The organism is Rhizobacter koreensis (genome assembly GCF_013366375.1).
Lineage (GTDB): Bacteria > Pseudomonadota > Gammaproteobacteria > Burkholderiales > Burkholderiaceae_C > Schlegelella_A > Schlegelella_A koreensis.
Window position 1 is genome coordinate 1 of the sequence record NZ_JABWMJ010000003.1, and the last position, 112,296, is coordinate 112,296.

Here is a 112,296-nt window from a genome sequence, read left to right on the forward strand (position 1 = left end):
TGATGACCATAGCGAGGTGGTCCCACTCCTTCCCATCCCGAACAGGACAGTGAAACGCCTCAGCGCCGATGATAGTGCGGGTTCCCGTGTGAAAGTAGGACATCGTCAGGCTACATTACCCCCAGGCCCTCGCCCCTCAACGGACGAGGGCCTTTTTGTTTGGTCGGCGGCATTAATCGCTCAGGCGGGGTTTCTCGGGCCGATCAGCGGAGTATTCAACGCTGCGTGCCGGCGGTTTTTGGACTTTAGCGTCGCCGCTCCAACAGCCTCAGGAATGCCTCACGTGTTCGGGATGCGGTCCCTTCAGAGATCTCGATCGCGCTCCGGTCTCTTGCGCCGTGGGATGCCTCACGCGCCCGTTCTCGTCTGCCGCTCGTGCGCCGAAGCGGATGTCGCGCAGTCGGCACCGAACGTTGGGGTACACGGGTGATCGCCCGTCTGCAGCGAGCGATCACGATCATCCTGGTCGTGTTCGTGGCCGGTTGGGCGGCGGCTTGTGTTGCGAGAGGTCATGCCGCGCACGCCGCGTGGGCCGCCCTGCTGGTGGTCGGCGGGTATGCCGCGTTCCTTGCCGCCGAGTTCATCTACGCGGCCATTCGCCACGAGGACGGCGCTGCCGCACGTGCTCCGGTCGGGCAGTTGCTGCGCGCCTGGATCGTCGAGGTGATCACGGCACCACTCGTGTTCTGCTGGCGCCAGCCGTTCCGGTCGCAAGCAATCCCGGATGCCGTCGATTCGAAGGACGCTCAGGGAAGGCCGGTACTTCTGGTGCACGGCTTCCTGTGCAACCGCGGCTTCTGGAACCCTTGGATGCGGCGCCTGCGCGCCCGGGGCATCGCGTTCGGGGCGCCGAGTTTGGAACCGGCGTTCGGATCCATCGATGCGTACGCCGACACGATCGAGCGCGCGGCGCGGCAACTGCACGCCGCGTCGGATCAGCCGATCGTGATCGTCGCTCACAGCATGGGCGGACTCGCGGTGCGCGCATGGCTGCGGCGCTATCCGCAGAGCGAGGGACTCGTCTGGCGCATCGTGACGATCGCCTCGCCGCACCAGGGGACGGCGTTCGCTCGGCACGCGCCCAGCACGAACGGGCAGCAGATGCAGATCGGCAGCCGGTGGCTGAGCTCCCTCGCCGGCACGGAGTCGCTCGAGCGCCGCGCGAAGTTCACGTGCTATTTCGGCAACTGCGACAACATCGTGTTCCCGGCGACGCGAGCCTTATTGCCGGGCGCGGTGCATCACCATCTGCCCTCGACCGCGCACGTGCGCATGGCCAGCCGGCGCGAGATATTCGACGAGGTCTTGCGCGCGACCGAACTGCGGTAAGCAGCGTCGGTCTGCCACACCGGTGGCGCGGGCCGGATGCGAGCGATGGTTGTCCGGCCATGCGACCAGCGGGATAGCCGACGGCTCGTCCAAGCGCCCCCCCGATGGTGAAGCGCGCTAGATCGTTCTCACCAGCTGCAGCGCCGCCGTGGTCGAGACGTTGAGCAGCCGGGCCACGTCGGCGATGTCGTCGCCCAGTGCAGGGTTGTCCCAGCCGGTCGCGGTGTGGCGCGCGAGTCGCGCGGCGAGCTCCACGGTACGCACGGCGGTCGTTTCCCGGTGCGCCTCGTCGGCGACTTGCGAGAGGAGGCTTGGCAGCTGCCACGACTGCATCAGCGAGCGTTGCAGATCGGCGACCGTGACGTTGAGCACCCGCAGCTGGATCGCGTGCGACCGCAGCGAGGGGTTGCGGCGCTGCGCCTCGGCGATCTGCAGCGACAGTTCGGGCGCGTGGCACCACAACAGCATCTCGGCGAACTCGTGCAGCAGCGTCGCGGCATGGATGACGGCCGCGTGGGGGTCGCAGCGGTGCACGGCGAACGCCAGCGCGAAGTTCGCGCCGCGATGCGCGCGTGCCAGCACCTTGCGCAACCCGAGCAGCGCGTCGGGCCGATCGGCGAGGCGCGCCTCGACGGTTGGCTGCGGGCCGAAGGCGGCGAAGAAGGGCGAGATGCCCAGCATCACGAGTGCGGCGATCACGGTCTCCGAGCCGGTGACGGCGCGCGCACTGCGGTGCTCGGATGCGTAGGCCAGCACCTTCAGCGTCATCAGCGGGTCGGCCGCGATGGTTTCGCCGATGCCGTTCGCGTCGACGTCGTCGGCGTTGCGTCGCAGCACCTCGAGCGCCTCGGCCGTCTCGGCAAGCACCGGCGTTTCCGCGGCGTGCAGACGCGCCGTCCACGCCGCCAAGTCGGGCAGCGGGGCGCGGATGGTGTCACTGTCGGCGGACGCGGGACTCATCATCGCTGCTCCTGGGTGTGCTCGGCAGTTATCGGCGTACCGGGCGTCGGCTTGAGCGTGCCCACCGAGCGACGGGCACGGCGGCCCGAACGACTTCCGAGCCGACCACAGCGCGAGAAACATCGCGCTTCGCTCGCGATGTGCAGTGGGCCACGTCGCTGAAGTCGGCGAGTCCGCCGACTCAGGTCGGTCATCTCAAGCGGATGGTCGCGCTGCCGAACCGGTGCCTCAGGCTCGCCCGCCGAATTCCCTCGGGCGCGCACCCGCTCCGAACCACGCCGGCGTCCCGTGAGCCCGAATACCGACCCGTTCACCACCGAGCCGGCGCAGCCAGAGCCGCCGAGCTCCGGGCGGCTGCTGTCTCAGCTCCATCGCCCGGGACCTGCGGCACTCGCGAGCGAGTCCTACTGAAACGCCACCTCCGCGAAGCTTCTCAGCTTTCGGCTGTGCAGCCGATCGATGCCGGAGTCGCGCAGGAGCTCGATCGCTCGCACGCCGATGCGCAGGTGCTGGTCGACGCGCTCGCGGTAGAAGTGGTTCGCCATCCCGGGCAGCTTGATGTCGCCGTGCAGCGGCTTGTCGCTCACGCAGAGCAGGGTGCCGTACGGCACGCGGAAGCGGAAGCCGTTCGCCGCGATGGTCGCGCTTTCCATGTCGAGTGCGATCGCGCGGCTCTGACTGAACCGGCGCTCGGGCGTGCTCAGCGCGCCGCGCGACGGCAGCAGTTCCCAGTTGCGGTTGTCGGTGCTCGCGACCGTGCCGGTCCGCATGATCCGCTTCAGCTCGTAACCCTGCAGCTGCGTCACTTCGGCAACCGCGGACTCGAGCGCGACCTGGATCTCCGCGAGCGCCGGGATCGGCACCCAGAGCGGCAGCTCCTCGTCGAGCACGTGGTCCTCGCGAACGTAGCCGTGCGCGAGCACGTAGTCGCCGAGCTGCTGCGAATTGCGCAGCCCGGCGCAGTGGCCGAGCATCACCCAGGCATGCGGGCGCAGCACGGCGATGTGATCGGTGATCGTCTTGGCGTTGGCCGGGCCGACGCCGATGTTGACCATCGTGATGCCGCGTCGATCGCCACGCACCAGGTGGTAGGCGGGCATCTGCGGCAGCCGCGGCGGCGGCGCCCCGAGTTCGTCGCCCGGCTGCGGCGCGGCGCCCTTGTGCCGTGTGATCACGTTGCCGGGCTCGACGAACGCCTCGTAGCCGTGCGGGCCGCCCGCGCCGGCCATCGCCTCGTGCCCCAGCCGCACGAACTCGTCGATGTAGAACTGGTAGTTCGTGAAGAGAACGAAATTCTGGAAGTGGTCCGGAGCGGTGCCGGTGTAGTGCCGCAGGCGCTGCAGCGAGTAGTCGACGCGCGGCGCGGTGAACAGCGCGAGCGGCTGCGGTCCCCCGGCAGCCGGCTCGAAGGTGCCGTTTGCGATGCCGTCGTCCATCGCGCCGAGATCGGGCAGGTCGAACATGTCGCGCAGCCGCAGGCGCCGCTCGGCCGGCAGGCTGCCATCGATGTGGTCGTTGTCGGCCAGCGAGAAGTGCACCGGGATCGGCTGGTGGCTGGTGCCCACCTCGAGCCCCGCATGATGGTTCTGGAGCAACAGGCGGAACTGCTCGAGGTAGTAGCGCCCGAACAGGTCGGGGCGCGTCAAGGTGGTTTCGAACGTTCCGGCGCCGGCGACGAAACCGTAGCTGAGGCGGGAGTCGGCGCGCACCACCGTGTCGGTACGCACCCGCACGAACGGGTAGCACGCGCGCACGTGCGCATCGATCGCGTCGCCGCGCACGAATGCCTGCAGCGAGTCGCGCAGGTAGGTCACGCTCGCGTCGTAGATGGTGCGGACTTGCGCGAGCGCCTGTTCGGGGTCGTCGTAGCGGAGCGGGGCGAAAAATGGGGGCGCAGAGGTCATGGTGCGGCGTGGCGTCGGCGACGGATCAGAGCGTGTCGTGCGTGCGTGGGTGGACGGGGCGACCCGCGCTGACGTGCTTGGGTCGAGCGCCGGGCCGCGAGCGCCATTGTTCCACCGGTGCGCCGCGAGGGCGGCCCAGGGCGTGGCGCCGGATTGCCGCCGCCGCCGATCCCTCGCATCATCGCGCGATGACCAGCCGAGCAGGATCGATCGAGCGATGAGCGGCCCCGGGCGCATTCGCGTCGGTGTGGGTGGCTGGACCTACGCTCCTTGGCGCGACAACTTCTTCCCCTCAGGGCTCGTGCAGAGCCGCGAGCTCGCTTACGCGAGCCGACGCCTGACGGCGATCGAGATCAACGGCACCTACTACCGCACGCAGACGCCGGCGAGCTTCGCGAAATGGCACGACGAAACACCGGACGACTTCGTGTTCAGCGTGAAGGCGTCGCGCTACGCCACCTCGCAGCGCGTGCTCGCCAACGCCGGCGAGGCGATCCAGCGCTTCGTCGGCAGCGGCATCGCCGAGCTCGGGCCCAAGCTCGGGCCGCTGGTGTGGCAGTTCGCACCGACCAAGCGCTTCGACCCGGACGACTTCGGCGCCTTTCTCGCGCTGCTGCCGAAGGAGGTCGGCGGCGTTCGGCTGCGCCATGCACTCGAGGTGCGCCATGCGAGCTTCATGGACCCGGCGTACCTGGCGCTGGCGCGCGAGCACCGCGTCGCCACGGTGTTCGCCGACTCCACCGAGTACCCGTCGTTCGCCGACCTGACCGGCGACTTCGTCTACGCGCGCCTGATGGGCTGCGAATCGCAGCACGCCACCGGGTACGCGCCCGAGCGGATCGAGGCCTGGGCGGAGGCGGCGCGTACCTGGGCCGCGGGCGGCGAGCCGACTGGCCTGTCGCGCGTCGTCGAGCCGCCGAGCACGGGCTCGCGTGGCAGCCCGCGCGGTTCCGCGGCGGGCCGCGATGTCTTCGTGTTCTTCATCAGCGGCGCGAAGGAGCGCGCGCCGGCGGCGGCGCTGGCGCTGCTCGAGCGGCTCGGCATCGCACCGTCCGCCTAGGCACGCGAGCCGCAACGAAGCGAGGCCGGCGACCCGCCCGACGTGGAGCGGCTCGCCGGCCTCACGCGTGTTCAGCGCGCGGCGCTCGATCAGGTTCCGCGGTTACGGCCGAACAGGAAGGTCGCGACGGCGAGGATCACGAACACGATGAAAAGGATCTTGGCGATGCCGGCGGCGCCGGCAGCAATGCCGCCGAACCCGAACACGGCAGCGATCAGCGCGATCACGAAAAAGACAACGGCGTAGTGCAGCATGGTGACTCCTGTTGGTGGCTGGCGCCGCCGGTGGCGGTGGTGCCGATGGGCAGGATCGATGCTGAGTGCGACGCGGCGGCGTTCGCATCGGCCGGCTGGCCGATGCCGCGTCGGCTCGCTCGCGCACCTGATGTCGGAGCGCTCCGACCGGGCTGCCGGCAAGCAGGAGATGGCGTCCAAGGCGCGTGACGGCTTGGCCGGAAGCTGCTCCCCCGGTCCGGCCCTCGGAGCCTCGTCGGCACTGCGCAGCAACTTCCCAGGGGCGTGCCGCCCGGTGGTGAGCGCAGGCCCGGCGCGCGAGGGCCCGCGCGCTCAGCCGCCCGTCGCCGCGCCCGGTTCGCCGATCGTCCCGGCGTCGAGGTGGCGGGTGCACGCGAGCAGCTCGATCCGGCACGGCGACTGCGCCTCGAGCACCGTCATCGACGCATTGCCGATGCGCAGCGTGCGCGCGTGCGCGGCAAGGTCGGCATGCTCGCGCAGCATCGTGGCGATCACGAGCCCGTGCGTCACCACGACGAGCGGGCCAGGGGCTGCGGCGCGGCGCGCCAGCACGCTCTCGAACGCACCCGCCACGCGCGCCGTGAACGTGGCCAGCGATTCGCCGCCCGGGGGGGCCGTGACGAGCGCCAAGGGGTCGTAGCCGAGAGAGTCGAACAGCCGGCCGCGCAAAGCGCCGAAGTCGCGCTCGCGCAGCGTGGCGTCGAGTTCGACGTCGACCTCGCATCGCGCCGCGATGGCGTCGGCCGTCTGCCGCGCGCGAGGGTGGTCGCTGCTCACGATGGCCGCGACGCCCATGCCCGCGAGGCGCTCGGCGAGCGCCGCGGCCTGCGCGAGCCCGCGCGGGCTGAGCGGCGTGTCGGGCGGCTGCAGGACGCGTGCCGCGTTCAACGCGGTCTCGCCGTGGCGCACCAGGATGATCGACACGGCAGTGGGCGGGCGAAGACTCGAGTCCGACCCTACCGCCCCCAGCCGGAACAGCCCGGCCACGGGCGGCGAGCAGTCAGCGCAGCGTTCCTCTCAGAGCCCCGCGTCGGCGCGCAGTGCGGACGCCTTGTTGGTGCGCTCCCAGGTGAACTCGGGCTCGTCGCGACCGAAGTGACCGTAGGCGGCGGTCTTCTCGTAAACCGGGCGCAGCAGGTCGAGCATCTGGATGATGCCCTTCGGGCGCAGGTCGAAATGCTTGCGCACGAGCTCCTCGATCTTATGGTCGGGGATCTTGCCGGTGCCTTCGGTGTAGACCGTGATGTTCATCGGCTTGGCGACGCCGATCGCGTAGGCGACCTGGATCTGGCACTGCCTGGCAAGGCCCGCCGCGACGATGTTCTTGGCCACGTAGCGCGCCGCGTAGGCCGCCGAGCGGTCGACCTTCGACGGGTCCTTGCCCGAGAACGCGCCGCCGCCGTGCGGGCACGCGCCGCCGTAGGTGTCGACGATGATCTTGCGGCCGGTGAGGCCGCAATCGCCCTGCGGGCCGCCGATGACGAAGCGGCCGGTCGGGTTGATCAGGAACTTGGTTTCCTGCAGCCACTCCTTCGGCAGCACCGGCTTGATGATCTCCTCGATCACCGCCTCGACGAACGACGCCTTCATCTTGGTGTGCGTCTCGCTCTGGTCGGGGTCGTGCTGGCTCGACAGCACCACCGTGTCGATCGAGTGCGGCTTGCCGTCCACGTAGCGCATCGTCACCTGGCTCTTCGCGTCGGGGCGCAGGAACGGCAGGCGGCCGTCGCGCCGAAGCTGGGCCTGACGCTCGACGAGGCGGTGCGCGTAGTAGATCGGCGCGGGCATCAGCTCGGGCGTCTCGTCGCACGCGTAGCCGAACATCAGGCCCTGGTCGCCCGCGCCGGTGTTCAGGTGGTCGTCGCTCGCGTGGTCGACGCCCTGGGCGATGTCGTTGGACTGCTTGTCGTAGCAGACCATGACCGCGCAGCCCTTGTAGTCGATGCCGTAGTCGGTGTTGTCGTAGCCGATGCGCTTGATCGTGTCGCGCGCGACCTGGATGTAGTCGACGTGCGCGTTGGTCGTGATCTCGCCGGCGAGCACCACGAGGCCGGTGTTGCACAGCGTCTCGGCCGCGACGCGCGAGCGCGGGTCCTGCCGGAAGATCGCGTCGAGAATGGCGTCCGAAATCTGGTCGGCAACCTTGTCGGGGTGGCCTTCGGAGACGGATTCGGAGGTGAAAAGGAAATCGTTCGACACGAGTGGCTCCAGTGGTTGGTCGGTTGCACCTTGCGTTGCCGACCGAGCGCTGGGTTCGCGGCGAACGCTTTAGCAGGATTTGTTGAGCCCGATGGCCCGGCAGGCAGTGCCTGCGTCGCCCCGCAAGTAGTTCAGTAACTCGGCGACGCTGGGATTATAGAAAGTCTTGCCACGCCTCCGGTGCCCGCCGAGGAGATGGTTTGCCCGCACGCGTGCTGCTCGCGTTCATGAAGTGTTTCCAGGTGCTGCCGCTCGGCGTACAGGCGGCGCTCGGGCGCGCGCTCGGTGCACTGCTGCACGCCCTGGCCGGTTCGCGCCGCCACATCGCGGCGACCAACATCGCGCTCTGCTTTCCGGAGAAGCCGGAAGACGAGCGGCGCCGGCTGGTGCGTGAGCACTTCGGCTGGCTCGGTCGCAGCCTGCTCGAGCGGGGCCTCCTCTGGTTCGCGCCACCCGAGCGACTGCGCCGGCTGATCCACGTCGAGGGCGAGGTCGATCTGGCCGAGCGCAGCGAACGGCCGGTGATGTGGCTGGTGCCGCACTTCATGGCGCTCGACGTGGCCGGGGCCGCGGTGCTGCTGTTCCAGCGGCGCAAGGGCGTCTCGATCTACCAGGCCCAGAGCGATCCGGCGATCGATGCGGCGCTGCGCCGCGGGCGCCTGCGCCTCGGCAACGCCGAGATCTTTCCGCGCGACGAGTCCGTCAAGCCGCTGATCCGCGCGATCAAGGCCGGCGCGGCGTTCTTCAACCTGCCCGACATGGACTTCGGCACCCGCGATGCCGCGTTCGTGCCGTTCTTCGGCGTGCCGGCGAGCACACTGCTTGCGCCGTCGCGCATGGCGCGCGCGCTCGGCATGGTGGTGCAGCCGATCACCGCCGAGATCCTGCCCGGCGGGCGCGGCTACCGGGTGCGCTTCCACACACCGTGGCAAGACTTCCCGAGCGACGACGCGGTCGCCGACAGCGCCGCGATGAACCGCTGGATCGAGGCCGAGATCCGCGCCGACCCCGCGCAGTACCTCTGGGTGCACCGCCGCTTCAAGACCCGGCCGCCCGGCGAGCCGTCGTTGTATTGACGCGCCGCGGCGAGCCGTGCGGCAGGCTGCGCGGTGACGCGACGCGATAATTCGCCATGCGCCTTCGCTTCACCAAAATGCACGGTGCCGGCAACGACTTCGTCGTGGTCGACGCGACCCGCGCCAACGTCGGCCTCGACCGCACCCAGCTGCGCGCGCTCGGCGACCGCCGCTACGGCATCGGCGCCGACCAGATCCTGCTGATCGAGCCCAGCCCCGCGAGCGGCGTCGACTTCGGCTACCGCATCTTCAACGGCGGCAGCGGCGACGAGGTCGAGCAGTGCGGCAACGGCGCACGCTGCGTCGCCCGCTACGTGCTCGATCATGGTCTGACCGATCGCGGGGTGATCCGCGTGCAGACGATGAGCAGCGTGATCGACCTGCACGCCTTGCCGGACGGCCGCGTGCGCGTCGACATGGGCGCGCCGTCGTTCGAGCCGGCACGGCTGCCGTTCGACGCGAGCGGGCTGCTGCCGGTCGACGTGGCGAGCGGGCCCGGCGCCGGCCTCGCCGACGTCCGCGCGGGGTGGAGTGCTGCGATGGCAGCAGCGGCGGCGCGCGGCAACCGCATCGCCGCGAGCGCCGTCGACTTCACGGCCAGTGCCACACCCGCGGACGATGCGTTTGCGATCTGGCCGCTCAACGTCCAGGGCCGCATCGTCGAGATCGCGACCGTGTCGATGGGCAATCCGCACGCGGTGCAGGTGGTTGCCGACGTCGACACGGCGCCGGTGGCGTCGCAGGGGCCGGTGATCGAGGCGCACGCGCGCTTCCCGCGCCATGTGAACGCCGGCTTCGTGCAGATCGTCGAACGCGGCCGGATCCGCCTGCGCGTCTACGAGCGCGGCGCGGGGGAAACGCTCGCTTGCGGGACCGGCGCCTGCGCGGCGGCCGTGGCCGGCATGCGCGCCGGCCTCCTCGATCCCCGCGTCGACGTCGAGGCGCGCGGCGGCCTGCTCACCATCGAATGGGCGGGCGGCAACGCGCCGGTCTGGATGACCGGTGACGCGACGCGCGTGTTCGACGGCGAGATCGACATCTGACGCGGCGCGCCACGCCGAAGCCCTTTCAACGACCTGACCGAGCGACCCGCATCCATGAGCATCCAGGGCATCACCGAAGACGACATCGCGAACTACCTGGCGGCCAGCCCGGGGTTCTTCGAGCGCCACGCCGAGCTGATCGGCACGATCCAGGTGACCAGCCCGCACGGGCACCGCGCGGTGTCGCTGCAGGAGCGGCAGATGGAAATGCTGCGCGAGAAGATCAAGGGCCTCGAGCACAAGATCATCGAGATGATCCGCAACGGCCAGGAGAACGTCGCCATCGCGGACAAGCTGCACCGCTGGACCCGCGAGCTCATGCTCACCGGCAACGCCGCCGACCTGCCCGAGGTGCTGGTGCGCGAGCTGCAGCATCACTTTCTCATCCCCCAGGCGGCGATCCGCGTCTGGGGCGCGGCCGAGGCGTTCGAATCACTGCCGTTCGCCGCGCCCGTCGGCGACGACGTCAAGGCGTTCGGGGCGAGCCTCACGTCGCCGTACTGCGGTGCCAACGCGGGCTTCGAGGCAGTGAAGTGGCTCGCCGCGCCCGCGGAGGCGGCGTCGCTCGCGCTGCTGCCGCTGGCGCCGTTCGAGCAGCCGACGGCGGCGTTCGGCCTGCTGGTGCTCGCGTCGCCCGACCCGACACGCTACTCGAGCGACATGGGCACCGAGTTCCTCGAGCGCATCGCCGAGGTGTCGAGCGCGGCCCTGTCGCGCCTGCTGCCGACCGCCTGACGCGCGCCGAGCGATGAGCGCGGGCGCACGCCGGCGGAACGCGGGGGCGCCGCTGTCGAATGCGCCGCTCGAGCGTCCGGGCCCGGTGGGCGCGGACATGGTCGCCGAAGCGCCGCCGCTCGACGCCGACCTGACTGCGCACCTCGAGCACCTGCGCGTCGAGCGCCGCGTCGCGCCGCGCACCCTCGCGATCTACGAAGACGCGTTCCGGCGCCTGCAGCGATTCGCGGCGGCGACATCGGTCGTGCCGCGGTCTGCGCGCGCCGAGCACGCACGGCGCTGGGCCGCGCAGCTGCACGCCGAGGGGCTGGCGCCGCGCAGCATCGCGCTCGCGCTGTCGGCGTGGCGCGGCTTTTACCGCTGGCTCGGCCAGGCCGGACTGATCGCCGCCAACCCGGTCGACGGGGTGCGAGCGCCCAAGGCCGCCAAGCCGCTTCCGAAGGCGCTGAGCGTCGATCACGCGGTGGCGCTCGCGAGCCATGCCGGCGGCGACGGCGACGCGGTGCTCGAGGCACGCGACCGCTGCATCGTCGAGCTGCTCTACGGCTGCGGTCTGCGGATTGCCGAGCTCACCGGGCTCGACGTGCGCGCCGGCGTCGACGCGGCGGGCTGGATCGACGTCGCCGACGCCAGCGCGCACGTGCTCGGCAAGGGCAGCAAGCGCCGCAGCGTGCCGGTCGGCGCACCGGCACTCGAGGCGCTCGGCGCGTGGCTCGCGGTGCGCGAGCGCGTCGCGCACCGCGACGAGCCGGCACTCTTCGTCAGCCGCCACGGCCATCGGCTCACCGCAAGCCAGGTGCGCTCGCGCCTGAAAGCGCGCGCGCTGCAGGCGGGCGTGCCGAGCCACGTGCACCCGCACATGCTGCGCCACTCGTTCGCCTCGCACCTGCTGCAGTCGAGTGGCGACCTGCGCGCGGTGCAGGAGCTGCTCGGTCACGCCAACATCGCGACGACCCAGGTCTACACCCGGCTCGATTTCGGGCACCTGTCGAAGGTGTACGACGCGGCGCATCCGCGCGCGCGGCGGAGGAAGTAGCGTCAACGGGAAGGCGACGCGCCCCGGCTCGAGCAGGAAGGGCGCGACCGGTGCCGGAGGCTGGCCTCGTCGGCTGGCGCGCGGTGCGCGTCCCTTCAGCCGCGCCGTCCGTGACCGGCACCCTGCGCGGCGCGATGCCCTGCGCTACGACTTGCCCGAAGCGAGCACGAACGCGGTGGCCGCCGCGGCGGGAAGGGCGTCGGCGCTCGGCTTGGCCTCGGGGCGCGGCGGGGGTGCCGCTGCCCCGTGCTCGGCCGCGCCCGTGAGTGCAGGCAGGGTGCCACCGCTCTTGCCTGGCGCGCGGCTCGATGCCTGGGTGCCTGCGCCGCTGCTGAGGTAAAGATGGAGCGCGCGCACGTCCACGTCGTTCATCTCGCGCAGCGATGCGAACGGCATCACCGGGCTGACGGCGCTGCCGTCGGGGCGCTTGCCCGTCTTGAGCATCGCCGCGAACGCGTCGGCGGTCGGGTAGCGCGGCATCACGCTGCCTTCGCCGGGCGCCAGGCGGGCGGCAGCCGGCCAGTCGGGCGGCGCGCCGGGGATCTTGCCGCCGAGCAGCTCGGGTCCGTGGCAGCCGACGCAGCTGTTCGCCACGTAGCGGCCGTGCGCCACCGTCACGCCCTCGGCGACCGGCTGGGCCGGCGCCAGCGTGTGGTCGATCTTCTCGGCGGCGTCGCGGACGACGCCGAAGCCGTAGAGCGCCTTGACCGGAAGCGGCAGGCGCAGCTCGGCTGCGGCGCCGGGCGCCGACGGCAGATGCCGCACATGAGCGACCAGGGCGCCGAGGTCGGCGTCGGTGAGCCGGTTGTAGTCCTCGCTCGGCATGATCAGCAGCGGACGGCCGTCCGGCTTGACGCCGTGCCGGATCGCGCGATCCCAGTCGGCCGCGCCGTAGCCGGCGACGGTGCGGGCGCCCCGCGTGATGTTCGGCGCCCGCACGAACAGGCCGTTCGCGTCCTGGACGACGACCCGGCCGGCGCCGTCGCTGCCGTGGCAGTCGGCGCAGCCGCGCGAGCGGAACAGGTAGGCGCCGCGCTCCAGCGCAGCGCGGTCGTCGTAGAACGCCACCGGCTGCGCCGGCACGTCGATGCGGCGCGCCAACTTGCGTTCGCCCCGCTGCAGCGCGATGCCGACGACCAGCGTCGCCAGTGCGAGCAGCGACAGGACGCCGATGGCGCCGCGCCGGACCCATGTGTTCATCGCCGAGCCCCCTTCGCGTGCGGGGTCAGGCACCCGGCGCCACGCCGGCGGCGAGCGCGAGCTTCCTCCAGCCGGCGGCGTCGAGGTGCGGGCGCACCATCGTCAGCACGCCGAGCAGCGCCTCGGGCGGCATGCCGGCCTTCATGTCGCCGACCAGCAGCGCGCGATCGACCGGGGGCAGCATCGGCAGCATCCAGCGCGCGACCAGCAGCTGGCCGGCCGGCGGGATGCTCGCGACCAGACGGTCGTGCAGCGCGACCAGCTCGGCGTCGCTGTACTGCTCCCACAGCATGGCGTTGTGCTGGGTCTCCTCGACGTGCATGTGCTCGAAGTTCTCGGCGACGAAGAGGGCCAGATGGCGATACAGGCGCAGCGCGAGCGCCGGCGCGCTGGCCGCCGGGGCGGCCGCCAGCCCGGCGGCCTCGCTGCGCAGCGCGTCGATCGAGTCGAGGTGATCGACGTGCTCGCCGGCGACCCGGCTTGCGCCGGCCGGGCGGCGCGCCTCGATCGCGGTGTGGATGAAGTCGTTCTCGTGGCGGATGTGGTCGCAGCAGAAGTCGAGCAGCTCGTTCAGCTGCGCGAGACCGGCGTCGCGATCGGCAGGATCGCTGACGTCGAGGCGGCCGATGCGCACCAGCGTGTCGGACATGAACGCGCGCAGCGCCTTGTGGATCCAGGCGTACATGTCGAAGCGGGGCGCGGCCGCGGTGTTCACGGTGGTGGCGGGGCGGACGGCGTCGAGGGTGCTCGTGGACATGCAGGTCTCCGTTGCGGGATGCGGCAAACGCCGCGATGGCCGGCATTCTTCGAAAACGCGATGCGCGGGCCATCGCCCGAAGGAGCCACGGCGCGGCGTGCGACGGGCCATGGCGGCGCGGGCATGGAGCGCGCGGGTGCGGTGGCACGGGCCATGACGAAGCGGATGCGTAACCGGCGCAGGCGAGGGACGGGCCATGGGCCGGCGCCTGCGCCCGCGAGGCCGAGCCGGGCCATGGCTCGCCCGGCGCGACCCCTACGGCTTCACCCCGCGACGTGCGCCCGGTACCAGGCCGCGGCCTGGCCGCGCGACTGCAGCGCGAGCTTGTCGAGGATGTTGGCGACGTGGCGCTTGACGGTGTGCGGGCTGAGGTCGAGCGCGCGTGCGATCAGCTTGTTGCTGTCGCCAGCGGCGATATGGCGCAGCACGTCGAGCTCGCGCGCGCTGAGTGGCGTCGCAGATGCCGTCGGCGCGGCCGAAGGCGCTGCTTCGAGCGCGGCCGGGCGCAGCGCTCGCTCGCCATCCGCCTCGCTGGCAAAGCACGCGGCCCACGCGCGCAGCTGCGCAGTCGCGGTGGGCTCGAGCCGCTCGCCCCATGCCGCATCGGCGAGCTCGAGCAGCCCGGCAGCGCCGATCGCGAGCGCGCCGCCCGGCTCGCCGGCGCGCTCGGCGCTGTCGAGCGCGGCGGTGATCATGGCGGCGGCCTCGTCCAGGCGCCCGAGACGCAGCCAGGCGCGTGCGAGCCGCAGGCGGATTTCGTTGCTCTGGCCGAACACGCCGAGCGCGAGCGGCGGCTCGAGCGCGCGCGCGAAGGCGTCGGCCGCGTGCTCGAGCTCGCCACGATGCCAGGCGACGCGTCCTTCGATGCCGTCGCGGAACGCCTGCAGCATGGCCGGCGCCTTTGCGAGCTCGCTGCGCGCGGGCAGCGCGGCGGCGAGCGCGAGCACCGCGTCGACGTCGCCTCCGATGTCGGCGACGCGCACCGCGTGCATCTGGTAGTAGGCGTGGAACACCGAGCCACGCCGGTAGCCGACGTCGGGGTCGTCGAACAGCTTCATCAGCTCGTCGACGGCGTGGCGCGATGCCGCGCGGTCGCCGTTCAGCGCGTGCAGCATCGAGAGCGCGCCGTAGACATAGACGCGCACGTTGGCCGGCGGGCCGAGCCAGCGGGCGTCGGCTTCCGCCCGCTGCAGCACGCGTGCCGCGGCGGCGAAGCGCCCCGCCAGGAACTCGCCCCAGCCTTCGGCCACGTACGCCATCGCGCGCAGCGGCGTCGGCGTGTCGGGGGTGGCACGCAGTGCGCCGGTTGCGAAGCGCGCCAGCGGCTCGCGCATGCCGTGGATGCCGCACTGCAGGGCGCGCGGCACGCACTGGTACCAGAGGATCACGCTGTCGCTCGGCTCGACGGTGTCGAGGACGCGTGCGTAGAGCGGGCCGACCTCGTCGAAACGGCCGATGTCGAATGCGCAGTAGACGCGCACGATGCCGGCGAGCGCGGCGTCGCGCGTCTCCAGACGGTCGATCGGGATCGCGTCGAGCAGCGTCAGCGCGTCGCGGCCGCGCCCGGCACCGGCGGTCGCCACCGCCACGTAGATGCCCGAGCGGTAGGCGGCGAGCGTGTCGCCGGCGGACTCGAATGCGGCCTGGGCCTGACGCGCCGACTCGCCCATGCGCGGCCAGTCCCAGCGCGACCAGGCGCACAGGCACCGCATGTGCGCCAGCGCCCCGGAGCGCTCGCGCACGTCGGGCGGGAACTGCTCCAGCAGGCGCAGCACCGGCGCCGGCCCGACGGTGATGATGATCTCGGCGCCGGCGCGCGCGAGCACCGCCTCGGCCTCGCTCCAGTCGCCCGCTCGCACCAGGAAACCGATGCGGCGCAGCGTGTCCGGTTCGCCGGCGGCGGCGCGGCGGTAGAGCAGCGGGAGCTCGTCGGCCATCTCGCGGCGCAGCCGGTCCTGCAGGAAGTCGCGGAACAGATCGTGCAGGCGCAGCGTCGGTTCGGCGCCGGCGAGCACCGACACGAAGAGGCCGCGCCGCTCGATCTCTTCCAGCCACTCGGCGGCGCGAGCGTCGGCCGACACGGCGGCGCAGCGGCCGGCGGTGAGCTCGCTCAGCACCGAGCAGCGCAGCAGGAAGCAGCGCAGCTCGCGCGGCATCTCGTCGAGCACTTCGGCGAGCAGGTAGTCGAACACGTGGCGGTCGGTCGCGCCGTCGGCGATCGCCGCCCGCGTGGCGTGACCCGTGCGCAGGCTGTTGACCGCCAGGCGCAGGCCCACCGCCCAGCCGTGAGTGCGGTGCAGCAGGCGTCGGCTCGTCGCGTCGAGCGAATCGGCGCCGTCGGCGGCCGCCGCGGGAGCGAGCAGGGCGCCGACCTCGTCGAGCGTGAAGCGCAGGTCGGGTTCGCGGAATTCGGCAAGCTCGTCGTGGGCGCGCAGGCGCGCCAGCGAGAGCGGCGGCTCGCTGCGCGTCGCGACGATGAGCCCCCACTGCGCCGGCAGGCGCTCGAGCAGCTGGTCGACGAAGTCGAACACCGCGGCATCGCGGATCCGGTGCGCGTCGTCGACGACGATGAGGCCGCGCCGCACGTCGCACGCGGCGAGCGTGTTGACGAGCTCGCCGAGCGCAGCGCGACGATCGCCACGGCTGCCCCCGGCCATCGCGACCAGCGCCTCGGGGTCGATGCGCCACGGCGGGTCGAACGGCTCGAGCGCGGCGCACAGGCACGCGAGCAGCGCGAGCGCGTCGTCGTCGAGGTCGACCGCGACCCAGGCCACCGAGGCCGCACCGCCAAGCCGGGCGATGAGGCGGGTCAGCGCGGCGGTCTTGCCGAACCCGGCAGGTGCCGCGACCAGCACCAGGCGCTTGCTCAGCGCCGCGTCGACGAGCCGCTCCTCGAGCGTGACGCGCGCCACCAGCCCCGCGCGCGGACGCGGCGGCTGGATCTTCGTGAGCGCGAACGACGGCGTCATCGGCGGGAGGCGCGCATTGTCGCCAACCGCGCGGCGGCTGGGGAGGTGGGCCCACGCCAGATCCGGCGCAACGCCGTTGCGGCGCCGGCTGCTCGTCGATGCTGCGGGCGCATGGCAGGCGAGCGCGCCGCATGAACGAGCCTGCGCGTTGCGCGGCGCAGTCGCCGCGCGTTCGCCCAGCGCGTGCTCAGCAGCGGCCGTCGAGGCTCACGCGTCAACCCTCGCCCAGCGGCAGCGCCGTCTCGTCCTTGGCCCGATGCACGCTGAAATACGCCTTCACGTTGCGCACGTTGGCGTCCTCGGTGAAGAGGCGCTGGACCAGCGCGTGATAGTCGGCCATGTCGCGCAGCTGCACGCAAAGCACGAAGTCGGGACCGGGCGAGACGCGGTGGCACTGGCGCACGGCGGGCTCCGCGATCGCCCGCGTTTCGAAGGCGGCGAGCGCGTCGGCACCCTGACGGTCGAGGCTCACCTCGACGAACGCCGTCACGCCGAAGCCCAGCTTCTCGGGCGAGAGCAGGGCCACCCGGCGCTCGATGACGCCGGCGTCGACGAGCCGGCGCACGCGGCGCAGGCAGGTCGCAGGCGACGTATGAACCACCGACGCGAGCGCGTGGTTGGTGATCGATGCGTCGCGCTGCAGCGCGTCGAGGATCGCCCAGTCGGTCGCGTCGAGCGGCGGGAGCGCTGCGGAAGATTTCATCGAAGCCGCGAGTCTGCTTTTTTGTTGCAGTTCATGGGGAAGTTGGCATTTTCGTTCATTTTCCCAAGGATGTCGCAACCCTTTTTCACGTGCGCCGTTCTACAGTGCCGCTCCCCCACGCTCAGAAGGCCTGCCATGTGCGGAATCGTTGCCGGCGTCAGCACCCGGAACATCGTGCCGATCCTCATCGAGGGCCTGCGGCGTCTCGAGTACCGCGGCTACGACTCGTGCGGCATCGCGCTGCACCAGGACGGCGAGCTGCGGCGCGCGCGCAGCACGGCGCGCGTCACCGAACTGCAGGCGAGCGCCGACACCGACCGGCTCGCCGGTGGCACCGGCATCGCGCACACGCGCTGGGCCACCCACGGCGCGCCGTTGGTCCACAACGCGCACCCGCACTTCTCGCCGGGGCCACGGCGCGCGCGCGCCGACGCCGGTCAGGACGCGGGCGAGGCGTCGGGCATCAGCGCGGTGGGCCGGGTCGGTCTGGTCCATAACGGGATCATCGAGAACCACGACGAGCTGCGCGCGGCGCTGACCGCCAAGGGCTACGAATTCGTCACGCAAACCGACACCGAGGTGATCGCGCACCTGGTGGACCACCACTACACCGGCGACCTGCTCGAGGCGGTGCAGCAGGCGATCCCGCAGCTGCGCGGCGCGTACGCGATCGCGGTGTTCTGCCGCGACGAGCCGCACCGGGTGGTCGGCGCGCGCCACGGCTCGCCGCTGGTGCTCGGCGTGACGGTCGGCGACTTCGGCCGCGGCGCCGAGACCTTCCTGGCCTCGGACGCGATGGCGCTCGCCGGCGTCACCGACCAGATCGTCTACCTCGACGACGGCGACGTCGCCGACCTGCAGCTGGGCAAGTACTGGCTGCTGCACGCCGAGAGCGACGGCCGCTGGCGCCGCATCGAGCGCCCGGTGCGCACCGTGGTCGCGCACACCGGTGCGGCCGAGCTCGGCCCGTACCGCCACTACATGCAGAAGGAGATCTTCGAGCAACCGAAGGCGATCGCCGACACGCTCGACGCGGTCGCCGGCGTCGCGCCCGACCTGTTCGGCGACGCGGCGCACCGCGTGTTCGATCGCATCGACTCGGTGCTGATCCTCGCCTGCGGCACCAGCTACTACAGCGGCTCGGTCGCCAAGTACTGGCTCGAAAGCATCGCCAGGATCCCGACCCAGGTCGAGATCGCGAGCGAGTACCGCTACCGCGACAGCGTGCCGAACCCGCGCACGCTGGTCGTCACCATCTCGCAGAGCGGCGAGACGGCCGACACGCTGGCCGCGCTGAAGCACGCGCGCTCGCTCGGCATGAACGACACGCTGACGATTTGCAACGTCGCGACGAGCGCGATGGTGCGCGAATGCGCGCTCGCGTACATCACGCGCGCCGGCGTCGAGATCGGCGTCGCGTCGACCAAGGCGTTCACGACGCAGCTGGTGGGCCTGTTCCTGCTGACGCTGGCGCTCGCGAAGACGCGCGGCCACCTCGACGACGCGGCGGAGGCGCGCCACCTGCAGGCGCTGCGCCACCTGCCGGTCGCGGTGCAGGCGGTGCTCGCGCTCGAGCCGCATATCATCGCCTGGGCCGACGAGTTCGCGCGCAAGGAGAACGCGCTCTTCCTCGGCCGCGGCATGCACTACCCGATCGCGCTGGAAGGCGCGCTCAAGCTGAAGGAGATCAGCTACATCCACGCCGAGGCGTACCCCGCCGGCGAGCTCAAGCACGGCCCGCTCGCGCTGGTGACGGCGCAGATGCCGGTGGTCGCGATCGCACCGAACGACGCGCTGCTCCAGAAGCTCGAGAGCAACCTGCAGGAAGTGCGCGCGCGCGGCGGCGAGCTGTTCGTGTTCGCCGACGCCGACACCCGCATCCATTCGGGCGACGGCATCCGCGTGATCCGCATGCCGGAGCACTACGGCGCGCTCTCGCCCATCCTCCACGTGATCCCGCTGCAGCTGCTCGCGTATCACACCGCCTGCGCACGCGGCACCGACGTCGACAAGCCGCGCAACCTGGCCAAGAGCGTCACCGTCGAGTAGGCGAGGCGCCGACCGTCCGTCGGCTATAACGGCGGCGCCGCCGCCATGGATCCCGCGACCGTCATCCTGGTTCTCGCCACGCATCTCACGTGCTCCGGCGGGCTTTTCCTGGTCGTGGGCCGGCAGCTGCCCGAACGCTGCGGCATCCAGCTCTGGGGCTTGTGCGGACTGCTGTTCGGCGCCGCCTTCGTCGGCCGACTGGCGGCCGGGCTCGACGCGCCGCCTGCCTGGGGGCAGCTCAGCGACATTGCGATGATCGGCGCGATGCTGCTGCTCACGGCGGGCCTGCGCCAGTTCTTCGGGAGCGAGCCGCTTTCGCCGCGCGCCGGGCTGGCGCTGCTGCTCGGCTTTGCCGCGTTGCAGACGCTCGCGGTGCTCGGCGCGGGCGCGGTCGGTCGCTTCGCGGTGATCAACCTCGGGCTCGGCATTGCGCACCTGTGGGTCGCAGCGATCGCGGCGACGGCCCGCCGCGGCGCCGAGCCGGGCCTGCAGCGGCCGCTCCTCGTGCTGACGATCCTCGCAGGCTCGCAGGGGCTTGCCTCGGCGACGCGCGGCCTGCACATCGCGGCCGCGGGCGTCGACGTGATCTACCGGGGCATCCCGGCGCAGCTCTACTACGCCTACTCGTCGCTCGGCACGGTGCTGCTCGCGATGATCCTGCTGTGGTTGCTGTTCGCGCGTCTGAACGGTCAGCTGTCGGAGCTGGCGACGCGCGACGCGCTGACGCGGCTGCTCAACCGCACCGGTCTGGACGACGCGCTCAGGCGCCATTTCGGCGCGCGTGGCGCGCAGCCGCTGCGGCTGCTCGCGCTCGACATCGACCACTTCAAGCGCATCAACGACACGCTGGGTCACGCGAGCGGCGATCAGGTGCTGCGCGCGGTCGCCGGCGTGCTGGCGCGCGGAGTGCGGCCGAACGACATCGTGGCGCGCCTGGGTGGCGAGGAGTTCGTGGTGTGCTGCGCGGCCGCCGATGCGGCCACGGCGTTGTCGCTCGCGGAACGGCTGCGCAGCGCGGTCGCCGCGCTCTCGACCGTCGCGGCCGACGGCCGCACGACGGCTCGCTGCACGATCAGCATCGGCGTGTCCGAAGCGTGCAGCGCGCTCGCCGACTGGTCGCGGGCCGCCGCCGCCGCCGATCGCGCGCTCTATGCCGCCAAGGCGGCTGGACGCGACCGCGTCATGGCCGCCTGAGCGCGGCTCGGCGTCGGCCGCGCGGCGCTCAGCGCACCGCGACGTAGTCGATACCGACTTCGGGCAGAAAGTGCTCGGCGAGCGGGGCCGGCACGCCGGTTGCGATGGTCACGAGCCCCAGGTTGCGTGCCACGCAGACGATGCCGTCGAGCACCGACGCGAGCGCGGGGTCGCCTTCGCAGCCGCACAGGAAATCGGGCTCGAGGCGGATGCCTTGCAGCGGATGACGGCCGAGATCGCCGAAGCGGGTCTGCGGCCCGACCCGGTCGAGCACGACGCTCACGCGGTGGCGCTCGAACGCCTCGAACAGGCTCGCGCTGCGTGCGCCGGGTTCGGTGACCGCGACCGCGAGCTTGTCGACGATGCCGGCGTCGGCCGCGCATTCGGCGATCTCGCCGACGTCCTCGGCCAGCAGGCCGCCCGGCGCGTTGATCAGCACGAACGCGGTGTCGCCCGGCAGGCTCTCGCGCAGCCACTTCATCGTGGGGCGCAGGCGTGTCGCACCGGCGAGCGCGAAGCCGCGCACTTCATACGCGGCGCTGCCCCAGGCCGGCGCGTTGCAGCGCACCAGGCGGATCAGCGAGCGTTCTTCGACGACGGAGGTGCTCATGGCCGACGTGCCTCCGAGGCCGTCGCGACATCACGATCCCAGGCGGCGGTGGATCTCCTGGTCGTCGAGCGCGATGTCCGCGTGGTGCGTGAGGACCATGAAACTGTACAGCCCGAAATTGCGCGTGCGCCATCGCTCCTCGGCATCCCGGACCGGCAGGCACAGGATGCTGTGCAGCGCCCCCGGCGCATAACTGAGCTCAACTTTTCTGCCATCGAGTAGGTCGTCAAATTGGTAGGAGCGGTAGATAGCGTCGACCGGACGACGCCCGGCGACGTAGATGTGCTCGACACCACTCTTTCGGCAGATTAGATAGCTGGCTTTAGCGAGCGCCGCCGTAACCATGCGGCCGGGCGTGCCATTGGCAACGCCCAGGCGCATCAGCTCCGCGCCGCGGCGCCCCTTCAGGTGCGCCGGCAACGGCGCCGAGCGCTCGAACTTCATCGGCTCGGCGAAGTTGGGCTGAACCCGGATCGTGCCGATCGCCCGCCCGTCCAGCTTCTGGCGTGCGATCAGCACGACCACGTCGGGCCGGCTGTCGTCAGCCTCCGCCTCGCGCAGCTTGGCGGCGCCCGGAGCGTTGTGACGTTCGTAGGCGCTCGAGCGCACTGCCACCGCCTCCTCGAGCTCGCTCGCGGTGGTGACGATGCTCACCTCGAACGGCAGTCCCTGCGTCGTGGTTGCGCACGAGGAATATGGACGTTCCTCCACTAAACACTCGCTCAAGATCAATCCTTCCTGGTCCGAAAAACCCATAGATCACTCGGCGTCCCCGTTCGAGGACTCCGCAACTCCCCGCCCATGGCCATGTTCGGCACGACCTTCAATCGCTTCATTCGGCTCCACGTCGCCCGCGTGTTCACGAACCGTGAGATCGAGCGCGAATTCATCCAGACGTACCGGTCGGTCGGACTGCGCTTCGTGTTCGTCTCCTCGGTGCTCGCCGCCGCGTGCATCTTCTCGTTCGCGCTGATCGAGTTCTGGAACGGCAAGGGCATCACCGAGATGCCCCAGCCGGTGCGGGTCGTGCTCTCGGCCGCGCTGGTGGCATTCGCGTTGTTCACGAAGAAGCGCGAGTCGACGTTCCGCCGTCACTACGCCAAGTTCGCGTCGGGCCTGATCGTCATCGCCGCGTGCGTGACGCACTTCATCGCGTTCAGCTCGCGTCAGGTCGACCTGCCGTCGATGCTGTACTGGACGATCACGTCGGCCAGCGTGCTCATCACGATCATCATCTTCGGCTTCATGCGGCTGATGGTGGTCAACACGCTGCTGCTCGCCGCGTTCAACGTCTCGCTGTCGGTCGGCTTCGGACTGCTCGGCGACGGCGGTGTGACCCTCCTGTCGCGCATGGTCGTGCACGTGCTGGCCGCGAACTTCGCCTGCTTCGCGCTCTACAAGCTGGTGCTGGGCCGCGAGCGCCGGTTGTTCCTGCAGACCAAGCGCAAGCAGAACGTCGCGGAGCTGCGCCGCGCGATCGCGCGTGCCGAATCGGCCAACCGCGCGAAGTCGGCGTTCCTGGCCAACATGAGCCACGAGATCCGCACGCCGATGAACGGCATCCTCGGCACGCTCGATCTGCTGTCGCGTGCGTCGACGCAGTCGCAGCGCACGGAGCTGATGAGCGTGGCCAAGCGCTCGGCCGAAAGCCTGCTGCACATCCTCAACGAGATCCTCGACCTTTCGAAGCTCGACTCGCGCAAGGACGAGGTGCATGCCGCGCCGTTCGATCCGCGCGTGACGGTGGCCTGCGCGTTCGACGTGTTCCAGGCCAACGCCGCGATGAAGGGCGTGGCGCTGCTGGTCGAGACCGACGGCATGCCGGCGACGCTGCGTCACCTCGTTACCGACGAAGGCAAGCTCCGCAGCATCCTGCTCAACCTGATCGGCAACGCCGTCAAGTTCACCCACGAAGGCTTCGTGCACGTGCGCGCCAGCGCGAGTCTCGTCGAACCGGGTCGCGCGCAGCTCACCGTGTCGGTGGCCGACAGCGGCATCGGGATACCGGCCGGGAGCCTGTCGCAGATCTTCGATCCGTTCCATCAGGTCAATGCGGGGACCAACCGGGTCTACGCCGGTACCGGGCTGGGGCTGGCGATCTCGAAGCAACTGGCCGAACTCATGGGTGGTGACCTTTCGGTGGTGAGCGAACTCGGGCGTGGCTCGACCTTCACGCTGCGCCTCGTGGTGCCGTGCGAGAGCAGCCCCGAAGTCGCCGCGTCGCCCGAGGTCGCCGAGCCGGGCGAGCGTGCGACGACCGGACAGCTCAGCGGTCGCGTGCTGCTCGTCGAGGACAACCACGTCAACGCGTACATCGCGATGGCCATCCTGCAGAACCTCGGCCTCTCGGTGACGCACGCGCTCGACGGTCAACGCGGGCTCGACCTGTTCCGCGACGACCGCTTCGACCTCGTGCTGATGGACTGCGAGATGCCGATCCTCGACGGCTATCAGGCGACGCTCCGGTTGCGCCAGATCGAAGCCGAGCAGAAGCGTCCGCGCACGCCCGTCGTCGCGCTCACCGCCCATGCGCTGACCGGCGATCGCGACCTGTGCCTCGCGCATGGCATGGACGACTACGTCAGCAAACCGGTTCTGCATGATCCCTTGGCCGAAGTCCTTGGCAAGTACCTAGGAACGGCCTGCGAGACAGATATCGGAGCGCTTTGACGGTTCAGCCTTCCCGGAGCCAATGTATTGGAACGCCGGGGATCGGCAAGGTACTAGTTGGCACTTCCGTGCCGCACCCACGCGCACGTCGCCCGCTGAGGCGGGCATGCCACGCAGGTGAAAGCGTTCGACTCGTGTCGACCTCGGGTCGGCACACGGACGAAGTCGTGCGTTCGTAGCGTGACGAGGTGCTCGGCAGGGCGCCGCGCTCGACGAACGCGCGCGGGTCGTGTCAGCCCGTCAGCACACGAGGCGGGTCGGCGACGGGATGGAGGTGGCGACCTCGCGGCGTGGGCCGCGCGGCGCTCGAGCACTCACGCGAGGGATGGCGTGTGCCGCGGCGAGCGGCACGCGAGACGTCGTTCAGCGCGCGCTCACGCGCCGCCGATGCCGACGTTGACCTCGCCGGTTCCGTTGCACTCGCTGCAGGTCGCGCCGCCGACCTTGCCGCTGCCGCCGCAGGCCGGGCAGACGTCGTGTCCCGTTCCGGGCGTGCCGTCGGGTGCCTCGTCGCCGGGGCTCATCGGCGCGCCGGTCGACTGCGCGTTCCCCGGCTGGTCTGCGGTGCGGTCGTTGCTCGTGTTCGGCATGGCGTTCCCCTTCGGATGGATCGGTGGCGCGCCTCGCGCATGCGGCGGTGGCGTGCCGTGGCCGGCTTGGCCGACGTACGGTCGGCGACGGCGTGGAGCGGCAATGACTGTGCCCGGGGGCGCTCAGCCCGGCGCGCCGAGCGGCGGCTGCCCGCCTTCGGCCTCGAAGCGGGTCTGGCACTCGATGCAGCGGGCCGCCCACGGCTGCGCCTCGAGACGCGCCGTCGGGATGTCGACGCCGCAGTCGACGCAGATGCCGTAGCCGCCCGCCGAGATGCGACCGAGCGCGAGCTGAACCTCGCGCAGCTCGCGGAAGTCGCGCTCGCGCTCGCCGTCGGTCACGATCTCGCGCGTGATCTGCTCGCCGCGCTCGGCAAGGTCCTCGACCTGGTTGTGCGGTTGCTGGGTCTCGGACGCGTCGGCTTCCTTCGACGCGTCGAGTTCGTCACGCAGCTCGCTTGCGCGCTGCTCCAGGCGGGCTCGCAAACGCTGGATCTGCTCGTCGTGGAGTGGCATGCATTCTCCTGATGACCATCGACCCTCGACGGCCGGCAAGGCGCATGCCGGCGGCCCGAGGCGGCAGAATCGTCCGCCCGCACGACGGCTCCGACGGACGGCCGCACCGCAGCCCCGAGTGATGCCGAGCGAGCGCCCGCGAACTCCGAAAGGCTCTCATGCAACTCATCGGCATGCTCGATTCGCCCTACGTGCGGCGCGTCGCGATCTCCCTGCAACGACTCGGGCTCGCGTTCGAGCATCGGTCGGTGTCGGTGTTCCGCACCTTCGACGAGTTTCGCGCGATCAACCCGGTCGTCAAGGCGCCGACGCTCGTCTGCGACGACGGCACCGTGCTGATGGACTCGACGCTGATCCTTCAGTACGCCGAGACCCTCGCCGCGCCGGGCCGCAGCCTGATGCCCGCCGAGCCTGCCGCGCTGCGCCAGAGCCTGCGCGTGATCGGCCTCGCGCTCGCGGCCTGCGAAAAGAGCGTGCAGATCGTGTACGAGCACCAGACGCGGCCGGCCGAGCGCCGTCACGAGCCCTGGCTCGCGCGGGTCACCGGCCAGCTGCACGCCGCCTACGATGCGCTCGAGGCCGAGCTCGCGCGGGTGCCGCCGAGGGTCGAGGGCATCGACCAGGCGGCGATCACCAGCGCGGTCGCCTGGCAGTTCACGCAGCGCAGCGTTCCCGACGTCGTCGACGCGGCGGCGCACCCGGCGTTGCAGGCGCTGTCGGAGGCGGCCGAGGCGCTCGCCGAATTCCGCGCCGCGCCGCACGGCTCAGGCACCTACCGCGCCCGCGCGTAGCGTTCGGGGGCGCGCGGCACGCGGGCAGGAGAACGGGCAAGCCGATAACTGGTACGCGACTGCGCCTCACTTGCGGCGATCGGCGCCGGGCGAGGCTTCTAGCATGCCGGGATGAGCGAACCCAGCGACGATCTCGCGCGTGCATCGCCACGCCTGCCGGGTGCGGCCCTGGCGTGGGTGTGGTTCGGGACCGTCGCGCTGCTGGTCGTCGTGATCGCCGCGCTCGTCCTGCTGCACTCGCGGCGCGACATCGAGCGCCGCGAGGGCGACCGCCTGCAGGTGCAGGCGCGCGTCGTCGCCGACAACATGCGCCAGCAGATCGACGGCATCGACGAGGCGCTGCTCGGCGTGCGCGAGCACCTCGAGCAGGGCGGCGAGCTCAAGGATTCGCCGCTGATGCTGGTCCGCCACGTGGTCGCCGTGACCGACGCGCTGCCCGGCCTGCGCACGCTGCTGGTGATCGACCGCGACGGCGTCGTCACCGCTGCGAGCCGGCCCGAGTTCGTCGGCGGGCGGGTCGCCGAGCGCGCCTACTTCACCGAGGCGCGCGAACATGCCGGGCGCGACCTCCTGCACCTGTCGCCGCCGTTCCGCACCGTCGACGGCAGTTGGCTCGTGGCGCTGACGCGGACGCTGCGCGACGAGCACGGCGCGTTCGCCGGCGCGGTGACCGCGAGCCTCGATCCGGCCTACTTCGATGTCGTGATGCGATCGGTGCTCTACGCCGACGACATGCGGACCACACTGGTACACGGCAACGGCGTCGTCTTCATGACGATTCCCGTATCGGCACTCGCCGGCAACGACCTGCGGCGCCCGGGCTCGTTCTTCATGCGCCATCGCGAAAGCGGCGAGGCGGCAACGCTGCTGAGCGGCGTCTCGATGAGCAATGGCGACGCCCGCATTGTCGCGTCGCGCACGCTGCAGCGCGAGGCCCGGCCGCTCGATCCGCCGCTCGTGATCCAGGTGAGCCGCGGGTCCGACGCCGTGTTCGCCGCCTGGCGCGAGCAGCGCAACGCACTCGTGGCGATCCTGGTGCTGGTGGGCGTTGGCAGTGCCGGCGTGCTGGCGCTCCTGCAGCGGCGGCGCCGCGAGTTCGCCGCGCTCGAAGCGCGTGCGCGCAGGGAGCGCGAGGAGCACGACCGCCGCATTCGCATGATCACCGACAACCTGCCGGCGCTGGTGGCCTACATCGACAGCGACGAGCGCTACCGCTTTGCCAACGCGACCTACCGCGGCTTCTTCAAGCTGAACCCGCAGCGCCTCGTGGGTCGAACCATGGCCGAGGTGTTCGGCCCGCTCTACCACGAGGTGCAGCCGCACATCGCGTCGGCGCTCGCCGGCGAGGCCTGCTCGTACGAGCGCCACGCCACCGAACGCGGGCTCGACCTCTACCTGCGGGTCGACTACGTGCCCGACTTCGCGGCCGATGGCCGGGTCGTCGGCTTCTATTCCATGTCGATGGACATCACCGAGGCCAAGCGGGCGGAGCTCGAGCGCACCGCGAGCGAGCGGCGCCTGCAGGCGATCACCGACAACCTGCCGGTGCTGATCTCGTACATCGACGCCGACGAGCGCATCCGCTTTCTCAATGCGACGTTCAAGCAGTGGACCGGCATCGAGGTGTCGGCTGCCTTGGGGCGCAAGGTGGCCGATGTGGTCGGGCCCGCGCTCTACGCGCAGCGCTCCGACCACATCCAGCGCGCGCTCGCTGGCGAGCGCATCGAGTTCGAGCTGACCTGGCGCCGCGACGGGCGCGAGCGCTGCCTGCACAACGTCTACGTGCCCGACGTCGACGCGGATGGTCGGACCATCGGCATCTACACGCTGAGCGGTGACGTGACGGCGATGAAGAGCGTCGAGCGCCAGCTGTTCGCGCTGGCTCGCGTCGACGCGCTGACGGGTCTGTCGAACCGTGCCCACTTCAACGAGACCCTGGCCGACGCGCTCGCGCGCGCCGATCGCAGCGGCGACGCGATCGCGTTGATGTTCCTCGACATCGACTACTTCAAGCGCATCAACGACACCTTCGGGCACCCGGCGGGCGACGCCGTGCTGAAGGAGGTCGCGGCGCGCCTGCAGGCAGTGGTGCGCAAGACCGACGTGGTGGCACGTTTCGCCGGCGACGAGTTCGTGGTGATTCTCGAGGGCCTGCACGAGGCCGACGAGGTGCAACGGCTCGCCGTCACCGTGCTGCGCCAGTTCGACCGGCCGATCGCGCTCGATGCCGGGGACCTGTCGATCACCGCGAGCATCGGCATCGCGTTCCACGACGGGCCGCCGATCACGGCAGCCGAGCTGCTCGCGCGCGCCGACGAAGGGCTCTACGAAGCCAAGGGTGCGGGCCGCAACCGCAGCGTCTTCATGCGCACCGGCCCGCGCGGCCGCCCGAGCGGCATCACGATGAGCGGCACCCGCGTCACGCTGCCCGCGGGGCTCGACGACACCACGCACTGAACGCGCGCGTCATCGCCGCTTCGGCATGCGGCGCGCATCGACGCCGCGGGCACGTGCCCGGCAGCGTCGGAGCGCAGGCTCAGGCGTCCTCGTCTTCCTCGTCGGCGTCGCCGCCGGCGGTGTCGTCGTCGGTGGCGAGCTCGTCGATGCCCTCGGCGTCGAGGTCGTCGATCGAGACGTCGGCGAGGTCCTGCGCATCGGTCGGACCATCGATGCGATCGGCACCGATATCCGCGCCGACCCGCGATCCGTCCGGCACGGCGGACGCACGCTCACCGGTGCCGCCGGAATCGGAGTCGGTGCCGAGCACGCTGGGCGTCGCGCCGCCCAGCGGCCCTTCGTCGGGCTCCGTGGTCAGGCGACCTTCGCCCTGGATGTCGGCGCCGCTGTCCGAGGTGTCGCTCGGACCGAGCGTATCGGTGTCGCGGCCGCTGGCCTGCGTCGGCGCGCGCACGCCGCCAAGAATGCTGCTCTGTGCCATGGGGTGCTTCCCAACTCGGTCGTAAGAGTTCAGTGTGCCGCATCGAGCCGGTGAATTCGGGCTGCAGCCATCATGAGTAGGCATTGACCTACAAGGCGACTTCCGGTTCGTCGCTATCCTCCGCGGGTTCCACGGTGGAGGGGTTCTTTCTTGTCTTTGCGTCTCAGGCTGGTTGTGTTGGCCCTCGCCATTGCGCTGCCGGGGCTGTTGGCATCGCTGTGGATCATCGGAAGAACGTACGCCAGCGAGACCGCGACGCTCGAACAGGGGCTGCGCGACACCACGCGCGCGCTGTCGCTGGTAATCGAACGCGAGCTCGCACGCCGCGAGACGATCGCGCGCATGTTGTCCGAGTCGCCGTATCTCGATGCGGCGCCGAACCTCGCGCCGGCTGACCTCGCCAACTTCTACGCGCAGGCCCAGCGCGCGACGCAGGGCATCGACGGCTGGATCGTCCTTTCGACTCCCGATCAGCAGCTCATCAATTCGCGGCGTCCGCTTGGTGAGCCGCTGCCGCAGCGAGTGCCCGGTCAGCCGCCGCTCTATCCGTTCGCGACCGACAAGCCGCTGCTCAGCGGCCTGGCCACCGGGCGCATCAACGGCGAGCTCGCGGCGTCGATGCAGGTGCCGGTGATCCGCAACGGCAGCGCGCCGCTCAACGTCGGCCTCACCGTGCGGCCGGCCGAGATGCAGCGCCTCATCGACGAGCAGAAGCTGCCTGCCGGCTGGAACGCCGCGATCATCGACAGCACCGGCCTCATCGTCGCGCGGCGGCCCGATCCGCAGCGCTGGGTCGGGCTGCCGTCGAGCAACAACCTGCAGTCGCGCATGAAGGCGAGCGCGAGCGGCTTCTTCGAATCGGTCACGCTCGAAGGCGTGCCGAGCATGGCGTTCTTCAGCAAGTCGACGATCTACGGCTGGGCCTTCGTCATCTCGGTGCCGCGCGCGGCGTACGGCAACAACCTGCGCCGCTCGCTGGGCGAAACCGCCGCCGGCGCACTGCTGCTCATCCTGGCGGCGATCGGTGGCGCGGTGTTCGTCGCGCGGCGCATCTCGCGCCCGATCTACCGCCTGCGCGACCAGGCGCGTCGCGTCGAAGCAGGCGAGGTGGTCGAGGCCGAGAAGACCGGTCTTGCCGAAGCCGACACCGTGAGCGCCGCGCTCGCGCAGGCGAGCCAGGCCATCGCGCGTTCGCGCATCGAGCTCGAGGAGAAGGTCACCGCCGCGACCAACCTGACCCGCGATGCGCAGAAGCAGCTCTCGCAGAGCCAGCGTCTCGAAGCGCTCGGCCAGCTCACCGGCGGCGTCGCCCACGACGTCAACAACCTGCTCGCGGTGATCGACAACAGCGCCTACGTGCTCGAGCGTCGGCCGCCCGGCTCCGACAACAGCGCGCAGTGGGCCGCGATCGCGCGCGCCATCGACGTCGGTCGCCGCCTCACCGGTCATCTGCTGCGCTTCGCGCGCTGGAACGTGGTGCGGCCCGAGGTGATCAATCTCGCGACCTTCCTGCCGTCGCTTTCCGAGATCCTCAAGACCGCGCTCGGCTCGATGATCAAGGTGTCGATGCGCGTCGAGCCGTCGACGCGGACGATCCAGGCCGACCCGTCCGAACTCGAGCTCGCGCTGATCAACCTTGCCGTCAATTCGCGTGACGCGATGCCCGACGGCGGCGAGTTCATCGTCGTCGCGCGCAACGCGACCGACGAGGAAGCAAAGGGCCTCGCGCCGGGTCAGTACGTCGTGATCGCGGTGTCCGACACCGGCAGCGGCATCGCACCCGAGATCCGCGATCGCGTCTTCGACCCGTTCTTCACGACCAAGGGGCTGGGGCAGGGCACCGGGCTCGGGCTCAGCCAGATCCACGGCTTCTGCACGCAGGCCGGCGGCACCGCGCGCATCCTCGCGTCATCGCCGGCCGGCACGACGATCCTGCTGCTGCTGCCGGTGAGCGGCGCCGAACCCAGCGCTGCCGAGCCATCCGACAACGCGCCCGAAGGCGCCGAGGTGCCGCAGAACCGCGAGCTGCTGCTGGTCGAGGACAACGCCGAGCTCGGGCAGGCCACGGAGACGCTGCTGACGCTGTTCGGCTACGCGGTCACCCGCGCGTCGAGTGCGGAAGAGGCGATCGAGCTGATCGATGCCGGCGACAAGCGCTTCGACCTCGTGCTCTCGGACGTGGTCATGCCGGGCGGCATGAACGGCATCAGTTTTGCCCGCTATCTGCAGGCCAACGTGCCGGGATTGCCGATCATCCTCATCACGGGTTATGCCGCTCGCATCCAGGATGCGCACGGCTTCGAGGTGCTGCGCAAGCCCTGCGCGCCGGAAATGCTGCTGGCCGCGCTGCGCCGGGTCGAACGCAACGCCGCCTCCGGCAAGGCGGCCGAATAGGCGCGGGCGCATCGCGACGGCGGCGTCGGGCCACGCCCGGCGCCGCTGCGCGGGGTGCCTGTCCGAACGAGAAAGACTGCCGTGGCTGACCTTGCCTTCATCGAGCCGCGACGCGCGCTGCGTGCCGGCGCGGCATCGGCGTGCGCCGCGCTGCTGGGAAGCGCTCTCGCGTTGCTCGCCGGCCAGGCCGCCGGGCAGCCGGCGTCGACGCGCGGCTATGCCGACCTCAGCCTCGAGGAGCTCACCGACGTGGTCGTGACCTCGGTGTCGCGCCGGCCCGAGTCGCTGGCCGGCGCAGCCGCGTCGGTGCAGGTGGTCACCGGCGACGACCTTCGGCGTGCCGGCGTGACCACGCTCCCGGAGGCGCTGCGCCTGGTGCCGACGCTGCAGGTGGCGGCGCTGAACGCGAGCCAGTACTCGATCACGGCGCGCGGGTTCGGCTCGAGCATTGCCAACAAGCTCCTCGTCATGATCGACGGCCGCACCATCTACTCGCCGCTGTTCTCCGGTGTGTTCTGGGAAGCGCAGGACGTGCTCATCGAGGACATCGAGCAGATCGAGGTGGTCAGCGGCCCGGGCGGCGCGGCCTGGGGCACCAACGCGGTCAACGGCGTCATCAACATCATCACGAAGCCGGCCGACGACACCCAGGGCGCGGTCGGCAAGGTGATCGCGGGCAACAGCGAGCGCACCGTCGCCGCGCGCTATGGCTTCGTGCTCGGCGAGTCGAGCAGCGCCCGCGTCTACGCCAAGCGCTTCGAGCGCGACGCGTTCGATCTGGCCGGCGGCGGCGATGCCCACGACGGCTGGGGCCGCACGCAGGTCGGCTTTCGCACCGACACCCGTTTCGGCGACGACGTCGTCACGCTGCAGGGCGACGCCTACCGCGGCCACAGCGACGAGCGGCCCGAGTTCGGCGCGATCCGCCTCTCGGGCTACAACGTGCTCGGGCGCTGGACGCGGCGCCTCGGCGAGAAGGCCGACGTCGAGGTGCAGGCCTACCTCGACCGCAGCAACCGGGTCGACCGGTTCGTGCTGCAGGAACGCGCCAACCTGTTCGACGTCGAGGCGAAAGGGCGGCTGCAGACCGGCGCGCATCGCTGGCTGTTCGGCGCCGGCTACCGGCGCGGCCGCGATCACTCCGAGCCGGGCGTCTACTTCGCGTTCGTGCCGGCCGGCCGCACCGAGCAGTGGCTGTCGGTGTTCGCGCAGGACCAGATCCGGCTCGCTCCCGCGGTCGAACTCAACTCGGCACGCGCCTCGAGCGCAATCCCTACAGCGGATGGGAGGTGCTGCCGAGTGCCAAGCTCGCCTGGAACGTGACGCCGCGCGACCTGATCTGGGGCGGCGTCTCGCGCGCGGTGCGCTCGCCGGCGCGCCTCGATCGCGAGATCGTGTTCCCGACCGAGGCCCCCTACGTGCTCGCGGGCGGACCGGACTTCCGCTCCGAAGTCGCCAACGTCGTCGAACTCGGCTACCGCGGACAATGGACCACCGCCACGAGCTGGGACGCGACCGCGTTCCTGCACGACTACCGGCGCCTGCGCAGCCTCGAGACCGACGCGTTCGGTGTCGCCCGCATCGAGAACCGCATCCGCGGTCAGGTGCGCGGAATCGAGGCGTCGGCGCAGTGGCAGGCGGCGCGCGACTGGCGCCTGCGCGGCGGCCTGCTGCTGCTCAGCAAGCGCCTGCGCGCAGTCGACGGCAGCAACGACGCGGCGGGGCCGGCCGGGCTCGGCAACGATCCGAAGTACCAGTGGACGCTGCGCTCGAGCCATCGCATCGGCAGCGCCGGCGAGATCGAGGCGGCGGTGCGTCGCGTCGGCGCGCTGCCGCAGCCGCGCGTGCCGGCCTATACCGCGGTCGACTTCCGCGCGGCCTGGCACGTGACGCCGACGCTCGATCTCTCGGTCGCGGTGCGCAACGCGTTCGACCCCGGGCACGTCGAATTCCGCAGCGACCCCTACACCACCGAGATCCCGCGTGCGTTCATGCTGGCGTTGCGCTGGCAGATGCCCTGAGTCGTACGCGCCGACCATGCCAGCCGCCCGAGCTCCGCGTCTGAGATTGCTTCGGATCGCGGTCGCCGCCGCCGTGCTGGTCGCGGTACCGGTGATCGCGTGGCCGCAGCCGATCGCGGCCGGCGCCGACGAGCTCAAGGCAGCCTACCTGCACAAGTTCGCGCGCTACGTCGAATGGCCCGACAGTGCGTTTGCCGGCGCCGACGCGCCGATCGTGTTCGGCGTCGTCGGCGCCGAGGCGGTCTACGCCGAGCTCGCACGCCTGCTGCAGGGCCCGCCGCAGCCGGGCCGCGCGATCGTCGCCAAGAAGCTGGCGCCGCTCGACCCGCTCGAAGGCATCCACGTGCTGTTCGTCGGCGGCGCCGCGCTGTCCGCCGCGCCGTGGCAGCAGCGTGTGCAGGGCCGGCCGATCCTCCTGGTGAGCGATCGCGCCCAGGCCCTCGAATCCGGCGCCGCGCTCAACTTCGTGCTGGTGCAGAACCGCCTGCGCTTCGAGGCATCGATCGTCGCCATCGAGCATTCGGGGCTGCGCGTCAGCTCGCGCCTGCTCGCGCTCGCGCAACGCGTGGTGGGCTCGCCATGAAGCGGCGCGGGTCGCTGCGTCGCAAGATCACCGTGGTCGTGATGACCACGACCGCGGTCGCGCTGCTCGTCAGCGCGGCGTCCCTGCTGCTCTACGAACTGCGCTCGTATCGCGACGCCTGGGTCAACGACCTCACCACGCAGGCCGAACTGGTCGCCAATTCGGTCGGCGCCGCGCTCACCTTCAATGACGCGGCGGCCGCGTCCGAAAACCTCGCGTTGCTGCGCCTGCGCCCGCAGATCGAGTCCGCAGCGGTGTACCGGGCGAGCGGCGAGCGCTTCGCCAGTTACGCCAGCGCCGAGGCGCACGCGGCGCCCCCGCCGACGCTGGCATCGAAGCCGACGGGCTCGGACTTCGAGGGCGACCGCCTGACGCTGGTACAGCCGGTGATGCACGGCTCCGAGCGTCTCGGCACGGTGGTGCTGGTCGCGCACCACGACGTCGGCGGGCGCATCGTCGACTACCTGGCCATCCTCGCTGCCGTCACCCTGGCGAGCATGGCGCTGGCCGCACTGATCTTCAGCCGCCTGCAGCACGGCGTGACCGAGCCGATCCTCGCGGTCGCGCAAACCGCGCGCGATGTCGTGCAGCGGCGCGACTTCGACCTCAAGGTGCCGCGCCAGAGCGACGACGAGATGGGCGTTCTGGTCGACGCGTTCAACGACATGCTGGCGAGTCTGTCGACCGAGATCGGCCAGCGCCGGCGCGCCGAGGACGCGCTGCGCCTCGCGGACCGGCGCAAGGACGAGTTCCTGGCGATGCTCGCGCACGAGCTGCGCAACCCGCTGGCCCCGCTGCTCAACGGCCTCGAGCTGCTGCGCGACCCGCGCACCGAACCCGATGTGCAGGAGCGCGCGCGCAACATCATGGGCCGCCAGCTGCAGCAGATGGTGCGATTGATCGAAGACCTGCTCGACGTGTCGCGGATCACCACCGACCGACTCGAGCTGCGGCGCGACCCGCACGACCTGCGCGACGTGCTGCGCGACGCGATCGAGGTGGTCGATCCGGTGATGCGCGAGCGCGGCCACACGCTCGTCACGCAGCTGCCCGAGCAGCCGGTCTGGGTCGAGGCCGACGCGACGCGGCTCGCCCAGGTGTTCGTCAACCTGCTCAACAACGCGGCCAAGTACACCGATCCGAACGGCCGCGTCGTGCTCGCGGCGCGTGCCGACGACGGTCGCGCGGTGGTGTCGGTGAGCGACAACGGCGTCGGCATCGACCCGGCGCTGCAGGGCGGCATCTTCGAGATGTTCGTGCAGGCCGATCCGTCGATCGAGCGCGGTCGTGCCGGCCTGGGCGTGGGCCTCACGCTCGCCCGCAAGCTGGTCGAGTTGCACGGCGGCACCATCGGCGTGAAGAGCGCCGGCATCGGGCAGGGCTCGGAGTTCACGATCACGCTGCCGCTGATCGCGGCGCCGGCGCAGGCCCCGGCGGTGGCGCGACGGCTGAGCGACGCGCACCGGCGCGTCGCTCAGCGCACGCCGCTCGCGGCGGCCCTGCCGTCGGTGCCGAGCCGCGGGGTCGCGGGGGCTGCCGGTCCAGGCGCGGCGGGGGCGGCGACAGCGCCGGCGCCGACCCAGGCTGCGCACGCGGCCGGGGACGCGACGAAACCGGCCGCTCCGGCGACCGCGGCGCCGCCACCGCCGAGCGCGCCGACGTCCGCCGCTAATACGCGGAACGCGACGCCGGCGGCTTCGCCGCAGCGCGAGCCCATGCCGATCGCTGCAGCGCCCGCCGCGCTCATCGCCGCCAGCTCGGATGCTCGCGCCGCCGCCGGCGGCCCGGCGCCCGGACCGACCGCCACCCGCGCGGCCCCGCGGTCGGCTGTCGCGTCCTCCGGATCAGCCGCGCGGGCTGCCGCCGAGCGCCGCCGCGCGCCCGCGGGCGGTCTGCGCGTGCTGATCGCCGACGACAACCTCGACCTCGCCACCAGCCTTGGCGACGTGCTCGGCTCCCTCGGGCACAAGGTCAGCATCGTCCACGACGGCCACGCGGCGCTCGAAGCCGCGACCAGCCAGCCGTTCGACGTGGCGCTCTTCGACATCGGCATGCCGGGCCTCAACGGCTACGAGCTGGCGCGGCGGGTGCGGGCCAGCGAAACGGCGCGCGACCTCCTGATGGTCGCGGTGACCGGCTTCGGCCAGCAGGCCGACCGCGAGCGCACCGCTGACGCGGGCTTCAACCGTCACATGGTCAAGCCGGTCGCGCCGCGCGAACTGATCGAGTTTCTCGACGCGCACGCGCGCCGCCTCGAAGGCGGCGAAGCGCCGCCGGGCGGCGGCTGAGCCGGGCGTTGCCCGAATCGCGTCAGACGCGCTCGATCACCATCGCGATGCCCTGGCCGACGCCGATGCACATCGTGCAGAGCGCGTAACGGCCGCCGCCGCGCTGCAGCTGGTTGACGGCCGTCGTGATCAGACGGGCGCCGCTGGCACCGAGCGGGTGGCCGAGCGCGATCGCGCCGCCCCACGGGTTGACGCGCGCGTCGTCGTCGGCAACGCCGAGGTCGCGCAGCACCGCCAGGCCCTGCGCCGCGAACGCTTCGTTGAGCTCGATCACGTCCATCTGGTCGAGCGTGAGACCGGTGAGCGCGAGCACCTTGCGCGTCGCCGGCGCCGGGCCGAAGCCCATGATGCGCGGCGGCACGCCAGCGGTCGCCATGCCGACCACGCGCGCCTTGGGCTTGAGGCCATGGCGCACCGCCGCGTCCTCGCTCGCCAGCAGCAGCGCGCAGGCGCCGTCGTTGACGCCCGACGAGTTGCCGGCGGTCACCGTGCCGTCGGGGCGCACCACGCCCTTCAGCTTGGCGAGCGCCTCGAGGCTGGTGTCGCGCGGATGCTCGTCCTTGGCGACGACGATCGGGTCGCCCTTCTTCTGCGCGATCGTGACCGGCGTGATCTCGGCATCGAAGTGGCCCGCCTTCTGCGCCGCGATCGCCTTCTGCTGCGAGGCGAGCGCCATGCGGTCCTGCGCCTCGCGCTCGATCTTGAAATCGGTCGCGACGTTCTCGGCGGTCTCCGGCATCGAGTCGACCCCGAAGCGCTCCTTCATGAGCTTGTTGACGAAGCGCCAGCCGATGGTGGTGTCGTACACCGCGTTGCTGCGCGCGAACGCGGTCTCGGCCTTGGGCATCACGAAGGGCGCGCGGCTCATGCTCTCGACGCCGCCGGCGATCATGAGGTCGGCCTCGCCGCAGCGGATCGCGCGCGCCGCGCTGCCGGTCGCGTCCATGCCGGAGCCGCAGAGGCGGTTCACGGTCGACCCCGGCACCTCGATCGGCAGCCCGGCGAGCAGCGACGACATGTGGGCGACGTTGCGGTTGTCCTCGCCGGCCTGGTTGGCGCAGCCGAAGATCACGTCGCTGACGGCGGCCCAGTCGACCTCGGGGTTGCGCGTCATCAGCGCGCGCAGCGGGATCGCGCCCAGGTCATCGGTTCGCACCGATGCGAGCGCACCGCCGTAGCGGCCGAAGGGCGTGCGGATGGCGTCGCAGATGTAGGCGTCTCGGGTCATCGGGGTCTCCTCGGGCGCCTGGCGTGCGGCGCCGCTGGGTGGCGGGCGGCCAAGGGCCGCCGGGGTGGGCGTCAGCTCGGGCTGGTGATCGCGTCGGCGCTGGCGGTGGTCACCGCGTCGACCAGCGGAACGCCGCTGATGCGTGCGAGCTCGGCGTGCGAGAGACCGTCGACGCGGTCGAGCACGTGCAGGCCGTCGGGCCGTACGTCGATCACCGCGAGGTCGGTGTAGATGCGGGCGACGCACCCGATGCCGGTCAGCGGATAGGTGCACGCCTCGACGATCTTGCTCTGACCGGTCTTGGTGGTGTGCTCCATCATCACGTAGGTCTGCTTGGCGCCGATCGCCAGGTCCATGGCCCCGCCGACCGCGGGAATCGCGTCGCCGCCGGTGTGCCAGTTGGCGAGGTCGCCGCGCACCGACACCTGGAACGCGCCGAGCACGCAGACGTCGAGGTGGCCGCCGCGCATCATCGCGAAGCTGTCGGCGTGGTGGAAGAAGCATCCGCCGGGCAGCAGCGTCACCGGCTGCTTGCCGGCGTTGATGAGGTCGTAGTCCTCCTCGCCCTTGGCCGGCGCCGGACCCATGCCGATCACGCCGTTCTCGCTGTGCAGCACGACCTCGCGGCCTTCGGGCAGGTGGTTCGCCACCAGCGTCGGCAGGCCGATGCCGAGGTTGACGACGGCACCGTCGGGAATGTCGCGGGCGACGCGCGCGGCCATCTGGTCGCGCGTCCACTTCAGGGTGGGAATGGCACTCACGGCTGGCTCCTCATGCGACCTGCTTGAAACCGCCGGCCGTCGTCGCGACGCGGTCGACCTTGACGACCCGCTGCACGAAGATGCCGGGCGTCACCACCGCCTCCGGATCCAGCCCGCCAAGCTCGACGATCTCGTGCACGGTGGCGATGGTGGTCCTGGCGGCCATCGCCATCACCGGCCCGAAGTTGCGCGCGGTCATGCGATAGGTGAGGTTGCCCCAGCGGTCACCGCGCTCGGCCCGGATCAGCGCGAGGTCGGCGTGGATCGGCGATTCGAAGACGTACATGCGGCCGTCGATCTCGCGCGTCTCCCTGCCCTTGGCGAGGTCGGTGCCATAGCCGGTGGGCGTGAAGAAGCCGCCGATGCCGGCGCCGGCGGCGCGGATGCGCTCGGCAAGGTTGCCCTGCGGAACCAGTTCGAGCTCGATCTGCTTGCTGCGATAGAGCGCGTCGAAGTGGTGGCTGTCGGCCTGGCGCGGGAACGAGCAGATGATCTTGCGAACCCGCTTGGCCGCCAGCAGCGCGGCAAGGCCGGTGTCGCCGTTGCCCGCGTTGTTGTTGACGATGACGAGGTCGCGCGCGCCTTGCGCGAGCAGCGCATCGATCAGCTCGTTGGGCAGGCCTGCGGTGCCGAAGCCGCCGATCATCACGGTCGCGCCGTCCTTCACGTCGGCGACGGCCGCCTCGACGCTGCTGAAAATCTTGTCGATCATCGTCGTCCCTTCACGCGTGACGCGCAGCCGTCGACTTTAAGTCGATGCGCGGGGCGCGTGCTCAGATACGGCGCAGCCGCCCATCGGCCAGGGCTTTGGCGGCCAGCCCGTCGATGGCCAGACGATAGCCCGCGATGCCGAAGCCGACCACGATCCCGGTGGCAGCCGGCGACAGATACGAGTGGTGGCGGAACGGCTCGCGCGCGTGCACGTTCGAGATGTGCACCTCGACCGTCGGCACGCCGACGCCCTTGATGGCGTCGTGCAACGCGACCGAGGTGTGCGTGTAGGCGCCGGCGTTGAGCACGATCCCCGCGACCTCGCCGCGTGCGAAGCCGGCGCCGGCGTCGTGGATCCAGTCGACCAGCACGCCTTCGTGGTTGCTCTGCCGGCAGTCGGCGCTGAAGCCGTGCGCCTCGGCCGCCTCGCGGCACAGCGCTTCGACGTCGGCCAGCGTCGCGCTGCCGTACGTCGTCGGCTCGCGCGTGCCCAGCAAGTTGAGGTTCGGGCCGTTCAGAACGAGGATGTCCGCCATGCAGTCTCCGCACCGCCACGAGGCGGAAGAGCGATTCTGCCGCGCCAGGGCGGCGCTCGATTCGGACGGGCTCGCTGCCGGAACGGCGGGTGCGCGAGGCAGGGCCCGTGAGCGTCGTGCGCAGACGAAAAAAGTGGAGACGTCCTTGCGGAGGTCTCCACTTGCCGGGCCGCCGGCGGGCAGCTCGGCTTGACCAGGCGCGGGTTGCGGGTTGCGGACGCAGCCCGCGCCGGCGCTCGGTTAGCGCGGGCTGCCGCGCCGGACGAGGTTGACGATCGCGAGCAGGATGATCGCGCCGAGCAGCGAGACGCCCAGGCCCGCGAGGCTGAAGTCGTTCTGGTTGATGGTGCCGGTCCCGAGCATCGGGGCCAGGAGCCAGCCGCCGAGCATGGCGCCGACGATACCCACGACCACGTTCAGGATGACGCCTTGCTGGGCATCCGTCTTCATGATCATGCTGGCGACCCAGCCGATGAGGCCGCCCACAACAAGCCAAATGATGAAGTTCATCGCAATTTCCCTTTGTCACACGAACTGTTGAAGACGTCCTTCGTCGATGCGTCCGAAGACGCGCCGTCGCCGGCCGGTCCGCTGAATCGGCCTAAACCGTTTCGTTGCGGTGTGCATAGCGTAGGGCTAAGGCCCTGCCAGCTGAATGGGCGGCAATCCTGATCGGTTGTCAGCCCACTCCTACGCCTTCGAAACGCAGTCGTGGCGCCGGCTCGCGCCGGCGCGTGGGAGGGAAACGCGATCGAACTCAGACCGTCAGTGCCCAGGCGGCCTGATACACGCCGAGCAGCAGCGCGCTGACGGCGATGCTCACCGCGAGGTGACGGCCGCCTTTGTCGAGGCGCACGCCGACGCGCGCGCCGAGGCTGCCCCACATGGCGAGCAGGAGCAGGGCGCCGGCTTCGCTGATGTCGAGCGGGTGGCCGCTCGCGCGCGAGAAGCCGAGAACGGCGATCCAGAGGCCGACGCCGAGAACGGTGGCAGCGGTCACCTCGTTGAACGAGGGTTTGCGGAGTTCGATTCCAAAGAGGGTCATGGCGGACGTGGGTATAGCGTGGAGCTGGGTCTAGCGTAGACGCCGGGGACGATCGCGAAACGGCGATAACGGGCGGGAGCCCACGTCAGTTCGGCGCACCGATTTTGGCGGCTCGAGGCGCCGGGGAGCCGCAAGACCCTCAATATCCGAGCCCTGAACGGCCAAAAAGTCGATGAATCTGTTGCCTTTGCGTCTCCTGCCCGGCGCCGACCTGCGGCGTGCGCTCGAAGCCGCGCTCGCCGCCGACGGCGCGTCGGCCGCGTTCGTGGTGGCCGGGATCGGCAGCCTCGCCGACGCGCCGCTGCGGCTGGCGGGCGCGGGCGAGGCGCGCGTGATCGCCGGCGCCTCGGAGCTGCTCACGCTTTCGGGCAGTGTCGGCGCCGACGCCTCGCACCTGCACGCCACGCTCGCCGACGCCACCGGCCGCGTCTGGGGCGGTCACGTGGGCTACGGCTGCCGCGTGCGCACCACCGCCGAGATCCTGCTGGCACGACTGTCGGAGTGGCAGTTCAGTCGCACGTTCGACCCCCGGACGGGTTTCGCGGAACTCGAGATCGCGCGCAAGCCGTTGGCCTGACGTCGAACACGGATGGTGAGTTCGATGGGTCGAAGGGCGGTGGCCGGGACGGAGCCGGCCCGGATCGTTCAGCGAAGAGCACCGCAGGCGCGATTCGAGCTTGCTTGTACCTACAATCGTCTGCATCGGTTTTTGAAGGAGCAGCGATGAGCGAGCCGGTGGACGTTGCCGCGGTGGTGGCCGACTGGGACGCGAAGGCCGCCGCGATCCGGGCGCGCATGGCGCCGGTCGGCGTCGCACGCCCCGACCAGGTCGCCGGCATGACCGGCATGCAGGTGTTCGAGGCAATGTTCGAGGGGCGCCTGCCGCCGCCGCCGGTCGGCCAGACGCTCGACTTCCTGCCGATCGAGATCGAGCCCGGGCGCGCGGTATTCCAGGGCCGGCCGAGCCTCGCGCACTACAACCCGCTCGGCACCGTGCACGGCGGCTGGATCGCGACGCTGCTCGACTCGTGCGTCGGCTGCGCGGTGCACTCGACGCTGCCGGCCGGAAAGATCTACACGACCGCCGAGCTGAAGATCAACTACGTGCGGCCGGTCACCGCGCGCACGCCGCTGCTGCGCGCCGAAGGCAAGGTGATCCACGTCGGCGGCCGCATGGGCACCGCCGACGGGCGCCTAGTCGGTGCCGACGGCAAGCTGTACGCGCACGCGTCGACCACCTGCTTCATCTTCGACGCGAGCTGACGCGCGCGCGGAGGCGCTCGGCGTAGCGGGCGAGCAGGGCGTCGATGCGCTGCCGCTCCGCGGCGTCGCCGGTGGCGTCGAGTGCCATGCCCCAGGCGCCGAGCTGGAACCCCAGATACCAAGGTAGCAGCGCGTCGGCGAGGTCGCGATCGACCGGGCAGCCGAGCTCGGCCATGCGTCGTTCGATGCACAGCTGCTCGGCCGGTGACAGGTCGAGCTCGACTGCGGCGCCGACGACATCCCAGGCGATGTCCTGGCAGCCGACGAGGTCGTGGCCGGCGTGGTGATCGACCGCGTCGGTCTTCAGCACCGCCCCGTCCACGACGAGCCACTCCCAGGCGTGCATGCGGTTGTCGGTCTCGACGCGTCGCACGCGCGCCTGCAGCGCCTCGAGCGCGGCGGGCGCCACCTCGAACAATGGCGCGATCTCGGCGCCGAGCACCTGCCCGGCGTTGTAGCGGGCGGCCTCGTGCAGCTGCTGCAACATCGCGCCGGCGTGCGCGGGCGCGACGAGGCGAGTGGCGCGGAACGCGAGGTAGTCGGCGATGCGGCGGACGAGCCGCTCTCGCGCAGCCGATAAGGCGAGCAGCGCATCCACCGGCTCCGCGTCCTGGTGCCAGCGCTCCACCACGAAGCCGTGGCAGGTCCCGATCGGGCGGGGCGAGAAGCCGGCTTTTGCCAGCGCCACCGCCCGCTCGACGTTGCGCGCACCGCGCCGCCCGACGCCGGCGAACTTGACGAGCCAGCCGACGCCGCCCGCCTCGGCCAGGTACTTGCGACGCTCCTGCCAGGGATGAACCGGCGCCACCGCAGGAGCCCGGTTCGAGAGCCAGCGCCAGCCCCCGTTGCCGACGTCGCGCAGCGGCGCCGTCAGCGGGCCGACGACGCCGGCAACCCCGCACTCGAGCCGGTGCGACGGATCCGCCGCACCGAGAATGCTGCGCTCGAAGCTCGCGACGTGCACCGACACCGCTTCCCACAACGCGCGCGTTGCCGGTGTCGCTTCGGCACCCGGGCCGTGCGCGTGGCTCGCGAACACGTGGACGTCGGCAGGCTGGACGCCGCGTTCCAGGACTCGGCGCACGACCGCCGCGACCGACGATCCCGAAAGCCCCGGGCCCTCGTCGACGATCGCGTAGCGCAGGGCCTGCCCCGAGCCTGACGCCGCCAGCGCATCGAGCAGCGCGTCGGCGCCGGGCGCGAGCTGGCGGTCGAACGGATGGCCGACCGGTCGCAGCGTGAGCGGGAGCGGCGCGTCGAGCGCCGCCGCGACGATCGCGCCCAAGCTCGTGCCGATGCTGCGGATGCCGATCACGCGCCATTCGCCGCGCGGCAGCTCGCGCGCGGCCTCGAGGTAGCTCTCGGGGTAGAGCGCGTAGAAGGCGTAGCCCTCGGGCTGCTTGACGTCGACGACGGCGTCGCCGGCCCGGCGTTCGCACTCCGCCCGCGCTGCCTCGACCGTCGCGAGCAGGGCGTCGACGACGGCCGCATCGACTTCGAACGCGGGGGCGTTCCACGATGCCTTCACCAGCTTTGCGAGCGCGTGCAGCAGCGCCATCGCGGCGTCGCCTGCGGGCGCCGCCGTCTCGTGGCCGCCGGCCGCGTGGAACGCCGCGTCGACGACGCCCTGAGCGAGCTCGCCGGCTTCGAGGAAGGCGCCGACCCAGTCGGCGTGACGCGCCAGCCCGGCCGGCGTCGCGCGTGCGGCACGCACGCCGGCGCCGATTCGCGCCAGCTTGTCGGCGGCGCGCTCGCGCTCGACCGCGTCGCCGTAGACCAGCATCAGGCGCTGCGCATCAGGTGCCGGTAGGCGATCAGCTTGAACTCGTCGAACGTCGGCACCGACCACGCGACGTCCCGCTTCGCGCGCTCGCGCTCGAGCCAGCCGGCCCAGCACTCGAACTGGCTCGGCGACGGCGAGACGAGGTCGCGGCGGTCCTTCATGAGGCCGAGTGCGTCGAGCGGCGGCATGCCGCGGTGCACCAGCGCGCAGAGGGCGGTGATCGCCGAGCGGCCGATGCCGTGCTGGCAGTGCACCAGCACGCGTTCGCCGCGGTCGAGGTGCGCCGACACGAACTCGACCGCGCGGTCGAGATGCTCCGCATCGACGCCGCAGAGGTCGGGCGTCGGCAGGTGCAGCAGGGTGATGCCGTGGCGGCGCAGCACGTGCTCGTCGTCCTTGGCCTCCTCGCGCAGGTCGACGATGGCCTGGAAGCGGTGCTCGCGGGCGAGCGCCTCGGCGCGCTCGGTCGGGAAGCTGCCGCCGACCGCCAGCGTGTCGGTGATCCAGTCGAAGTTGGGTTGCCAGGTCATTGCGAGCGTGCGCGCGGATGGGGCTGCTGTGGCGGGCCGCCAATCTAGCCGGTCCACGCCGAGCTTGCCGGCGAGCCCACGACAGGGGACGCGGCGCGGCAACCGCGCGCTGCCCGGTTAAAGTCCCGCGTCACGCATTTCGCGCCGGCTGCGAGCGGCACTTCTCAACCATATGAACATCACCGTCCTCGGCACCGGCTACGTCGGCCTCGTCACCGGAGCGTGCCTCGCGGAGATCGGCAACCACGTGGTCTGCTACGACCCGGACCGCCGCAAGATCGACGTGCTCGAATCCGGCGGCATGCCGATCCACGAGCGCCAGCTGCCCGAAGTCGTCGCGCGCAACGTGCAGGCGGGGCGGCTGCGCTTCACCACCGAGATCGAGCCGGCGGTGCGCCACGGCGACATCGTCTTCATCGCGACCGGAACGCCGGCCGACCAGGACGGCAGCGCCGACCTGCAGTACGTGCTCGCCGCCGCGCGCAGCATCGGCCGCCACATGCAGGGCTACAAAGTGGTGGTGCAGAAGTCGACCGTGCCGGTCGGCACCGCGTCCAAGGTGCGTCAGGCCATCGAGGACGAGCTCGCCGCACGCCGCACCGAGGGCGATGCGGCCGCCGGCAGCAGCGAGCAGGTGTTCCCGGTCGGCATCGTGTCGAATCCCGAGTTCCTGAAGGAAGGCAGCGCGGTCGACGACTTCATGCGGCCCGACCGCATCGTCATCGGCACCGGCCCGGGCGAAGCCGGCCAGCGCGCGCGCGACCTGATGACGCAGCTCTACGCGCCGTTCAACCGGCAGCGCGAGCGCATCCTCTACATGGACCTGAACGCGGCCGAGCTCACCAAGTACGCGGCCAACGCGATGCTCGCCACCCGCATCAGCTTCATGAACGAGCTCGCCAACCTCGCCGACAAGGTCGGGGTCGACATCGAGCAGGTGCGCAAGGGCATCGGCTCCGATCCGCGCATCGGCTACAGCTTTCTCTACCCGGGCGTCGGCTACGGCGGCAGCTGCTTTCCCAAGGACGTGCAGGCGCTGGTGCGCACGGCCGCCGACCACGGCCAGCGGCTGCAGGTGCTGGAAGCCGTGCGCGCGGTCAACGACGCCCAGAAGCACGTGCTGTTCGAGAAGATCGTCGCGCGCTTCGGCGACGACCTGCACGGCCGAACCTTCGCGCTGTGGGGCCTCGCGTTCAAGCCCAACACCGACGACATGCGCGAGGCACCGAGCCGGGTGATGATCCGCGCCCTCGTCGAGCGCGGAGCCGCGGTCGTCGCCTACGACCCGGTCGCGATGACCGAGGCCAAGCGCGTGCTCGCGCTCGACTTCGCCGACAGCGCCGAGCTGCTGCGCCGCGTGTACTACGCGCCTTCGCCGATGCAGGCGGTCGAGGATGCCGACGCGCTGGTCATCGTCACCGAGTGGACCGCGTTCAAGAGCCCCGACTTCCACGCGCTGAAAAGCGCGCTCAAGCAGCCGGTGATCTTCGACGGCCGCAACCTCTACGACCCCGACATCCGCGCCCAGGGCTTCGAGTACATGGCCATCGGCCGCTGACGCGGGCGCGCCGGCTTCTTTCGTTTCAAGCTCACGGATTCACCCATGCGTGTCTACAACGCCGAACGCCGCGTCCTCGTGACCGGCGGCGCAGGCTTTCTCGGCAGTCACCTCTGCGAACGCCTGCTCAACGCCGGCCATCAGGTGCTCTGCGTCGACAACTTCTTCACCGGCTCCAAGCGCAACATCGAGCACCTGCTCGACCACAGGCACTTCGAGCTGATGCGGCACGACGTGACGTTCCCGCTCTACGTCGAGGTCGACCAGATCTACAACCTGGCCTGTCCCGCATCACCGGTGCACTACCAGCACGACCCGGTGCAGACCACCAAGACCAGCGTGCACGGCGCGATCAACATGCTCGGCCTCGCGAAGCGGCTGCGCGCACGCATCCTGCAGGCGTCGACCAGCGAGGTCTACGGCGATCCGGACGTGCATCCGCAGCCCGAGGGCTACTGGGGAAGGGTCAACCCGATCGGCATCCGCAGCTGCTACGACGAAGGCAAGCGCTGCGCCGAGACGCTGTTCTTCGACTATCACCGGCAGCACCGGCTCGACATTCGCGTCGCGCGCATCTTCAACACCTATGGTCCGCGCATGCACCCGAACGACGGCCGTGTGGTGTCGAACTTCATCGTGCAGGCGCTGCGCGGCGACCCGATCACCATCTACGGTGAAGGCACGCAGACGCGCAGCTTCTGCTACGTCGACGACCTGGTCGCCGGTCTCAACCGCTTCATGGACGCGGAGCCTGGCTTCACCGGCCCGCTCAACATCGGCAACCCGGGCGAATTCACGATCCGCGAGCTCGCCGAGCGCGTGATCCGTCTCACCGGCTCAGGCTCGAAGCTGGTGTTCGAGCCGCTGCCGTCCGACGACCCGATGCAGCGTCAGCCCGACATCTCGCTCATTCGCGACAAGCTCGGCTGGCAGCCGAACGTGCAGCTCGAGGAAGGCCTCAAGAAGACGATCGCTTATTTCGATCAGCTGCTGACGGAGACGGCGCGGAACGCTTGAGGTGGTCTCAACGTCGAACGACGTGGTCTGTGCCCTGAGTCCAACTAGAGGGAGCACGGGCGCAGGCTCGTCGGGTACTCCGCTACGTTCATGTCCCCCGGCGGCAGCCTCCTCCTTAACTTCACTCCGCGGAGTACCCGGCGAGCCTGTCGGAGCGCTGCGGGGTCGCGATAGTTCTCTTGTCGAGCATGGCAACGCTCGACACGCGCGAGTGAGTGCAGCCGTACAGGCTCGATCGCGTGCCACCGACGCGTCCAAGGGTTTGCGGGGCGCTTCGCGGAGTGAAGTTAAGGAGGAGCCAGCAGCCAGAGGCTGCTGGCGGGGGACATGAACGCAGCGGAGTGCCCCGCAAACCCTCGCCCCGTCCGCCGCTGGAGCGATCGGCGAACGAGCCGATGCTGGCTGAAAGCTGCTGAGCTCCTCCGGAAGCGAGCTCCTACAGCGTCAGCGCCCCGCCGCTCTGCGCATGCAATGCCGGCCCGCTCGGACCGTGGCGCTTGCTGGCAACGCCCGGCGCGTAGCGGCGCACCATGCGCGCGCAGAACTCGGCGAATTCCTCGGCCTGCTGCGGCGGGCTCGTGTGGTGCGGCTCGATGCCGCGGTGCTCGGGCGTGAAGCAGAACGTAACGGTGACGTCGAAGTCCTCGAGCGCGCGCATCTGGCGGTCGAACCAGGCGTCGCAGTTGGGGCGGAAGCTGTCGGCCCAGCTGAGGCCGGTGCGCAGGCGACGGACCCCGAGGCGCTTGAGCCAGCTCACCGCGTCGTCGAGCCGGTGGTCCTCGAAGTGGAACCACTGGCAGATGCCGAGGTCGGGTGTGTAGCGCGGGAACAGCTCGCACGCGAGCTTGGGGCTGCCGTCTTCGCGCAGCAGGCCCATGTGGAAGTGGCGGTAGTAGCTCGAGCCTTCGGCCTCGCGATGACGCGTGGTCGCGGGCCACGCCTTGGGCAGGTCGTAGAGCGAATACCAGAAGACGCGCGGCACGCGGCCGATCAGCAGCTTGGCGGTGCGCTCGAGCCCGAACACCTGCACCTCTTCGGCGCCGAAGGTGGACACGCCCACTTCGGTGACCCACACCGGCAGATGCGTCACCGCCTCGATCTCGGCAATGCGCGACGGCCACTCGTCGATCATCCAGTTGTTCCAATCGAGCGGAAAGCCGTGCACCGCGACCGCATCGAGGCGGTCGAGCACGCCCTGCTCGCGCAGCCGCGTCATGAAGCCGGCGTCGATCGGAGAGATGCCGCCGAGCACCTGCGTGAGCGCCGGATTCTCGGCGCGCACCGCGTCGGCGGCGAGCTTGACCATGGCCGCGTACGCGGTCCATTCAGGGTCGAGTTGAAGGTCCCAGTGCGACTTGTTGTTGGGCTCGTTCCAGAACTTGACGGCTTCGATCATGTCTCGATCAGGTCTGCTTGCTCTTGCCCGTGCTGCGCCGGTTCGGCGTGGCGGCGCGGGTGGTGGTGCGCGGCGGCGCGCTCGCCTCGGCGTCGCCTCGTATGAACGCCTCGACGAGCTCGCGCGCCTCGTCGTCGGTGAACTGCTGCGGCGGCGACTTCATGAAGTAGCTCGACGGCGCGAGCACCGGCCCGCCAATGCCACGGTCGAGCGCGAGCTTGGCGCAGCGCACCGCGTCGATCACGACGCCCGCCGAGTTCGGCGAATCCCAGACCTCGAGCTTGACCTCGCAGTTGAGCGGCACGTTGCCGAACGTGGTGCCTTCCATGCGGATGTAGCACCACTTGCGGTCGGCGAGCCACGGCACGTGGTCGCTCGGGCCGACGTGGACGTCGCTCGCCTGCATCGGATGGCCGAGCTGGCTCGTCACCGCCTGCGTCTTCGAGACCTTCTTCGACTCGAGACGCTCGCGCTCGAGCATGTTGAGGAAGTCGGTATTGCCGCCGAAATTGAGCTGATAGGTGCGATCGAGCCGCACGCCGCGCTTCTTGAAGAGGTCGGTGAGGATGCGATGGACGATGGTCGCGCCGACCTGCGACTTGATGTCGTCGCCGATGATCGGCAGGCCTCGTTCGGCGAAGCGCTTCTGCCATTGCGGCTTCGACGCGATGAAGACCGGCACGCAGTTGACGAAGGCGCAGCCGGCTTCGATGGCCTGCTCGGCATACCACTCGGTCGCCTTCTCCGAGCCGACCGGCAGGTACGACACGACGACGTCGGTGCGCGTGTCCTTGAGCACCCGGGCGACGTCGACCGGCTTGGCACGCGACGCCGGCACCACGCCCTTGAGGTACTTGCCGATGCCGTCGAGCGTGGGCCCGCGCTGAACACTGACGCCGAGCGGCGGCACGTCGGCGAAGCGGATCGTGTTGTTGGGCTCTGCGAAAACCGCTTCGGCGAGGTCGCGGCCGACCTTGCCGGCGTGCACGTCGAACGCCGCGCTGAACTCGATGTCGCGCGGGTGATAGCCCGCGAGCTCGACGTGCATCAGCCCGGCGACGAAGTCGGTGTCGGTCGCGCCCCGATAGAACTCGACGCCCTGCACCAGCGATGAGGCGCAGTTGCCCACACCGACGATCGCGACGCGAATCTTGCTCATGAATGAAGGACCCGTCTCGTGAGGCCGCGTCGGGGCGAGGCGGCCGTTGTTGTTCTGAAGGCGAGCATGAACGCGATCAAGCGCCTTCGAGTGAGGGTTGAGCCCGAGGTCGGGCACGCGGGCTTCGCTGAAGACACCGGAATCGCCCGGCACCGCTGGTTCGGCTTTCGCGCGCGCGACCACGGGCGATCGGCGATCAAAGTGTATCCTGCCGACTTCTTTCGACAGGCCGCGCTCGGGCCGCGGTTCCGCTTCATGCGAACAACAACAGGCTCATGTCCGAACACATTCTGATCACCGGCGGGGCCGGCTTCATCGGTTCGCATCTCGCCGACGAACTGCTCTCTCATGGCTACAAGGTGCGGGTTCTCGACAACCTCGCGCCGCAAGTCCATGGCGAGAGTGCACGGCGACCCGAGTATCTGGCGAGCGACGTCGAGCTCGTGGTCGGCGACGTGTGCGACCCGGCCGCGGTGCGCGATGCGCTCAGGGGCATCGACTCGGTCTACCACTTCGCCGCAGCGGTGGGCGTCGGCCAGAGCATGTACGAGGTCGCGCACTACACGCGCGTCAACAACCTTGGTACCGCGGTGCTGCTCGAGGCGCTGATCGAGAAGCCCGTCAAGAACCTGGTCGTCGCGTCGAGCATGAGCCTCTACGGCGAGGGTCTGTATCGCACGCCGGCGGGCGAGGTTCGTACCGTCGGCGAGCGCACGCTCGAGCAGCTGCGCGCCGGCGACTGGGAGTTCCGCGACGCCGAAGGCCTCGCGCTGCAACCGGTCGCGACGCCCGAGACCAAGGTGCCGGCGCTGGCGTCGGTCTACGCGCTCTCGAAATACGACCAGGAGCGCCTCTGCCTGATGATCGGCCGGGCCTACAACATTCCGACCGTCGCGCTGCGCTTCTTCAACGCCTACGGTCCGCGCCAGGCGCTCTCGAACCCGTACACCGGCGTGCTCGCGATCTTCGCGTCGCGCCTGCTCAACGACAGCCCGCCGAAGATCTTCGAGGACGGCTACCAGCAGCGCGACTTCGTGAGCGTCTACGACATCGCGCGCGCCTGCCGGCTCGCGCTCGAGACGCCGGCCGCCGCCGGCGAGACCTTCAACATCGGCGGCGGTCAGCCGTTCACGGTGCGCGAGATCGCCGAGCGCGTCGCCGCCGCGGTCGGCAAGGGCCAGCTGATGCCCGAGATCACCGGCAAGTACCGCGTCGGCGACATCCGCCACTGCTTCGCCGACATCACGAAGGCGCGCCAGGTGCTCGGCTACGTACCGCGCGTCAGCCTCGACGAGGGCCTCACCGAGCTGGCCGGCTGGCTCGAAGGGCAGGCCGCGGTCGACCGCGTGGCGCAGGCGAGCGCCGAGCTGGCCGCGCGGGGGCTCGCGATATGAGCGGCGCCATGAACGGCACCGCGGTGCCTCACATGGCCGGCGACGACCGGCCGACGCTGATCACCGGCGGCGCCGGCTTCGTCGGCGCCAACCTCGCGCACCGGCTGCTCGGCCAGGGCCGTCCGGTCCTGATCCTCGACAACCTGTCGCGCCCCGGCGTCGAGCGCAACCTCGCGTGGCTGCGCGAGCAGCACGGCGAGCGCCTTCAGGTCGAGGTCGCCGACATCCGCCATGCCGACGCGGTGAACGCGGCCGTCGCGCGTGCCCGCTTCGTGTTCCATTTCGCCGCCCAGGTCGCGGTCACGACGAGCCTCGTCGAGCCGCGCGACGACTTCGCGATCAACGCGCTCGGCACGCTCAACGTGCTCGAGGCGGTTCGCGCCCAGGCGAGCCCGCCGCCGGTCGTCCTGACGTCGACCAACAAGGTCTACGGCGGTCTCGAGGACGTGGGCCTCCACCTCGTGGGCCAGCGCTACACGCCCGAATCGCCCGACATCGCGGCGCACGGCATCTCGGAGACGCGTCCGCTCGACTTCCACAGCCCGTACGGCTGCTCGAAAGGCACCGCCGACCAGTACGTGCACGACTACGCGCGCAGCTACGGCCTCAAGACCGTGGTGTTCCGCATGAGCTGCATCTACGGCCAGCGCCAGTTCGGCACCGAGGACCAGGGCTGGGTCGCGCACTTCCTGCTGCGCGCGCTCGACCGCCAGCCCATCACGCTGTTCGGCGACGGCAAGCAGGTGCGCGACATCCTCTTCGTCGACGACCTCGTCGATGCCTTCCTGCTCGCCGAGTCGCAGATCGACACGCTGGCCGGCCAGGCTTTCAACATCGGCGGCGGTCCCGGCAACGTGATCAGCCTGCTCGATCTGCTCGACCGCATCGAAGTGCTTTCGGGGCGCCGCCCGGCGATCGCGTTCGAGGACTGGCGCGTGGGCGACCAGCGCTACTACGTCTCCGACACCCGCAAGTTCCAGCAGGCGACCGGCTGGCGGCCCAAGGTCGACGCCGACCAGGGCACGGCGCGTCTGTTCCGCTGGCTTGAGGAGCTGCGCGGCGGCACGGGCGCCACGACGCTGCCGGCGGCCGCGGCCCACGAGGCGCGCCTCGCGTCCGGGGGTGCGGCGTGACGGCCCCGCCGGCGCGACGGCCCGCGATCGCCCAACTCAGGAGACACGCATGCTGGCCGGCGTCATAGCGGCGCCCGGCGAGGCCGCGGTCACGACCGCGGAGCGTCCCGACCCCGGTCCGGGTCAGGTGCTGCTGCGCCTCGAGGGCTCGGGCGTGTGCGCGTCGAGCCTGCCGATCTGGGAAGGCCGCGAGTGGTTCCAGTACCCGCAGGCGCCGGGCGCGCCCGGGCACGAGGGCTGGGGCCGCGTCGCCGCGGTCGGCGCGGGCGTCAGCGGGCTCAAGGAAGGCGACCGGGTCGCCGCGCTGACCTACCGAGCACACGCCGAGTACGACCTTGCCGACGCGTCGGCGGTGGTGCCGCTGCCCGCGTCGCTCGACGGCGTGCCGATGCCGGGGGAGCCGCTCGGCTGCGCGGTGAACATCTTCCGCCGGAGCGGCATCGAAGCCGGTCAGACCGTCGCCATCGTCGGCATCGGCTTCCTCGGCGCGCTGCTCACCCAGCTTTGCGTGAACGCCGGCGCCCGCGTCGTCGCGATCACGCGGCGCCCGTTCGCGCTCGACATCGCGCGCCGGGCCGGCGCCGCCGAGACGATCGTGATGGACGACCATTGGCGCGTTCTCGAGGAGGTCAAGCGCCTCACCGACGGGCGCTGGTGCGAGCGCGTCATCGAGTGCGTCGGACTGCAGTGGCCGCTCGATCTCGCGAGCGAGATCACCGGCGAGCGCGGCCGCCTCGTCATCGCCGGCTATCACCAGGACGGCCCGCGCCAGGTCAACATGCAGCAGTGGAACTGGCGCGGCATCGACGTCGTCAACGCCCACGAGCGCGACCCGCGCCAGTACATCGAGGGCATCCGCAGCGCCGTCGACCTGATGGTCGATCGCGTGCTCGACCCGACGCCCCTGTTCACGCACCGCTTCCCGCTCGATCGGCTCGGAGAAGCGCTCGAGCTGACGCGGCAGCGCCCCGACGGCTTCCTGAAGGCGCTGGTGACGGTGTGAGCGACGCCCGCGCCGTGAGCGCCTTTTCGGGCGACTTCTCGCCCGCGCCCGGTCCGGCGCCGGCCCCGGCGCCCTCCCGCAAGCCGCGCCTGGGCTTCCTCGGCGTCGGCTGGATCGGCCGCAACCGCATGGAGGCGATTGCCGCGAGCGGGATTGCCGACGTCGCGGTGCTCGCCGACGCCTCGCCGGCGACGCTCGACCAGGCGCGGGCGGTGGCGCCCGCAGCCGCCACGGCCGACTCGCTCGAGGCCCTGCTCGCGCACGGCGTCGACGGCGTCGTGATCGCGACGCCGAGCGCGCTGCACGCCGAGCAGGCGGTGGCCGCGCTCGATGCCGGGGTCGCGGTGTTCTGCCAGAAGCCGCTCGCCCGCAATGCCGCCGAGAGTGCGCGCGTGGTTGCCGCCGCGCGGCGTGCCGACCGTCTGCTCGGTGTCGACCTCTCGTACCGTCACACCGCGGCGATGCGGCAGATCCGCGAGCTCGTCGCCGGCGGCGCGATCGGCGACGTCTACGCGGTGGACCTCGTCTTCCACAACGCCTACGGCCCCGACAAGGCGTGGTTCCGCGACCCGCAGCTGAGCGGCGGCGGCTGCGTGGTCGACCTCGGCATCCACCTCGTCGACCTCGCGCTGTGGACGCTCGACTTCCCCGCCGTCGGCGGGGTGTCGAGCCGCCTCTATGCGGGCGGCCGGCCGGTCGCCGACACCGCCAACGTCGTCGAGGACTACGCGGTCGCGCAGTTCGACCTCGCCTCGGGCGCGGTGGTGCGGCTGGCCTGCTCGTGGAACCTCGCCGCCGGCCGCGACGCCGTCATCGAGGCGACGTTCCACGGCAGCCAGGGCGGGGCGTCGATGCGCAACGTGAACGGCTCGTTCTACGACTTCGTCGCCGAGCGCTTCGACAGCACGCGGACGAGCGTGCTCGCCGAGCCGCCCGACGCCTGGGGCGGCCGGGCTGCGGTCGACTGGGCCGAGCGCCTCGCCGCCGGCCGGGGGTTCGATGCGGCGATCGAGCGCGTGGTCGACGTCGCCGCCGTGCTGGACCGCGTCTATGGCCGCTGAGATGACCCGGCACGAGGATCGGCTGGTGCTGATGACCGCCGACACGGTGGGCGGCGTCTGGAGCCACGCGCTCGAACTCGCCGGCGGCCTCGGTCAGCGCGGCGTGCGGGTCGCGCTCGCGACGATGGGCCAGCCGCTGACCGCGCTGCAGCGGCGTCAGGTCGCGCGCCTTCCGACCGTCACGGTGCACGAGAGCGAATACCGCCTCGAATGGATGGCGACGCCGTGGGACGACGTGCGGCGCGCCGGCCAGTGGCTGCTGCGCCTGGAGGCGAGCCTGCGGCCCGACGTCGTCCACCTCAACCAGTTCGCGTTCGGCGCGCTGCCGTTTACGGCGCCGACGCTGCTGGTCGCGCATTCGTGCGTGATGTCGTGGTGGCGCGCCGTGCATGGAACCGCGCCGCCCGCTGCGTGGGACCGCTACCGGCAGGCGGTGATCGCCGGCCTCGCCGGCGCGACGCGCGTCGGTGCGCCGACGCAGGCGATGCTGGCGTCGCTCACCAACAACTACGCCTACGCGGGCCGCGGCGTGGTGCTGCCGAATGCGCGCAGCGGCGACGCCTATGCGCCCGGCACCAAGGAGCCGCTGATCCTTTCGGCGGGCCGGCTCTGGGATGCCGCCAAGAACCTCGCGGCGCTCGAGGCGGTCGCGCCCAGCCTGCCGTGGCCGGTCGTGGTCGCCGGCGCCACCGCGCAGCCGACCGGCGGCGTGCGGCAGACCCGCAGCGTGCGCGCGCTCGGCGAGCTCTGCCCGGAAGGCCTCGCGGCCGAGTACGCGCGGGCGTCGATCTACGCCCTGCCGGCGCGCTACGAGCCGTTCGGGCAGACGCCGCTCGAGGCCGCGCTCTCGGGTTGCGCGCTGGTGCTCGGCGACCTGCCGAGCCTGCGCGAGATCTGGGGCGGCGCCGCCCTCTACGTGCCACCCGACGACACCGACGCGTTGCGCGCCTGCCTGATGCGCCTGATCGACGACCCGGCGCTGCGCCGCCGCTGCGCGGCCAAGGCGCTTGCCCGCGCCCAGCGCTTCACGCCCGAGCGCATGGTCAAGGCTTATCTCGCGGCCTATGACGGCATCGTCGCACCGCGCGTCCCGGCGCCGGCGCGTGCCGCGACGATCGGCCTGCAGCCGGAGACCGTATGCGCGTCGTGATCTTCTGCCACTCGCTGGCGTCCGACTGGAACCACGGCAACGCGCATTTCCTGCGCGGCGTCTGCAGCGAGCTGATCGCGCGCGGCCACGCGCTCGAGGTCTACGAGCCGCGTGACGCCTGGAGCCGCGTCAACCTCGTCGCCGAGCACGGCGAGGCACCGCTCGACGCGTTCCATGCCGCATACCCCGAGCTGCGCAGCCGCGCGGTCGACCTGGCGACCCTCGATCTGGACGAAGCCCTCGACGGCGCCGACCTCGTGCTGGTGCACGAGTGGAACGAGCATGCGTTCGTGCGCCGCATCGGCGAACACCGGCGTGACCGCGGTGGCTACCGGCTGCTGTTCCACGACACGCACCACCGCTCGGTGACCGATGTCGCCGGCATGGCCGCCTACGAGCTCGCGCACTACGACGGCGTGCTCGCGTTCGGCAACGTCATCCGCGACCTGTACCGGCGCCACGGCTGGTCGAGCCGCGCCTGGACCTGGCACGAGGCCGCCGACGTGCGGCGCTTCCACCCGATCGGCGGCGAGCCGCGCGAGGGCGACCTGGTCTGGATCGGCAACTGGGGCGACGGCGAGCGCGAGGCCGAGCTCGACGAGTTCCTGCTCGAGCCGGTGCGCGCGCTCGGCTTGAAGGCGAAGATCCACGGCGTGCGCTACCCGGCGCACGCGCTTGCTCGATTGGCCGAATGCGGCATCGCCTACGGCGGATGGCTGCCCAACCACGAGGCGCCGCGCGTGTTCGCACGCTATGGGGTCACCGTGCACGTGCCGCGCCGGCCTTACGTCGAGGCGCTGCCCGGCATTCCGACGATCCGCGTGTTCGAGGCGCTCGCCTGCGGCATCCCGCTGATCTCGGCGCCCTGGAACGATGCCGAGGCCCTGTTCAGCCCGGGCGACGACTTCCTGGTCGCGGACGACGGTGCCGCGATGCGCGCGCACCTGCGCGCGGTGCTGAACGATCCGTCCCTTGCCGCCGCGCTCGCCGAGCGCGGCCGCGCCACCATCCTCGCGCGCCACACCTGCGCGCACCGGGTCGACGAGCTGCTCGCCATCTACCGCGAGCTCGAGCCCGCGGGCGCGCTCAGCGACCCTGCCTGACTGCTTCCATGGACATCGCGTTCTTCGGATCGAGCCTCGTTTCCGCCTACTGGAACGGCGCCGCCACCTACTACCGCGGCATCGTGCGCGCGCTCCACGAGCGCGGCCACCGCGTGCGCTTCTACGAGCCCGACGCCTACGGCCGTCAGCAGCACCGCGACATCCCCGACCCCGACTGGGCCGAGGTCATCGTCTACCCGGGCGAGGGCGACGACCACGCGCTGCGCATGGTCGATCACGCGCGCGGCGCCGACCTCGTCGTCAAGGCGAGCGGCGTCGGCGTGTTCGACGCGCTGCTCGAGCGTGCGGTGCTCGACCTGCAGGGCCGGTCGACGCGCGTGGTGTTCTGGGACGTCGACGCGCCGGCGACGCTCGACCGCATCGGCCACGACGCGAGCGACCCGTTCCGCGCGCTGGTGCCGCGCTACGACCTCGTGCTCACCTACGGAGGCGGCGATCCGGTGGTGCGCGCCTACGAAGGCTTCGGCGCGCAGGTGTGCGTGCCGATCTACAACGCGCTCGACCCGACGACGCACCATCCGGTCGACGCCGATCCGCGCTTCGACGGCGACCTCGGCTTTCTCGGCAACCGGCTGCCGGACCGCGAGGCGCGCGTCGAGGAGTTCTTCCTGCGCGCCGCGGCGCAGCTGCCGGAGCGGCGCTTCCTGCTCGGCGGCAGCGGCTGGGCCGACAAGCCGATGCCGGCGAACGTGAGCTACCTGGGCCACGTCTACACCGCCGACCACAACGCGTTCAACCGCACCCCGCGCACCGTGCTCAACGTGAGCCGCGAGAGCATGGCGCGCTACGGCTTCTCGCCGGCGACGCGCGTGTTCGAGGCCGCCGGCGCCGCCGCCTGCCTGATCACCGACGCCTGGGAGGGGATCGAGCTCTTCCTCGAGCCGGGCAGCGAGGTGCTGGTCGCGCGCGACGGCGACGAGGTCGCGGCGCATGTCGAGCGCACCGACGCCGCCACCGCGCGCCGCATCGGCGAGGCCGCGTATCGCCGCGTGCTCGCCGAGCACACCTACGCGCATCGCGCGGCGCAGCTCGAGGCGCTGCTCGAGGGCCACGCCGCGCGCGCGCCGCTGGCCGAGAGCGTCGCATGAGCACGCCGAACCCTGGCGCCGGCCGCGCGGCCGGCGTGGACGCCGCATCGACGCCCGCGGCCGAGAAGCTGCGCATCGTCATCCTCGGCCTCTCGATCACGTCGTCGTGGGGCAACGGCCACGCGACGACCTACCGCGGGCTGGTGCGCGAGCTGGTGCGGCGCGGCCACGACGTGCTGTTCCTCGAGCGCGACGTGCCGTGGTACGCGCAGAACCGCGACCTCGCGAACCCGCCGTTCGGACGCACCGTGCTGTACGGCGACCTTGACGAGCTGCGCCGCGACCATGCCGACGCGGTGGCCGATGCCGACCTCGTGATCGTGGGCTCGTACGTGCCGGAGGGTGTCGCGGTCGGCGACTGGGTGCAGAGCCGGGCCACCGGCATCGCCGCCTTCTACGACATCGACACGCCGGTCACGCTCGCCAAGCTCGCCCGTGGCGACACCGAATACCTCGATCCGCGCCAGATCGCCGGCTACGACCTCTACCTGTCGTTCACCGGCGGCCCCACCCTGACGCGGCTCGAGCAGGAGTTCGGCTCGCCGGCGGCGCGGGTGCTGTACTGCTCGGTCGACCCGACGCTTTACCAGCCCGACGGCCGCACGCGGGACCTCGACCTCGGCTACATGGGCACCTACAGTGACGACCGCCAGCCGACGGTCGAGCGCCTGCTGCTCGCGCCGGCGCGCGCGTGGCCCGAAGGCCGCTTCGCGATCGCCGGGCCGCAGTACCCCGACCGCTCGCGCTGGCCGGCGAACGTGCACTACACGTCGCACCTGCCGCCCGCCGAGCACCGCGTGTTCTACAACCGGCAGCGCTTCACGCTCAACGTGACGCGCGCCGACATGATCGCCGCCGGCTGGTCACCGAGCGTGCGCCTGTTCGAAGCCGCCGCATGCGCGACGCCGATCATCAGCGACCGTTGGGACGGCATCGACACGCTGCTGGTGCCCGGCAGCGAGATCTTTCTCGCCGACACGCCGGCCGACGTGCTCGGCCTCCTGCGCGACCTGCCGGAGGACGAGCGCCGCGCGGTCGGCGAGCGGGCGCGCCAGCGCATCCTCGCCGAGCACACGGCCGCGCACCGCGCGCTCGAACTCGAGGGCTACGTCCGCCAACTCGCCAGGGGAGCCCCCGCATGAGCGCCAACAGCCAGACGGCGACGTCCGACGCGGCCGGGCGTGCCGCCGAGCAGCAGCGCCAGATCGACGCCCTCGGGCCGTGGTTCCACAACCTGCACCTGCCGAGCGGCGTGCAGACGCTGCCGAACCACTTCCTGGGCGGCGATTTCCCGAACTTCAAGTGGCAGCAGATCGAGCCGTTCGTGCCGCGCGACCTCACCGGCTGGCGCGTGCTCGACGTCGGCTGCAACGCCGGCTTCTACAGCTTCGAGCTGGCGCGACGCGGCGCCTCGGTGCTCGGCATCGACGTCGACCCGCACTACCTCGCGCAGGCGCGCTGGGCAGCGGGCGAGATGGGGTTCGCCGACGCGGTCGAGTTTCGCCAGATGGAGGTCTACGACATCGCGCGCAGCGACGAGACCTTCGACCTGGTCTGGTTCATGGGCGTCTTCTATCACCTGCGCTACCCGCTGCTGGGGCTCGACCTGCTGGCCCAGCGCACGCGCCGGCTGATGATGTTCCAGACCCTCACGATGCCGGGCGACTCGGTCTACACCGACACGCAGGACTGCCCGATCCTCGACCGCACCAAGCTGCTCGAGACCGGCTGGCCGAAGATGGCGTTCATCGAGCATCGCCTGTCCGGCGACCCGACCAACTGGTGGGCCGCCAACCACGCCGGCGTCGAGGCGATGCTGCGTTCGAGCGGGCTGCGCATCGAGGCGCGCCCGGGCCACGAGATCTACCTCTGCGTGCCCGATGCCGAGGCGGCCAAGATGCGCACGCTCTACGCGAGCCAGCTCGCCGCGGTCACCGGCGCGATCCGTGGCGACGCCTGAGGCCCCGCGCGCGGTCGGCGAGCCGGGCGACACCGCCGGCGTCATCGACCGCAACGTCGAGGCGCTGATCAAGCGGCGCCAGCAGGAGCGCGCCGAGACCACCCGCGAAGACAAGGTTGCCGACGCGATCACGCAGTTCGCCGGCAGCATGAAGTTCGTCTATCTGCACCTGGTGATCTACGGGACGTGGATCGTGATCAACCTCGGGTGGGTACCGATGGTCCCCAAGTTCGATCCGACCTTCGTCGCGCTCGCGATGGTCGCGTCGGTCGAGGCGATCTTCATCTCGACCTTCGTCATGATCAGCCAGAACCGCATGGCCAAGGTCGCCGACCAGCGCGCCGACCTCGACCTGCAGATCAGTTTGCTCGCCGAGCACGAGATCACGCGCATCCTGACCCTGGTCACCGAGGTCGCCAAGCGCATGGAGGTGCGCGAGGCGGAGGATCCGGAGCTCGACGAGCTCGCCAGGGACGTCGCGCCCGAGCACGTGCTCGACCGCATGCAGGAGACCGAGCGCAAGCTCGGCGAACAGGACGACGCGGCCTGAGGCGACCGGGACCCTGCCGACCTGCGCGGGCGTCAGGCCGCCTTGGCGAGCGGCGCAACCGGTGCGGGCGACGCGCGTCGCCCGAGTGCCCCGGCGAGCACGTCGGCGTAGCGTGCCGCCGGCAGCTTGCCGAGCTTGCCGGCGATGGCGAGCGCCGGCGGCGCCGCGAGCATGGTCTCGAAGGCGCGCCGCACGTCCTCGGCAGTGACCGCGTCGAGGCGCTCGATCAGCTCGGTGCGCGCTCGCACACGGCCGTGCACGAAGAGGTTCTGCGCGGCGTTCTCGAGCCGGCGCAGCGGGCGCTCGTCGGCGCGCAGCAGGCGCACCGCGATCTGGTTGCGGGCGCGCGCGAGGCCCACCGGATCGACGTGCCCGGCGTGCTGCGCGAGCAGCCGGCCGACCTCGACGATGTAGGCGTCGAGGTGCTCGGGCGCGGTGGTCGCCTCGATCACGAATTGACCGCCGAGCTCCATCACGTCGGCCGAGCACGATGCGTAGTAGGCCAGGCCCCGGCGCTCGCGGATCTGGTCGAGCAGCGGCGAGCTCATGCCTTCGCCGAACAGCGCGGCGGCGACCGCGCCGGCGTGGTCGTCGGCGCCTTGCGGCGGCAGCGGAAAGCCCAGCACGACGTGGGTCTGGCTGAAGCCCGGCTGGCGCCGCGCGGCCACCCCGCCGACGTAGGTCGCCGCCTCGACCGCGTTGACCGCGCCGCCCTTCATCGCACCGAACGCGGCGTCGGCCTCGCGCACCAGCGCGTCGGGGTCGATGTTGCCGGCGACGCCGACCACCACGTTCGGCGCGCTGTAGCGGCTCGCCACGTAGCCGAGCAGCTCGTCGCGGCTGAAGCGCTCGATGTTGCGGCGCAGCCCGATCACCGGCTGGGCGAGCGGATGGCTGCCGAAGCACATCTTGTCGAACAGCTTGAACGCGGTGGCGAGTGCGTCGTCCTCGTCCTCGGCGTACTCGTGGAGGATGACGTCGCGCTCGCGCTCGAGCTCGACCGCGGGAAAGGTGCTGTTCAGCACGATGTCGGCCAGCATGCGAACGAACGCCCCGGCGTCGCGCGCGAGCCCCGACATGTGGAACGCGGTGTGGTCCTTGTCGGTGTGCGCGTTGACGTCGGCGCCGAGCCGCTCGGCATCGAGGTTGATGGTCTGGCAGTCGCGCGTCGCGGTGCCCTTGAAGGCCATGTGCTCGACGACGTGGCTGATGCCGTTGTCGCGGCTGCCTTCGTGCTGGCTGCCGGCGCGCACGAACACGCTCGCGCTCGCCGTCTCGACGTGCGGCAGGCGCATCGCGACGACGCGCACGCCGTTGCCGAGGGTGGCAACGCGGAGATCGGAATCGGGGCTGAAGGTCATCGGGACAAAACCGGAGGCGCGCGGGCGTCGTGCGTATCCGCGGCACGCCCGGGCAGGGAAGTCGAACCCGCGATTGTCGTCACTGGCGCCCGGTTGCGGACGCCGAGGGGCAAGCGTCCCGGTGGCGCGCCCCGGCGCGGCCGGCGCCCCGCGCTATCGTCGGCACAATTTCACGTTTCATGGAGCAGGCATGGATGGGCTCGGACCGAGCCACGCAGATCGTTCCGCTGGCGGGACGCCCGGGCGCGCACGGCGCAACGTGGGTGGCTGACGCGACGCCGCCCCGTCCCGCCGGCGCGCGGTCCTCGGCGCCGGCCGTGCGCGTCCTCTGCGCGGTCGCCGTGCTGGCGGTGCTGCTGGTCGCCCGCCCGCTGCTGGTGCCGATCGCGATCGCGGTGCTGTTCACCTTCGTGCTCGCGCCGGCGGTGCGCGCGCTCGGCCGGCGCGGCGTTCCCGAGTACGTCGGCTCGGCGCTCGTCGTCGCCTCGCTGCTCGCCGGTGTCGCGCTGATGGCATGGATGGTCGCGGCTCCGGCGGCCGCCTGGTGGTCGCGCGCGCCGGCGACGCTCAACGGCCTTCTCGAGGCGGCGCAGCGCTGGCGCAGCGAGGTCTGGCCGATCGCGCCGGGCGCGCCGGCTGGCGCGAGCGGCGGCAGCAGCGCCGAGGACACGCTCGGCGAGCAGCTCGCGACCCAGGGCTTCAGCTTCACCCGCATCGCGGTCGGCGAGGCGCTCGGCTTCACGCTCTCGTCATCGGCGGTGGTCATCCTGCTGTTCTTCATGCTCGCTTCGGAACACTGGCTGGTCGCGCGCACGCTCGAGGCGATCCCGCGCCGCCGCACCCGCGCGCTGCTGCTCTCGGGCATCCGCGAGTCGCAGCGCGACATCGGCCTCTTCATCTGGACCATGAGCCTCGTCAACGTCGCGCTGGGCATCGCGACCGGGCTCGCGCTCTGGGCGATCGGCCTGCCGAACCCCGTGCTCTGGGGCACCGTCACCGCGCTGTTGACCTTCGTGCCGTACCTCGGGCCGCTGGTGGTCACGCTGATGTTGATGCTGGCCGGCAGCGTGGCGTTCGGCGTCGGCTGGTCGATGTTCGGCCCGCCGGCCGCGTTCCTGGCGCTGCACGCGGTCGAGGCGAACTTCCTCACCCCGCTCATCATGGGCCGCCAGCTCAGCCTGCCGCCGGTCTTCGTGTTCCTCTCCGTGATGGTGCTCGGCTGGCTCTGGGGCGTCGCCGGCGCGTTCCTCGCGGTGCCGCTGCTGCTGGGCCTGCGCGCGCTGTGCCGGCGCGTGCGGCGCGGCCGCACCGTCTGCCGCTATCTCGACGGCAACGGCACCGCCGTACCGCCCCTGCAACGCCTGCTGCAGGCGGAACCTGCCGGCGCCGGGCGCGTCGGAGCAGGGCGGAGCCAGCCATGAACCTGCCCGTCACGGCTCGCGAGCCAGGGCGGGCCGCCCCGGCGCGGGCACATGGCTTGCCGCCGGACCCCATGCCCGTTTGCAGCCCGATGCGCATCGCCTACGTCACCGAGACCTACCCGCCGGAGCTGAACGGCGTGTCGCTGACGGTCGAACGCAGCGTCGCGTTCCTGCGCGGTCGCGGCCACCACGTCCAGCTGATCCGCCCGCGTCAGCCCGGCGAGGCGGCGCGCGACGACCGTGACGAGTGGCGCACTGGCGGGCTGCCGATCCCGATGTACCGCGACCTGCGCTTCGGCCTTGCCCTGCCGGGTGCCGTGCGGGCCCGCCTCGCAACGTCGCGTCCCTCGCTCGTCCACCTCGCGACGCCGGGGCCGCTCGCCTGGGCCGCGCTCGGCGCCGCGCGTTCGCTCGGCATCCCCGTCGCGTCGGAGTTCCGCACCAACTTCCACCAGTACAGCCGCTTCTACGGCCTCGGCGCGCTCGCCAGTCCGATCGAGGCGCTGCTGCGGCGCTTCCACAACCGCAGCACGCTAACGTTCGTGCCGACGCATGCGCTCGAGCGCGAGCTCGGCGCGCGCGGCTTCGAGCATCTGGCGGTGGTCGGCCGCGGCGTCGACACCACGCGCTTCGACCCCGCGCGCCGCAGTGCCGAGCTGCGCGCGGCATGGCAGGTCGGCGATGCGCCGGTGCTGATCACCGTCGGCCGCATCGCCGCCGAGAAGAACGTCGAACTCGTGCTGCGGGCGTTCGCCGCCGCACGCGAGCGCCGCGCCGGGTTGCAGCTCGTCGTCGTCGGCGACGGGCCGCTGCGGGCGAAGCTGGAGGCGGCGCATCCCGAGGTGCGCTTCGTCGGCGTCAAGCGCGGCGACGAGCTCGCGGCCTGCTACGCGTCGGCCGACGCGTTCGCGTTCGCGAGCCTCTCCGAGACCTTCGGCAACGTCACGCTCGAGGCGCTCGCGTCCGGGCTGCCCGTGGTGGCGTTCGACGTTGCCGCGGCGGCCGAGCACGTGGTCGACGGCCGGTCGGGCGCGCTCGTGCCGGCCGGCGACGACGCGGCGTTCATCGAGGCCGTCGCGCGCGTTGCGACGCTGCCTGAAGCCGAACTCGCGGCGATGCGCACCCGCGCGCTCACCGCCGGGCGCCAGGCGCAGTGGAGCGACGTGCTCGGGCGGCTCGAGGCGCACCTGCACGCGGCCGCCGCCGCGCCTCACGAAAGGTCCGAGCATGTCGCGGCTGCGGCCTGACGCCTACCCCTCGTGGGCCGAGCGCGACAGCTCGGTCGCGCGCTGGATGCACGGCGCGTCGACGCGCGACTGGGTGGTGCGCGTGCTCGACGCCGTCAGCCGCATCGGCGACGGCTGGGTCTGGTACATCGTGATCCTCGCGCTGCCGTGGTTCGGGCGCGAGTCCGGCACCGCGTGCGCGATCCGCATGGCCATCGTCGGCCTGGTCGACCTCACGCTCTACCTGATCATCAAGCGCTGGATCGCGCGACCGCGGCCGTGCCGGGCCATACCGGGCGTGCGCGCCTGCAGTCGGCCGCTCGACGAGTACAGCTTTCCGAGCGGGCATACGCTGCACTCGGTGGCGTTCAGCGTGATCATCACCGTCTACTACCCGGTGCTCGCCGTCGTCGTGTGGCCGTTCACGCTGCTGCTCGCGCTCTCGCGCGTCGTGCTCGGCCTGCACTACCCCAGCGACGTGATCGTCGGCGCGCTGATCGGGGCGTTGATGGCCGGCATCAGCTTCAACCTGCTGTAGCCGCCGGCGCGACCCGCGCCAAGGCATCGACCACCGTCAGCGCCTGGCGCGTCGCGAGGTGGCGCTCGAGGATGCGCTGCCACGAGCGCCGGACCGCCGCATGGTCGGCGTCGCGCGGGTGCAGTTCGATCCGCAGCAGCGGGTTGGCGCGCTCGGCGCGCTCGACCACGGCGGCCCACACCACCGACGAAGCGCGCCGCCACGCCGCCGAGGTGCTGTAGACGACGCTCTGGCTGGTGAGCCGGCGCCGTTCGCGCAGCAGGTGGATGTGGCGCAGCGTGCTCGTGTAGCGGAAATCGAACGCCCCGAGCGCCTGCCAGGCCCCCGGCCCGAGCAGCCACGCCGGCGCGACGAAGCCGTGCAGCGGCCAGCCGTTCGCGGCGAACCAGTCGATGCCCAGCTGCAGGCGCCGCGTCGCCTCGGCCGCGTCGAGCGCCGAGAACTCGCCTTCGCCGCGCGTGTAGCTGCGGCGCCGGATGCGGTCGACGAAGCCGCTCGCGTCGCGGGTGTCGTCGAGGTGGGTGAGGCCGTGCAAGGAGAGCTCGTCGCCGGCGCGGCTGCGCTCGCCGAGCCACTGCTCGAAAGCGGCGCTCGGGGTTTCGTGGTGGTAGCGCGGCACCGCGAGCAGGGTCAGCGGCACCGGCGCGACCTCGGTGACGGCGCGCATGACGCGCTCGCAGGCGGCTCGCGTCGAGGTCGCGACGTCGTGGAGCACGACGCAGAGCACGGCCGCGGGCCGCGCGGCGGGGCGGTCGCGGTGCCGGCGGGCCGCCCCAGTCGCGTCCGCCGATGGGTCCGGCGCGTTCATCGGAGCGGCGCGTCGGCGGCGATGCCGGCTGCGGTCGCCGGCGCGCGCTCCGGGCCGGAGTCGAGCAGACGTTGGTAGCGCGCCGCGAGCTCGGGCAGCACGCGGTTCCAGTCGTGGCGCTCGGCGCGCGCGCGAGCCGCGGCCCGGCAGGCCGCGACGTCGGCATCGCGGAAGAACGCGTCGATCGCGGCGGCGAAGTCGTCGGCGCTGCCGCCGTCGACGCAAGCGCCGACGCTCGCATCGACGAGTTCGGCAAGCCCCTCGGCGCGCCGCGCGATCACCGGGGTTCCGCACGCCATCGCCTCGAGCACCGACAAACCGAAGGTCTCCTGGTCGCCGGCGTGCACGAACGCGTCGGCGCTCGCGATCAGCGCCGCGAGCGCCGGCGCGCCGGCGACGAACGGGACGATGCGCACGCGCTCGCTCCCCGGTGGCGGCGTCGGGCCCGCGCCGACCGCGAGCAGCACGTAGCGCGCGCCGAGCTTGCACACTGCTGCAGCAAGCACGTCGAGGTGCTTTTCCGGCGCGAAGCGGCCGGCGAACACGAGCAGCCGCGCGTCGTCGCCGACGCCGAGGGCGACGCGAGCGTCGCGTGCCCGCCGCGCCGGGTGGAAGAGGGCGCTGTCGACGCCGAGCGGCTGGCACTCGGCACGATCGACGCCCCATGCCCGCAAATGGCGCGTCATGCTCTGGCTTGGTGCGAGCACCGCGTCGAAATGGCGGTACAGATGCGCCGCATACCGCCGCGCCGCCGCCCCGGCCCACCGCCCGCCCGCGAGCTGCGCCATGCGCTCGAGGTTCGAGTGGCAGTAGGCGACCGCGGGAACACCGAGCGCCTGCGCGGCGTCGAGCGCACCCCAGGCGACGCGATAGGGGTCGCCGCACTCGACGAGGTCGGGCTCGAGGTCACGCAGCGCCGCCGCGACCGCGCGTCGCGACACCGGCAGGCGATAGCCGCCCGAGCCGGGGATCGGCAACGACGGCAACACCGCGCGCACCGGGCTCGACGGCTCCGGCGCCGCCGGATCGCTGCCGCGCGGCACCGCAATCGTGTGGCGCCAGCCCGGCTGCACGGCCAGCCACGCGTGCTTGGCGTGCAGATAGCGCCGCACGCCGCCGCCCGTCGGGCTCCAGAACATCGTCGTGTCGACGACGTGGCAATCGCGCGCGGGGCGGGTCATGGGACGGATGGGAGGCGAAGGGCAGCCGCACGCGCGGCGAGCGCGACTGTAGCGGCGTCGCTCGGAGGGCGGGCGATCGGGTGGCGCTGCGGTTGCGCGCGCGACGGCGCCTGTTGCGCCACCTCGCGGCAGCTCGAACCGCGTTGCGGCTGCGGCCGGGACGATCAAGCGGTCGAGCCTCCGGCCACGCTCGGGGTGGGTCGGCTGCAACGCGCGCGCGGGGTGAACGGTGTTGCAGAGGGGCTTGGCACGCGCTGTCCAGTTCGGATGCTCGCGCGGTCTTACCCAGCCGCGCCGCCTTCAAGACCTTGCACGGCTGCGCCGTATCGCGACGCCGTCGCGTTCATGGGGAGGCGTTGAAAAGCCGCCGAGCAAGCTTTGCCAGAAGCGAAATCGGCACCGCTGCGGGTGCCGAATCGAGCCCTTCAGAGTTCTCCATCGACGGCATGACGCCGCCGACAGCGAACCCGGGCGGGCGTGGTGCCCGCCGCCTGCGTTCAGCGGCTGCGGCCGATCATCCAGCCGAGCGCCAGCGCGATCGAGACTGCCGCGACCGGGTTCTTGCGAACGGTCTGGCGCAGCGCGTTCAGCACCTCGTCCTGCATGTCCTCCATGCCGCGGTCGCCGAAGCGCAGGCGCTCGCTGGCACGGGCGGCGACGTCCTTGACGCGGTCGACCACCGGGCCGATCGAGTCGGCGACCTTGTCGACCGCCGCATGCGCCTGCATCGCCGTGCGCGTGACGGTGGCGTCGCGGTATTCGGTGCCGGAGCCGCTCGAGCCGCCGGCGCCCGACGAGCCGGACATGCTGGCGGAGGTGGGGAAGGAGACCGGGTCGTTCGATGTGGTTGCGTTCATGGGCACCTCGTTCAGGGAAATGGGGAGGCCGTGCGGCAGCGACCGCCGCACGGCTGGGGCTCGTCGAGCTCTACTCGACTTGCCCGGCGGTTGCGCCGAACACCGCAGTGACGCCGCCGCTGCTGCTGCCGCTGCCGCCCGTAACGGCGTCGCCGAGCAGCACGCCGCGGCGCTCGGCGAGGCGCTCGCCGAGTTCGCCCAGGTCCATCTTGCGACGCCGGCACTTCGGGAACATCTCGGTCTCTTCCTCCTCGACGTGGTGCTGCACGTATTCACCCAGCACCTTCACCTTGGCGTCGTAGAGGTCCTGATCGGGCTCCATCGCGCGGATCTGCGCGATCAGGTCCTTGGCCGAGTCGTGCTCGACCTTGGCTTCGTCGAGAAGGTCCTCGTCGTCGTCCGACAGCGCCTCGCGGGCCGCCGGGTAGAAGATTTCCTCCTCGATCTGCGCGTGCACCTCGAGCATCTTGCAGACCCGCTCGGCGAGCTGCTTGCGCTCGGTGGCCTCGGCCTCGCGGTCGGCGAGCTCCTCGTACTGATCGAACAGCTGGCGCACCTCGCGGTGGTCCGCGGTGAGAAGCTTCACCGCGTCGAGCGGCCCGCGCGCCAGCAGCTCCGTAACCGACTTGGCCGCAGTCTTGCGGGCGGCGGCCTTCTTGGCGGGAGCCTTCTTGGCCGCCAGGGCTTTCTTGGCTGGCGCGGCCTTCTTCACGGCCGTGGCGCCCGTATTTCTCGTCGAGTCTGCCTTCTTCGCGGGCGCCGCCTTCTTGGCGCTCGCGCTGGTCTTCTTCGCTGGGGTCGTCTTCTTTGCCGGGCTCTTCTTTGCAGCTGCCTTCTTCGCAGTGGCCATCGGGGACTCTCCTCGTTGCTGTTGGATGACCCGCCCACGTTAGGCGATCAGGCAGCTCGAATGAAGCTGCCGGACGCAAGAAACAGATTCTTCCTACACGCTCGCGGCGAGCTCTTCCCGGGCGCTGCTGCCGCGCGTGGCCGGATCGTCGATGAGGGCGCTTGCAGCGGCGCTGCGTTCGGCCTCGACGCGGCGCTGGATGCGCTTGAACGCGGCGAGCGACTGCCCGACGACCTGGTCCATGTTGTAGTACTTGTAGGTCGCGAGGCGCCCGACGAAGGTGACGTTGTCCATCGCCTCGGCTTCGTCCTCGTAGAGCTTGTAGATGGCGGCGTTCTCGGGGCGCGGCACCGGGTAGTACGGGTCGCCCTCGGCGCGCGGGTACTCGTACACGACCGAGGTGGTGGGGTGCTTCTGCCCGGTGATGTGCTTGAACTCGCTGATGCGGGTGTAGGCGTAGTCGTTCGGGTAGTTCACCGTGCCGACCGGCTGGAACTGCTCCTGCGGCACGTTGACGTGCTGGAACTCGAGGCTGCGATACGGGAGCTTGCCGTGCTTGAAGTTGAAGAACGCGTCGATCGGCCCGGTGTAGACCATGTGGCGGTACGGGATCAGCTCGACGATCTCGCGATAGTCGGTGTTCAGCATCACCTTGATGTTCGGGTGCTTGAGCATCTGCTCGAACATGCGGGTGTAGCCGTGCAGCGGCATCGCCTGGTAGGTGTCGGCGAAGTAGCGGTCGTCGCGGTTGGTGCGGGTCGGCACGCGGGCGGTCACGCTCGCGTCGAGCTCCGACGGGTCGAGCGCCCACTGCTTGCGCGTGTAGCCGCGGAAGAACTTGTTGTAGAGGTCGCGGCCGACCTTGTTGACGATCACGTCCTCGGAATTGCGGATCACTTCCTTCTTCTCGGCGACCGACTCGAGCCATTCCTCCATCTGGAACGACGTGAGCTCGAGGCCGTAGAGCTTGTTCACGGTGTCGAGATTGATCGGCATCGGAACCATCTGACCGTCGACGCTCGCCAGCACCCGGTGCTGGTACGGACGCCACTGCGTGAACTGCGACAGGTAGTCGAAGATGTCGGCCGAGTTGGTGTGGAAGATGTGCGGCCCGTAAGGGTGGATCAGCACTCCGTGGTCGTCGTACTTGTCGAACGCGTTGCCGCCGATGTGCGGGCGTTTGTCGACGATCAGCACGCGCTGCCCCAGCACGTTCGCCAGCCGTTCGGCGAGCACGGCGCCCGCGAAACCGGCGCCCACGATCAGCGTGTCGAAGCCCGATCCACCCGGGACCGCATTCGAGGCTGCGCTGCGAAATACCGAACTGCCTTTATCCACGAGATGCTTTCTTTGCTGACACGGCGCCGATCGGCCGCTGGTCGGAAGGGCAAGTGCTGTGCCCGGCGCACGCGCCAACTCGGGGCGAGGGCGCACGACGCTGCGTGGGCATGGCCGTTGCCGTCGGGTGTCCGAGCGGCCGAGGCTGCGCAGACAACGACGCCCGAATGAGCACGCACATCCCGCCCGACGTTCGCCGGCTCCAACGCCACTTCGACCGCCGGGGCGCGTCGCCTCACGCGTCGAGCGCTGCCCCATCGCGGCATGGTGACCGCGCCGCCGCGGCGCCGCCGGGTCGCTGAGGCCGTCGGCCTCGCTCCCGCTCATCGCGAACCCCGTCCATGTCCAAGGAAATCGAAGCGTTCGTCGAGGAAGACGACGGATCGTTGCCGGAGAGCCAGGTCGCCAAGAGCGGCCTCGACTTTCCGGTGATCGGGCTCGGTGCGTCGGCCGGTGGTCTGCAGACGCTGATCCGTATCTTCGAGGGGCTGCCGGCAGCGCCCGACATGGCGTTCGTCGTCATCCTGCACCTGTCGCCGCGCCACGAGAGCAAGGTCGCCGACATCCTGCAGAAGTCGACCCGCATGCCGGTGCGCGAGGTCGCCGGCGACGTGCCGATCGAGCGCGACCACGTGTACGTGATCCCGCCCAATCGCGAGCTGCACATGGTCGACGGCAAGCTCGGCGTGCGCCCGAGCCGACGCACGCGCGGCCCGCACGTGGCGATCGACCTGTTCTTCCGCACGCTGGCCGACGCGCACGGCGACCGCTCGATCGGCGTCGTGCTGTCGGGCACCGGCGCCGACGGCTCGGTCGGCATCGCGCGGCTGAAGGACCAGGGCGGGCTCGTGCTCGCGCAGAGCCCGGAGGACGCCGAGTACGAGGGCATGCCGAGCAGCGCGATCGCGACGGGCATGGTCGACTTCGTGCTGCCGACCGCCGACATCCCGCAGAAGCTGCTCGACCTCTGGCGCAACGCGCGCTCCCTGAAGATCCCGCAGCCCGAGATCGCGCGCCTGAGCGCCCAGCCGGAAGACAACCCCGCGATCGCCGAGGCCGCGCTCGACGAGGTGATGGCGATCCTGCTGCGCCGCACGGGTCACGACTTCAGCCACTACAAGCGGGCGACCGTGCTGCGTCGGATCGAGCGCCGCATGCAGGTCTGCGGCACGCCCGATCTGCCCACATACCGGCAGCACCTGCGCCAGCACGCGGCCGAGGCGCCGGCGCTGCTCGGCGACATGCTGATCGGCGTCACCAACTTCTTCCGCGACCGCGAGGCGTTCGAGGCGCTCGAGCGCGAGGTGATGCCGACGTTCTTCGACGCGAGGTTCGCCGACGAGCCGCTGCGCGTCTGGGTGCCCGGCTGCTCGACCGGCGAGGAGGCCTACTCGATCGGCATGCTGCTGCGTGACGAGGCCGCCCGCGCCGAGGTCGCGCGGCCGGTGCAGGTGTTCGCGAGCGACATCGACGAGGCGGCCCTCAGCGTCGCGCGCGACGCGCTCTATCCCGGCGCGATCGCGACCGACGTCACCGTGGCGCGGCTGCGCAGCTTCTTCGTCAAGGAGGACGCCGGCTACCGCATCAACCGCGAGCTGCGCGAGCACGTGCTGTTCGCGCGCCACGACATCCTGCGCGACCCGCCGTTCTCGCGGCTCGACCTGGTGAGCTGCCGCAACCTCCTGATCTACCTCGACAAGGCGGCGCAGAACGACATCCTGCAGATGTTCCACTTCGCGCTGCGCCCGGGCGGCTACCTCTTCCTCGGCAGCTCGGAATCGGCCGACGCCGCGCCGCGCCTCTTCACGGCGGTGGACAAGCGCTTGCGCATCTACCGTTCCAATGTCGACGTGCGCTCGACCCGCACGCTGCCGACGTTTCCGCTCGGCAGCGTCGCCCGCAGCCCGCGCCTGCGACCCGTCAAGCCGCCACTGGCGGGGCCGCGCAAGCGCTCGATGGCCGAGCTGCACCAGCAGCTGCTCGAGGAGCACGCGCCGCCGAGCGTGATCGTCAATCGCGACGCCGAGATCATCCACCTGTCGTCGCGCGCCGGGCGCTACCTGCGCTTCGGCGGTGGCGAGCCCTCGCACCGCCTGCTCGACGTGGTGCAGCCCGAGCTGCGCAGCGAGCTGCGCACGCTGCTGTTCCAGGCCACGCTGTTCAGCAAGGGCGTCGAGTCGCGCCGGGTCGACGTCAGCCGCGACGGCCAGCTCGCCCACGTGAAGATGACGGCGCGCCCGGTCGAGCACCCGGAGCTGCCCAACGACCTGCTGCTGGTGCTGTTCGACGAGGTCGAGGTCGCGCCGCCGGTGCTCGACGGCGACGGCAACCTGCCCGAGAGGGACCCACTGGTGTTCCAGCTCCAATCGGAGCTGCAGAGGAAGGACGACCAGCTGCGCGCGACCATCGAGCAGTACGAGAGCTCGGCCGAGGAGCTCAAGGCGTCGAACGAGGAGCTGCAGGCCATCAACGAGGAGCTGCGCTCGACCACCGAGGAGCTCGAGACCAGCAAGGAGGAGCTGCAGTCGACCAACGAGGAGCTGATCACGGTCAACCAGGAACTCAAGATGAAGGTCGACGAGACGACCGACGTCAACGACGACCTGCAGAACCTGATCGCGGCGACCCAGATCGCGACCGTCTTCGTCGATGCGGGAATGCGCATCAAGCGCTTCACGCCGGCAGCCAGATCGATCTTCAACATCATCGACAGCGACGTCGGCCGCTCGCTGCTCGACATCACGCACAAGCTGCTCTACCCGACGCTCGCGGACGATGCCGAGCAGACCTTCGCGACGCTGCGCCCGATCGAGCGCGAGGTCGAGAGCACCGACGGCCGCTGGTTCCTGGGGCGCGTGCTGCCGTATCGCAGTGCCGACGACCGCATCGGCGGTGCGGTGCTCACCTTCGTCGACATCACGTCGCGGCGGCGCGCCGAGCACGGCATGCACATCGGCGAGGCGCAGATGGCGCTGGTCGCGGCGAGCATGCCCGACTTCGCGATCATGACCCTCGACCGCGAGGGGCGCTTCACGAGCTGGAGCGCGGGTGCCGAACGCGTGTTCGGCTGGAGCGAGGCCGAGGTCATGGGCGAGTCGTTCGAGCGCCTGTTCCTGCCGGCGGATCGCGAACAGAAGATCCCGGAGCGGGAACTGCAGCGCGCCGCCGAGAGCGGGCGTGCGAGCGACGACCGCTGGCACGTGCGCAAGGACGGCTCGACCTTCTTCGCCAATGGCGTGACCACGCCGCTGCGCACCGGCGGTCTCGAGGGCTTCGCGAAGATCGCGTTCGACGCCACCCGGAAGATGAACGAGGAGCACGCGCGCCAGCACGAGCTTGCCTCGGCACGCATCGACAAGGCGCAGGCGCTCGCCGACAGCGACCTCAAGAGCGAGTTCCTCGCGGTGATGTCGCACGAGCTCAAGCACCCGCTCAACCTGATCAACGTCAACACGCAGGTGCTGATGACGCTGCCGGAGGCGCAGAACGTCGCGCCGGTCATGAAGGCGGCGCGCACGATCCAGCGCACCGTGCAGAGCCAGGCCCGCATCATCGATGACCTGCTCGACCTCTCGCGTACCCACGCCGGCAAGCTGACGCTGGAGCGCCAGCCGCTCTGGCTCGGCGACGCGCTGCAAACCGTGCTCAACGGCGCCCGCCAGGAAGCGACCGCCAAGGGCCTCGAGTTCCACTACACGCCCGATCCGGAGCCCCTGCTGGTCGACGGCGACCTGGTGCGCATCGAGCAGATCGCCTGGAACCTGCTCAGCAACGCGATCAAGTTCACCAAGGTGGGCCGCATCGACGTGGCGCTGCGCCGCGATGGCGAGCAGGCGCTGCTCGAGGTCGCGGACAGCGGGCGCGGCATCGCGCCGCAGTTCGTTCCGCACGTGTTCGAGATGTTCCGCCAGGCCGATTCGCAGACCACCCGCGAGGCCGGCGGTCTCGGCATCGGCCTTGCGCTGGTGGCAGGGCTCGTCGATCTGCACGGCGGGCGCGTCGCCGCCGAGTCGCCCGGGCTCGGACTCGGCTCGACGTTCCGGGTCTGGCTGCCGCTCCATGAGCGAACCGATCTCGGCGCGCTCGAGCCCGAGTTGCCGTCCGAGCCGCGCATGAAGGGCGTGCGGGTGCTGCTGGTCGACGACACGACCGACACGCTCGAGACGTTCAGCTTCCTGCTCGAGGCCGACGGCATGGTGGTGCACACCGCCTCGAGCGGCGCCGCGGCGATCGAGCTCGCCACCAGTCACGAATTCGACCTCGTGATCTCCGACATCGGCATGCCCGGGATGGACGGCTACGAGCTGATCCAACGCCTGCGCACGATGCCGTCGACGGCGCGCGTGCCGGCGATCGCGCTCACCGGCTACGGCCGTCCGCAGGACGTGCAGCGCGCGCTGGCGTCGGGCTTCTCGGCGCACCTCGACAAGCCGATCGACTTTTCGCAGCTCGGTCGCGTGTTCGATCAGCTGCTGCGCTCGCGCCGCTCGGAAGCGCCGAGCGGCCAGCCGCCGCGGCGCCGCTGAATCCGGGGCCGGCGCGGCGGCGAAGGCCGCCAGCGCGCGGCCGCTGTCGACGTTCGAAAGGAGAACCATGCCCACGTCCACGAAAAAGACCAGCCCGACCGCCGAGAAACAGCGCAGCATCCAGCGCGAGCAGGACGCGCGCGACAGCGCACCGGCCAAGAAGGCGCCCGCCAAGAAGAGCGCGGTGCAGGCGGGCGCGCGGCGCCAACCCGAAAAGCTGCCGGCCCAGCACATCGCCAAGCCGGGACACGAGTCCGAGCTCGAGCTGCGCCCGCGCTACATGGCGCCCGACTACCTCGGCAGCAGCAAGCTCGATGGCTTCGCGGCGCTGATCACCGGGGCCGACTCGGGCATCGGTCGTGCGGTGGCCGTGCTGTTCGCGCGCGAGGGCGCCGACGTCGCCATCGCGTACCTCGACGAGCACGACGACGCCGAGGAGACCAAGCGGGCGGTCGAGGCCGAGGGGCGACGCGCCATCCTGATCGCCGGCGACGTGAAGGACCCGGCGTTTCCGGAGCGCGCGGTCCAGGAGACGCTCAAGGCATTCGGCCGCCTCGACGTGCTGGTCAACAACGCTGCGTTCCAGGAGCACGCGGAGTCGCTGACCGACATCAGCGACGAGCGCATGGAAGAGACCTTCACGACCAACATCCTCGGCTACATGCGGATGGCGCGCGCCGCGCTGCCGCACCTGAAGGAAGGCGCCTCGATCATCAACACCGGCTCGGTGACCGGGCTCGAGGGCAGCTCGCGCCTCCTGGACTACTCGGCGACCAAGGGCGCGATCCATGCGTTCACCAAGTCGCTGGCATCGAACCTGATCGGCAAGGGCATCCGCGTCAACGCGGTCGCGCCGGGGCCGGTTTGGACGCCGCTGAATCCGGCGGATTCGCCCGCCGAGCAGGTCGGCGAGTTCGGCTCCAGCACCGACATGAAGCGCGCGGCGCAGCCGGAGGAGCTCGCGCCCGCCTACGTGTTTCTCGCCGCGCCGGCCTGCTCGGGCTACATCAGCGGCATCGTGCTGCCGGTGACCGGAAGCGTCGGCGCGATCTGAGCGGCGAGTGCTGCGGCGGTCAGGCCGCGCGCTCGACCGCCGCGAGCAGGGCGGCGAGCGCGTGGCCGTCGACCGGCTTGGCGAAGTGCTCGTCGAAGCCGGCGGCGAGCGCGTCGGCGCGGTCCTGCGGCTGGCCGTAACCGGTGATCGCGACCAGTCGCGGCGCCGGCGCGACACGCTCGCGGATCGTGGCCGCGAGCTGGTAGCCGTCCATGTCGGGCAGCCCGACGTCGAGCAGCGCCACGTCGGGCCGCTCGAGCGCGAGGCGGTCGAGGGCATGGCGCGGGTGGTGCTCGACCACCGCCCGATGCCCGAGCTCGCCCACCATCATGGCGAGCATCTCGGCGGCGTCCTCGTTGTCGTCGACGATCAGCACGCTCAAGGTGTGCGCGCCGGGTTGCGCCGTGGTGCCCGCGTCGTGCGCTGCAGCTGCCGCGCGCTCGACCGGCACGATGCGCGGCAGCGTGACCGTGAAGCGGCTGCCGTGGCCGGGCCCCGCGCTTTCGGCCGCGACGCTGCCGCCGTGCAGCTCGACGAGGCTCCTCACCAGCGGCAACCCGATGCCCAGCCCGCCGGCGGCGCGATCGCGTGCGCGCTCGGCCTGCACGAAAAGGTCGAAGCAGTGCGCCACCAGCTCCGGCGTCATGCCCTGGCCGCTGTCGCTCACCGAGAGGTGCACCGTCGCCGCGTCGACCGCGAGGTCGATCGCGATGCGACCGCCTTCGGGCGTGTACTTGGCCGCGTTGGTGAGCAGGTTGGTGATCACCTGGACCAGACGCTTGGCGTCGCCGAACACCAGCACGCGCCCGGGCGCGGTCGACACCGTGAGCTGGTGGCGGCGCGCCTCGATGACGGGGCGAACCTGCTCGACCGCCTCGCCCACCGCGCGCTGCAGGTCGAGCTCCTCGCGCGCGAGCGTGACCTGTCCGCGCGTGACGCGGGCGACGTCGAGCAGGTCGTCGACCAGCGCGACCATGTGGCGCACCTGGCGATCGATGATCGCGCTGGCGCGCTCGATCTTGGCCGCGTCGCCGTGCGCGACCTGCAGCACGTAGGCGGCCGCCGCGATCGGCGCCAGCGGGTTGCGCAGCTCGTGCGCGAGCATCGCGAGGAACTCGTCCTTGCGCCGGCTCGATTCGAGCAGCGCCTGCTCGCGCTGCACGTGCTCGGTGATGTCGATCATCACGCCGATGTGGCGCTCCCACTCGGCGTCTTCGCCGCGTTCGCTGGTCGCCATGCTCTTGACGTGGCGCACCGACCCGTCGGGCAGACGGATGCGAAAGCTGTGTTCCATCGCGCCATCGGCCGCCAGGCTCGCGTCGATCGCCGACTGCATGCTGGTCACGTCGTCGGGGTGCAGGCGCGCGAAGAACTCGTCGGCGTGGCGCCCCTCGTGCTCGGCGAACGCGTAGATCTGCGCGGTGCGCTCCGAGCGCTCGATCTCGCCGGTTCTGAAGTTCCAGTCGAAGGTGCCGAGCTGGGCGATGCGGAGCGCCACTTCGGCGCGCAGCTGCGCCTTGCGCAAGGCCTGCTCGACGCGCCACTTCTCGGTGACGTCCTCCGTGCGATGCGCGATGCACAGCAGCTCGCGGGCCGGGCCGAAGATCGGCGTGCTGCGCGCGCTCCACCAGCGCTCCTCGAAGACGCGGCTGCCGTCGGCCTGCACGACGGTGATCGGGTAGCGCTGCAGCGGCAGCGTGTCGGGAGCGCCGGTCGCGAGCACGCGGCGCAGCGACTCGCGCAGCGGCGCGACGCCCGTGTCGCCGGCATCGTCGGGGTTGCCGGGAAACGCGGCGAACAGGCGCTGGCCGACGAGGTCGTCGCGGCTGCGTCCGACGGCGTGCAGGAACGCATCGTTCACCGCCAGGATGACCGGATCGTCGCTCGCCGACAGCAGGTACTCGCCGACCGGCGACTGGTCGAACGCGAGGTGGTAGACCGAAGCGTCAAGCATGCGTGGACTCGGAGGAGCCCGGAGCATACGTGCGGCTCCCAAACGGTGCAGAGGCCGGGAGCGTCCGGAACGCGGCACCACGGGGATGCCGCCGCGCCGCCCTTCACGAGGCGCCGCGCGGCCGCGCCGCGGGCTCAGCCGACGCCGAGCGCCTTGGCCGCCTTGGCGAGCGTCTGCCGCGTCGTCCAGTAGGCGCGCCAGGGGTCGCCCGGCTCGTCGAGGCGCTCGGGCATCGTCGCGACGGTCCAGTGCGCGCCGCTCGTCAGCGAGCCGAGCTCGTCCCAGCTGCACGGCACCGACACGCCGAGCCCGGGCCGCGCCCGCACCGAGTAGGCCGCCGCGGTGGTCGCGCCGAAGCCGTTGCGCAGGTAGTCGACGAAGATCCTGCCGATGCGGTTCTTCGGGCCGCTCTTGAGCACGAAGCGATCGGGGAACACGCGCGAGAGGTGCGCGACGATGGCCTCCGAGACGTCCTTGACGCGCTCCCAGCGGTCCTTGGGCGTCAGCGGCACGACCACGTGCAGGCCCTTGCCGCCGCTCGTCTTCAGAAAGCTCGCGAGGCCGAGTTCGTCGAGCAGCTTGCCGGTGATGTCGGCGGCTTCCTGGATCTGCTTCCAGCCGACACCTTCGCCGGGGTCGATGTCGAAGATCATGCGGTCGGGCTTGTCGGCCGCCTTCGACGGCGAGTTCCAGGTGTGGAACTCGATCACGTTGGCCTGTGCCGCGCTGATGAGCGCGGTGAACGAGTCGATCTCGACCATCGGCGGCTTGCCGGGCAGGATCGACGGGTCGAGCTTCTTCAGCTCGGCGATCTTCAGCGTCTCGGCGTGGCGCTGGAACACGTGCGGGCCGGTGATGCCGGTCGGCGCGCGCACCATCGAGACCGGCCGGCCCGCCAGGTGCGGCAGCATCAGCCGCGCGACGTGCAGGTAGTGGTTGACGACGTCGACCTTGGTCGCGCCGGTCGACGGGTCGATCACGCGGTCGGGGTTGCTGACGCGCACGCCGAGCGACTCGGCGGTCGGGGCGTCGTCGGCCGCGGCGCGCTTCTTCGCTGGCGTCGTCGCCGACGTTTTCGCCGCGGTCTTGCTCGCGGCCTTGCCGGTGGATTTCGCCGCCGCGTGGGCCGACGCCGCCGGCGCCTCCTTGCCCTGGGTTGCCTTGCCCTCGCTCCTGGGCGCAGGCGCCGCCTGCGCGACCTCCGCATCCGCCGCGGCTTCGACCACGGCGCCCGGCTTGGCCTCCTCGCGGGTGATCGATTCCGCCGGCTTGTCGCTGCGCAGGCCGTGGAACACGGCATGGCGAACCCGGCCGTCCCTGGTCCACTCGCCGAACGACACCTCGGCGACCAGCGTCGGCTCGACCCAGTGGCCGCGCACGTCGCGCGGCTTTTCGACGAACGGCGTCTTCGCGGCACCGATGGCATCGAGGCGCTTCCTCAGCATGCGCAGCGTGGCCTCGTCGAAGCCGGTGCCGACGCCGCCGGCGAAGCGCAGGTTGCCGGCTTCGTCGTGGATGCCGAGCAGCAGCGAGCCGATGCCGGTGCGCGAGCCCTGCGGGTCGGTCCAGCCGCCGATCACGAACTCCTGGCGCTGCGTGCACTTGAGCTTGATCCAGTTCGGCGAGCGCTTGCCGACGTACGGTGAGTCGGCGCGCTTGCCGATCACGCCCTCGAGCCGCATGCGGCAGGCGTTCTGCAGCAGCTCCTCGGGCGTCGACGGGAAGTCCTGGCTGTAGCGGATCCGGCTCGCAGGATGGTCGGCGGTCGCGCGGCCGAGCACCGTGTCGAGCAAGGCACGGCGCTCGACCAGCGGCACGCTGCGCAGGTCGTGCCCGGCGCAGAACGGCAGGTCGAACAGGTAGTACTGGATGGCCTCGGTCTTCGACGCCTCGAACGCGTTCTGCAGCGCGTTGAAGTCGGGCGCGCCGCCGCTGCCGACGACGACGATCTCGCCGTCGTACCAGCCGGCCGGCAGCGCGAGCTGCTTCAGGTCGCGCGCCAGGCTGACCAGCTTGTCGGTCCAGTCGTTGCCGTTGCGGGTGAAGAGGCGAACGTCGCCGCCGTCGATTCTCGCGAGCAGGCGGTAGCCGTCGAACTTGATTTCGTAGACCCAGCCGGCGTCGTGCGGCGCGCTCGCGACCAGCGTGGCGAGTTGCGGGGCGAGCGTGGCCGGCACGGCGGCAGGCTGGGCGCCGGCGGGCAGCGCCAGCGTGTCGTCACCCGCCTCCGGTGGCGATGCGGCCGGCTCCGCCGGCTGCGCCAGCGGCTCCGGCTCAGTCGGCTTGGCGCGCTTGGTGGGTGCCTTGGCCGCTGCGCTCGCCTTGGTTCCCTTCGCGGCCGCGCGCCAGGCGGTCTTCTTCGCGGGCGCGGCGGTCTTCGATGCGCTCGCGGCACTGCCTTTCGTCGCGCTCCTGGTCGGCTTCTTGGCCGCCGGCTCCGGGGCCGCGTCGGCCGCCGCGGCGGCCTCCGCCGGCGTCGCCGTCGCGAGCGGCTTGGCGGACTTGCCGCTGCCGGCGCGCTGGTCCTCGATGGTCGCGCCCGAGAGCACGCTCGCGGGCAGTTCCTCGACGACGTTGAACTCCGACGCCGGCCGGGCCGCGTCGTCACGTTCCTTGATGAGGAGCCAGGGCTCCTGACGTTCGCCGGCGCGGCGGTGCATGCGCACCAGGGTCCAGCCGCCGTGCAGCTTCTCGCCGTAGAGGCGGAACTTCAGCTTGCCGGCGGCGTAGCCGGCACGCGGGTCGCCGATCGGCTCCCAGGTGCCGCGATCCCAGACGATCACCTGGCCGGCGCCGTACTGCTTGGGCGGGATCGTGCCCTCGAACGTCGCGTAGCCGAGCGGGTGGTCCTCGACGTGCACCGCCATCCGCTTGTCGGCGGGGTCGAAGCTGGGCCCCTTCGGCACCGCCCAGCTCTTGAGCGTGCCGTCGAGCTCGAGGCGGAAGTCGTAGTGCAGGCGGGTCGCCGCGTGCTTCTGGATGACGTAGCTCAGCGTGCCGCCTGCGGACGGCGTGCCGCCGGTCGGTTCGCTGGTGATCGAGAAGTCGCGCTTGTCGTAGTAGCGCTGCAGCGCCGTGGCCATCGGTCCTCCTCTGCGTCGTGTGTTCTTCGCCGGCGGGCCGGCACGCGCTCAGCCCGGGTCGGTCGCGCCGCCGAGCCGGTGCATCAGGCGCGGGATCTCGCCCGGCACCTCGCGCGCGAGGTAGCCGAGCGGCCCCTGCTGCTTCGCGAGCTCGCTGCCGGCGCGCGCGTGCAGGGCGACGCCCCAGACGGCGGCCTGCTCGAGCGGGGCGCCGCGTGCCGCGAGGCCGGCGATGATCCCGGCGAGCGTGTCGCCCGAGCCCGAGGTCGCGAGGCCGGCGTTGCCGCCGTCGTGGCGCCAGGTGCGGCCGTCGGGCGCGGCGATCACGGTGGTCGCGCCCTTGAGCGCCACCACCGCGTTCCAGCGCCGCGCCGCCTCGCGCGCGGTGCGCTCGCGGTCGGCCTTGATCTCGTCCTTCGAAAGGCCCGTGAGGTGCGCCATCTCGCCGGCATGCGGGGTCACGAGCACCGGGCGCCCCTCGCGGCGCGGACCGGTCACCGCGCCCATCGCCGACGCGTCGAGGATCACGGCGTAGTCGCCCTCGGCGCCCAGCCAATGCTCGCAGGCGCGGCAGACCGCGTCCTCGCCCTGCATGCCCGGGCCGATGAGAAGCGCCTGGCAGCGCGACAGCAGCTCGGTGAGCGGATGCGCGGCGTCGGTCTCGTGCACCGGGTCGGCGAGGGTGACGACGCGTGCCTCCGGCATCAGCAGCGCGAGCCCGGGCGCCACGCTCGCCGGCACCGCCAGCGTCAGCTTGCCGGCGCCGGCGCGCAGGGCGGCGATGCCCGCCAGCCATGCCGCGCCGGGCATCTCGGTGCTGCCGGCGACCACGATGGTGCGGCCGCGGCCTTCCTTGTCGCCGTCGTGCGGCGGCATCGGCAGCGCCCAGTCGCGCAGCAGGGCGTCGTCGACATCGACGATCGCGGGGGTGTCGGGTGTCTCGCGCTCGGGCGCCATCGGCTCAGGCTTTCGGTGCCGCCGGCACGTCCGGCTCGACAGTCACCGGCGCGCCCGCTTCGCGCAGCGGCGAGACGAAGTTCTGCAGCCTGAGCACCAGCTTGCCGTGGTGACCCGCGGCAGGGTCGAACTCGTACGAGGTGACGCCGCAGTTCGGCACGTCGGCCTGACGATCGATGTCGAGGATCTGCGCCTCGTCGAGACGCTCGAGCAGGTAGCGCATGCAGTTGACGGTGACCTGGTGCGCGACCACCAGCACCCGCTCGCGGCGGTACTCGCGCGTCACCATCTCGAGAAAGCTGCGCAGCCGCAGGATCACGTCGCACCAGCTTTCGCCGCCCGGCGGGCGGAAATAGAACTTGCCGACGTGGGTGCGCTGCGCCGACAGCTCCGGGTACTTCTCGCGGATGCCGAAGGTGGTGAGGCGGTCGAGGATGCCGAACTCCTTCTCGCGCAGGCGCTCGTCGATCACCAGCGGCACGTCCGCGAGGCCGGCGGCGTCGAGCACGTGGCGCGCGGTGGCGCGCGCCCGCACGTACGGCGAGCACAGCACGGCGTCGGGGCGCTCGCCCTCGGGCAGCTCGCCGAACCAGTGGCCGAGCGCATCGGCCTGGCGCTCGCCGAGCGCCGACAGCGGCACATCGACGTCGCGCGTCGCGATGTCGATGGTCGCCAGCCTCGCGGCCTCGGCCTCCTCGCGCGCGACGTTGCCGGCGCTTTGTCCGTGTCGCACCACCCACAGGGTGTGCGGCCATTTCTGCTCCAAGCCAAGCCTCCTTCGCCGCGCTGGGGCAACCCGCATACCCGTGGCCGGGTGGCTCGCCACAATCGTCCGGCGCGACGCCCGCGTGCCCGGAGGACTTTGCCATGGACGACCTGTTCTCGCTGCACGGACGCAGCGCCCTCGTGACCGGCGGTTCGCGCGGTCTCGGCCGCACGATCGCGGCCGGCTTCCTGGCGCGCGGCTGTCGCGTCTACATCTCGTCGCGCAAGGCCGCCGTGTGCGAGGCCACCGCGCGCGAGCTGGCGGCGCTCGGGCCGTGCGTGGCGCTGCCGGCCGACGTCGGCACGCTGGAGGGCATCCACGCCCTGCGCGACGCCTATGCGGCGCACGAGGGCTCGCTCGACATCCTCGTCAACAACGCCGGCGCGGCCTGGGGCGAACCCTTCGACAGCTTCCCCGAAGCGGGCTGGGACAAGGTGGTCGACACCAACCTGAAGGCACCGTTCTTCGTGACGCAGGCGTTCGCCGGGCTGCTGCGTGCCGCGGCGAGTGCCGAGCGGCCGGCCAAGGTGATCCACATCGCGTCGATCGACGGTCTCTCGGTGAATCCGCTCGAGACCTATTCGTACGCCGCGAGCAAGGCCGGCCTCGTGCACCTGACGCGGCGCATGGCGCTGCGCCTGGCGGCCGAGAACATCGTCGTCAGCGCGATCGCGCCCGGCGCGTTCGCGTCCGACATGAACCGGGCGGCGCGCGACCACGCCGACGAGGTCGCGGCGCGCATCCCGGCGCGGCGCATCGGGCGCGCCGACGACATCGTCGGTGCCGCGGTCTACCTGGCGTCGCGCGCCGGCGACTACGTGGTCGGCGAGACGCTGGTGGTCGACGGCGGGGTGACGCACGCGCGCTAGCGGCTCCGGCGGTGCGGCCCGAGCGCCTTCGCCATTGTTCGTCGGTGGACATTCACTTGCTTCTTGTTCACCGACGAACTAACATGGCGCGACCCCGGCAGAGCGCCGGATGCGAGCGAGGCCCCGATGAGTGCACTCCCGAAGCCGACCGCGCGGCACGTCGACCTCGAATCGGCAGGTGCTGCCGCCGCCGCGTTGCGGACGTTCTTCCGCCTGGCCGACGCGTGGGGCCTCAGCGTCACCGAGCAGACGCGCGTGCTCGGCGTCGCCCGCACCACGCTCCACCAGTGGAAGCAGGGCAAGGTCGCGCCGCTGGACCGCCACGTTCTCGAACGCCTGTCGCACCTGTTCGGCATCTACGCGGCGCTGCAGATCCTGCTGCCGGTGCCGCAGCGCGCCAACGAATGGGTCAGGAAGCCCAACACCGCGCCGCTGTTCGGCGGCGGCTCGGCGCTCGACCGCATGCTCGGCGGGCAGGTCGCCGACCTTTTCGTGGTGCGCCAGTACCTCGACGCGCAGCGCGGGGGCAAGGCTTGATCGACGTCACCCGCATCCCGGTCGAGCACACGCTCTGGAAGGCGTCGTACCGGCTGATCCCGTCGCGCTACCCCACGGTGGGCCTCTACGACGCGATCGCCGACCCGGCCGACCTCGACGTGGTGTTCGCGATCGAGGCGCTGGCCAATCCACGCCTGCGCGACGAAGCCGGCGAGGTGCGTCTGGTCGAGCCGGCCGAGCGCGTCAGCGGTCCGGGCAGCACGCCAATCATGGCTGCGTTCACCCACCTGAACCCGGAAGGCTCGCGCTTCTCGGACGGCACCTACGGCGTCTACTACGCCGCCGACACGCTGGAAACGTCGGTGATCGAGGTGAGCCACCACCGCGCGGTGTTCCTGCGCCGCACCGCGGAGCCGGCGATCGATGTCGACATGCGCCTCATCACCGCGACGGTCGACGCCGACCTGCACGATCTGCGCGGCACCGCACCGGCCGGCGAGGACTGGTCGGCCGCGCTCGACCCCGACAGCTACGCCGCCTCGCAACGCGTCGGGCGCGACCTGCGCGAGCACCGGAGCTGGGGCATCCGCTTCCCGAGCGTGCGCCATGCGGGCGGCGAATGCGTCGCGCTGCTGCGCCCGAAGGCGTTGCGCAACGCCAAGGCCGCTTCGCACATCGCGCTGCACTGGGACGGCGAGCGCATCTCGCACTGGTACGAGAAGAAGGCGCCGCAGCCGGTGAAGCCGTAAGCCGTCGCTAGCCCGTGCGGGGCACCCGGCCCGTCACCGGGTACGCGGGATCGGTGTAGCCGTGCGTCGACGCATGGCCGGGCGCGACGAGCGAGTCGACGAGCGCCTCGTCGTCGGCGTCGAACGGCACGTGAAGTGCCGCCAGGTAGTCGTTCCACTGCGCGAGCGTGCGCGGCCCGCCGATAAGACCGTGGACCAGCCGGTTGTTGAGCACCCAGCCGATCGCGAACTGCAGCGGCGTGCGACCCTTCGCGGCGGCGTGCGCGGCGATGCGCTCGGCGAGCGCGACCGACTCGGGGCGGAACTCGGTCTGCAGCATGCGCGGGTCGTTGCGTGCCGCGCGCGAGCCCTCGGGCGGTGCCGCATCGGGCCGGTACTTGCCGCTCAGCACGCCGCGCGCGAGCGGGCTGTAGGCGACCACGCCGACGCCGTAGGCCGCGCAGCACGGCAGGAGCTCGAGCTCGATCGCGCGCGACATCGCGTTGTACGGCGGCTGGCAGACGATCGGCTGCCCGATGCCCATCACGCTGCACAGCTCGACGGCGCGGGCGACCCGCCAGGCGCGAAAGTTCGACAGGCCGAAGTAGTGCACCTTGCCGCGCTCGACCAGGTGAGCGATCGCGGTCAGCGTCTCCTCGAGCGGGGTGCCGGCGTCGTCCCGGTGCAGGTACAGCACGTCGATCGAGTCGGTGCCGAGCCGCGCCAGGCTCGCGTCGACCGCCTGCAGCACGTGACGGCGCGAGGTGCCGCGGTCGTTCGGCCCCGGGCCCATGCGGTTGAAGAGCTTGGTCGCGATGACCCAGCGCTCGCGGTCGCGCGCGACCAGACGCCCGACCATGCGCTCCGACTCGCCGTCGGCGTACGAGTTGGCGGTGTCGATCGCGTTGACGCCGGCGTCGCGCGCCGCATCGACGATGGATGCCGCTTCGGCCTCGCCGGTCTGGTCGCCGAACATCATTGCGCCGAGCCAGAGCGGCGCGACCCGCAGGCCGCTCGCGCCGAGCGGCCGGTAGCGCATGCGGCGCTCGTCTTCGGCGGCCTCGCTCATTCCGGCGTCACCTTCGCGTTGCGGATCACCGCGCCCCACTTGGCGGTCTCGGCGGCGATGAACGAGTCGAACTCCTCGGGCGTGCCGCCGACCGGAATCGTGCCCATGCCGTCGAGGCGTCCCTTCACGTCGTCCATGCGCACGATGCGAGCGACCTCGTCGGCGACGCGCCTGACGATCTCGCGTGGCGTGCCGGCGGGCGCGAGGATGCCGGCCCAGGTGCTGCCGGTGAAGTTGGGAAAGCCCTGCTCGATGAACGTGGGCACGTCGGGCGCGGCCGGCAGGCGCCGGTCGCTCGAGATGCCGATGAGGCGCACGCGCCCGGCCTTGCCGGGGTTGATGAGCCCCGACGCGGCGTCGAAGAAGAGCTGGATCTGGCCGCCCATCAGGTCGGTGAGCGCCGGGGCCGCACCGCGATACGGGATGTGGACCATGTAGGTGCCGGTCTGCGCCTTCAGCAGCTCGGTGGTGAGGTGCGCCGCCGAGCCGTTGCCGCTCGACCCGAAGCTCACCCGGCCGGGGTTGCGCCGGGCGTAGTCGACGAGCTCGCGTGCGGTCTTGAACGGCGCGTCGTTGTTGACCGCGGCGAGCAGTGGCGAGATGCCGATCAGCGACACCGCCGCCAAATCCTTGCGCGGGTCGTACGGCAGCTTGGGGTAGAGCGAGGTGTTGGCGGCGTAGGCCGCGATCACCACGCCGAACGTGTAGCCGTCGGGCGGCGCCTTGGCGATGAGGTCGACGCCGATGATGCTGTTGGCGCCCGGCTTGTTGTCGATCACGATGGTCTGACCGAGCCGCTCCTGGAGCTTCTGCGTGATGAGGCGCGCCGTCACGTCGGTGAAGCCGCCCGGCGTGTACGGCACGATCATGCGGATCGGCTTGTTCGGCCAGGCCGGCTGAGCCCGCAGCGCGGGCGTGGCCAGGCTGCCCGCACCGGCGAGCAGGCCGAGGTTGAAGCGGCGGCGGTCGATCGGGCGTCGGGTCATCGGTGTCTCCGTTAATGTTCGTGGGGTGACCGGCGCAGCTCCGCGGCAGCGGCCGTGCCCGGTCGATGAGGATGAGCACGCGTCGAGCCGCGCCCGGCGGCCGACGCGTTCACGGCGCGCGGCCGTACGCCTCGCGCAGCTCGCGCTTCATCACCTTGCCGATCGCGCTGCGCGGCAGCTCGTCGACGAGGCGCAGGTCGGCCACGCGCTGGGTCTTGCCGACGCGTGCGTTGAGCCAGTCCTTGAGCGTGCCGGCATCGACATTCGCGTCGCCCCGGGCGACGACGAACGCCACCGGCGTCTCGCCCCACGTGGCGGACGGCACGCCGACGACGGCGGCCTCGACGACGGCGGGGTGCTCGCGCAAGGCCGCCTCGAGATCGCTCGGATAGATGTTGAAGCCGCCGCTGATGACGAGGTCCTTCTTGCGGTCGAGCAGGGTGAGGAAGCCGTCGGCGTCGAAGCGGCCGACGTCGCCGGTGCGGATGAAGCGCTTGCCGGATGGGTCGAACCATTCGGCCTCGGCGGTGAGGTCCGGCCGACCGTGGTAGCCGGTCATCATGCCGCGCGAGTGGCCGACCACCTCGCCGACCTCGCCTGGCGCGACCTCGATGCCGCGCTCGTCGATCAGGCGGATGTCGTGACCCGGCGCCGGCGGGCCCACGGTGTGGAGCTTGTCGGGGTGCTCGTGGGCGTCGAGGATGCAGGTGCCGCCGCCCTCGGTCATGCCGTAGAACTCGACCAGGCCGCCGGGCCAGCGCGCGAGCACGTCGGCCTTCAGCGCGGCGCTGAACGGTGCGCTGGTGCAGAACTTCATGTGGAACGACGTCAGGTCGTGGGCGTCGAAGTCGGCGAGCGCCATGATGCGCTGGTACTGCACCGGCACCAGCATCGTGTGGGTCGCGCGGTGGCGTTCGGCGAGCGCGACGTAGCGCGCGGCGTCGAACTTGGCCATCAGCACCACGCTGCCGCCGTACGCCAGCGTCGGGAAGAACACCACCAGCGTGGTGTTCGAGTAGAGCGGTGTCGCGAGGATGGTCACGCCGTGCGGGCCGTAGCCGTAGGCGGCGCCGCGCTCGATGTGGGCGTCGCGCATGCCGTGCGACTGCACGATCCCCTTGGGCGTGCCGGTCGTTCCCGACGAATAGATGATGTTGCACGGCCACTCGGGCTGCACCTCGACCGGCGTCGGCGTGCTGCCGGGCGGCATCAGCCAGCCGTCGAGCGGCGTGCCGCGGGCCGCCCTGTCGAGCGCGACGATCGGCACGCCCTCGGGCACGCGGTCGAGCAGCGCGGCGGCGGCGGCGTCGGCGAACAGGCGCCCGGGCCCGGCGTCGCCGAGCATCGCGGCGAAGCTCTCGGGCGACACCGACGGCGCGAGCGGCGCGACCGCGGCGCCGGCGCGCAGCGCGCCGAGGAAGACCGCCGCGTAGCGCGGCGTCGAGTGCGCGCAGATCGCCACGACGTCGCCCGGGCCGATGCCGTCGCGCTGCAACGCCGCCGCGACGCGGTCGAGCAGGGCGTCGAAGGCTGCGTAGTCGAGCCGCTCGTCGTCCTGCAGCAGGGCTGGCGCCGACGGGCGCGCGCGTGCGTGCTCGCGCACCCGGTCGGCGAGCGAGCGGAAGCGCGGCGCCGCGGTCATCGGGTCGGGGGTGGGCCCGCCCGAAGCCGACGTCGCCGCCGGCGCGTCGGCAGACGCTTCACGTGCCGACGCGGCCGCCGATGCCGCGCGCGGGCTTGCGTCGTCGTGGTCGCCCGCCGTCACCGCACTACTTCGCCGCCAGGCCGAGGCGCTCGATCAGCGCCTTGTCCTTGGCGTAGGTCTCGCGCGCCCAGCGCTGGTACTCGTCGCCGGTGCGGTACCAGACCTCCTGGTTGAGCTGCTCCATCAGCTCGGCGTGACGCGGGTCGTCGATCGCCTTCTTGAACGCGTCGTGGATCACCTTGACCACCGCCGGGTCCATGCCCTTCGGGCCCACGAGGCCGTACGGCGACTGCGACACGACGTTGTAGCCGAGCTCCTGTGCGGTCGGCACCTGGGGCCAGCGCTTGGTGCGGCGCTCGCCGAAGGTGACCAGCAGGCGCATCTGCCCGCTGTCGACGAACTTGTCCCAGCCGGTGGCGTCGCTCTGCGCCATCACGTGGCCGCCGAGCAGCGCCGACTGCAGGTCGGCGTTGCCCTTGAACGGGATGTGGTTCAGCTGGACCTTGGCATTGATCGCGACCTCTTCCAGTAGCAGGTGCGGCGACGAGCCGATGCCGGTGGAGCCGTAGTCGATCTTGCCGGGATTCTTGCGCGCCGCCTCGATGTAGTCGTTGAAGGTCTTGTACGGCGAGTCGGAGCGGACCGTGAAGCCGAAGGTGTAGCCCGACACGCCCATGATGAAGGTGAAGTCCTTGAGCGGATCCCAGGGCACCTTCTGCATGTGCGGGATGCGCAGCATGCCGAGCGGGAACTGCGAGATCGTGTAGCCGTCGGGCCTGGCGGTCATGGCCATGTTGCCGGGGCCGAGGGTCCCGCCGCCGCCCGGGCGGTTCTCGATGACGATGTTCTGACCGAGGTGCTTGCCGGCAAGCTCGGCGAGCAGGCGATGGTGACGGTCGGTCGAACCGCCCGCGGGCCACGGCACGATCAGCGTGATCGGCTTGGTCGGAAAGCTCTGCGCGTGCAGCGGGCCGGCCGCGCAGGCGAGCGCCGCCACGGCAAGCAGACGCCGGCGCCGGCTGAAGGATGGGGTCATGGGGTCTCCGGATCTTGAGGTCGTGCGACCGGACGGCCGCGGAGCACGATCTTCCCATCGGCCACGCCCCCGCGTGCCTCGCGAAATGCCGGGTCTTACCCTCGATTCAGCATGCGCGCGACGCCGCCGGCGGGCGCACCATCCGGTCGAGCAGTTGCTCGAGCGCGGCGCCGAGGTCGTCGCAGCGTCCGGTGTGCACCGGCGAGGTCTGGATCGCGGTGCTGCGCGGCGCGGCGAGCCAGTGGAAGCGCTCGCGCACCGAGAGGCGCCCGAGCGGCCCGGCCGCGGCGCCGCCGGCACAGATCGCGGGGATGCTGTCGAGCGCGGCGCGAATCGACGCCAGGTCGAGCGCAGGGTCGAGCGCCTGGAGGCGTGCCTCGTCGACCTCGATGCGCGCCGCGAGGTAGCCCTTGGCGTCGCACGAGACGATCACCCCCACGTTGACGAACTCGCCGCGCTCGACCCGGGGGACGACGCGGACGATGGCGTAGTCATACGTGCTCGGCGTGGGCACGGATGGCCTCCTCGAGGAACGCGCGCGGCGCCGCCAGGCGCAGGGTCAGGTATCGCACATAGGCGGCGCGGTGCTCGGCGTGGCTCGCGAACGGCGCATGCGCCTCGAGCCACGAGTCGGGGATCGCGGCGACGACGCGGTCGATCAGTTCGGGCGTCACCGCGGCCGCCATGTCGGCGTCGACCTCGGCGAGTCGGCTCGCGCGACCGATCAGCACGTGGTCGCGGACCAGCGCGAACGCGCTCTTGGCACGCGTCTCGACGTCGCGCCAGTCGTGGTGCACGTAGAGCGCGGCACCGTGGTCGATCAGCCAGAGCTTGCGGTGCCACACCAGCATGTTGGTGTTGCGCGGCGTGCGGTCGAGGTTGGTCACGAAGGCGTCGAACCAGACGATCCGCGACGCCAGCTCGGGGTCGGGCTCGAACGCGAGCGGATCGAACGTCACCGAGCCGGGCAGGTAGTCGAGCGCGAGGTTGATGCCGGCGCTCGGGTCGGCGGCGGCCTCGCCGCTGTCGGCCGCCGGCGTCGCGCTGGCGCGGATCAGGTCCTGGATCTCGGGGTCGGGCTCGGTGCGCGCGAGGTCGCCGTCGAGCCGCACGAAGACGATTTCGGGCACCGGCAGGCCCGTGGCGCGTGCGATCTCGCCGGCGACCAGCTCGGCGATCAGCGCGCGCGGGCCCTGGCCGGCGCCGCGGAACTTGAGCACGTACATCCCGGAGTCGTCGGCCTCGACGATCGCGGGCAGCGATCCGCCCTCGCGCAGCGGCGTGACGTAGCGGGTGGCGGTGACGGTTCGCATGGGGCGGCTCGGGCAGGCGCGCATTGTCGTCGCGAGCGGCCTCCGCCGCCGCGGCGAGCGTCCCCCGGCGGCACGCATCGCGCGGTGCGCAACCCGCGCGCGGACGGGCCTTGAAACGCCTCGCGCCGCCTCCACATGCCGCGCTTGCACAACCCGTCCCGCTCCGAACAACCATGAACAAGCAGACGCTTTCGTTCCAGGCCGAAGTCAAGCAGATCCTTCACCTGGTCACGCATTCGCTCTATTCGAACAAGGAAATCTTCCTGCGCGAGCTGATCTCGAACGCCTCGGATGCGTGCGACAAGCTGCGTTTTGAGGCGCTCAACAACTCCGCCCTGTACGAGGACGCGCCGAACCTCGAGGTCCGCGTCAGCTTCGACGCCGGGGCGAAGACGCTGACCATCACCGACAACGGCATCGGCCTTTCGGCCGACGAGGCGGTCAACAACCTCGGCACCATCGCCAAGAGCGGCACCCGTGAGTTCATGGCCGCGCTCGAAGGCGAGCAGAAGAAGGACGCGCAGCTGATCGGCCAGTTCGGGGTCGGCTTCTACAGCGCGTTCATCGTTGCCGACCGGGTGACGGTCGAGTCGCGCCGCGCCGGCCTGCCTGCGGAGGAAGGCGTGCGCTGGTCGTCCGACGGCAGCGGCGACTTCGAGGTCGAGACCATCACCCGTCCGCAGCGCGGCACCAGCGTCACGCTGCACCTGCGCGAGGGCGAGGAGGAGTTCCTCGCCGGCTGGAAGCTGCGCTCGATCGTCGGCAAGTACTCCGACCACATCTCGCTGCCGATCCTGATGCAGAAGGAGGAGTGGGACCCCGAGGCCAAGGAGCAGAAGAAGAGCGACGAGTGGACCGCGGTCAACAAGGCGTCGGCCCTGTGGACGCGCAACAAGAACGAGATCACGCCCGAGCAGTACGTCGAGTTCTACAAGCAGATCAGCTACGACACCGAGGCGCCGCTCACCTACACCCACAACCGCGTCGAAGGTCGCAGCGAGTACACCCAGCTGCTCTACATCCCGTCGAAGGCGCCGTTCGATCTGTGGAACCGCGACAAGCGCGGCGGCGTCAAGCTCTACGTGCGGCGCGTCTTCATCATGGACGACGCCGAGGCGCTGATGCCGGTCTACCTGCGCTTCGTGAAGGGCGTGATCGACAGCGCCGACCTGCCGCTCAACGTGAGCCGCGAGCTGCTGCAGGAAAGCCGCGACGTGAAGGCGATCCGCGAGGGCTCCACGAAGCGCGTGCTCTCGATGCTGGAGTCGCTGGCCGACAGCGAGGACGAGGCCGAACGCGCCAAGTACGCCGCGTTCTGGAAGGACTTCGGCCAGGTGCTCAAGGAAGGCGTCGGCGAGGACCACGCCAACCAGGAGCGCCTCGCCAAGCTGCTGCGCTTCGCGTCGACGCATGCCGACGAGGGCGTCTCGTTCGTCGACTACGTCAAGCGCATGAAGGACGGCCAGGAGGCGATCTACTACGTGACCGCCGACTCGCTCGCTACCGCCAAGAGCAGCCCTCAGCTCGAGATCTTCAGGAAGAAGGGCATCGAGGTGCTGCTGCTCGTCGACCGGGTCGACGAGTGGCTGCTGAGCCACCTCTACGAGTTCGACGGCAAGCCGCTGCAGAGCGTCGCCAAGGGCGCGGTCGACCTCGGCAAGCTCGAGGACGAGGAAGAGAAGAAGCACGCCGAGGAGGTCGCGACCGCGTTCAAGCCGACCCTGGACCGCCTGAAGGAGACGCTCAAGTCGCGCGCCAAGGACGTGCGCGTGACGACACGCCTCGTCGATTCGCCCGCCTGCCTGGTGGTCGAGGAGGGCGACATGAGCGCGCACCTCGCGCGTCTGCTCAAGCAGGCCGGGCAGGACGCGCCGAAGGCGCTGCCGATCCTCGAGGTGAACGCCGAGCACGCGCTCGTCAGGCGGCTGGAAGCAAGCGAGAAGTTCGACGACCTCGCGAACATCCTGTTCGACCAGGCGATGCTCGCCGAGGGCGGCCAACTCGAGGACCCGGCGGCGTACGTGCAGCGCGTGAACGGCTTGCTGCTTGCGGCCTGAGGCTCGGCTCGCTCGCGGCGCCGCCCTGGGCGTCGCGCCCCTGCCGCGGATCGCGGTGCGGGCAGGCGCGAGCGCGGTGATTGCCGCCTGTCGCGGATCACGCGCGCGCTTCGATCGGCGTCAGCCCGGATCGACCAGCGGCGCCTCGTCCATCGCCGCAAGCTGCTCGCGCAGCCGCGTCACCTGCTCGGCCCAGTACTTCGGGCTCTCGAACCACGGGAACGCGATCGGGAACGCGGGGTCGTTCCAGCGCCGCGCGATCCACGCGCTGTGGTGCAGCATGCGCAGCGTGCGCAGCGGCTCGACGAGGGCGAGCTCGCGGCCGTCGAAGTCCATGAACGCGCGGTAGCCGTCGAGCAAGGGGCCGAGCTGGCGCAGCTGGGTCGGGCGGTCGCCCGCGAGCAGCATCCAGAGGTCCTGCACCGCCGGGCCGTTGACCGCGTCGTCGAGGTCGACGAAATGCGGCCCGTGATCGGTCCAGAGCAGGTTGCCGACGTGGCAGTCGCCGTGCAGGCGGATCGAGCGCGTGCCGGCCGTCTCGAACGCGTCGGCGACGCGCGCGAGAACGGCATCCGTAAGAGCGCGCCATTCGGTCGCCACGTCGGGCGAGACCACGTCGTGGTCGATCAGCCAGTCGCGGTTGCGGGTGCCGAAGGTCGCGAGGTCGAGCGTCTCGCGCGTCGCGAACGGGGCCTCGGCGCCGACCGCGTGCATGCGGCCGATGAAGCGGCCGATCCACTCCAGCGTGGCCGGGTCTTCGAGCTCGGGCGCGCGGCCCGCCATGCGCGGGCTCACGCTGAATCGGTAGGTCGAGGCCTCGCTGTCGAACGCGGCGAGCGTGGGGCCGAGCCGGCGCGCGCGCGGCGCCTCGCGCGAGGTCTGGTCGATCGCCAGCGGCCACGTCGGCGCGACCGGGATCTCGGCGGCCGCGAGCTCGTTCGCGAACGCGTGCTCCTCGAGGATCTGGGCGTCGCTCCAGCGCCCCGGGCGGTAGAACTTGGTGACCACCGCCCGGCCGTCGTCGAGCATCACCTGAAAGACGCGGTTCTCGTACGAATTGAGCTGGATCAGCCGGCCGTCGCCGACCAGCCCGACGGCGTCGAGCGCATCGAGCACGAGGTTCGGCGCGAGATCGCGGTAGGGGGTCGCGGCGTCATGCGCGTCGGGGCCGGCGGGGTGCATCGCGGCATCGTACGCGCGACGCCCGGCCGCGTCAGTGGCGGCGCGGCGGCTCGGGCTCGCGCTCGGGAGCGTCGTCGCCGGCGTCGCTTTCGGGGGAGCGGAGGGCGTCGGGGATCGTCGACGCGCCGGCGTCGTCGCTGGCCGTGATCTCGCGCCAGCCGACCGAGCGGCCGCGGCGGGGCGCGTGCGCCACACCATCGCCGGGCGGCATGAAGTCGCTGTTGCCGAACGCCTCGAGGCGGCTGTCGGGGGCGAAGAACGAGTCCTGGAACAGCGAGGAGTCCTGCCAGAGTGCGCTGCGCTCGGCACGGCGCGTCGCGACCGTGCTCGAGAGGGTGTCGCGGACGTCGCTGAGCGGGTCGGGCGCCGGTGCCGATGCCGGCTGCGGGCTGCGCGCACCGGCCGACGCGCTCGACGGCACCAGCAGCTGCAGCTCGGCGACCGACGGCAGGTTGTCGGCCGGACAGCGCAGGTACCGCACCCGGCAGGCGGTAAGCACCGCCTGCTTGATCTGCAGCGAGCGCCGCGCCGCGTTCTTCTCGGCGTCGAGGTCGAGCGCGGCGAGCACGCGGCCGTTCGGGCTGCAGACGGCGAAGGTCACGTGGGCGCCGCCGAGCAGGTCGAACCAGTAGCGCACCGCGCTCGGGTCGGTCGGCTGGCAGAAGCGCACCAGCGGCAGCTTGGACAGCACGATGTGGTGCGGCAGCGCTTCGCGCAACAGCCGGTAGACGCGGCGCTCGTCGACCGAGAACACCGGGCGCGGCGTCAGCGCCCATTCGGTCGGCAGGGCGCCGGCGCTGCGGCGGCGCTGCGCGATCACGAGCCAGCCGGCGAGCGCGACCGCGACGAGCGCGGCGACGCCGGCGGAGATCCAGGGGATCGGTTCCATGTGGGGGCTGGACGCGAGGATGGGCCGCCACGGTGCGGCGCTCGCGAACGGCGTGATGCTACGGGGTCACCCCGAGCTCCGGCGTGGGACAAGCCCGAATTCCGACGGAAGGCAGGAACGCGCTGCTCCGTCGGCCAACGCGTGCAAGAGGTCGTCGGACGCTCGCCCGCCTGAGTCGCGCCGTCGCCGATGGTGCCGGTCCGGGGTCGTGCACCGCGCGACCGCGCGCGGGCGCTGACTCCTGCCGAACGTGTCGCCTCAGGCTGCCGGGGGGTCGTGCGGCTCGGCCGGCTCGTCGTGCCGATGCGGCGCGACCCAGCTGTTGAGCTGGTGCGCGTGCAGCTTGAGGCGGTAGTCGAACTCCCCCGCCTGCTCGCCGATCATCTCGCCCAGGTGCGACGCGAACGTGTCGGGCGGCAGGCGCAGCCAGGCGTGGGACTCGGTGCCGTCGCGCTCGACCGTGGCACCGGCGTCGCGGGCGATCTTCAGCATCGCCGTGTTCTCGCTCAGGGCGTGGATAAAGAGCTTCTCGACGTCGCGGTTGCGCGCGTGCAGCATCGCGTGCTCGAAGAGCAGGCGACCCAGGCCGCGCCGGCGCACGTGCGGCAGCACCGAGACGCCGAACTCCGACATCCCCGGCCGGGCGGCGTCCTTCGAGCCGAGGTCGTGCGCGAGATGGGCGGTGGCGATGAGGTCGAGGCGGCGGTTGAAGATGCCGAACACCTCGTCGCGGTCGAAGTCGATGGCGTCGACATAGCGCGCCAGCTGATCGTCGGTGGCGATGTAACCGAAACGCAGATAGCGCGAGCGCTCGTCGAGCGCGCGCAGATGTTCCAGGATGCGGGGGCGGTGGTGCGGGCCAAGCGTGCGGATCGGCACCCACGTCCACTTCGCCAGCGCGTTGCCGCCAAGTGCCGTTGCGGGCCGCGAGGACGCGGCAGCCTGGTCGTGGACCGAAGAGGGATGCGGCGCGTGGTTCATGTCGATTCCAGGGTTAACCCGTATTGTAGGTGGGGCGCGCAGCGCGGACGGCCAGCGCGCGACTTGTCCACGCGGCACGCGTGCCCGGCGTCACGAGGGGCGGTGCTCGCTCAGAGTGGCTCCGGGGTGCGAAAGCCTGCTATACTCGCGGGCTTTCCTGCGCTCACCCGTCGCGGGAAAATCCTGGCCGATCGCTCATGCAGCGCGCGCGGCCGGGGTGGTGGCCGCAAGCGGCCGGCCGGCGTTGCCGGTTTTCGCAGCCAGGTGAGAGCCCGCCATTCGAAGCGGCGCCGAGCCCGGTCAGCGGCCACCTTCCATAGCATACGGGTCGAACCAACTCCGGACCTTTCTTCCATGAAGACCTTCAGCGCCAAGCCGGCCGAGGTGACGCATGAGTGGTTCGTGATTGACGCGACCGACAAGGTCTTGGGCAGGGTGGCCAGTGAAGTCGCCCATCGCCTGCGCGGCAAGCACAAACCCATCTACACGCCTCACATCGACACCGGCGATTTCATCGTCATCGTCAACGCCGACAAGATCCGCGTCACCGGCAACAAGGCCAACGACAAGGTGTACTACCGCCACTCGGGCTTCCCGGGCGGCATCTACGGCACCAAGTTCAAGGACATGCAGGCGCGCCATCCGGGCCGCGCCCTCGAGAAGGCCGTCAAGGGGATGCTTCCGAAGGGCCCGCTCGGCTACGCGATGATCAAGAAGCTGAAGGTCTATGCCGGTGGCACGCACCCGCACACCGCGCAGCAGCCCAAACCGCTCGACATCTAGGACTCGCGATGATCGGAAATTGGAACTACGGAACCGGCCGTCGCAAGTCGTCGGTGGCGCGCGTCTTCATCAAGAAGGGCAGCGGCCAGATCCTCGTCAACGGCAAGCCGCTCGACCAGTACTTCGGCCGTCAGACGTCGATCATGGTCGTGCGCCAGCCGCTGGTGCTGACCGCCAATGACGGCACGTTCGACATCAAGGTCAACGTGCACGGCGGTGGCGAGTCGGGCCAGGCCGGCGCGGTGCGCCACGGCATCACCCGCGCGCTCGTCGACTACGACGCGGCGCTCAAGCCCGAGCTCAGCCGGGCAGGCTTCGTGACGCGCGATGCGCGCGAAGTCGAGCGCAAGAAGGTCGGCCTGCACGGCGCGCGCCGCCGCAAGCAGTTCAGCAAGCGCTGATCGGGCGCGCCCTCGCGGGTGCGTCTTCGCCCTGCCTGGCGGGGCGGTCCACGGGCCGGTCATGTACCGGCCCGTTTGCTTTGTTGGTGCCGCTCGCCCGGCGCGCTTCGCGGCGCCGCCGCGGGCGTCTTGAAATGCCGCCCCGCGGCCGCCACGTCGAGGAAGACCCTCCCCGGCAACCGCGCCGACGCGTTCGCGCGGCATCGCCGATAATCCCCGCTTCGGCGCATCGCCGATGGAGCAAGACATGAGCGCACTCGCCGACGACATCATCAGCCACGCCGACCTCGATGCACCGCCGCCGATCATCTTCACCGACAGTGCGGCGAACAAGGTGAAGGAACTGGTCGACGAGGAAGGCAATCCCGACCTCAAGCTGCGGGTGTTCGTGCAAGGCGGCGGCTGCTCGGGCTTCCAGTACGGCTTCACGTTCGACGAGATCGTCAACGACGATGACACCGAGATGAACAAGAACGGCGTCACCCTGCTGATCGATGCGATGAGCCTGCAGTACCTGGTCGGCGCCGAGATCGACTACAAGGACGACCTGCAGGGCGCCCAGTTCGTGATCAAGAACCCGAACGCGACGACCACTTGCGGCTGCGGGTCGAGCTTCTCGGCCTGATCTTTCGCCCTCGTGACCAGGCCGCCTGCGGGCGGCTTTTTCATGGGCGGGCAACTCGGCGCCGGTGCTCGCCAGGCGCGCGCGACTCGCGGCGGCGGGCCTTCGCGGCGGCAACCTGCTGGTGAGCCGCTGTCCGGCTCGGCTCGATCAGCCGGCCGGGTAGAGCGCTCCCAGCACGCGCTCGCCGGCGGCGCCCGTGACGGCGCTCAGGTTGCCGGGCCTGCGCTCGACGAAGGCGCGGGCGAGCCAGGCGAACGCCGCGGCCTCGACCTGCGTCGGCGGCAGGCCTCGCTCGCTGCTGGCGACGACCGGCACCTCGTGCAGGTGCTGTTGCAAGCGCTGCATCAGATCGCCGTTGAACGCACCGCCGCCGCACACGATCAGCTCGCTCGAGCCGGGTGCATGACGCCGCAGGGCGTCGGCGCAGCTGCGCGCGGTCAGCTCGGCCAGCGTCGCCTGCACGTCGGCGGGCGCCCGCTGGGGCGTATTCGTGCTGCCCGGCAGGCGGGCCGCGAGCTGCCGCTCGAGCCACTCGGCGTTGAAGCGATCGCGGCCGGTGCTCTTGGGCGGGGCGAGCGCGAAGTAGGGGTCGGCAAGCATCGCCTGCAGGAGGGCGGCGTCGACACGGCCGCTCGCCGCCCACGCACCGTCGCGGTCGAACGGCTCGCCGCGGTGGCGTTCGCACCAGCCGTCGAGCAGCGCGTTGGCCGGGCCGCAGTCGAAGCCGAGCGTGCCGCCGTCGGCGCCGAGCAGCGTGAGGTTGGCGATGCCGCCGAGGTTCAGCACCGCGACGTCGGCGTCACGGCCGAACAGCGCGCGGTGGAACGCCGGCACCAGCGGCGCGCCCTGGCCGCGCGCCGCGACGTCGCGGCTGCGGAAATCGGCGACCACGTCGATGCCGCTGCGCTCCGCGAGGAGGGCCGGCGCGTTCAGCTGCAAGGTGTAGCCGATGCCGTCGAACTCGCCGGGCCGGTGGCGAACGGTCTGACCATGCGCACCGATCGCCCGCACGCGGTGGCGCGGCCAGTTCGCCGCCGCGAGCAACGCCTCGACGATCTCGGCATAGAGGGCGGCGAGCGCGTTGCCGGCCAGCGCGGCGCGGTGCAGCTCGTCGGCGCCCGGTCGGTTGAGCGCCAGCAGCTCGCTGCGCAGCGCGGGGTCGAAGGGCCGGTGCGCGTGCGCGCGAACCTCGATCGCGCCGGGCTCGTCGAAGGTCGCGAGCACGCCGTCGACGCCATCGAGCGAAGTGCCCGACATCAACCCGATGTAGCCGTCCATCGGGCGATTGTGCCGGGGCCGCGATCGCTGCCGCGACGGTGCGCGCGAACTGGCAGCGGCCTTGCGTGAACGCGGAAAACGAAAGGCCCGCAGCGCGGGCCTTGAGGAGCGCGGCCCGCGCTGCGGGCCTGAGCCTTACTCGCCGTACGTCGTCGACGAGAGCGACTGCGCGACCTGCAGCTGCGTGCGCACCGCTTGCGCGAGCTGCGCGAAGCGCGCCCTCGCCGCGGGCGACACCGCGACGGCCTGCGAGCCCTGGGCGACCGCCAGCGGATCCTGCTGGACGCCGCCGATCTTGACCTCGAAGTGCAGGTGCGGGCCGGTGGCCCAGCCGGTCGCGCCGACCGCGCCGATCAGCGCCCCCTGCTCGATGCGCTGGCCGGGAGCGACCGCGATCTGGCTGAGGTGCGCGTACACCGTCTCGCGGTCGTTCGCGTGGCGGATGTGGACGACGTTGCCGTAGCCGTTCTGCCAGCCGGCGAACTCGACCACGCCGTTGCCCATCGCGCGCACGGGCGTGCCGGTGGGAGCCGCGTAGTCGACGCCCTTGTGCGCGCGCCAGGTGTTGAGCACCGGGTGCATGCGCATCGAAAAGCCCGACGTCACGCGCGAGAACTCGAGCGGGCTCGACAGGAACGTGCGCAGCTTGCTCTGGCCGTTGAGGTCGTAGTAGCCGCCCTTGGAGTCGCCTTCCTTGAACCAGACCGCCGAGTGGGTCTGGCCATCGTTGACGAACTCGGCGGCGAGGAGGCGGCCGACGCCGGCGTTCCAGGTGATCGGTTCACCGTCGGCGGTGAGCGCCTCGTAGACCACCGAAAACGTCGCGCCCTTTCGCAGCTCGCGGTGCATGTCGACGTCGGTGGCGAACGCCTCGGCAAGCTGCGTCGCGACGGCGTCTGGGATGTCGGCGGCGTCGGTCGCCGCGAAGAGGGTGGTGCGCACGACGCCGCTGCCCATGCGGACCTCGGCCGACAGCGGCGCGAGCTCGCGGGTGGCCTTGAAGCCGCCGCCGAAGCGCGTGACCTTGAGGCGCGTGAAGCGGGTGCTGACCAGCTCGGGCATCGGCGCCGCGAAGCGCGCGACCAGCTCGTCGAGCTCGCCCGACGCGTTGGTGCGCACCTGCACCATCTTGCCGCCGCGGCCGTCGAGCAGCTGACGGGCGACGGCGTCGCTGCGCAGGAAGGCGGCAGCGCCGGGGTCGTTGACGTTGAGCCGGCGCAGCAGCGACTCGGCGGTGTCACTCGGGCGCGTGAGGTCGGTGCGGTAGAGCTCGAGCTCCTGCTCGGCGAGCGCCTCGACCTGCGCCTGCAGGCCTGCGGGCGCCACGATCTCGGTGACCACGCGCTGCGCGATCGGTGCATCGTCGGCTTCGAGAGGGGCCAGACCGAAGGCGGTCGCGCCGAAGCCGCCCAGAGCGATGACGACGGCGGCGGTGAGGGAGCGGGGGTGGCGGGAGACGAAGCGGCCGGTGCGTTGGCTTGCGGAAGCGACGGCACCGTCGAGCAGGTCGAGAGGATTCAAATCGCGCGGAGCGGATCGCTCGGTCTGGAGGCACGGCACGGGCCGCTGCCTGGTGGAAATCACCGCCTGGGTGACCACCTAGAATGCGTGGTTCCCTGCCGGCCTGAACTGAGTCGGTCCGAGCTCGCTGGCTCGACCCGCTGCGCAGTATACCGATCCGACTTTTTGCGCAACTCCCCAAATGCCTGACATTCACGGTGTTTTTGACTCGATCGGGTCGGGCCAGAACCATCCGGTTACAGATCGCGCACGCGAGGCGCTGGAGATCACGAAGCTGCGCAGCCAGGAGCTGCTTCCCGAGACCGCCTGGCTCGCCAAGCTCGCCCGCGCCGAAGCGACGGGCATTCCCCTGCGCATCAAGCTCGGCCTCGATCCCACGGCGCCCGACATCCACATCGGCCACACGGTGGTCCTCGACAAGCTGCGCCAGCTGCAGGACCTGGGTCACACGGTGATCTTCCTGATCGGCGACTTCACGTCGATGATCGGCGACCCCTCGGGCCGCAACACCACGCGCCCGCCGTTGACCCGCGAGCAGATCGAGGCCAACGCAGCCACCTACTCGGCGCAGGTGAGCGGCCTGCTCGACCCCGCGCGCACCGAGGTTCGCTACAACTCGGAGTGGAGCGACGCGCTCGGCGCGCGCGGGATGATCCAGCTCGCGGCGCGCTACACGGTGGCGCGCATCATGGAGCGCGACGACTTCACCAAGCGCTTCCGCGACGGCACGCCGATCAGCGTGCACGAGCTGCTCTATCCGCTGATGCAGGGCTACGACTCGGTCGCACTCAGGAGCGACCTCGAGATCGGCGGCACCGACCAGAAGTTCAACCTGCTGGTCGGGCGCGCGCTGCAGGCCGAGTACGGCCAGGAAGCGCAGTGCGTGCTGACGATGCCGCTGCTCGAAGGCCTCGACGGCGTCGAGAAGATGTCGAAGTCGAAGGGCAACACCATCGGCATCACCGAACCGCCGAACGACATGTTCGGCAAGCTGATGTCGATCAGCGACACCCTGATGTGGCGCTACTTCGAACTGCTGAGCCGGCGCACGCCGGGCGAGATCGCCGCGCTGCGCCACGAGGTCGAGGGCGGCCGCAACCCGCGCGATGCCAAGGTCATGCTGGCGACCGAGATCACGGCTCGCTTTCATGGCGCGGCCGCGGCGCGTGCGGCCGAGGCCGACTTCGACAACCGGGCGCGCGGCGGTATCCCGGACGTGATTCCCGAGGTCACGCTCGCCGGCGCGCCGCTCGGCATCGGCAGCCTCCTCAAGCAGGCCAACCTCGCGCCTTCCACCAGCGAGGCGATGCGCCTCGTCGATGGCAGCGGGGTGCGCATCGACGGCGCGGTGGTCAGCGATCGCGGGCTCAGGCTGCCTGCCGGAACGTTCGTGGTGCAGGTCGGCAAACGCAAGTTCGCGCGCGTCACGCTGACCTGATCGCGCGGCGCGAAGCCGAAGTGCCGCCTAGCGACGCCGAGTCCGCCGCCCGTCGCCATCGCCAGCCCCTCGCGTCGATCGGCGGTAGCGCTCGTGTCGATCCGCGCCGTCGCCGGACCCGGCTGCCCAATGAGAAAGGCCCGCTGCCTTCCGGCAAGCGGGCCTTCGTTCGAGAGGGGACGCTTATTCCGCGTACTGGCCCGCCGCCTTGATGATCGGGCTCCACTTGTTGATCTCGGCCTCGACGAACTTCTTGTGTTCGGCGCCGCCAATGCGCGCGTCGTTGACGACCACGGCACCGAGCGCCTCTTCACGCTTGATGAAGTCGGGGTCCTTGAGCGCCACTCGCAGCGCGGCATTGATCTTGTCGGTGACCGCCTTGGGCGTGCCCTTGGGCGCGTAGAGGGCGTGCCAGATCGTCACGTTGAAGCCCTTGACGCCGAGCTCGTCCATCGTCGGGACGTTCTTCAGCGCCGGGGTGGTGAGACGCTTGGTCGTCGTCACGGCATAGACCTTGACCTTGCCGGCCTCGATCTGGCCCGTGGTGTTGGTCGTCTGGTCGCACATCAGGTCGACTTGGCCGCCGAGCAGGTCGTTCATGGCCGGTGCGGTGCCCTTGTAGGGAACCGTCTGCATGTCGATCTTCAGCGAGCTCTGCAGCAGCAGGCCGCACAGGTGCGACGCCGCGCCGATGCCGGCGTTGGCGAGGTTGATCTTGCCCTTGTTCGCGTCGAGCCACTTGCGCAGTTCGGCGAAGTTGTTGGCCGGCAGCGTCGGGCGGCCGATCAGCGTCATCGGCACCTCGTTGATCATGCCGAGGTACTCGAAATCGTCGAGCGTGTTGTAGGCGAGCTTGCGGTACAGCGTCGGCGCGGTGCTGATGCCGGCGTGATGCAGCAGCAGCGTGTAGCCGTCGTTCGCGGCGCGGGCAACCTTGGTCGCGCCGAGCGTGCCGCCGGCGCCGCCGACGTTGTCGATGATGATCGACTGTCCGCCCATCGGCTTGCGCATCGCTTCCGCGAGGTCGCGGGCCACCTTGTCGGTCGGCCCGCCCGCCGCGAACGGAACGACGATGGTCACCGGCCGGTCCGGGTACTCGGCGGCCGTGGCGGCGGCACACAGGAGCGTCACGGCGACGCCAGCTAGCAGTCTCTTCATCGGGAAAGTCCTCATGGAGGGTTTGGGTTGACGCGATTGTGCGGAGTCGCTTCGAGCGCGCAAGCGGGAAAACAACGGGGTACGGGCTTTGCGCGGCGCCCGCCAGCCAGGGCACTTGGCAACGGTCATGCGCGGGTCGTCGATCGGAGATGCTCCTCGAGCACGCAGGCGACGTGGCGCGCCTTGCGCCCGGCGCCGTCGGCGATCTGGTGCCGGCAGCTCGTGCCGTCGGCGATCACGTCGGCATCGGGCGCGTTGCGGATCGCCGGCAGCAGGCTCATCTCGGCCATCTGCATCGAGACCGCATGGTGCTCGGCTTCGTAGCCGAAGCTGCCGGCCATTCCGCAGCACGAGGTCTCGACGAGCGTCGGCTGCGCGCCGGGTATGAGCTTGAGCACGTCGAGCACCGGCTGCACGACGCCGAACGCCTTCTGGTGGCAGTGACCGTGTACCAGCAGCGGCCGCCTCGCCGGCGCGAGGTCGAGCGCGAAGCGGCCGGCGCGTGCTTCGCGCGCGATGAATTCCTCGAACAGCAGCGCCGCCGATGCGACCTTCTCGGCGGCCGCGCCGAACCCCATCACCGGGATCTCGTCGCGCAGGCTGAGCAGGCACGACGGCTCGAGGCCGACCACGGCGATGCCGCGCTCGGCGAACGGCAGCAGCGCGTCGACGAGGGCGCGCGCCTTGGCCTTGGCGCGATCCGGCATGCCGGCGGCGAGGTAGGTCCGTCCGCAGCAGAGCGGGCCGGCCGCCGGATCGCTCGCCACGTGCACCGCGTAGCCGGCGGCCTGCAGCACGCGCACCGCGGCGCGCGCGTTCTCGGTCTCGAAGTTGCCGTTGAAGGTGTCGACGAACAGCACCACCGACTTCTCGGCGGCGAGCGCGGCGTCGCGGTCGACCAGGCCGAGCGATGGGGCCACGCGCCGGAACGTGTCGCGGCGCCAGCGCGGCAGCGGGCGCTTCGCGGAAATGCCGAGCCAGCGCTCGCCGGCGCGGGCGAGGAAGCCGACCCGGTTGCGCAGGTTCGGCAGCCACGGCACCAGGCTTGCGGCGCGCGCGTAGTCCGGAAGGCCCGCGATCGCGCGATCGCGCAGCGTGTGGCCGTCGCGGGCCTTGCGGCGCGCCAGGTGCTCGAGCTTGAGCTTGGCCATGTCGACGCCGGTCGGGCACTCGCGCCGGCAGCCCTTGCAGCTGACGCAGAGATCGAGCGCCGCACGCACGGCATCGCCCTCGAGGCCGTTGTCGCGGGCGTCGCCCGGCAGCTGGCCCGAGATTGCCAGGCGCAGCGTGTTGGCGCGGCCGCGCGTCACGTGCGCCTCGTCGAGCGTCGCCCGGTAGCTCGGGCACATGGTGCCGGCGTCGAACTTGCGGCAGTGCCCGTTGTTGTTGCACATCTCGACGTGCTTGGCGAAGCCGCCGCTCGCGTCGCCGCCGCTGCCGGGCGCGCTCGACACCTCGGTCACCGGATCGGTCTGTACATTCCAGGCCGACCAGTCGAACACGGGCTGCAGCGCGATGGTCCTGTAGCCGGGCTTGAAGCGGAACAGGCTCGCGTCGTCCATCTTCGGCGGGTCGACGATGCGGCGCGGCGCCAGCAGGCCGATCGGGTCGAGACGATCCTTGATCGCGCGGAACGCATCGTCCACCTTGGGCCCGAACTGCCAGCGGATCCACTCGCCGCGGCACAGGCCGTCGCCGTGCTCGCCGCTGAACGCGCCCCTGTACTTGCGCACCAGCGTCGCCGCCTCCTCGGCGATCGCGCGCATCTTCGCGGCACCATCGCGCCGCATGTCGAGAATGGGGCGAACGTGCAGCGTGCCGACCGAGGCGTGCGCGTACCAGGTGCCGCGCGTGCCGTGACGTGCGAACACTTCCGTCAGCGCGTCGGTGTAGTCCGCGAGGTGCTCGAGCGGCACCGCGCAGTCCTCGATGAAGCTCACCGGCTTGCCGTCGCCCTTGACGCTCATCATGATGTTGAGGCCGGCCTTGCGCACCTCCCAGAGGGCCTTCTGCGCGGCCTCGTCGGGCATCTCGACCACCGCACCCGGCAGGCCGAGGTCGCCGACCAGCGCGACCAGCTCCTTGAGGCTCCGCAGCAGCGCCGCACGGTCGTCGCCGCTGAACTCGACCAGCAGGATCGCCTCGGGCGAGCCGATCAGCGCGCTCTCCATGGTCGGCCGGAAGGCCGGGTTGGCGCGCGCCAGCTCGATCATCGTGCGGTCGACCAGCTCGACCGCGGTCGGGCCGAGCTTGACCAGATGCTGCGCCGACGCCATGGCGGCGCGGAAGGTCGGGAAGTTGACGACGCCGAGCACCTTGCTGCGCGCGAGCGGTGCGAGCTTGAGCTTCAGGCGCTTCGACACCGCGAGCGTGCCTTCCGAGCCTACCAGCAGGTGCGCGAGGTTGACGCTGCCGTCGGCGGTGTACGGGCGCTCGCTCTGCGGGTCGAAGATGTCGAGGTTGTAGCCGGCGACGCGGCGCGCGACCTTCGGCCAGTGGGCGCGGATGTCGTCGCGATGGGCTGCGGCAAGGTCGCGCACGAACTCCGCGATCGCGCGTTCGGCGGCGCCGAGCTCGCCGAGCGGGCCGAGCGCGATCTCGCTGCCGTCGCTCAGCCAGGCGTCGATGCCCAGCACGTTGTGCACCATGTTCCCGTACGCGATCGAGCGCGAGCCGCACGAGTTGTTGCCCGCCATGCCGCCGATCGTGGCCTGCGCGCTCGTCGACACGTCGACCGGAAACCAGACGCCGTGCTTCTTGAGCTGCGCGTTGAGGTGGTCGAGCACGATGCCGGGCTCGACGTCGACCGTCATCGCGTCGAGGTTCACATCGAGCACCTTGCGCAGGTGCTTGCTCATGTCGACGACGAGCCCGCTGCCGGTGGTCTGACCACACTGCGAGGTGCCGCCGCCGCGCGAGAGCAGCGGCACGCCGACCTCATGGGCGATGCCGATCGCCGCCGCGACGTCGGCGGCGTCGCGCGGCACGAACACGCCGGCCGGCATCACCTGGTAGATCGATGCGTCGGTGGCGTAGCGGCCGCGCGAGCCGGCGTCGAACAGCACCTCGCCGCCGGTCTCGCGCGCGAGCCGCTCCGCGAGGCGGGCGACCTCGGCGGCACCCGGCGTCTCCGGGACCCGCTCGCTCGCCGCGCGGACCGGCGCCGCGCCGACCGGCGTCGCCGCCGCGGGCTTCAGCACCGCGCTCATGCGAGCCTCGCGGCGTCGCCGCGCGCGGCAAGCAGCTCGAGCACCGCGTCGCGCTTGTGGTCGAGGTGCTCGATCATCAGCCGGCGCAGCGCGGCACCGTCGCGCGCGCTCAGGCACTCGACCATGCGGTCGTGCTCGTCGACGGCGCGCGCCCACTTGGTCTCGTCGAAGTTGGAGCGGAAGCGCAGCGCCTGCAGCCGCGCGTTGACGGTGCGGTAGGTGTGCGTGAGCACCGCGTTGCGGGCCGCCGCGTTGATGTGGTTGTGGATGGTTGCGTTGAGGCGGTAGTAGGTCGGCAGGTCACGCCGCGCGTGCGCCGCGCGCATCTCGTAGTGCAGGGCGCGGATCTCGTTGAGCTCGTGATCCTCGATGCGCGCCGCCGCGAGCTCGCCGGCCTGCCCCTCGAGCCCGGCGATCACCTCGAAGGTGTCGATCACGTCCTGCGTCGAGAGCTGCGCGACCACCGCGCCGCGGTGCGGCAGCAGTTCCACCAGGCCCTCGGCGGCCAGCATCTTGATCGCCTCGCGCAGCGGCGTGCGCGACACCTGCAGCTGCTCGGCGAGGGCGCGCTCGTTGAGCTTGCGGCCGGGCTCGATGAGGCCTTCGACGATCAGCTGGCGCAGGCGCGAGCCGACCTGCTGGTGCAGCACCTCGGGGGCGATGGAGACGATGTTGGCCATCGGCGACAGGCCTTTTGTATGCAAAGTTGAAGAAGGTGTTTGCAGGCATCATAGAGTGATTGCCGCTTGACAACCACGTTTTGCATGCAAAACTGGCCGGCATTCAGGAGATTCCATGTTCGCGCTCGACCAGCATCCCAGCGGCCGCCACTTCCTGCAGATCCCCGGCCCCAGCCCCGTGCCCGACCGGATCCTGCGTGCGATGAGCCTGCCCACCATCGACCACCGCGGGCCCGAGTTCGCGGTGCTGGGAAAGACGGTCCTCGACGGCATCGGGCGCGTGTTCCAGACGCGCCACCCGGTCGCCATCTACCCGGCGTCGGGTACCGGCGCATGGGAGGCCGCGCTCGTCAACGTGCTGAGCCCCGGCGACGCGGTGCTGATGTTCGAGACCGGCCACTTCGCGTCGCTCTGGCACCGCATGGCGCTGCGCCTCGGGCTCGCGCCCGAGTTCCTGTCGGTCAAGGGCACCGACTCCGACACGGGCCTGCCGAACGCGTGGCGGCGCGGCGTCGACGCCGGGCTGATCGAGGAGCGCCTCGTCGCCGACCGCGAGCACGCGATCAAGGCGGTGTGCGTGGTCCACAACGAAACCTCGACCGGTGTCACCTCCGACATCGCGGCGGTACGGCGCGCGATCGACGCCGCGCGCCATCCGGCGCTGCTGATGGTCGACACGATCTCGGGGCTGGCCTCGGCCGACTACCGACACGACGAGTGGGGCGTCGACGTGGCCGTCAGCGGGTCGCAGAAGGGGCTGATGCTGCCGCCCGGCATCAGCTTCAACGCGCTTTCGCCGCGCGCGCTCGAAGCGTCGAAGTCGGCGCGCCTGCCGAAGGCGTTCTGGGCCTGGGACGAGATCGTCGAGATGAACCGCGGCGGCTACTGGCCCTACACGCCGAACACCAACCTGCTGTATGGCCTTGCCGAATCGCTCGAGATGATCCTCGGCCAGGGGCTGGAGGCGATCTTCGCGCGCCATCAGCGCTGGGCCGCCGGCGTGCGCACGGCGGTGAAGGCGTGGGGCCTGCCGATCCAGTGCGCCGATCCGGCGGTCTATTCGCCGGTGTTGACCGGCGTCGTCACGCCGGTCGGCGTCGACGCCGACGCCCTGCGCAAGCTGATCCACGATCGGTTCGACCTTTCGCTCGGCACGGGTCTCGGCAAGGTCAGGGGCCGCATGTTCCGCATCGGCCACCTCGGCGACTGCAACGACCTCACGCTCGTCGCCGCGCTCGCCGGCGTCGAGATGGGCTTCAGGCTCGCCGGCGTCGCCACCGCGGCGAGCGGCGTCGAGGCGGCGATGGCGTATTTCGCCGCGCATCCCGCCGCAACCCCACTGCAAAGCGCCGCCTAGACGGCGCCGCCATCGTTTCGAGACCGGAGGAGACATCCATGGACAGACGAACCATCCTGAAGGGAACCGCGGGCGCGGCGACCGCACTCGCATTCCCGTATATCCGTGCGCAGTCGTGGCCGACCGCACCCGTGCGCATCGTGGTCGGCTTTCCGCCGGGCGGCGGCACCGACGCGCTCGCCCGCGTGGTGGGGCAGAAGCTCACCGGCATGTGGGGTCAGCAGGTCATCGTCGAGAACAAGGCGGGCGCGGCCGGCGTCATCGCCGCCGAGTACGTGGCACTGCAGCCGCCCGACGGCAACACGCTGTTGATGGCGCACATCAACAGCCACGCGCTCGCGCCGAGCCTGCAGCCCAAGCTGCGCTACAACGCCGAGCGCGATTTCGTGCCGATCGTGCTGGTCGGCGTGACCCCGAACCTGCTGATCGCGAACCCGGCGCTGCCCGCGAAGACCGTGCGCGACGTCGTCGCGATGTGCAAGGCGCAGCCGGGCCGCGTCAGCTTCGGATCGGCCGGCGCCGGCTCGGCGCAGCACCTGGCGCTCGAGATGTTCAAGCTGCAGGCCAGGGTCGACGCGCTGCACATTCCGTACAAGGGAAGCGGGCCTCTGCTCACCGACCTCATGGGCGGCCAGATCAACTACAGCTTCGAGACGATGACGGCGGCGACGCCGCACGTGAAAAACGGCAAGGTCGTCGCGATCGCCCAGACTCGGCTCAAGCGCGCCAAGGGTCACCCGAGCGTGCCGACGATGCAGGAGGCGGGCTTCGAGGGTTTCGAGGCAACCACCTGGTATGGGCTCGCGGGCCCGGGCAAGATGCCGCAGGCCATCGCCCAGAAGATCAACGCCGACGTCAACACCGTGCTCGCGATGCCCGACGTGCAGGAGCGCCTCGACACCTACGGTGCCGAGGACGGCGGCGGCTCGAACGATAAGTTCGCCCAGTTCATCCGCAGCGAGATCGCCAAGTGGGCGAAAGTGGTGAAGGAGGCCGACGTCAAGGTCGACAGCTGAGGCGTCGACGCCGGCGCCCGCTCACGGCCAAGGCGCGGGCGGGCCGGCGTTCGTGCGGCGCGGCGGGTGGCTGCGCCCGCGCAGCACCTCAGCCGACGGCTCGCGTGTCCTCGATCAGGCGGCCGTCGTCGGGAAGGCTGCCCGGCGCGACGATGGCGACTTCGCCGCGGAGTCGGGTGACGTCGCGGATCGTTTCGGCCACGCGCTCGGCCAGGTCCGCCGCGTCGCCGGCGCCTGGGTCGAGCTCGATGTCGAGCCGCATGCGATCGTCGGCCAACGTGCCGGCGACCACCAGCCGGCCCTTGCGCACCGCCGAGTGGCGACGCAGCACCTCGGCGACCTGGCTCGGGTGCACGAACATGCCGCGCACCTTCGCACTCTGGTCGGCGCGGCCGAGCCAGCCACGGATTCGCGTGTTCGTGCGACCGCTCGGGCAGGCGCCGGGCAGCACCGCCGACAGGTCCCCGGTCGCAAAGCGGATCAGCGGGTAGTCGGGGTTCAGGACCGTGACCACCACCTCGCCGATCTCGCCGTCGACCACCGGCGTGCTGCCGCCCGGCTCGACGATCTCGACGATCACGTCCTCGTCGAGCACGAGGCCTTCGCGGGCCGAGGTCTCGTAGGCGACGAGGCCGAGGTCGGCGGTGCCGTAGCTCTGGTAGGCATCGATGCCGCGCGCGCTCAGCCAGTCGCGCAGCGCGGCCGGGAACGCCTCGGCGCCCACCGACGCCTTGGTGATCGAGCCGATGTCAGTGCCGCTCTCGGCCGCCTTGTCGACGATCAGCTTCAGGAAGCTCGGCGTTCCGGCATACGCGTCGGGGCGCAGGTCGGCAATGGTCTGCACCTGCAGCTCGGTCTGACCGATCCCGGCCGGAAACACCGTGCAGCCGAGCGCGCGCGCGCCGCTCTCGATCATCGCCGCGGCCGGCGTGAAGTGGTAGCTGAACGCGTTGTGCACCAGGTCGCCAGCCTGGATCCCGGACGCGCGCATCGCACGGCCCATGCGCCAGTAGTCGCTCGCCGCACCTTCGGGCTCGTAGATCGGGCCGGGTGATGCGAACACGCGCCCGGCGCGCCGCGCCGGGGCGTGCGCGGCCCCGATGCCCAGCGTCGCGAAGCCACCGAACACGTCGCGCGCGCGCTCGGCGCGCTGGCGCTCGGCAAGCGCGCGCTTGCGGGTGAGCGGAAGCATCGCCAGCGCGGCGCGCGAGGCAACCGAGGCGGCGTCGACGCCGCGCAGCAGCTCGGCATACGCCGGTGCCTGCGCCTGGGCGACCGCGACCAGCGCCGAGAGGCGCGACATCAGCTCGGCTTCGCGCAGCTCGGGCGCGCGCGTCTCGCGCGGGTCGAGCAGCGCATCCGGCGAGGGCGCGCGGGGCGAGGCGCCCGGCAGTGGTTCGCTCATCGCGTCACTCGTCGTCGAGCGCGGCCGCGCGGCGCCGGGCGTCGTCGACCAGCTTGCGATGCTCGGGCGGCGTCGCCAGCGGATAGCGGTCGAACCCCGCGCCGCCGGCCTTCTTCATCTCGGCCCACACCTGCCCGGCCTCCGCCTGCAGGTTGATGAACGACGCGCCGCGCACGGTGAATGCGCCGGGGCGCGCTTCGCGCACGCCCTTGATCTCGCGCAGCTGGCGCAGCAGCGGCAGCAGGGTCTTGAGGGTGTCGTCGTCGGGGCGTGGCATGCGGGATCCTCTGGTCTGACCGATGGGCGCTCAGGCGAGCCAGCGCTTGCGCCGCTTGTAGCTCTTGACGTCGCGGTAGCTCCGCCGCTCGCTGCCGCCGGTGCCGAGATAGAACTCCTTGACGTCCTCGTTCTCCCGCAGCATCGCCGCGGGTCCATCCATCACGACGCGGCCGCTCTCGAGGATGTAGCCGTGGTCGGCGTAGCGCAAGGCCATGCTGGTGTTCTGCTCGGCCAGGAGGAAGGTCACGCCTTCCTTCTGGTTGAGGTCGCGCACGATCTCGAACACCTCTTCGACGATCTGCGGCGCGAGTCCCATCGACGGCTCGTCGAGCAGCACCATCTTCGGGTTGGCCATCAGCGCACGCCCGATCGCGCACATCTGCTGTTCGCCGCCCGACGTGTAAGCCGCCTGCGAGGTGCGCCGCACCTTGAGGCGCGGGAAGTAGCCGTAGACCTTCTCGAGCGTCGCCGCGACCGCGGCCTTGCCGTCGCGCCGCGTATAGGCGCCGGTCAGCAGGTTCTCCTCGATGCTCAGGTGCCCGAAGCAGCGCCGGCCCTCCATCACCTGGATCACGCCGCGCTCGACCATGTCGGCGGTGCTGAGCCGCTCGATGCGCTCGCCGGCCAGCGCGATCGAGCCCTTGGTGACGGCGCCGCGCTCGCCGGCGAGGAGGTTGCTCACCGCTCGCAGCGTCGTCGTCTTGCCGGCGCCGTTGCCGCCCATCAACGCGACGATGCGGCCCTCGGGCACCTGCAGCGAGACGCCCTTGAGCACAAGGATCACGTGGCTGTAGATCACCTCGATGCCGTTGACGTCGAGGAGGATGGAGGTGGCGGTCACGAGCGGAGCCCCCGGCCGGCCGCGAAGCGGCGCGCATCGACCGACATTTCGGACAGCTCTGCTGCCTCAGCAAAGGCGCGTGCGGGCAGGTCGCGACGCGCCTCGAGAGCGCCGAGGCGCGCAGGGCTCGTGGCCGAGCGCAAAGCGCGACTCGTCATCTGACTCGGCGCGGATGTCTGAGCGGAGAGAGCGCAGCGAACGCAGCGAGTTCCGCGCCGCGGCCACGAGACCGAGCACCGCAGGGGAGTCGGTGCGCAGCACCGACCGCCCCGACGAAGCGGCGCGGCCTGCCCGCACGCGCCTTTGCCGCTCGCTCGCTCGCGCGGCGGACGACGGAGCACCCGGGCCGACCCGCACACGCCGCTGCCGCTCCGCTGCTCGCGCGACATGCCGACTCAGCTCTGGCAGTCCGCCGGCGTGCGCCGCGTCAGCTTCTTCTCGGCCACGTAGCGGTCCGCCGCCGCCTTGACCATCGGCTTGAGGATCTGCTCGTCGGCCTGGATGAAGTCGGACGTGAAGTTCCACTTCGAGCCATCCCACGTGTGGACGCGCGCCCACGTCGAGCCCATGTGGTCGGCGCACGAGGTCGAGAGCGGGCGCATCACGCCGGCGAAGCCGAGCGCGTCGAGCCGCTTCTGGTCGAGCGCGAGGTTCTCGAGGCCCCAGCGCACCTGCTCGCCGGTCATGACCTTGCCCTTGCCGAAGCGCTCCTGCGCCCGCCGGACGGCCTCGATGCTGAGCATCTGGATGATCATGCCGCGCGTGTAGAGCACCGAGCCCACCTCGTCGCGCGGGCCGGTGCCCTGGCCCTTGTCGTGCACGTACTTCAGGATGTCCTGCACCGCCTTCGGCTGCTGGCCCGAAGTGTTGAGCGCGAGCGCGTTGTAGCCCCTGGCGCCTTCGCCGACGTCCTTCACGTCGGGCTCGGCGCCGGCCCACCACACGCCGTACATCTTGTCGCGCGGGTAGCCGGTGGCCTGCGCTTCCTTGAGCGCGGTCGAGTTCATCACGCCCCAGCCCCACAGCAGCACGTAGTCGGGGCGGCTCTGGCGCACCTGCAGCCAGGTCGCCTTCTGCTCGACGCCGGGCGCCGTGACCGGCAGCAGCTGCAGGTCGAAGCCGTGCATGCGCGCGCGCTCCTGCAGCAGCGGGATCGGCTCCTTGCCGAACGGCGAGTCGTGATAGACAAGGGTGATCTTCTTGCCCTTGAGCTTGTCGAGGCCGCCTTCCTTCTTGCCGATGTGCTGGATCAGGATGTCGGCGCCGGTCCAGTAGCTGCCCATCAGCGGAAAGTTCCACTTGAACGCCAGGCCGTCCTGCGCGGCCGAGAGGCCGTAGCCGAGGGTCATCAGCGGGATCTTGTCGGCCGGCACCTTGTCGGTCAGCGCGAACGTGATGCCCGTGGCCTGCGGGTCGAACAGCGACGCGCCCCTGCCCTTGAGGCGCTCGTAGCACTCGACGCCGCGGTCGGTGGCGTAGCCGGTCTCGCACTCCTCGAACGTGAGCTTGACGCCGTTGATGCCGCCGTCGCGCGCGTTGACCATCTTGAGGTAGTCCTGCTTGCCGTTGGCCCATGGCGTGCCGTTCGGCGCATACGGGCCGGTGCGGTAGACCAGCAGCGGGAAGAACTGCTCGCGTGCCTGCGCGAAGGCGCTGGACGCGGCGCCGATGCCCGCGGCCGCGCCGAGAACGACCGCGCCGATCGCTGCGGCCCGCCATGTGCTGATCAGTTTCATGCTGGTCTCCTGATGAA

At 71.1% G+C, this 112,296-nt stretch carries 98 protein-coding genes and 1 rRNA gene; 47 read left to right on the top strand and 52 right to left on the bottom strand.

Annotated elements, in window-relative coordinates:
• Positions 1–111 (top strand): 5S ribosomal RNA (rrf, locus tag HQN59_RS06975); the annotation flags it as partial.
• A 315-nt stretch (positions 112–426) separates the two neighbouring features.
• Positions 427–1,329 (top strand): alpha/beta fold hydrolase, encoded by a 903-nt coding sequence (locus HQN59_RS26010; RefSeq protein WP_176067536.1) that lies wholly within the window; start codon positions 427–429, stop codon positions 1,327–1,329.
• A 117-nt stretch (positions 1,330–1,446) separates the two neighbouring features.
• On the opposite strand, the gene HQN59_RS06985 is transcribed toward HQN59_RS26010, so the two are convergent.
• Both HQN59_RS06985 and HQN59_RS06990 read right to left on the bottom strand, forming a co-directional pair.
• A complete protein-coding gene (locus HQN59_RS06985) occupies positions 1,447–2,289 on the bottom strand; it encodes an HDOD domain-containing protein (protein ID WP_176067537.1) in 843 nt (280 codons plus the stop codon).
• 404 nt (positions 2,290–2,693) lie between these two features.
• A complete protein-coding gene (locus HQN59_RS06990; RefSeq protein ID WP_176067538.1) occupies positions 2,694–4,193 on the bottom strand; it encodes an AMP nucleosidase in 1,500 nt (499 codons plus the stop codon).
• 217 nt (positions 4,194–4,410) lie between these two features.
• Between HQN59_RS06990 and HQN59_RS06995 the strand changes: the two genes are divergently transcribed.
• Complete coding sequence (locus tag HQN59_RS06995) at positions 4,411–5,253, top strand: DUF72 domain-containing protein (protein WP_176067539.1); 843 nt, start codon at positions 4,411–4,413, stop codon at positions 5,251–5,253.
• Between the two features lie 89 nt (positions 5,254–5,342).
• On the opposite strand, the gene HQN59_RS07000 is transcribed toward HQN59_RS06995, so the two are convergent.
• The 3 genes from HQN59_RS07000 to metK all read right to left on the bottom strand — a co-directional run bounded on the left by HQN59_RS07000 (position 5,343) and on the right by metK (position 7,706).
• A complete protein-coding gene (locus tag HQN59_RS07000; protein WP_176067541.1) occupies positions 5,343–5,507 on the bottom strand; it encodes a DUF1328 domain-containing protein in 165 nt (54 codons plus the stop codon).
• Between the two features lie 312 nt (positions 5,508–5,819).
• A complete protein-coding gene (locus HQN59_RS07005; protein WP_176067543.1) occupies positions 5,820–6,431 on the bottom strand; it encodes a histidine phosphatase family protein in 612 nt (203 codons plus the stop codon).
• Between the two features lie 93 nt (positions 6,432–6,524).
• Positions 6,525–7,706 carry a methionine adenosyltransferase gene (gene metK, locus HQN59_RS07010; protein WP_176067545.1) on the bottom strand — a complete coding sequence of 394 codons (1,182 nt, stop codon included), beginning with the start codon at positions 7,704–7,706 and terminating at the stop codon, positions 6,525–6,527.
• Positions 7,707–7,933: 227 nt separating this feature from the next.
• Here metK and HQN59_RS07015 point away from each other — a divergent pair, with 227 nt between their 5' ends.
• The 4 genes from HQN59_RS07015 (at position 7,934) to HQN59_RS07030 (ending at position 11,596) form a co-directional block, all read left to right on the top strand.
• Positions 7,934–8,782, top strand: a complete 849-nt coding sequence (locus HQN59_RS07015; protein ID WP_176068411.1) for a lysophospholipid acyltransferase family protein — start codon at positions 7,934–7,936, stop codon at positions 8,780–8,782.
• A 56-nt stretch (positions 8,783–8,838) separates the two neighbouring features.
• Positions 8,839–9,825: a diaminopimelate epimerase gene (gene dapF, locus HQN59_RS07020; RefSeq protein ID WP_176067547.1), complete on the top strand. Its 987-nt coding sequence runs from the start codon at positions 8,839–8,841 to the stop codon at positions 9,823–9,825.
• A 54-nt stretch (positions 9,826–9,879) separates the two neighbouring features.
• Positions 9,880–10,560 carry a DUF484 family protein gene (locus HQN59_RS07025; protein ID WP_176067549.1) on the top strand — a complete coding sequence of 227 codons (681 nt, stop codon included), beginning with the start codon at positions 9,880–9,882 and terminating at the stop codon, positions 10,558–10,560.
• A gap of 97 nt (positions 10,561–10,657) precedes the next feature.
• Positions 10,658–11,596 carry a tyrosine recombinase XerC gene (locus HQN59_RS07030; protein ID WP_176068413.1) on the top strand — a complete coding sequence of 313 codons (939 nt, stop codon included), beginning with the start codon at positions 10,658–10,660 and terminating at the stop codon, positions 11,594–11,596.
• A gap of 144 nt (positions 11,597–11,740) precedes the next feature.
• On the opposite strand, the gene HQN59_RS07035 is transcribed toward HQN59_RS07030, so the two are convergent.
• From HQN59_RS07035 to HQN59_RS07050, 4 genes are all read right to left on the bottom strand, one after another.
• Complete coding sequence (locus tag HQN59_RS07035) at positions 11,741–12,796, bottom strand: c-type cytochrome (RefSeq protein ID WP_176067551.1); 1,056 nt, start codon at positions 12,794–12,796, stop codon at positions 11,741–11,743.
• Between the two features lie 25 nt (positions 12,797–12,821).
• On the bottom strand, positions 12,822–13,553 hold the full coding sequence (locus HQN59_RS07040) for a hemerythrin domain-containing protein (RefSeq protein ID WP_176067558.1): 732 nt from the start codon (positions 13,551–13,553) through the stop codon (positions 12,822–12,824).
• 263 nt (positions 13,554–13,816) lie between these two features.
• The gene (locus HQN59_RS07045; protein ID WP_176067559.1) at positions 13,817–16,522 is read right to left on the bottom strand and encodes a winged helix-turn-helix domain-containing protein; all 2,706 of its coding nucleotides are present in this window, start codon (positions 16,520–16,522) and stop codon (positions 13,817–13,819) included.
• A gap of 214 nt (positions 16,523–16,736) precedes the next feature.
• Positions 16,737–17,225, bottom strand: a complete 489-nt coding sequence (locus HQN59_RS07050; RefSeq protein ID WP_176067560.1) for an Lrp/AsnC family transcriptional regulator — start codon at positions 17,223–17,225, stop codon at positions 16,737–16,739.
• A 135-nt stretch (positions 17,226–17,360) separates the two neighbouring features.
• On the opposite strand from HQN59_RS07050, the gene glmS reads away from it, so the two are divergent.
• Complete coding sequence (glmS, locus tag HQN59_RS07055; RefSeq protein WP_176067561.1) at positions 17,361–19,274, top strand: glutamine--fructose-6-phosphate transaminase (isomerizing); 1,914 nt, start codon at positions 17,361–17,363, stop codon at positions 19,272–19,274.
• Positions 19,275–19,319: 45 nt separating this feature from the next.
• The gene (locus tag HQN59_RS07060; RefSeq protein ID WP_176067562.1) at positions 19,320–20,468 is read left to right on the top strand and encodes a GGDEF domain-containing protein; all 1,149 of its coding nucleotides are present in this window, start codon (positions 19,320–19,322) and stop codon (positions 20,466–20,468) included.
• A gap of 28 nt (positions 20,469–20,496) precedes the next feature.
• Here HQN59_RS07060 and HQN59_RS07065 read toward each other — a convergent pair whose 3' ends face one another.
• Both HQN59_RS07065 and HQN59_RS07070 read right to left on the bottom strand, forming a co-directional pair.
• The gene (locus HQN59_RS07065; protein WP_176067564.1) at positions 20,497–21,078 is read right to left on the bottom strand and encodes an EAL domain-containing protein; all 582 of its coding nucleotides are present in this window, start codon (positions 21,076–21,078) and stop codon (positions 20,497–20,499) included.
• A gap of 30 nt (positions 21,079–21,108) precedes the next feature.
• Positions 21,109–21,732, bottom strand: coding sequence for an N-acyl amino acid synthase FeeM domain-containing protein (locus tag HQN59_RS07070; protein ID WP_176067565.1), 624 nt, complete (start codon positions 21,730–21,732; stop codon positions 21,109–21,111).
• A gap of 147 nt (positions 21,733–21,879) precedes the next feature.
• Between HQN59_RS07070 and HQN59_RS07075 the strand changes: the two genes are divergently transcribed.
• Entirely contained in the window at positions 21,880–23,748 is a 1,869-nt protein-coding gene (locus tag HQN59_RS07075; protein ID WP_176067567.1) for an ATP-binding protein, read from the top strand.
• A 374-nt stretch (positions 23,749–24,122) separates the two neighbouring features.
• Here HQN59_RS07075 and HQN59_RS07080 read toward each other — a convergent pair whose 3' ends face one another.
• Both HQN59_RS07080 and HQN59_RS07085 read right to left on the bottom strand, forming a co-directional pair.
• Entirely contained in the window at positions 24,123–24,338 is a 216-nt protein-coding gene (locus HQN59_RS07080; RefSeq protein WP_176067535.1) for a hypothetical protein, read from the bottom strand.
• 123 nt (positions 24,339–24,461) lie between these two features.
• Positions 24,462–24,854: a TraR/DksA family transcriptional regulator gene (locus tag HQN59_RS07085; RefSeq protein WP_176067568.1), complete on the bottom strand. Its 393-nt coding sequence runs from the start codon at positions 24,852–24,854 to the stop codon at positions 24,462–24,464.
• 158 nt (positions 24,855–25,012) lie between these two features.
• Here HQN59_RS07085 and HQN59_RS07090 point away from each other — a divergent pair, with 158 nt between their 5' ends.
• Positions 25,013–25,645, top strand: a complete 633-nt coding sequence (locus HQN59_RS07090; protein ID WP_176067570.1) for a glutathione S-transferase family protein — start codon at positions 25,013–25,015, stop codon at positions 25,643–25,645.
• A 111-nt stretch (positions 25,646–25,756) separates the two neighbouring features.
• Positions 25,757–28,102, top strand: coding sequence for a diguanylate cyclase domain-containing protein (locus HQN59_RS07095; RefSeq protein ID WP_176067577.1), 2,346 nt, complete (start codon positions 25,757–25,759; stop codon positions 28,100–28,102).
• A gap of 79 nt (positions 28,103–28,181) precedes the next feature.
• Here the strand turns inward: HQN59_RS07095 and HQN59_RS07100 are convergent, their stop codons facing one another.
• The gene (locus HQN59_RS07100; RefSeq protein ID WP_176067579.1) at positions 28,182–28,583 is read right to left on the bottom strand and encodes a hypothetical protein; all 402 of its coding nucleotides are present in this window, start codon (positions 28,581–28,583) and stop codon (positions 28,182–28,184) included.
• A gap of 177 nt (positions 28,584–28,760) precedes the next feature.
• Here HQN59_RS07100 and HQN59_RS07105 point away from each other — a divergent pair, with 177 nt between their 5' ends.
• The 5 genes from HQN59_RS07105 to HQN59_RS07125 all read left to right on the top strand — a co-directional run bounded on the left by HQN59_RS07105 (position 28,761) and on the right by HQN59_RS07125 (position 35,869).
• Entirely contained in the window at positions 28,761–30,977 is a 2,217-nt protein-coding gene (locus HQN59_RS07105) for a response regulator (protein WP_176067581.1), read from the top strand.
• Positions 30,978–31,058: 81 nt separating this feature from the next.
• The gene (locus HQN59_RS07110) at positions 31,059–32,300 is read left to right on the top strand and encodes a TonB-dependent receptor plug domain-containing protein (RefSeq protein WP_176067583.1); all 1,242 of its coding nucleotides are present in this window, start codon (positions 31,059–31,061) and stop codon (positions 32,298–32,300) included.
• Positions 32,267–32,998, top strand: coding sequence for a TonB-dependent receptor domain-containing protein (locus tag HQN59_RS07115; RefSeq protein WP_176067585.1), 732 nt, complete (start codon positions 32,267–32,269; stop codon positions 32,996–32,998). The genes HQN59_RS07110 and HQN59_RS07115 overlap by 34 nt, the downstream gene beginning before the upstream one ends.
• Before the next feature lie 46 nt (positions 32,999–33,044).
• Positions 33,045–33,581, top strand: a complete 537-nt coding sequence (locus HQN59_RS07120) for a TOL_0243 family YfiR-like periplasmic protein (protein ID WP_176067587.1) — start codon at positions 33,045–33,047, stop codon at positions 33,579–33,581.
• On the top strand, positions 33,578–35,869 hold the full coding sequence (locus HQN59_RS07125) for a sensor histidine kinase, YfiR-like protein-associated (RefSeq protein ID WP_176067589.1): 2,292 nt from the start codon (positions 33,578–33,580) through the stop codon (positions 35,867–35,869). The genes HQN59_RS07120 and HQN59_RS07125 overlap by 4 nt, the downstream gene beginning before the upstream one ends.
• Before the next feature lie 22 nt (positions 35,870–35,891).
• On the opposite strand, the gene pcaF is transcribed toward HQN59_RS07125, so the two are convergent.
• From pcaF to HQN59_RS07155, 6 genes are all read right to left on the bottom strand, one after another.
• Entirely contained in the window at positions 35,892–37,097 is a 1,206-nt protein-coding gene (gene pcaF / locus HQN59_RS07130) for a 3-oxoadipyl-CoA thiolase (RefSeq protein ID WP_176067591.1), read from the bottom strand.
• 71 nt (positions 37,098–37,168) lie between these two features.
• Positions 37,169–37,819, bottom strand: a complete 651-nt coding sequence (locus HQN59_RS07135) for a 3-oxoacid CoA-transferase subunit B (protein WP_176068415.1) — start codon at positions 37,817–37,819, stop codon at positions 37,169–37,171.
• 49 nt (positions 37,820–37,868) lie between these two features.
• Positions 37,869–38,570, bottom strand: coding sequence for a 3-oxoacid CoA-transferase subunit A (locus HQN59_RS07140; protein ID WP_176067592.1), 702 nt, complete (start codon positions 38,568–38,570; stop codon positions 37,869–37,871).
• A gap of 61 nt (positions 38,571–38,631) precedes the next feature.
• The gene (gene aroQ, locus HQN59_RS07145) at positions 38,632–39,105 is read right to left on the bottom strand and encodes a type II 3-dehydroquinate dehydratase (RefSeq protein WP_176067594.1); all 474 of its coding nucleotides are present in this window, start codon (positions 39,103–39,105) and stop codon (positions 38,632–38,634) included.
• A gap of 240 nt (positions 39,106–39,345) precedes the next feature.
• Complete coding sequence (locus tag HQN59_RS07150) at positions 39,346–39,615, bottom strand: GlsB/YeaQ/YmgE family stress response membrane protein (protein ID WP_176067596.1); 270 nt, start codon at positions 39,613–39,615, stop codon at positions 39,346–39,348.
• A gap of 247 nt (positions 39,616–39,862) precedes the next feature.
• Positions 39,863–40,150, bottom strand: coding sequence for a hypothetical protein (locus HQN59_RS07155; RefSeq protein WP_176067598.1), 288 nt, complete (start codon positions 40,148–40,150; stop codon positions 39,863–39,865).
• A gap of 172 nt (positions 40,151–40,322) precedes the next feature.
• On the opposite strand from HQN59_RS07155, the gene HQN59_RS07160 reads away from it, so the two are divergent.
• Positions 40,323–40,727 (top strand): PPC domain-containing DNA-binding protein, encoded by a 405-nt coding sequence (locus HQN59_RS07160; protein WP_176067600.1) that lies wholly within the window; start codon positions 40,323–40,325, stop codon positions 40,725–40,727.
• 146 nt (positions 40,728–40,873) lie between these two features.
• Entirely contained in the window at positions 40,874–41,413 is a 540-nt protein-coding gene (locus HQN59_RS07165) for a PaaI family thioesterase (RefSeq protein WP_176067602.1), read from the top strand.
• Here HQN59_RS07165 and HQN59_RS07170 read toward each other — a convergent pair.
• Positions 41,394–43,196: a hypothetical protein gene (locus HQN59_RS07170; RefSeq protein ID WP_176067604.1), complete on the bottom strand. Its 1,803-nt coding sequence runs from the start codon at positions 43,194–43,196 to the stop codon at positions 41,394–41,396. The two genes, HQN59_RS07165 and HQN59_RS07170, sit on opposite strands and share 20 nt — an antisense overlap.
• A complete protein-coding gene (locus HQN59_RS07175) occupies positions 43,196–43,726 on the bottom strand; it encodes a protein-tyrosine phosphatase family protein (RefSeq protein ID WP_176067606.1) in 531 nt (176 codons plus the stop codon). Before HQN59_RS07175 ends, HQN59_RS07170 begins: the two co-directional genes overlap by 1 nt.
• Before the next feature lie 172 nt (positions 43,727–43,898).
• Between HQN59_RS07175 and HQN59_RS07180 the strand changes: the two genes are divergently transcribed.
• Together HQN59_RS07180 and HQN59_RS07185 are read left to right on the top strand one after the other, a co-directional pair.
• The gene (locus HQN59_RS07180) at positions 43,899–45,284 is read left to right on the top strand and encodes a UDP-glucose dehydrogenase family protein (protein ID WP_176067608.1); all 1,386 of its coding nucleotides are present in this window, start codon (positions 43,899–43,901) and stop codon (positions 45,282–45,284) included.
• Positions 45,285–45,329: 45 nt separating this feature from the next.
• Complete coding sequence (locus HQN59_RS07185) at positions 45,330–46,301, top strand: UDP-glucuronic acid decarboxylase family protein (RefSeq protein WP_176067610.1); 972 nt, start codon at positions 45,330–45,332, stop codon at positions 46,299–46,301.
• A gap of 436 nt (positions 46,302–46,737) precedes the next feature.
• On the opposite strand, the gene HQN59_RS07190 is transcribed toward HQN59_RS07185, so the two are convergent.
• A complete protein-coding gene (locus tag HQN59_RS07190; protein ID WP_176067612.1) occupies positions 46,738–47,697 on the bottom strand; it encodes a glycosyl hydrolase in 960 nt (319 codons plus the stop codon).
• A gap of 7 nt (positions 47,698–47,704) precedes the next feature.
• Positions 47,705–48,856 carry an inositol-3-phosphate synthase gene (locus HQN59_RS07195; protein ID WP_176067614.1) on the bottom strand — a complete coding sequence of 384 codons (1,152 nt, stop codon included), beginning with the start codon at positions 48,854–48,856 and terminating at the stop codon, positions 47,705–47,707.
• 66 nt (positions 48,857–48,922) lie between these two features.
• Between HQN59_RS07195 and HQN59_RS07200 the strand changes: the two genes are divergently transcribed.
• Genes HQN59_RS07200 through HQN59_RS26015 form a run of 11 tightly spaced genes read left to right on the top strand, consistent with a single transcriptional unit; the run spans position 48,923 to position 59,319 of the window.
• Entirely contained in the window at positions 48,923–49,150 is a 228-nt protein-coding gene (locus HQN59_RS07200) for a hypothetical protein (protein ID WP_176067616.1), read from the top strand.
• Positions 49,132–50,250, top strand: a complete 1,119-nt coding sequence (locus HQN59_RS07205; protein ID WP_176067618.1) for an NAD-dependent epimerase/dehydratase family protein — start codon at positions 49,132–49,134, stop codon at positions 50,248–50,250. Before HQN59_RS07200 ends, HQN59_RS07205 begins: the two co-directional genes overlap by 19 nt.
• An 8-nt stretch (positions 50,251–50,258) precedes the next feature.
• Entirely contained in the window at positions 50,259–51,383 is a 1,125-nt protein-coding gene (locus HQN59_RS07210; protein WP_246294764.1) for an NAD-dependent epimerase/dehydratase family protein, read from the top strand.
• Positions 51,384–51,432: 49 nt separating this feature from the next.
• Positions 51,433–52,386, top strand: a complete 954-nt coding sequence (locus HQN59_RS07215) for an MDR/zinc-dependent alcohol dehydrogenase-like family protein (RefSeq protein ID WP_176067622.1) — start codon at positions 51,433–51,435, stop codon at positions 52,384–52,386.
• The gene (locus tag HQN59_RS07220; protein ID WP_342451147.1) at positions 52,383–53,447 is read left to right on the top strand and encodes a Gfo/Idh/MocA family protein; all 1,065 of its coding nucleotides are present in this window, start codon (positions 52,383–52,385) and stop codon (positions 53,445–53,447) included. The genes HQN59_RS07215 and HQN59_RS07220 overlap by 4 nt, the downstream gene beginning before the upstream one ends.
• Positions 53,437–54,597: a glycosyltransferase family 4 protein gene (locus HQN59_RS07225; RefSeq protein ID WP_176067624.1), complete on the top strand. Its 1,161-nt coding sequence runs from the start codon at positions 53,437–53,439 to the stop codon at positions 54,595–54,597. The genes HQN59_RS07220 and HQN59_RS07225 overlap by 11 nt, the downstream gene beginning before the upstream one ends.
• Positions 54,585–55,700, top strand: coding sequence for a CgeB family protein (locus tag HQN59_RS07230; protein WP_176067626.1), 1,116 nt, complete (start codon positions 54,585–54,587; stop codon positions 55,698–55,700). The genes HQN59_RS07225 and HQN59_RS07230 overlap by 13 nt, the downstream gene beginning before the upstream one ends.
• Positions 55,701–55,708: 8 nt before the next feature.
• Positions 55,709–56,809, top strand: a complete 1,101-nt coding sequence (locus HQN59_RS07235; RefSeq protein WP_176067628.1) for a CgeB family protein — start codon at positions 55,709–55,711, stop codon at positions 56,807–56,809.
• A complete protein-coding gene (locus HQN59_RS07240) occupies positions 56,806–57,951 on the top strand; it encodes a CgeB family protein (protein ID WP_176067630.1) in 1,146 nt (381 codons plus the stop codon). Before HQN59_RS07235 ends, HQN59_RS07240 begins: the two co-directional genes overlap by 4 nt.
• On the top strand, positions 57,948–58,769 hold the full coding sequence (locus HQN59_RS07245; protein ID WP_176067632.1) for a TIGR04290 family methyltransferase: 822 nt from the start codon (positions 57,948–57,950) through the stop codon (positions 58,767–58,769). Before HQN59_RS07240 ends, HQN59_RS07245 begins: the two co-directional genes overlap by 4 nt.
• Positions 58,756–59,319 carry a DUF1003 domain-containing protein gene (locus HQN59_RS26015; protein WP_342451148.1) on the top strand — a complete coding sequence of 188 codons (564 nt, stop codon included), beginning with the start codon at positions 58,756–58,758 and terminating at the stop codon, positions 59,317–59,319. The genes HQN59_RS07245 and HQN59_RS26015 overlap by 14 nt, the downstream gene beginning before the upstream one ends.
• A gap of 32 nt (positions 59,320–59,351) precedes the next feature.
• Here the strand turns inward: HQN59_RS26015 and HQN59_RS07255 are convergent, their stop codons facing one another.
• Positions 59,352–60,680 carry a M16 family metallopeptidase gene (locus HQN59_RS07255; RefSeq protein ID WP_176067636.1) on the bottom strand — a complete coding sequence of 443 codons (1,329 nt, stop codon included), beginning with the start codon at positions 60,678–60,680 and terminating at the stop codon, positions 59,352–59,354.
• Positions 60,681–60,997: 317 nt separating this feature from the next.
• Here HQN59_RS07255 and HQN59_RS07260 point away from each other — a divergent pair, with 317 nt between their 5' ends.
• The 3 genes from HQN59_RS07260 to HQN59_RS07270 all read left to right on the top strand — a co-directional run bounded on the left by HQN59_RS07260 (position 60,998) and on the right by HQN59_RS07270 (position 63,865).
• Positions 60,998–62,101, top strand: a complete 1,104-nt coding sequence (locus HQN59_RS07260) for an AI-2E family transporter (protein ID WP_176067638.1) — start codon at positions 60,998–61,000, stop codon at positions 62,099–62,101.
• Positions 62,102–62,190: 89 nt separating this feature from the next.
• Positions 62,191–63,348 carry a glycosyltransferase family 4 protein gene (locus HQN59_RS07265; RefSeq protein WP_176067640.1) on the top strand — a complete coding sequence of 386 codons (1,158 nt, stop codon included), beginning with the start codon at positions 62,191–62,193 and terminating at the stop codon, positions 63,346–63,348.
• Entirely contained in the window at positions 63,329–63,865 is a 537-nt protein-coding gene (locus tag HQN59_RS07270) for a phosphatase PAP2 family protein (protein WP_176067642.1), read from the top strand. The genes HQN59_RS07265 and HQN59_RS07270 overlap by 20 nt, the downstream gene beginning before the upstream one ends.
• Here HQN59_RS07270 and HQN59_RS07275 read toward each other — a convergent pair.
• The 5 genes from HQN59_RS07275 to glf form a co-directional block, all read right to left on the bottom strand.
• Positions 63,852–64,673: a DUF2334 domain-containing protein gene (locus HQN59_RS07275; protein ID WP_176067644.1), complete on the bottom strand. Its 822-nt coding sequence runs from the start codon at positions 64,671–64,673 to the stop codon at positions 63,852–63,854. The two genes, HQN59_RS07270 and HQN59_RS07275, sit on opposite strands and share 14 nt — an antisense overlap.
• A complete protein-coding gene (locus tag HQN59_RS07280) occupies positions 64,670–65,854 on the bottom strand; it encodes a glycosyltransferase (RefSeq protein ID WP_176067646.1) in 1,185 nt (394 codons plus the stop codon). The genes HQN59_RS07275 and HQN59_RS07280 overlap by 4 nt, the downstream gene beginning before the upstream one ends.
• A gap of 497 nt (positions 65,855–66,351) precedes the next feature.
• Positions 66,352–66,711 carry a hypothetical protein gene (locus tag HQN59_RS07285; protein ID WP_176067648.1) on the bottom strand — a complete coding sequence of 120 codons (360 nt, stop codon included), beginning with the start codon at positions 66,709–66,711 and terminating at the stop codon, positions 66,352–66,354.
• 70 nt (positions 66,712–66,781) lie between these two features.
• On the bottom strand, positions 66,782–67,561 hold the full coding sequence (locus tag HQN59_RS07290; protein ID WP_176067650.1) for a hemerythrin domain-containing protein: 780 nt from the start codon (positions 67,559–67,561) through the stop codon (positions 66,782–66,784).
• Between the two features lie 93 nt (positions 67,562–67,654).
• Entirely contained in the window at positions 67,655–68,899 is a 1,245-nt protein-coding gene (glf, locus tag HQN59_RS07295; protein ID WP_176067652.1) for a UDP-galactopyranose mutase, read from the bottom strand.
• A gap of 341 nt (positions 68,900–69,240) precedes the next feature.
• Here glf and HQN59_RS07300 point away from each other — a divergent pair, with 341 nt between their 5' ends.
• Positions 69,241–73,425, top strand: coding sequence for a chemotaxis protein CheB (locus tag HQN59_RS07300; protein ID WP_176067653.1), 4,185 nt, complete (start codon positions 69,241–69,243; stop codon positions 73,423–73,425).
• Positions 73,426–73,492: 67 nt separating this feature from the next.
• Positions 73,493–74,479: an SDR family oxidoreductase gene (locus tag HQN59_RS07305; RefSeq protein ID WP_176067655.1), complete on the top strand. Its 987-nt coding sequence runs from the start codon at positions 73,493–73,495 to the stop codon at positions 74,477–74,479.
• 19 nt (positions 74,480–74,498) lie between these two features.
• On the opposite strand, the gene HQN59_RS07310 is transcribed toward HQN59_RS07305, so the two are convergent.
• From HQN59_RS07310 to HQN59_RS07325, 4 genes are all read right to left on the bottom strand, one after another.
• Positions 74,499–76,433: a hybrid sensor histidine kinase/response regulator gene (locus HQN59_RS07310; protein WP_176067657.1), complete on the bottom strand. Its 1,935-nt coding sequence runs from the start codon at positions 76,431–76,433 to the stop codon at positions 74,499–74,501.
• 134 nt (positions 76,434–76,567) lie between these two features.
• Positions 76,568–79,516 (bottom strand): DNA ligase D, encoded by a 2,949-nt coding sequence (gene ligD, locus HQN59_RS07315; protein WP_176067659.1) that lies wholly within the window; start codon positions 79,514–79,516, stop codon positions 76,568–76,570.
• Between the two features lie 48 nt (positions 79,517–79,564).
• Positions 79,565–80,473: an NAD(P)H-hydrate dehydratase gene (locus HQN59_RS07320; RefSeq protein WP_176067662.1), complete on the bottom strand. Its 909-nt coding sequence runs from the start codon at positions 80,471–80,473 to the stop codon at positions 79,565–79,567.
• A 4-nt stretch (positions 80,474–80,477) separates the two neighbouring features.
• A complete protein-coding gene (locus tag HQN59_RS07325) occupies positions 80,478–81,239 on the bottom strand; it encodes a histidine phosphatase family protein (protein WP_176067664.1) in 762 nt (253 codons plus the stop codon).
• A gap of 101 nt (positions 81,240–81,340) precedes the next feature.
• Here HQN59_RS07325 and HQN59_RS07330 point away from each other — a divergent pair, with 101 nt between their 5' ends.
• The 3 genes from HQN59_RS07330 (at position 81,341) to HQN59_RS07340 (ending at position 83,355) form a co-directional block, all read left to right on the top strand.
• Complete coding sequence (locus HQN59_RS07330; RefSeq protein WP_176067666.1) at positions 81,341–82,108, top strand: SDR family oxidoreductase; 768 nt, start codon at positions 81,341–81,343, stop codon at positions 82,106–82,108.
• A 126-nt stretch (positions 82,109–82,234) separates the two neighbouring features.
• On the top strand, positions 82,235–82,645 hold the full coding sequence (locus tag HQN59_RS07335) for an MbcA/ParS/Xre antitoxin family protein (RefSeq protein WP_176067668.1): 411 nt from the start codon (positions 82,235–82,237) through the stop codon (positions 82,643–82,645).
• Complete coding sequence (locus HQN59_RS07340) at positions 82,642–83,355, top strand: RES family NAD+ phosphorylase (protein WP_217703954.1); 714 nt, start codon at positions 82,642–82,644, stop codon at positions 83,353–83,355. The genes HQN59_RS07335 and HQN59_RS07340 overlap by 4 nt, the downstream gene beginning before the upstream one ends.
• A 7-nt stretch (positions 83,356–83,362) precedes the next feature.
• Here the strand turns inward: HQN59_RS07340 and HQN59_RS07345 are convergent, their stop codons facing one another.
• The 6 genes from HQN59_RS07345 to HQN59_RS07370 form a co-directional block, all read right to left on the bottom strand.
• Positions 83,363–84,373: an aldo/keto reductase gene (locus HQN59_RS07345; protein WP_176068421.1), complete on the bottom strand. Its 1,011-nt coding sequence runs from the start codon at positions 84,371–84,373 to the stop codon at positions 83,363–83,365.
• A 26-nt stretch (positions 84,374–84,399) separates the two neighbouring features.
• A complete protein-coding gene (locus HQN59_RS07350) occupies positions 84,400–85,389 on the bottom strand; it encodes a tripartite tricarboxylate transporter substrate binding protein (RefSeq protein ID WP_176067669.1) in 990 nt (329 codons plus the stop codon).
• Between the two features lie 109 nt (positions 85,390–85,498).
• On the bottom strand, positions 85,499–87,031 hold the full coding sequence (locus HQN59_RS07355; RefSeq protein WP_176068423.1) for a class I adenylate-forming enzyme family protein: 1,533 nt from the start codon (positions 87,029–87,031) through the stop codon (positions 85,499–85,501).
• Positions 87,032–87,158: 127 nt separating this feature from the next.
• Positions 87,159–88,130 carry a tripartite tricarboxylate transporter substrate binding protein gene (locus tag HQN59_RS07360; protein ID WP_176067672.1) on the bottom strand — a complete coding sequence of 324 codons (972 nt, stop codon included), beginning with the start codon at positions 88,128–88,130 and terminating at the stop codon, positions 87,159–87,161.
• 106 nt (positions 88,131–88,236) lie between these two features.
• Positions 88,237–88,644 (bottom strand): DUF3037 domain-containing protein, encoded by a 408-nt coding sequence (locus tag HQN59_RS07365; RefSeq protein WP_176067674.1) that lies wholly within the window; start codon positions 88,642–88,644, stop codon positions 88,237–88,239.
• Positions 88,622–89,443: a HipA family kinase gene (locus tag HQN59_RS07370; protein WP_176067676.1), complete on the bottom strand. Its 822-nt coding sequence runs from the start codon at positions 89,441–89,443 to the stop codon at positions 88,622–88,624. The genes HQN59_RS07365 and HQN59_RS07370 overlap by 23 nt, the downstream gene beginning before the upstream one ends.
• A gap of 173 nt (positions 89,444–89,616) precedes the next feature.
• On the opposite strand from HQN59_RS07370, the gene htpG reads away from it, so the two are divergent.
• Positions 89,617–91,500: a molecular chaperone HtpG gene (htpG, locus tag HQN59_RS07375; protein WP_176067678.1), complete on the top strand. Its 1,884-nt coding sequence runs from the start codon at positions 89,617–89,619 to the stop codon at positions 91,498–91,500.
• Between the two features lie 120 nt (positions 91,501–91,620).
• On the opposite strand, the gene HQN59_RS07380 is transcribed toward htpG, so the two are convergent.
• From HQN59_RS07380 to HQN59_RS07390, 3 genes are all read right to left on the bottom strand, one after another.
• The gene (locus tag HQN59_RS07380; RefSeq protein ID WP_176067680.1) at positions 91,621–92,682 is read right to left on the bottom strand and encodes a serine/threonine protein kinase; all 1,062 of its coding nucleotides are present in this window, start codon (positions 92,680–92,682) and stop codon (positions 91,621–91,623) included.
• A gap of 31 nt (positions 92,683–92,713) precedes the next feature.
• Positions 92,714–93,571, bottom strand: coding sequence for a DUF2726 domain-containing protein (locus HQN59_RS07385; RefSeq protein ID WP_176067682.1), 858 nt, complete (start codon positions 93,569–93,571; stop codon positions 92,714–92,716).
• Positions 93,572–93,829: 258 nt separating this feature from the next.
• Positions 93,830–94,552, bottom strand: a complete 723-nt coding sequence (locus tag HQN59_RS07390) for a GNAT family N-acetyltransferase (protein ID WP_176067684.1) — start codon at positions 94,550–94,552, stop codon at positions 93,830–93,832.
• 354 nt (positions 94,553–94,906) lie between these two features.
• Here HQN59_RS07390 and rplM point away from each other — a divergent pair, with 354 nt between their 5' ends.
• From rplM to erpA, 3 genes are all read left to right on the top strand, one after another.
• Positions 94,907–95,335 carry a 50S ribosomal protein L13 gene (gene rplM / locus HQN59_RS07395; protein ID WP_176067686.1) on the top strand — a complete coding sequence of 143 codons (429 nt, stop codon included), beginning with the start codon at positions 94,907–94,909 and terminating at the stop codon, positions 95,333–95,335.
• Between the two features lie 8 nt (positions 95,336–95,343).
• Complete coding sequence (rpsI, locus tag HQN59_RS07400) at positions 95,344–95,736, top strand: 30S ribosomal protein S9 (RefSeq protein WP_176067688.1); 393 nt, start codon at positions 95,344–95,346, stop codon at positions 95,734–95,736.
• A gap of 247 nt (positions 95,737–95,983) precedes the next feature.
• Positions 95,984–96,361, top strand: coding sequence for an iron-sulfur cluster insertion protein ErpA (erpA, locus tag HQN59_RS07405; protein WP_176067691.1), 378 nt, complete (start codon positions 95,984–95,986; stop codon positions 96,359–96,361).
• A gap of 147 nt (positions 96,362–96,508) precedes the next feature.
• Here erpA and HQN59_RS07410 read toward each other — a convergent pair whose 3' ends face one another.
• The gene (locus tag HQN59_RS07410) at positions 96,509–97,639 is read right to left on the bottom strand and encodes an anhydro-N-acetylmuramic acid kinase (protein WP_176067693.1); all 1,131 of its coding nucleotides are present in this window, start codon (positions 97,637–97,639) and stop codon (positions 96,509–96,511) included.
• Positions 97,640–97,774: 135 nt separating this feature from the next.
• Positions 97,775–99,160 (bottom strand): M23 family metallopeptidase, encoded by a 1,386-nt coding sequence (locus HQN59_RS07415; RefSeq protein ID WP_246294766.1) that lies wholly within the window; start codon positions 99,158–99,160, stop codon positions 97,775–97,777.
• Between the two features lie 181 nt (positions 99,161–99,341).
• On the opposite strand from HQN59_RS07415, the gene tyrS reads away from it, so the two are divergent.
• Positions 99,342–100,598: a tyrosine--tRNA ligase gene (gene tyrS, locus HQN59_RS07420; RefSeq protein ID WP_176067695.1), complete on the top strand. Its 1,257-nt coding sequence runs from the start codon at positions 99,342–99,344 to the stop codon at positions 100,596–100,598.
• A 183-nt stretch (positions 100,599–100,781) separates the two neighbouring features.
• On the opposite strand, the gene HQN59_RS07425 is transcribed toward tyrS, so the two are convergent.
• The 3 genes from HQN59_RS07425 to HQN59_RS07435 all read right to left on the bottom strand — a co-directional run bounded on the left by HQN59_RS07425 (position 100,782) and on the right by HQN59_RS07435 (position 105,645).
• The gene (locus HQN59_RS07425) at positions 100,782–101,756 is read right to left on the bottom strand and encodes a tripartite tricarboxylate transporter substrate-binding protein (protein WP_176067697.1); all 975 of its coding nucleotides are present in this window, start codon (positions 101,754–101,756) and stop codon (positions 100,782–100,784) included.
• A 125-nt stretch (positions 101,757–101,881) separates the two neighbouring features.
• The gene (locus HQN59_RS07430) at positions 101,882–104,965 is read right to left on the bottom strand and encodes an FAD-binding and (Fe-S)-binding domain-containing protein (RefSeq protein WP_176067699.1); all 3,084 of its coding nucleotides are present in this window, start codon (positions 104,963–104,965) and stop codon (positions 101,882–101,884) included.
• On the bottom strand, positions 104,962–105,645 hold the full coding sequence (locus tag HQN59_RS07435) for a GntR family transcriptional regulator (RefSeq protein ID WP_176067701.1): 684 nt from the start codon (positions 105,643–105,645) through the stop codon (positions 104,962–104,964). Before HQN59_RS07435 ends, HQN59_RS07430 begins: the two co-directional genes overlap by 4 nt.
• 115 nt (positions 105,646–105,760) lie before the next feature.
• On the opposite strand from HQN59_RS07435, the gene HQN59_RS07440 reads away from it, so the two are divergent.
• Together HQN59_RS07440 and HQN59_RS07445 are read left to right on the top strand one after the other, a co-directional pair.
• Positions 105,761–107,002: a pyridoxal-phosphate-dependent aminotransferase family protein gene (locus HQN59_RS07440; RefSeq protein WP_176067703.1), complete on the top strand. Its 1,242-nt coding sequence runs from the start codon at positions 105,761–105,763 to the stop codon at positions 107,000–107,002.
• Positions 107,003–107,040: 38 nt separating this feature from the next.
• Positions 107,041–108,018, top strand: coding sequence for a Bug family tripartite tricarboxylate transporter substrate binding protein (locus HQN59_RS07445; protein ID WP_176067705.1), 978 nt, complete (start codon positions 107,041–107,043; stop codon positions 108,016–108,018).
• Between the two features lie 88 nt (positions 108,019–108,106).
• Here HQN59_RS07445 and HQN59_RS07450 read toward each other — a convergent pair whose 3' ends face one another.
• The 4 genes from HQN59_RS07450 to HQN59_RS07465 all read right to left on the bottom strand — a co-directional run bounded on the left by HQN59_RS07450 (position 108,107) and on the right by HQN59_RS07465 (position 112,279).
• Positions 108,107–109,423 (bottom strand): phenylacetate--CoA ligase family protein, encoded by a 1,317-nt coding sequence (locus HQN59_RS07450; protein ID WP_176067707.1) that lies wholly within the window; start codon positions 109,421–109,423, stop codon positions 108,107–108,109.
• 4 nt (positions 109,424–109,427) lie between these two features.
• Positions 109,428–109,700, bottom strand: coding sequence for a hypothetical protein (locus HQN59_RS07455; RefSeq protein WP_176067709.1), 273 nt, complete (start codon positions 109,698–109,700; stop codon positions 109,428–109,430).
• A 30-nt stretch (positions 109,701–109,730) separates the two neighbouring features.
• Entirely contained in the window at positions 109,731–110,543 is an 813-nt protein-coding gene (locus HQN59_RS07460) for an ATP-binding cassette domain-containing protein (RefSeq protein ID WP_176067711.1), read from the bottom strand.
• A 395-nt stretch (positions 110,544–110,938) separates the two neighbouring features.
• Positions 110,939–112,279, bottom strand: a complete 1,341-nt coding sequence (locus tag HQN59_RS07465; protein WP_176067713.1) for an ABC transporter substrate-binding protein — start codon at positions 112,277–112,279, stop codon at positions 110,939–110,941.
• Positions 112,280–112,296: the final 17 nt, after the last annotated feature.

What these genes read in the sequence shown, in the direction of transcription:
- HQN59_RS06985 (WP_176067537.1), bottom strand. Translation starts at nt 2,289, where the DNA reads ATGAGTCCCGCGTCCGCCGACAGTGACACCATCCGCGCCCCGCTGCCC.
- HQN59_RS06990 (WP_176067538.1), bottom strand. Translation starts at nt 4,193, where the DNA reads ATGACCTCTGCGCCCCCATTTTTCGCCCCGCTCCGCTACGACGACCCC.
- HQN59_RS06995 (WP_176067539.1), top strand. Translation starts at nt 4,411, where the DNA reads ATGAGCGGCCCCGGGCGCATTCGCGTCGGTGTGGGTGGCTGGACCTAC.
- HQN59_RS07000 (WP_176067541.1), bottom strand. Translation starts at nt 5,507, where the DNA reads ATGCTGCACTACGCCGTTGTCTTTTTCGTGATCGCGCTGATCGCTGCC.
- HQN59_RS07015 (WP_176068411.1), top strand. Translation starts at nt 7,934, where the DNA reads ATGAAGTGTTTCCAGGTGCTGCCGCTCGGCGTACAGGCGGCGCTCGGG.
- dapF (WP_176067547.1), top strand. Translation starts at nt 8,839, where the DNA reads ATGCGCCTTCGCTTCACCAAAATGCACGGTGCCGGCAACGACTTCGTC.
- HQN59_RS07025 (WP_176067549.1), top strand. Translation starts at nt 9,880, where the DNA reads ATGAGCATCCAGGGCATCACCGAAGACGACATCGCGAACTACCTGGCG.
- HQN59_RS07030 (WP_176068413.1), top strand. Translation starts at nt 10,658, where the DNA reads ATGGTCGCCGAAGCGCCGCCGCTCGACGCCGACCTGACTGCGCACCTC.
- HQN59_RS07035 (WP_176067551.1), bottom strand. Translation starts at nt 12,796, where the DNA reads ATGAACACATGGGTCCGGCGCGGCGCCATCGGCGTCCTGTCGCTGCTC.
- HQN59_RS07040 (WP_176067558.1), bottom strand. Translation starts at nt 13,553, where the DNA reads ATGTCCACGAGCACCCTCGACGCCGTCCGCCCCGCCACCACCGTGAAC.
- HQN59_RS07045 (WP_176067559.1), bottom strand. Translation starts at nt 16,522, where the DNA reads ATGACGCCGTCGTTCGCGCTCACGAAGATCCAGCCGCCGCGTCCGCGC.
- HQN59_RS07050 (WP_176067560.1), bottom strand. Translation starts at nt 17,225, where the DNA reads ATGAAATCTTCCGCAGCGCTCCCGCCGCTCGACGCGACCGACTGGGCG.
- glmS (WP_176067561.1), top strand. Translation starts at nt 17,361, where the DNA reads ATGTGCGGAATCGTTGCCGGCGTCAGCACCCGGAACATCGTGCCGATC.
- HQN59_RS07060 (WP_176067562.1), top strand. Translation starts at nt 19,320, where the DNA reads ATGGATCCCGCGACCGTCATCCTGGTTCTCGCCACGCATCTCACGTGC.
- HQN59_RS07065 (WP_176067564.1), bottom strand. Translation starts at nt 21,078, where the DNA reads ATGAGCACCTCCGTCGTCGAAGAACGCTCGCTGATCCGCCTGGTGCGC.
- HQN59_RS07075 (WP_176067567.1), top strand. Translation starts at nt 21,880, where the DNA reads ATGGCCATGTTCGGCACGACCTTCAATCGCTTCATTCGGCTCCACGTC.
- HQN59_RS07080 (WP_176067535.1), bottom strand. Translation starts at nt 24,338, where the DNA reads ATGCCGAACACGAGCAACGACCGCACCGCAGACCAGCCGGGGAACGCG.
- HQN59_RS07085 (WP_176067568.1), bottom strand. Translation starts at nt 24,854, where the DNA reads ATGCCACTCCACGACGAGCAGATCCAGCGTTTGCGAGCCCGCCTGGAG.
- HQN59_RS07090 (WP_176067570.1), top strand. Translation starts at nt 25,013, where the DNA reads ATGCAACTCATCGGCATGCTCGATTCGCCCTACGTGCGGCGCGTCGCG.
- HQN59_RS07095 (WP_176067577.1), top strand. Translation starts at nt 25,757, where the DNA reads ATGAGCGAACCCAGCGACGATCTCGCGCGTGCATCGCCACGCCTGCCG.
- HQN59_RS07100 (WP_176067579.1), bottom strand. Translation starts at nt 28,583, where the DNA reads ATGGCACAGAGCAGCATTCTTGGCGGCGTGCGCGCGCCGACGCAGGCC.
- HQN59_RS07125 (WP_176067589.1), top strand. Translation starts at nt 33,578, where the DNA reads ATGAAGCGGCGCGGGTCGCTGCGTCGCAAGATCACCGTGGTCGTGATG.
- pcaF (WP_176067591.1), bottom strand. Translation starts at nt 37,097, where the DNA reads ATGACCCGAGACGCCTACATCTGCGACGCCATCCGCACGCCCTTCGGC.
- HQN59_RS07135 (WP_176068415.1), bottom strand. Translation starts at nt 37,819, where the DNA reads ATGGCCGCGCGCGTCGCCCGCGACATTCCCGACGGTGCCGTCGTCAAC.
- HQN59_RS07140 (WP_176067592.1), bottom strand. Translation starts at nt 38,570, where the DNA reads ATGATCGACAAGATTTTCAGCAGCGTCGAGGCGGCCGTCGCCGACGTG.
- aroQ (WP_176067594.1), bottom strand. Translation starts at nt 39,105, where the DNA reads ATGGCGGACATCCTCGTTCTGAACGGCCCGAACCTCAACTTGCTGGGC.
- HQN59_RS07150 (WP_176067596.1), bottom strand. Translation starts at nt 39,615, where the DNA reads ATGAACTTCATCATTTGGCTTGTTGTGGGCGGCCTCATCGGCTGGGTC.
- HQN59_RS07155 (WP_176067598.1), bottom strand. Translation starts at nt 40,150, where the DNA reads ATGACCCTCTTTGGAATCGAACTCCGCAAACCCTCGTTCAACGAGGTG.
- HQN59_RS07160 (WP_176067600.1), top strand. Translation starts at nt 40,323, where the DNA reads ATGAATCTGTTGCCTTTGCGTCTCCTGCCCGGCGCCGACCTGCGGCGT.
- HQN59_RS07165 (WP_176067602.1), top strand. Translation starts at nt 40,874, where the DNA reads ATGAGCGAGCCGGTGGACGTTGCCGCGGTGGTGGCCGACTGGGACGCG.
- HQN59_RS07170 (WP_176067604.1), bottom strand. Translation starts at nt 43,196, where the DNA reads ATGCTGGTCTACGGCGACGCGGTCGAGCGCGAGCGCGCCGCCGACAAG.
- HQN59_RS07175 (WP_176067606.1), bottom strand. Translation starts at nt 43,726, where the DNA reads ATGACCTGGCAACCCAACTTCGACTGGATCACCGACACGCTGGCGGTC.
- HQN59_RS07180 (WP_176067608.1), top strand. Translation starts at nt 43,899, where the DNA reads ATGAACATCACCGTCCTCGGCACCGGCTACGTCGGCCTCGTCACCGGA.
- HQN59_RS07185 (WP_176067610.1), top strand. Translation starts at nt 45,330, where the DNA reads ATGCGTGTCTACAACGCCGAACGCCGCGTCCTCGTGACCGGCGGCGCA.
- HQN59_RS07190 (WP_176067612.1), bottom strand. Translation starts at nt 47,697, where the DNA reads ATGATCGAAGCCGTCAAGTTCTGGAACGAGCCCAACAACAAGTCGCAC.
- HQN59_RS07195 (WP_176067614.1), bottom strand. Translation starts at nt 48,856, where the DNA reads ATGAGCAAGATTCGCGTCGCGATCGTCGGTGTGGGCAACTGCGCCTCA.
- HQN59_RS07200 (WP_176067616.1), top strand. Translation starts at nt 48,923, where the DNA reads ATGAACGCGATCAAGCGCCTTCGAGTGAGGGTTGAGCCCGAGGTCGGG.
- HQN59_RS07205 (WP_176067618.1), top strand. Translation starts at nt 49,132, where the DNA reads ATGTCCGAACACATTCTGATCACCGGCGGGGCCGGCTTCATCGGTTCG.
- HQN59_RS07210 (WP_246294764.1), top strand. Translation starts at nt 50,259, where the DNA reads ATGAACGGCACCGCGGTGCCTCACATGGCCGGCGACGACCGGCCGACG.
- HQN59_RS07215 (WP_176067622.1), top strand. Translation starts at nt 51,433, where the DNA reads ATGCTGGCCGGCGTCATAGCGGCGCCCGGCGAGGCCGCGGTCACGACC.
- HQN59_RS07225 (WP_176067624.1), top strand. Translation starts at nt 53,437, where the DNA reads ATGGCCGCTGAGATGACCCGGCACGAGGATCGGCTGGTGCTGATGACC.
- HQN59_RS07230 (WP_176067626.1), top strand. Translation starts at nt 54,585, where the DNA reads ATGCGCGTCGTGATCTTCTGCCACTCGCTGGCGTCCGACTGGAACCAC.
- HQN59_RS07235 (WP_176067628.1), top strand. Translation starts at nt 55,709, where the DNA reads ATGGACATCGCGTTCTTCGGATCGAGCCTCGTTTCCGCCTACTGGAAC.
- HQN59_RS07240 (WP_176067630.1), top strand. Translation starts at nt 56,806, where the DNA reads ATGAGCACGCCGAACCCTGGCGCCGGCCGCGCGGCCGGCGTGGACGCC.
- HQN59_RS07245 (WP_176067632.1), top strand. Translation starts at nt 57,948, where the DNA reads ATGAGCGCCAACAGCCAGACGGCGACGTCCGACGCGGCCGGGCGTGCC.
- HQN59_RS07255 (WP_176067636.1), bottom strand. Translation starts at nt 60,680, where the DNA reads ATGACCTTCAGCCCCGATTCCGATCTCCGCGTTGCCACCCTCGGCAAC.
- HQN59_RS07265 (WP_176067640.1), top strand. Translation starts at nt 62,191, where the DNA reads ATGCGCATCGCCTACGTCACCGAGACCTACCCGCCGGAGCTGAACGGC.
- HQN59_RS07270 (WP_176067642.1), top strand. Translation starts at nt 63,329, where the DNA reads ATGTCGCGGCTGCGGCCTGACGCCTACCCCTCGTGGGCCGAGCGCGAC.
- HQN59_RS07275 (WP_176067644.1), bottom strand. Translation starts at nt 64,673, where the DNA reads ATGAACGCGCCGGACCCATCGGCGGACGCGACTGGGGCGGCCCGCCGG.
- HQN59_RS07280 (WP_176067646.1), bottom strand. Translation starts at nt 65,854, where the DNA reads ATGACCCGCCCCGCGCGCGATTGCCACGTCGTCGACACGACGATGTTC.
- HQN59_RS07285 (WP_176067648.1), bottom strand. Translation starts at nt 66,711, where the DNA reads ATGAACGCAACCACATCGAACGACCCGGTCTCCTTCCCCACCTCCGCC.
- HQN59_RS07290 (WP_176067650.1), bottom strand. Translation starts at nt 67,561, where the DNA reads ATGGCCACTGCGAAGAAGGCAGCTGCAAAGAAGAGCCCGGCAAAGAAG.
- HQN59_RS07300 (WP_176067653.1), top strand. Translation starts at nt 69,241, where the DNA reads ATGTCCAAGGAAATCGAAGCGTTCGTCGAGGAAGACGACGGATCGTTG.
- HQN59_RS07305 (WP_176067655.1), top strand. Translation starts at nt 73,493, where the DNA reads ATGCCCACGTCCACGAAAAAGACCAGCCCGACCGCCGAGAAACAGCGC.
- HQN59_RS07310 (WP_176067657.1), bottom strand. Translation starts at nt 76,433, where the DNA reads ATGCTTGACGCTTCGGTCTACCACCTCGCGTTCGACCAGTCGCCGGTC.
- ligD (WP_176067659.1), bottom strand. Translation starts at nt 79,516, where the DNA reads ATGGCCACGGCGCTGCAGCGCTACTACGACAAGCGCGACTTCTCGATC.
- HQN59_RS07320 (WP_176067662.1), bottom strand. Translation starts at nt 80,473, where the DNA reads ATGGCGCCCGAGCGCGAGACACCCGACACCCCCGCGATCGTCGATGTC.
- HQN59_RS07330 (WP_176067666.1), top strand. Translation starts at nt 81,341, where the DNA reads ATGGACGACCTGTTCTCGCTGCACGGACGCAGCGCCCTCGTGACCGGC.
- HQN59_RS07335 (WP_176067668.1), top strand. Translation starts at nt 82,235, where the DNA reads ATGAGTGCACTCCCGAAGCCGACCGCGCGGCACGTCGACCTCGAATCG.
- HQN59_RS07345 (WP_176068421.1), bottom strand. Translation starts at nt 84,373, where the DNA reads ATGCGCTACCGGCCGCTCGGCGCGAGCGGCCTGCGGGTCGCGCCGCTC.
- HQN59_RS07350 (WP_176067669.1), bottom strand. Translation starts at nt 85,389, where the DNA reads ATGACCCGACGCCCGATCGACCGCCGCCGCTTCAACCTCGGCCTGCTC.
- HQN59_RS07355 (WP_176068423.1), bottom strand. Translation starts at nt 87,031, where the DNA reads ATGACCGCGGCGCCGCGCTTCCGCTCGCTCGCCGACCGGGTGCGCGAG.
- HQN59_RS07360 (WP_176067672.1), bottom strand. Translation starts at nt 88,130, where the DNA reads ATGACCCCATCCTTCAGCCGGCGCCGGCGTCTGCTTGCCGTGGCGGCG.
- HQN59_RS07370 (WP_176067676.1), bottom strand. Translation starts at nt 89,443, where the DNA reads ATGCGAACCGTCACCGCCACCCGCTACGTCACGCCGCTGCGCGAGGGC.
- htpG (WP_176067678.1), top strand. Translation starts at nt 89,617, where the DNA reads ATGAACAAGCAGACGCTTTCGTTCCAGGCCGAAGTCAAGCAGATCCTT.
- HQN59_RS07380 (WP_176067680.1), bottom strand. Translation starts at nt 92,682, where the DNA reads ATGCACCCCGCCGGCCCCGACGCGCATGACGCCGCGACCCCCTACCGC.
- HQN59_RS07385 (WP_176067682.1), bottom strand. Translation starts at nt 93,571, where the DNA reads ATGGAACCGATCCCCTGGATCTCCGCCGGCGTCGCCGCGCTCGTCGCG.
- HQN59_RS07390 (WP_176067684.1), bottom strand. Translation starts at nt 94,552, where the DNA reads ATGAACCACGCGCCGCATCCCTCTTCGGTCCACGACCAGGCTGCCGCG.
- rplM (WP_176067686.1), top strand. Translation starts at nt 94,907, where the DNA reads ATGAAGACCTTCAGCGCCAAGCCGGCCGAGGTGACGCATGAGTGGTTC.
- rpsI (WP_176067688.1), top strand. Translation starts at nt 95,344, where the DNA reads ATGATCGGAAATTGGAACTACGGAACCGGCCGTCGCAAGTCGTCGGTG.
- erpA (WP_176067691.1), top strand. Translation starts at nt 95,984, where the DNA reads ATGAGCGCACTCGCCGACGACATCATCAGCCACGCCGACCTCGATGCA.
- HQN59_RS07410 (WP_176067693.1), bottom strand. Translation starts at nt 97,639, where the DNA reads ATGGACGGCTACATCGGGTTGATGTCGGGCACTTCGCTCGATGGCGTC.
- tyrS (WP_176067695.1), top strand. Translation starts at nt 99,342, where the DNA reads ATGCCTGACATTCACGGTGTTTTTGACTCGATCGGGTCGGGCCAGAAC.
- HQN59_RS07425 (WP_176067697.1), bottom strand. Translation starts at nt 101,756, where the DNA reads ATGAAGAGACTGCTAGCTGGCGTCGCCGTGACGCTCCTGTGTGCCGCC.
- HQN59_RS07430 (WP_176067699.1), bottom strand. Translation starts at nt 104,965, where the DNA reads ATGAGCGCGGTGCTGAAGCCCGCGGCGGCGACGCCGGTCGGCGCGGCG.
- HQN59_RS07435 (WP_176067701.1), bottom strand. Translation starts at nt 105,645, where the DNA reads ATGGCCAACATCGTCTCCATCGCCCCCGAGGTGCTGCACCAGCAGGTC.
- HQN59_RS07440 (WP_176067703.1), top strand. Translation starts at nt 105,761, where the DNA reads ATGTTCGCGCTCGACCAGCATCCCAGCGGCCGCCACTTCCTGCAGATC.
- HQN59_RS07445 (WP_176067705.1), top strand. Translation starts at nt 107,041, where the DNA reads ATGGACAGACGAACCATCCTGAAGGGAACCGCGGGCGCGGCGACCGCA.
- HQN59_RS07450 (WP_176067707.1), bottom strand. Translation starts at nt 109,423, where the DNA reads ATGAGCGAACCACTGCCGGGCGCCTCGCCCCGCGCGCCCTCGCCGGAT.
- HQN59_RS07455 (WP_176067709.1), bottom strand. Translation starts at nt 109,700, where the DNA reads ATGCCACGCCCCGACGACGACACCCTCAAGACCCTGCTGCCGCTGCTG.
- HQN59_RS07465 (WP_176067713.1), bottom strand. Translation starts at nt 112,279, where the DNA reads ATGAAACTGATCAGCACATGGCGGGCCGCAGCGATCGGCGCGGTCGTT.